The 115,343-nt window shown below is 46.3% G+C and carries 108 protein-coding genes, 3 tRNA genes and 1 other annotated feature (1 of these 112 only partly in view); of the genes, 13 read left to right on the plus strand and 98 right to left on the minus strand.

Going from position 1 to position 115,343, the window contains the following annotated elements:
* The first annotated feature begins 152 nt into the window (after positions 1-152).
* On the plus strand, positions 153-1,055 hold the full coding sequence (locus tag MKX75_RS19895; RefSeq protein WP_339166513.1) for a manganese catalase family protein: 903 nt from the start codon (positions 153-155) through the stop codon (positions 1,053-1,055).
* 218 nt (positions 1,056-1,273) lie between these two features.
* Here the strand turns inward: MKX75_RS19895 and MKX75_RS19900 are convergent, their stop codons facing one another.
* The 8 genes from MKX75_RS19900 to MKX75_RS19935 all read right to left on the minus strand — a co-directional run bounded on the left by MKX75_RS19900 (position 1,274) and on the right by MKX75_RS19935 (position 8,055).
* Positions 1,274-1,531 carry a hypothetical protein gene (locus MKX75_RS19900; RefSeq protein WP_339166515.1) on the minus strand — a complete coding sequence of 86 codons (258 nt, stop codon included), beginning with the start codon at positions 1,529-1,531 and terminating at the stop codon, positions 1,274-1,276.
* Positions 1,532-1,633: 102 nt separating this feature from the next.
* Complete coding sequence (locus MKX75_RS19905; protein ID WP_339166516.1) at positions 1,634-2,062, minus strand: DUF5071 domain-containing protein; 429 nt, start codon at positions 2,060-2,062, stop codon at positions 1,634-1,636.
* Between the two features lie 48 nt (positions 2,063-2,110).
* On the minus strand, positions 2,111-2,329 hold the full coding sequence (locus tag MKX75_RS19910; protein ID WP_339166517.1) for a hypothetical protein: 219 nt from the start codon (positions 2,327-2,329) through the stop codon (positions 2,111-2,113).
* A gap of 300 nt (positions 2,330-2,629) precedes the next feature.
* Entirely contained in the window at positions 2,630-2,959 is a 330-nt protein-coding gene (locus MKX75_RS19915; protein WP_339166518.1) for a hypothetical protein, read from the minus strand.
* Positions 2,960-3,193: 234 nt separating this feature from the next.
* Positions 3,194-4,909: an ABC transporter ATP-binding protein gene (locus MKX75_RS19920; protein ID WP_339166519.1), complete on the minus strand. Its 1,716-nt coding sequence runs from the start codon at positions 4,907-4,909 to the stop codon at positions 3,194-3,196.
* A gap of 44 nt (positions 4,910-4,953) precedes the next feature.
* Positions 4,954-5,985 (minus strand): iron ABC transporter permease, encoded by a 1,032-nt coding sequence (locus tag MKX75_RS19925; protein WP_145151174.1) that lies wholly within the window; start codon positions 5,983-5,985, stop codon positions 4,954-4,956.
* A gap of 2 nt (positions 5,986-5,987) precedes the next feature.
* Positions 5,988-7,043, minus strand: a complete 1,056-nt coding sequence (locus MKX75_RS19930) for an iron ABC transporter permease (RefSeq protein ID WP_062835410.1) — start codon at positions 7,041-7,043, stop codon at positions 5,988-5,990.
* Between the two features lie 274 nt (positions 7,044-7,317).
* Positions 7,318-8,055: a glycerophosphodiester phosphodiesterase gene (locus tag MKX75_RS19935; protein ID WP_339166520.1), complete on the minus strand. Its 738-nt coding sequence runs from the start codon at positions 8,053-8,055 to the stop codon at positions 7,318-7,320.
* Positions 8,056-8,290: 235 nt separating this feature from the next.
* Here MKX75_RS19935 and MKX75_RS19940 point away from each other — a divergent pair, with 235 nt between their 5' ends.
* Complete coding sequence (locus MKX75_RS19940; protein WP_062835412.1) at positions 8,291-8,557, plus strand: hypothetical protein; 267 nt, start codon at positions 8,291-8,293, stop codon at positions 8,555-8,557.
* A gap of 224 nt (positions 8,558-8,781) precedes the next feature.
* Here the strand turns inward: MKX75_RS19940 and MKX75_RS19945 are convergent, their stop codons facing one another.
* The 5 genes from MKX75_RS19945 to MKX75_RS19965 all read right to left on the minus strand — a co-directional run bounded on the left by MKX75_RS19945 (position 8,782) and on the right by MKX75_RS19965 (position 12,606).
* Positions 8,782-8,910: a hypothetical protein gene (locus MKX75_RS19945; RefSeq protein ID WP_255319930.1), complete on the minus strand. Its 129-nt coding sequence runs from the start codon at positions 8,908-8,910 to the stop codon at positions 8,782-8,784.
* A 120-nt stretch (positions 8,911-9,030) separates the two neighbouring features.
* On the minus strand, positions 9,031-9,615 hold the full coding sequence (locus MKX75_RS19950) for a TIGR00730 family Rossman fold protein (RefSeq protein WP_062835413.1): 585 nt from the start codon (positions 9,613-9,615) through the stop codon (positions 9,031-9,033).
* A 421-nt stretch (positions 9,616-10,036) separates the two neighbouring features.
* Entirely contained in the window at positions 10,037-10,456 is a 420-nt protein-coding gene (locus MKX75_RS19955) for a hypothetical protein (protein WP_017687369.1), read from the minus strand.
* A 19-nt stretch (positions 10,457-10,475) separates the two neighbouring features.
* On the minus strand, positions 10,476-11,144 hold the full coding sequence (gene ung / locus MKX75_RS19960) for a uracil-DNA glycosylase (protein WP_047843722.1): 669 nt from the start codon (positions 11,142-11,144) through the stop codon (positions 10,476-10,478).
* Positions 11,145-11,385: 241 nt separating this feature from the next.
* Positions 11,386-12,606, minus strand: a complete 1,221-nt coding sequence (locus tag MKX75_RS19965; RefSeq protein WP_339166523.1) for a MalY/PatB family protein — start codon at positions 12,604-12,606, stop codon at positions 11,386-11,388.
* 250 nt (positions 12,607-12,856) lie between these two features.
* Between MKX75_RS19965 and MKX75_RS19970 the strand changes: the two genes are divergently transcribed.
* Positions 12,857-13,564 (plus strand): helix-turn-helix transcriptional regulator, encoded by a 708-nt coding sequence (locus tag MKX75_RS19970; RefSeq protein WP_017687366.1) that lies wholly within the window; start codon positions 12,857-12,859, stop codon positions 13,562-13,564.
* Positions 13,565-13,710: 146 nt separating this feature from the next.
* Here MKX75_RS19970 and MKX75_RS19975 read toward each other — a convergent pair whose 3' ends face one another.
* The 3 genes from MKX75_RS19975 to MKX75_RS19985 all read right to left on the minus strand — a co-directional run bounded on the left by MKX75_RS19975 (position 13,711) and on the right by MKX75_RS19985 (position 17,866).
* Positions 13,711-16,632: an insulinase family protein gene (locus MKX75_RS19975; RefSeq protein WP_339166524.1), complete on the minus strand. Its 2,922-nt coding sequence runs from the start codon at positions 16,630-16,632 to the stop codon at positions 13,711-13,713.
* 462 nt (positions 16,633-17,094) lie between these two features.
* Positions 17,095-17,180: transfer RNA gene (locus MKX75_RS19980), tRNA-Leu, on the minus strand.
* Positions 17,181-17,416: 236 nt separating this feature from the next.
* Entirely contained in the window at positions 17,417-17,866 is a 450-nt protein-coding gene (locus MKX75_RS19985; RefSeq protein WP_339166525.1) for a hypothetical protein, read from the minus strand.
* A gap of 207 nt (positions 17,867-18,073) precedes the next feature.
* On the opposite strand from MKX75_RS19985, the gene MKX75_RS19990 reads away from it, so the two are divergent.
* A complete protein-coding gene (locus MKX75_RS19990) occupies positions 18,074-18,298 on the plus strand; it encodes a hypothetical protein (protein ID WP_017687353.1) in 225 nt (74 codons plus the stop codon).
* Positions 18,299-18,414: 116 nt separating this feature from the next.
* Here MKX75_RS19990 and MKX75_RS19995 read toward each other — a convergent pair whose 3' ends face one another.
* Both MKX75_RS19995 and MKX75_RS20000 read right to left on the minus strand, forming a co-directional pair.
* Positions 18,415-18,897: a NucA/NucB deoxyribonuclease domain-containing protein gene (locus MKX75_RS19995; protein WP_145151157.1), complete on the minus strand. Its 483-nt coding sequence runs from the start codon at positions 18,895-18,897 to the stop codon at positions 18,415-18,417.
* Between the two features lie 109 nt (positions 18,898-19,006).
* Positions 19,007-20,155: an ATP-binding protein gene (locus MKX75_RS20000; RefSeq protein ID WP_339166526.1), complete on the minus strand. Its 1,149-nt coding sequence runs from the start codon at positions 20,153-20,155 to the stop codon at positions 19,007-19,009.
* Between the two features lie 314 nt (positions 20,156-20,469).
* Between MKX75_RS20000 and MKX75_RS20005 the strand changes: the two genes are divergently transcribed.
* Together MKX75_RS20005 and MKX75_RS20010 are read left to right on the plus strand one after the other, a co-directional pair.
* A complete protein-coding gene (locus tag MKX75_RS20005) occupies positions 20,470-20,658 on the plus strand; it encodes a DUF6199 family natural product biosynthesis protein (protein WP_082762812.1) in 189 nt (62 codons plus the stop codon).
* Between the two features lie 148 nt (positions 20,659-20,806).
* Positions 20,807-22,030: an MFS transporter gene (locus tag MKX75_RS20010; RefSeq protein ID WP_339166527.1), complete on the plus strand. Its 1,224-nt coding sequence runs from the start codon at positions 20,807-20,809 to the stop codon at positions 22,028-22,030.
* A gap of 39 nt (positions 22,031-22,069) precedes the next feature.
* On the opposite strand, the gene MKX75_RS20015 is transcribed toward MKX75_RS20010, so the two are convergent.
* The 21 genes from MKX75_RS20015 to pyrR form a co-directional block, all read right to left on the minus strand.
* Positions 22,070-22,399 (minus strand): DUF1904 family protein, encoded by a 330-nt coding sequence (locus MKX75_RS20015; protein WP_062835423.1) that lies wholly within the window; start codon positions 22,397-22,399, stop codon positions 22,070-22,072.
* 158 nt (positions 22,400-22,557) lie between these two features.
* A complete protein-coding gene (locus tag MKX75_RS20020) occupies positions 22,558-22,680 on the minus strand; it encodes a sporulation protein YjcZ (protein WP_083679583.1) in 123 nt (40 codons plus the stop codon).
* 116 nt (positions 22,681-22,796) lie between these two features.
* Positions 22,797-23,471 (minus strand): hypothetical protein, encoded by a 675-nt coding sequence (locus tag MKX75_RS20025; RefSeq protein WP_339166528.1) that lies wholly within the window; start codon positions 23,469-23,471, stop codon positions 22,797-22,799.
* Between the two features lie 169 nt (positions 23,472-23,640).
* Positions 23,641-23,820: a hypothetical protein gene (locus MKX75_RS20030; protein WP_339166530.1), complete on the minus strand. Its 180-nt coding sequence runs from the start codon at positions 23,818-23,820 to the stop codon at positions 23,641-23,643.
* A gap of 144 nt (positions 23,821-23,964) precedes the next feature.
* Positions 23,965-25,521, minus strand: coding sequence for a tetratricopeptide repeat protein (locus tag MKX75_RS20035; RefSeq protein WP_339166531.1), 1,557 nt, complete (start codon positions 25,519-25,521; stop codon positions 23,965-23,967).
* 237 nt (positions 25,522-25,758) lie between these two features.
* Entirely contained in the window at positions 25,759-26,184 is a 426-nt protein-coding gene (locus MKX75_RS20040; RefSeq protein ID WP_339166532.1) for a hypothetical protein, read from the minus strand.
* A gap of 186 nt (positions 26,185-26,370) precedes the next feature.
* Positions 26,371-26,444, minus strand: a tRNA-Ile gene (locus MKX75_RS20045).
* Positions 26,445-26,500: 56 nt separating this feature from the next.
* A tRNA-Met gene (locus MKX75_RS20050) sits at positions 26,501-26,574 on the minus strand.
* Positions 26,575-26,645: 71 nt separating this feature from the next.
* On the minus strand, positions 26,646-26,810 hold the full coding sequence (locus MKX75_RS20055) for a hypothetical protein (RefSeq protein WP_017687342.1): 165 nt from the start codon (positions 26,808-26,810) through the stop codon (positions 26,646-26,648).
* 134 nt (positions 26,811-26,944) lie between these two features.
* Positions 26,945-28,396 carry an extracellular solute-binding protein gene (locus tag MKX75_RS20060; RefSeq protein WP_339166533.1) on the minus strand — a complete coding sequence of 484 codons (1,452 nt, stop codon included), beginning with the start codon at positions 28,394-28,396 and terminating at the stop codon, positions 26,945-26,947.
* A 20-nt stretch (positions 28,397-28,416) separates the two neighbouring features.
* Entirely contained in the window at positions 28,417-29,280 is an 864-nt protein-coding gene (locus tag MKX75_RS20065) for an ABC transporter ATP-binding protein (protein ID WP_062835429.1), read from the minus strand.
* A 2-nt stretch (positions 29,281-29,282) separates the two neighbouring features.
* Complete coding sequence (locus MKX75_RS20070; RefSeq protein WP_339166534.1) at positions 29,283-32,195, minus strand: FtsX-like permease family protein; 2,913 nt, start codon at positions 32,193-32,195, stop codon at positions 29,283-29,285.
* Positions 32,195-33,304: an efflux RND transporter periplasmic adaptor subunit gene (locus tag MKX75_RS20075; RefSeq protein ID WP_339166535.1), complete on the minus strand. Its 1,110-nt coding sequence runs from the start codon at positions 33,302-33,304 to the stop codon at positions 32,195-32,197. Before MKX75_RS20075 ends, MKX75_RS20070 begins: the two co-directional genes overlap by 1 nt.
* On the minus strand, positions 33,267-34,214 hold the full coding sequence (locus MKX75_RS20080) for an ABC transporter ATP-binding protein (protein ID WP_339166536.1): 948 nt from the start codon (positions 34,212-34,214) through the stop codon (positions 33,267-33,269). The genes MKX75_RS20075 and MKX75_RS20080 overlap by 38 nt, the downstream gene beginning before the upstream one ends.
* A 272-nt stretch (positions 34,215-34,486) precedes the next feature.
* The gene (gene pyrE / locus MKX75_RS20085) at positions 34,487-35,128 is read right to left on the minus strand and encodes an orotate phosphoribosyltransferase (protein WP_036674850.1); all 642 of its coding nucleotides are present in this window, start codon (positions 35,126-35,128) and stop codon (positions 34,487-34,489) included.
* Positions 35,125-35,865 carry an orotidine-5'-phosphate decarboxylase gene (pyrF, locus tag MKX75_RS20090; RefSeq protein ID WP_339166537.1) on the minus strand — a complete coding sequence of 247 codons (741 nt, stop codon included), beginning with the start codon at positions 35,863-35,865 and terminating at the stop codon, positions 35,125-35,127. The genes pyrE and pyrF overlap by 4 nt, the downstream gene beginning before the upstream one ends.
* A gap of 103 nt (positions 35,866-35,968) precedes the next feature.
* Positions 35,969-39,187 (minus strand): carbamoyl-phosphate synthase large subunit, encoded by a 3,219-nt coding sequence (gene carB / locus MKX75_RS20095; RefSeq protein WP_062835433.1) that lies wholly within the window; start codon positions 39,185-39,187, stop codon positions 35,969-35,971.
* A gap of 1 nt (position 39,188) precedes the next feature.
* Positions 39,189-40,331 carry a glutamine-hydrolyzing carbamoyl-phosphate synthase small subunit gene (carA, locus tag MKX75_RS20100; RefSeq protein WP_062835434.1) on the minus strand — a complete coding sequence of 381 codons (1,143 nt, stop codon included), beginning with the start codon at positions 40,329-40,331 and terminating at the stop codon, positions 39,189-39,191.
* Positions 40,332-40,768: 437 nt separating this feature from the next.
* Positions 40,769-42,073, minus strand: coding sequence for a dihydroorotase (locus tag MKX75_RS20105; RefSeq protein ID WP_339166539.1), 1,305 nt, complete (start codon positions 42,071-42,073; stop codon positions 40,769-40,771).
* A gap of 126 nt (positions 42,074-42,199) precedes the next feature.
* The gene (locus MKX75_RS20110; RefSeq protein WP_139331913.1) at positions 42,200-43,111 is read right to left on the minus strand and encodes an aspartate carbamoyltransferase catalytic subunit; all 912 of its coding nucleotides are present in this window, start codon (positions 43,109-43,111) and stop codon (positions 42,200-42,202) included.
* Entirely contained in the window at positions 43,111-43,674 is a 564-nt protein-coding gene (gene pyrR / locus MKX75_RS20115; RefSeq protein WP_017687330.1) for a bifunctional pyr operon transcriptional regulator/uracil phosphoribosyltransferase PyrR, read from the minus strand. The genes MKX75_RS20110 and pyrR overlap by 1 nt, the downstream gene beginning before the upstream one ends.
* A gap of 710 nt (positions 43,675-44,384) precedes the next feature.
* Between pyrR and MKX75_RS20120 the strand changes: the two genes are divergently transcribed.
* On the plus strand, positions 44,385-47,060 hold the full coding sequence (locus MKX75_RS20120; protein ID WP_339166540.1) for a YhgE/Pip domain-containing protein: 2,676 nt from the start codon (positions 44,385-44,387) through the stop codon (positions 47,058-47,060).
* A 91-nt stretch (positions 47,061-47,151) separates the two neighbouring features.
* On the opposite strand, the gene MKX75_RS20125 is transcribed toward MKX75_RS20120, so the two are convergent.
* The 8 genes from MKX75_RS20125 to lspA form a co-directional block, all read right to left on the minus strand.
* A complete protein-coding gene (locus MKX75_RS20125; RefSeq protein ID WP_339166541.1) occupies positions 47,152-48,456 on the minus strand; it encodes a DUF6080 domain-containing protein in 1,305 nt (434 codons plus the stop codon).
* Between the two features lie 78 nt (positions 48,457-48,534).
* Entirely contained in the window at positions 48,535-48,855 is a 321-nt protein-coding gene (locus MKX75_RS20130) for an EamA family transporter (protein WP_339166542.1), read from the minus strand.
* Complete coding sequence (locus MKX75_RS20135) at positions 48,842-49,171, minus strand: EamA family transporter (protein ID WP_339166543.1); 330 nt, start codon at positions 49,169-49,171, stop codon at positions 48,842-48,844. Before MKX75_RS20135 ends, MKX75_RS20130 begins: the two co-directional genes overlap by 14 nt.
* The gene (locus MKX75_RS20140; protein ID WP_339166544.1) at positions 49,159-49,791 is read right to left on the minus strand and encodes an HAD family hydrolase; all 633 of its coding nucleotides are present in this window, start codon (positions 49,789-49,791) and stop codon (positions 49,159-49,161) included. The genes MKX75_RS20135 and MKX75_RS20140 overlap by 13 nt, the downstream gene beginning before the upstream one ends.
* 19 nt (positions 49,792-49,810) lie before the next feature.
* Positions 49,811-50,701 carry a decaprenyl-phosphate phosphoribosyltransferase gene (locus tag MKX75_RS20145; protein ID WP_339170531.1) on the minus strand — a complete coding sequence of 297 codons (891 nt, stop codon included), beginning with the start codon at positions 50,699-50,701 and terminating at the stop codon, positions 49,811-49,813.
* Between the two features lie 204 nt (positions 50,702-50,905).
* Positions 50,906-52,159, minus strand: a complete 1,254-nt coding sequence (locus MKX75_RS20150) for an LL-diaminopimelate aminotransferase (protein ID WP_036674844.1) — start codon at positions 52,157-52,159, stop codon at positions 50,906-50,908.
* A gap of 110 nt (positions 52,160-52,269) precedes the next feature.
* Positions 52,270-53,232, minus strand: a complete 963-nt coding sequence (locus tag MKX75_RS20155) for an RluA family pseudouridine synthase (RefSeq protein ID WP_339166545.1) — start codon at positions 53,230-53,232, stop codon at positions 52,270-52,272.
* Positions 53,225-53,719 carry a signal peptidase II gene (gene lspA, locus MKX75_RS20160; protein WP_062835441.1) on the minus strand — a complete coding sequence of 165 codons (495 nt, stop codon included), beginning with the start codon at positions 53,717-53,719 and terminating at the stop codon, positions 53,225-53,227. Before lspA ends, MKX75_RS20155 begins: the two co-directional genes overlap by 8 nt.
* A gap of 220 nt (positions 53,720-53,939) precedes the next feature.
* On the opposite strand from lspA, the gene MKX75_RS20165 reads away from it, so the two are divergent.
* A complete protein-coding gene (locus MKX75_RS20165) occupies positions 53,940-54,677 on the plus strand; it encodes a TraR/DksA C4-type zinc finger protein (RefSeq protein ID WP_339166547.1) in 738 nt (245 codons plus the stop codon).
* Between the two features lie 38 nt (positions 54,678-54,715).
* Here MKX75_RS20165 and MKX75_RS20170 read toward each other — a convergent pair whose 3' ends face one another.
* The 37 genes from MKX75_RS20170 to MKX75_RS20350 form a co-directional block, all read right to left on the minus strand.
* Positions 54,716-55,072 carry a DUF5665 domain-containing protein gene (locus MKX75_RS20170; RefSeq protein ID WP_145151129.1) on the minus strand — a complete coding sequence of 119 codons (357 nt, stop codon included), beginning with the start codon at positions 55,070-55,072 and terminating at the stop codon, positions 54,716-54,718.
* A 165-nt stretch (positions 55,073-55,237) separates the two neighbouring features.
* A complete protein-coding gene (ileS, locus tag MKX75_RS20175; RefSeq protein WP_339166548.1) occupies positions 55,238-58,336 on the minus strand; it encodes an isoleucine--tRNA ligase in 3,099 nt (1,032 codons plus the stop codon).
* A gap of 597 nt (positions 58,337-58,933) precedes the next feature.
* Positions 58,934-59,226: a binding site (T-box leader), on the minus strand.
* A 57-nt stretch (positions 59,227-59,283) separates the two neighbouring features.
* A complete protein-coding gene (locus MKX75_RS20180) occupies positions 59,284-59,793 on the minus strand; it encodes a DivIVA domain-containing protein (protein ID WP_062835445.1) in 510 nt (169 codons plus the stop codon).
* Between the two features lie 147 nt (positions 59,794-59,940).
* Positions 59,941-60,723, minus strand: a complete 783-nt coding sequence (locus MKX75_RS20185; protein ID WP_062835446.1) for a YlmH/Sll1252 family protein — start codon at positions 60,721-60,723, stop codon at positions 59,941-59,943.
* A gap of 15 nt (positions 60,724-60,738) precedes the next feature.
* Positions 60,739-60,999, minus strand: coding sequence for a YggT family protein (locus MKX75_RS20190; RefSeq protein ID WP_139331912.1), 261 nt, complete (start codon positions 60,997-60,999; stop codon positions 60,739-60,741).
* 16 nt (positions 61,000-61,015) lie between these two features.
* Positions 61,016-61,483: a cell division protein SepF gene (locus MKX75_RS20195; RefSeq protein ID WP_062835447.1), complete on the minus strand. Its 468-nt coding sequence runs from the start codon at positions 61,481-61,483 to the stop codon at positions 61,016-61,018.
* Positions 61,474-62,175 (minus strand): YggS family pyridoxal phosphate-dependent enzyme, encoded by a 702-nt coding sequence (locus MKX75_RS20200; RefSeq protein WP_339166551.1) that lies wholly within the window; start codon positions 62,173-62,175, stop codon positions 61,474-61,476. Before MKX75_RS20200 ends, MKX75_RS20195 begins: the two co-directional genes overlap by 10 nt.
* Positions 62,176-62,181: 6 nt before the next feature.
* Entirely contained in the window at positions 62,182-63,081 is a 900-nt protein-coding gene (gene pgeF / locus MKX75_RS20205; protein WP_339166552.1) for a peptidoglycan editing factor PgeF, read from the minus strand.
* Positions 63,082-63,132: 51 nt separating this feature from the next.
* Positions 63,133-63,525: a YlmC/YmxH family sporulation protein gene (locus tag MKX75_RS20210; RefSeq protein WP_062835450.1), complete on the minus strand. Its 393-nt coding sequence runs from the start codon at positions 63,523-63,525 to the stop codon at positions 63,133-63,135.
* A gap of 174 nt (positions 63,526-63,699) precedes the next feature.
* A complete protein-coding gene (sigG, locus tag MKX75_RS20215; RefSeq protein ID WP_017687309.1) occupies positions 63,700-64,482 on the minus strand; it encodes an RNA polymerase sporulation sigma factor SigG in 783 nt (260 codons plus the stop codon).
* 111 nt (positions 64,483-64,593) lie between these two features.
* Positions 64,594-65,316, minus strand: coding sequence for an RNA polymerase sporulation sigma factor SigE (sigE, locus tag MKX75_RS20220; protein WP_017687308.1), 723 nt, complete (start codon positions 65,314-65,316; stop codon positions 64,594-64,596).
* A gap of 11 nt (positions 65,317-65,327) precedes the next feature.
* Positions 65,328-66,308, minus strand: coding sequence for a sigma-E processing peptidase SpoIIGA (gene spoIIGA, locus MKX75_RS20225; protein ID WP_339170535.1), 981 nt, complete (start codon positions 66,306-66,308; stop codon positions 65,328-65,330).
* 263 nt (positions 66,309-66,571) lie between these two features.
* Positions 66,572-67,687: a cell division protein FtsZ gene (ftsZ, locus tag MKX75_RS20230; RefSeq protein ID WP_017687306.1), complete on the minus strand. Its 1,116-nt coding sequence runs from the start codon at positions 67,685-67,687 to the stop codon at positions 66,572-66,574.
* Between the two features lie 150 nt (positions 67,688-67,837).
* Positions 67,838-69,121, minus strand: a complete 1,284-nt coding sequence (gene ftsA, locus MKX75_RS20235) for a cell division protein FtsA (protein ID WP_062835452.1) — start codon at positions 69,119-69,121, stop codon at positions 67,838-67,840.
* 294 nt (positions 69,122-69,415) lie between these two features.
* Positions 69,416-70,183 carry an FtsQ-type POTRA domain-containing protein gene (locus MKX75_RS20240; RefSeq protein ID WP_062835453.1) on the minus strand — a complete coding sequence of 256 codons (768 nt, stop codon included), beginning with the start codon at positions 70,181-70,183 and terminating at the stop codon, positions 69,416-69,418.
* A 58-nt stretch (positions 70,184-70,241) separates the two neighbouring features.
* Entirely contained in the window at positions 70,242-71,525 is a 1,284-nt protein-coding gene (gene murA, locus MKX75_RS20245) for a UDP-N-acetylglucosamine 1-carboxyvinyltransferase (RefSeq protein ID WP_062835454.1), read from the minus strand.
* Positions 71,526-71,542: 17 nt separating this feature from the next.
* Complete coding sequence (gene murB, locus MKX75_RS20250) at positions 71,543-72,448, minus strand: UDP-N-acetylmuramate dehydrogenase (protein WP_339166553.1); 906 nt, start codon at positions 72,446-72,448, stop codon at positions 71,543-71,545.
* A 149-nt stretch (positions 72,449-72,597) separates the two neighbouring features.
* Positions 72,598-73,707, minus strand: a complete 1,110-nt coding sequence (murG, locus tag MKX75_RS20255) for an undecaprenyldiphospho-muramoylpentapeptide beta-N-acetylglucosaminyltransferase (protein ID WP_339166554.1) — start codon at positions 73,705-73,707, stop codon at positions 72,598-72,600.
* A gap of 7 nt (positions 73,708-73,714) precedes the next feature.
* On the minus strand, positions 73,715-74,812 hold the full coding sequence (gene spoVE, locus MKX75_RS20260) for a stage V sporulation protein E (RefSeq protein ID WP_062835457.1): 1,098 nt from the start codon (positions 74,810-74,812) through the stop codon (positions 73,715-73,717).
* Between the two features lie 48 nt (positions 74,813-74,860).
* Positions 74,861-76,282 carry a UDP-N-acetylmuramoyl-L-alanine--D-glutamate ligase gene (gene murD / locus MKX75_RS20265; RefSeq protein WP_339166555.1) on the minus strand — a complete coding sequence of 474 codons (1,422 nt, stop codon included), beginning with the start codon at positions 76,280-76,282 and terminating at the stop codon, positions 74,861-74,863.
* 3 nt (positions 76,283-76,285) lie between these two features.
* Complete coding sequence (gene mraY, locus MKX75_RS20270; protein ID WP_047843751.1) at positions 76,286-77,254, minus strand: phospho-N-acetylmuramoyl-pentapeptide-transferase; 969 nt, start codon at positions 77,252-77,254, stop codon at positions 76,286-76,288.
* Positions 77,255-77,266: 12 nt separating this feature from the next.
* Positions 77,267-78,679 (minus strand): UDP-N-acetylmuramoyl-tripeptide--D-alanyl-D-alanine ligase, encoded by a 1,413-nt coding sequence (gene murF / locus MKX75_RS20275; protein WP_339170537.1) that lies wholly within the window; start codon positions 78,677-78,679, stop codon positions 77,267-77,269.
* On the minus strand, positions 78,679-80,166 hold the full coding sequence (locus MKX75_RS20280) for a UDP-N-acetylmuramoyl-L-alanyl-D-glutamate--2,6-diaminopimelate ligase (protein ID WP_339166557.1): 1,488 nt from the start codon (positions 80,164-80,166) through the stop codon (positions 78,679-78,681). Before MKX75_RS20280 ends, murF begins: the two co-directional genes overlap by 1 nt.
* 140 nt (positions 80,167-80,306) lie before the next feature.
* On the minus strand, positions 80,307-82,259 hold the full coding sequence (locus tag MKX75_RS20285) for a stage V sporulation protein D (protein WP_339166558.1): 1,953 nt from the start codon (positions 82,257-82,259) through the stop codon (positions 80,307-80,309).
* Between the two features lie 93 nt (positions 82,260-82,352).
* Complete coding sequence (locus MKX75_RS20290) at positions 82,353-84,686, minus strand: penicillin-binding transpeptidase domain-containing protein (RefSeq protein WP_339166560.1); 2,334 nt, start codon at positions 84,684-84,686, stop codon at positions 82,353-82,355.
* Positions 84,687-84,698: 12 nt separating this feature from the next.
* A complete protein-coding gene (locus MKX75_RS20295) occupies positions 84,699-85,124 on the minus strand; it encodes a hypothetical protein (protein WP_339166561.1) in 426 nt (141 codons plus the stop codon).
* Between the two features lie 27 nt (positions 85,125-85,151).
* Positions 85,152-86,102 (minus strand): 16S rRNA (cytosine(1402)-N(4))-methyltransferase RsmH, encoded by a 951-nt coding sequence (gene rsmH / locus MKX75_RS20300; protein WP_145151100.1) that lies wholly within the window; start codon positions 86,100-86,102, stop codon positions 85,152-85,154.
* Positions 86,103-86,120: 18 nt separating this feature from the next.
* Positions 86,121-86,558 (minus strand): division/cell wall cluster transcriptional repressor MraZ, encoded by a 438-nt coding sequence (mraZ, locus tag MKX75_RS20305; protein ID WP_017687291.1) that lies wholly within the window; start codon positions 86,556-86,558, stop codon positions 86,121-86,123.
* Between the two features lie 273 nt (positions 86,559-86,831).
* Complete coding sequence (locus MKX75_RS20310; protein ID WP_339166562.1) at positions 86,832-88,097, minus strand: adenosylhomocysteinase; 1,266 nt, start codon at positions 88,095-88,097, stop codon at positions 86,832-86,834.
* Positions 88,098-88,141: 44 nt separating this feature from the next.
* Positions 88,142-89,773 (minus strand): bacillithiol biosynthesis cysteine-adding enzyme BshC, encoded by a 1,632-nt coding sequence (gene bshC, locus MKX75_RS20315; protein WP_339166563.1) that lies wholly within the window; start codon positions 89,771-89,773, stop codon positions 88,142-88,144.
* Positions 89,774-89,930: 157 nt separating this feature from the next.
* Positions 89,931-91,700, minus strand: a complete 1,770-nt coding sequence (locus MKX75_RS20320) for an ABC transporter ATP-binding protein (RefSeq protein ID WP_062835465.1) — start codon at positions 91,698-91,700, stop codon at positions 89,931-89,933.
* A gap of 17 nt (positions 91,701-91,717) precedes the next feature.
* Positions 91,718-92,644, minus strand: a complete 927-nt coding sequence (locus MKX75_RS20325) for an ABC transporter permease (RefSeq protein ID WP_082762815.1) — start codon at positions 92,642-92,644, stop codon at positions 91,718-91,720.
* A gap of 2 nt (positions 92,645-92,646) precedes the next feature.
* On the minus strand, positions 92,647-93,579 hold the full coding sequence (locus MKX75_RS20330; RefSeq protein WP_062835467.1) for an ABC transporter permease: 933 nt from the start codon (positions 93,577-93,579) through the stop codon (positions 92,647-92,649).
* A 190-nt stretch (positions 93,580-93,769) separates the two neighbouring features.
* Positions 93,770-95,467: a peptide ABC transporter substrate-binding protein gene (locus tag MKX75_RS20335; RefSeq protein WP_062835468.1), complete on the minus strand. Its 1,698-nt coding sequence runs from the start codon at positions 95,465-95,467 to the stop codon at positions 93,770-93,772.
* Between the two features lie 153 nt (positions 95,468-95,620).
* Entirely contained in the window at positions 95,621-95,995 is a 375-nt protein-coding gene (locus MKX75_RS20340) for a DUF3397 domain-containing protein (protein WP_062835469.1), read from the minus strand.
* A complete protein-coding gene (locus tag MKX75_RS20345; protein WP_339166565.1) occupies positions 95,995-96,954 on the minus strand; it encodes a 2-dehydropantoate 2-reductase in 960 nt (319 codons plus the stop codon). The genes MKX75_RS20340 and MKX75_RS20345 overlap by 1 nt, the downstream gene beginning before the upstream one ends.
* Positions 96,955-97,104: 150 nt before the next feature.
* Entirely contained in the window at positions 97,105-97,755 is a 651-nt protein-coding gene (locus MKX75_RS20350; protein WP_017687282.1) for an RsfA family transcriptional regulator, read from the minus strand.
* 315 nt (positions 97,756-98,070) lie between these two features.
* Between MKX75_RS20350 and MKX75_RS20355 the strand changes: the two genes are divergently transcribed.
* Complete coding sequence (locus MKX75_RS20355) at positions 98,071-98,307, plus strand: DUF2626 domain-containing protein (RefSeq protein WP_076332330.1); 237 nt, start codon at positions 98,071-98,073, stop codon at positions 98,305-98,307.
* Between the two features lie 183 nt (positions 98,308-98,490).
* A complete protein-coding gene (locus MKX75_RS20360) occupies positions 98,491-99,576 on the plus strand; it encodes a hypothetical protein (RefSeq protein ID WP_339166566.1) in 1,086 nt (361 codons plus the stop codon).
* A gap of 186 nt (positions 99,577-99,762) precedes the next feature.
* Here the strand turns inward: MKX75_RS20360 and MKX75_RS20365 are convergent, their stop codons facing one another.
* On the minus strand, positions 99,763-101,031 hold the full coding sequence (locus tag MKX75_RS20365) for an extracellular solute-binding protein (RefSeq protein WP_339166568.1): 1,269 nt from the start codon (positions 101,029-101,031) through the stop codon (positions 99,763-99,765).
* 224 nt (positions 101,032-101,255) lie between these two features.
* Entirely contained in the window at positions 101,256-102,590 is a 1,335-nt protein-coding gene (locus MKX75_RS20370) for a PhoH family protein (RefSeq protein ID WP_024628438.1), read from the minus strand.
* Positions 102,591-102,742: 152 nt separating this feature from the next.
* On the opposite strand from MKX75_RS20370, the gene MKX75_RS20375 reads away from it, so the two are divergent.
* Positions 102,743-103,438, plus strand: a complete 696-nt coding sequence (locus tag MKX75_RS20375) for a YhcN/YlaJ family sporulation lipoprotein (protein WP_076332327.1) — start codon at positions 102,743-102,745, stop codon at positions 103,436-103,438.
* Positions 103,439-103,445: 7 nt separating this feature from the next.
* Here the strand turns inward: MKX75_RS20375 and MKX75_RS20380 are convergent, their stop codons facing one another.
* From MKX75_RS20380 to MKX75_RS20405, 6 genes are all read right to left on the minus strand, one after another.
* Positions 103,446-103,898 (minus strand): pyridoxamine 5'-phosphate oxidase family protein, encoded by a 453-nt coding sequence (locus MKX75_RS20380; RefSeq protein ID WP_076332326.1) that lies wholly within the window; start codon positions 103,896-103,898, stop codon positions 103,446-103,448.
* Between the two features lie 98 nt (positions 103,899-103,996).
* Positions 103,997-105,058: an LCP family protein gene (locus tag MKX75_RS20385; RefSeq protein WP_076332325.1), complete on the minus strand. Its 1,062-nt coding sequence runs from the start codon at positions 105,056-105,058 to the stop codon at positions 103,997-103,999.
* Positions 105,059-105,148: 90 nt separating this feature from the next.
* Positions 105,149-105,445, minus strand: coding sequence for a YlaH-like family protein (locus MKX75_RS20390; RefSeq protein WP_036614990.1), 297 nt, complete (start codon positions 105,443-105,445; stop codon positions 105,149-105,151).
* A 297-nt stretch (positions 105,446-105,742) separates the two neighbouring features.
* A complete protein-coding gene (typA, locus tag MKX75_RS20395) occupies positions 105,743-107,587 on the minus strand; it encodes a translational GTPase TypA (RefSeq protein ID WP_062835476.1) in 1,845 nt (614 codons plus the stop codon).
* A 176-nt stretch (positions 107,588-107,763) separates the two neighbouring features.
* Positions 107,764-108,258: a hypothetical protein gene (locus MKX75_RS20400; protein ID WP_076332324.1), complete on the minus strand. Its 495-nt coding sequence runs from the start codon at positions 108,256-108,258 to the stop codon at positions 107,764-107,766.
* Between the two features lie 298 nt (positions 108,259-108,556).
* Positions 108,557-109,216, minus strand: a complete 660-nt coding sequence (locus tag MKX75_RS20405; protein ID WP_076332323.1) for a TerC family protein — start codon at positions 109,214-109,216, stop codon at positions 108,557-108,559.
* An 87-nt stretch (positions 109,217-109,303) separates the two neighbouring features.
* Here MKX75_RS20405 and MKX75_RS20410 point away from each other — a divergent pair, with 87 nt between their 5' ends.
* On the plus strand, positions 109,304-110,014 hold the full coding sequence (locus MKX75_RS20410) for a TerC family protein (RefSeq protein ID WP_062835479.1): 711 nt from the start codon (positions 109,304-109,306) through the stop codon (positions 110,012-110,014).
* Between the two features lie 120 nt (positions 110,015-110,134).
* Here the strand turns inward: MKX75_RS20410 and thiI are convergent, their stop codons facing one another.
* The 6 genes from thiI to MKX75_RS20440 all read right to left on the minus strand — a co-directional run bounded on the left by thiI (position 110,135) and on the right by MKX75_RS20440 (position 114,983).
* Positions 110,135-111,376, minus strand: coding sequence for a tRNA uracil 4-sulfurtransferase ThiI (gene thiI, locus MKX75_RS20415; protein ID WP_076332404.1), 1,242 nt, complete (start codon positions 111,374-111,376; stop codon positions 110,135-110,137).
* Between the two features lie 5 nt (positions 111,377-111,381).
* Positions 111,382-112,530 carry a cysteine desulfurase family protein gene (locus MKX75_RS20420; RefSeq protein ID WP_076332322.1) on the minus strand — a complete coding sequence of 383 codons (1,149 nt, stop codon included), beginning with the start codon at positions 112,528-112,530 and terminating at the stop codon, positions 111,382-111,384.
* Between the two features lie 170 nt (positions 112,531-112,700).
* Complete coding sequence (locus MKX75_RS20425; protein ID WP_339166572.1) at positions 112,701-113,453, minus strand: lytic transglycosylase domain-containing protein; 753 nt, start codon at positions 113,451-113,453, stop codon at positions 112,701-112,703.
* A 190-nt stretch (positions 113,454-113,643) separates the two neighbouring features.
* Entirely contained in the window at positions 113,644-113,985 is a 342-nt protein-coding gene (locus MKX75_RS20430) for a hypothetical protein (RefSeq protein ID WP_240768140.1), read from the minus strand.
* Positions 113,986-114,092: 107 nt separating this feature from the next.
* On the minus strand, positions 114,093-114,311 hold the full coding sequence (locus MKX75_RS20435; protein ID WP_076211597.1) for a DUF1540 domain-containing protein: 219 nt from the start codon (positions 114,309-114,311) through the stop codon (positions 114,093-114,095).
* A 165-nt stretch (positions 114,312-114,476) separates the two neighbouring features.
* Positions 114,477-114,983: a YpuI family protein gene (locus MKX75_RS20440; RefSeq protein WP_062835484.1), complete on the minus strand. Its 507-nt coding sequence runs from the start codon at positions 114,981-114,983 to the stop codon at positions 114,477-114,479.
* Between the two features lie 283 nt (positions 114,984-115,266).
* On the opposite strand from MKX75_RS20440, the gene MKX75_RS20445 reads away from it, so the two are divergent.
* Positions 115,267-115,343: the start of a S8 family peptidase gene (locus MKX75_RS20445; protein ID WP_076332319.1), read on the plus strand. 1,798 nt of this gene lie beyond the right edge of the window; 77 of the gene's 1,875 nt are visible here — the first part of the coding sequence; it begins with the start codon at positions 115,267-115,269; its stop codon lies beyond the right edge, outside the window.

Consider the following 115,343-nt stretch of genomic DNA (forward strand, 5'->3'; position numbering starts at 1 on the left):
GATATGTGGCATGCGTTATGCGATGCTTAAGTCCCATTTGGTTGATTTTTTGTTTAAAAAAACCAATTGACGTGTAATAGGCCATGATAGAGTGACTTCACGATCTGAAACCTACACGATCTGCAATACCACTTTGAGGAGGTTACACCCGAATGTTCAAACGCTTGGATGAAATCCTGATTGAGATTCCCAATGTCGAGAAGCCAGATCCGAATGCTGCGGCAGCCATACAAGAATTGCTCGGTGGCAAATTCGGAGAAATGTCAACGTTGAACAACTACCTCTATCAATCGTTTAATTTTCGTTCCAAAGAAAAGCTGAAGCCCTTCTACGACCTGGTCATGAGTATTACGGCCGAAGAATTGGGTCATGTTGAGCTCGTGTCTCATGGTATTAACAAATGCCTCAGAGGCTCAACCGAGTACAAAGAACCCGACGATACACCACTTGGCTCCGTGAAGGATGCTCGTCTGTCGTATCATTTTCTGGCAGGTGCGCAGGGAGCGATGCCTTTCGACTCCATGGGTAATCCGTGGACAGGAGCACACGTCTTCAATAGTGGTAACCTGGTCGAGGATCTGCTCCACAACTTTTTCCTTGAATGCGGAGCGCGTACCCATAAAATGAAAGTATACGAAATGACCGATCACCCCGCAGCCCGGGAAGTTGTCGGTTACCTGTTGGTGCGTGGTGGCGTGCATGTCGTGGCATATGCAAAAGCACTCGAGATTGCAACTGGCGTAAATGTAACCAAGCTGGTTCCTATCCCTTCACTGAACAACAAAGCCTTCAATGAGGCTCGTAAATATGAAGAAAAAGGGGTACACACCAAGCTGTATACCTATAGTGATAAAGACTTCAACACGATCGGTCAGATCTGGAAAGGAACTCATCCTGAAGATGGACAACCCCTGGAAGTCATTCAAGGGATACCTGAAGGATACCCGATTCCGGAATCGCCTGCGGTCGAGGAGGAGTTTGCACCAGGTATATCGCAAGAAGACTTCAAGGAAATTGCTCGCCGTCTGAAGATGGCAGGGAATATTGCGGATTGATTCAGCTAAGTAACAAAATAAGCCCAACCTTCAAAGGTTTGGGCTTATTGAAATTGTAACAATGTTTAAATATTTCACTTTGCAAATATACCGAGACAATCATCTGAAAACTTACCATTAATCTTATATTCAATTAAATATCGTTATCCGAATGTTTCTTAATCATCTCCCAGAGCTCTTCTTCACTATTCAAACGTATAGAATCCGTATATTCCCATCTAAAATAAGGATCCAGGTCTTTGGCTATTTCTTCCCAAGACTACATTAGTCCCGTCTTTTAGTTCTGCTTCTAGTGCTTTCGGAGTTATGATTGTAAAATCAAAATTATCCTCACCTTCAGAATCTTCCGTTCCAATACAGGCTGTACCGGACAAGTAAAAATCGTCTCCGATATCTTCAGTCTCCGTGAATTGTAACTTGCCATGAATATTCGGATTTCCAGTAATAATAAGATCTTTCAAGATCGGTTTAATCACGTTTTACACCTCTTAGGTATCTAGTCTCTTTCATTAATCTCTATTTTTCTTGTAACAGCGCTGCCATATTACAGTCTTTCTTAGAACGCTAATTACCAGTTTCTATGTATCCAAACTTCCATCTCCACTGATCTCTCGTTGATGTACCTTCATCTTGTCCAAAAGCTCCAAAATGACCTCATCCAACTCCTCAAGTACCTCACTCGGTGTAGGAAATTCCAGTATCCTTACCAGATCCGTCTGTAGCATACTAAGATGAGATATAGGCATTCGATCAATTAATCCGACCAAAATGAAATATTCCCACTGTGGATCTTGGGTATGCAATACATCCTTAATATGAGGAATTAAGTCTTCGCCCAGTCTCAATAGTAGATCCTCTACCGGCTTAGAAATAGGCCAGTTCCCGTCTTGTAACCACTCCATCAGCTCCGGGATGATAACTTTTAATTCGACATCACTGAACTTACTTAACTTACGCACCGCTTTATAATCAAACTTATCGCGGGGAAGGCACTCTCTAATATCCATTTAAAATTCCTTCCTCATCTCTATGTGCAAAATCATATACTCCCTCTGTTACTCGACAGGCTCTACATCCTTTACTCTGATCTCAATCTCATCTTGATTCTTCGTCGTTGACATCGCATCTCTCATACGAATCGTCCACGTTCCTGCATCCTGAAAATTGTACATCTTCAATGACAGGAATACGTACCTTTTCTCCATCTGGTGTGTACAATCCGCCCCGAATTGCAACGCATCACTTAAATGAGCACCATCTGGAGTATTGGACAAGATACCGCCATCATTTCTGCTCTGGCCTGCCCGGGATAGAGCTGATTTTCCGGGCCTCCATCCGTCCAGATTTCAACATAGGAGCCGATCTGCGAATCAGGCGCATTGGAGAACCATTTTGCAAGATTGCAAGATTGAAAGTGATATATATGAAGGCTGTACGAAGATTGGGCATATGTCCGTCCTCCTTAACTATATTCCCTTTCTAATGCTAACGTCCAATACCAAGTTATTGTTGCAAACACAGCCTTCAACTCATCCTCATCTCTCACATGGATCGTCTCAAGTAATCAGAATACTTCACTTCTGGATGTTTCTCTTATACAGATACCTGCCCCATACCACCAACGCTGTACACAACAAGATCACACAATAGGCCCACACAAAAAACATGGCAAGCCCCAAGCCGATGTTGGCATCCAGGCGCTTATCAAAGATCTCCGTGTACAACGCAAAACCGAGTGGCACAGCGCCAACAATGAAAAGTCCAATAAGCCATCCACCCCAGCGTTGGAAACTGGAACCCCTGCCTTTATCGTTATGCTTGCGAATTCCTTGAATCAGAAACCACAAAATCAGAATAAATAATAGACAGGTCATAAGAATCTTCTGCATATCGCTCAATTGCATCTCGTTCGCCTCCTACGTCATATATAATGATGAACATATTCACTCATTGAAGTTGAAGACTTAACTATCATTACCCGATTCTATGCCCATGATCACAGGCAGACAACAGCTTAGCACCCCAGACCCACACAATAATTATGAAAAAGAAAATAACGCCACCGTCCTGACTCCTTCCAAGTCAAGAACGATAGCGTTACTTCTCATATTTACATTGTTACATCCACATCGAATAGGTTACGCGCCAAACTGCGCATAGTGAAGGCGGCTGTACACCCCGCCTGCTACAAGTAATTCTTCATGACGCCCCTGCTCCGTTATGCCTTGTTCAGCAACGACAATAATGCGATCTGCATTTTTGATCGTAGCCAATCGGTGAGCAATAACCAGTGTGGTCCGGCCCTCGGACAGCTCAGCAAGGGATTGCTGAATGGCTGCTTCCGTTTCTGTATCCAGCGCGGATGTGGCTTCATCCAGGATCAGAATTGGTGGGTTTTTCAGGAACATACGTGCAATAGACAAACGCTGTTTCTGTCCACCGGACAGCTTCACGCCGCGTTCACCAATTAACGTATCCAATCCTTCCGGCATCGATTGGATCAAAGGTTCCATCTGGGCACGTCTGGCGGCCATCCAGATTTCTTCTTCGGACGCATCCAACTTGCCGTAGGCAATATTCTCCCGAATAGTTCCATCGAAGAGGAAGACGTCCTGTTGTACAATTCCGATATGACTACGCAAGGAATCGAGCGTCATATCCTGTATCTCCTGTCCATCGATCGTGATGCGACCTTCCAGCACATCATAGAACCGTGGCAACAGACTGCACAATGTGGTTTTACCAGCCCCCGATGGACCGACAAGAGCTACAGTTTCACCGGCTTGTACGTTGAGATCGATACCTTTAAGGACAGGTTCCTGATCCGAATAACCAAAGGTGACTTTCTCATAACGAATATCTCCACGCAGGTGTGATACCGTAACGGCACCTGGACGATCTTCCACATCCGGTTCCATATCGAGTAGCTCCGTATAACGTTTGAAGCCTGCAATCCCTTTGGGATACGTCTCAATAACCGAATTGATCTTCTGAATCGGTGTCAGGAACACATTGGACAGCATAATAAATGCAATGAACTGACCGTAGGTCATACTGCCATTAATAACAAACCACGTTCCGCATACCAGGACAAAGAGGGATACCAGCTTCATCAGCATATAACTGACAGAGGAGTTCCAGGCCATAATTTTGTATGCGATCAGTTTGGTCTGACGGAAACGACCGTTATTCACAGCAAATTGTGCTTTTTCATGCTCTTCATTAGCAAAAGCCTGAACAACACGAATACCTGTAATATTGTTCTCTACGCGAGCATTGAAGTCCGCAATATCTCCGAACATTCGGCTGAATGCCTTGGACATTTTGCTACCAAAATAGAGCGAGAGATAAATAATCAACGGCACGATGATAAAGGTTAACACCGCCAGATTTCCGTTAATGCTCATCATGATGCTGAATGCACCAATCAGTGTCATCACCGCGATAAATACATCCTCTGGACCATGATGGGCAATCTCGCCGATATCCATCAGATCGTTAGTCATACGGGACACGAGGTGCCCTGTTTTTGTATTGTCGAAGAAACGGAATGATAACTTCTGCACATGATTGAACAGACTTTTACGCATATCCGTCTCAATGTTAATGCCGAGCTTGTGTCCCCAATAGGTAACCACGAAGTTCAGGAATGAATTCAATAAGTAGATGCCCAGCAATGCCAGACACGCCCACAGAATCCAGTCCCAGCGGCCGCCTGGCAGCAGATCATCGACTACCCGGTTGACCGCTAGTGGAAAAGCCAGCTCCAGCAGAGCGACCAGAATCGCACAGCTGAAGTCAAGAATAAAGAGCTTTTTGTAAGGCCTGTAATAGGCAAAGAAACGGCGAAGCATGGACTAATGTCCTCCTTATGCAACCACACAATGATGATTACGTTCTATTTCGTCTTGCTTAAGAGGTACAGGAAGTATGGCGCACCAATAATGGCAACCAGGATACCCGCAGGTATCTCCGAAGGCTGTAGGATGACACGGCCCAGCGTATCTGCAACCAGCACGAGCAATGAACCGATCAATGCAGATGCGGGTAACAGAAACTGATGTTTTGGACCCACCAGACGACGTGCCAGATGCGGTCCGATCAGACCGACAAAACCGATCCCCCCACTCACAGATACACATGAGCCGGCAAGCCCAACCGCAGCCGCAAGCAAAATCAGCCGCTCACGCTCAACCGGAGCCCCGAGTCCACTCGCAGTCTGGTCACCCAGATTCAGTACGTTCAGTACACGTGCCTTATACAGAACAAGCGGTACAAGAATGATAAGAAACGGCAGTAATGCCGTAACAAATTTCCAGTTCGAACCCCAGATGCTGCCTGCCATCCAGGTAGCTACAAATTGATACTTTTCCGGACTAAGCCGCAACGTCAGCACGATCATGGCAGAACTGATTCCCGCCGCTACCCCGATCCCCGTAAGCAACATACGCGTAGGCAGGATGCCCTCTCCTTTTTTGTAAGAGAGAACATAGATCAGAAATGCAGCAAAGCCGGAACCGATCAGGGCCAAAATTGGTAAAAGAAATACCGGTGCCGCTGTCGTGGTCGGGAAAAAGGAAACGAATAACATAACAACCAATCCAGCACCTGCATTAATCCCGAGGATACCCGGATCTGCCAGCGCATTCCGAGATACCCCCTGCAAAATACAACCGGATAACGCAAGTCCGGCCCCGACCAGCACCGAAATAACGATACGTGGCAGACGGAATTCAAACAGGATCAACTCCTGCTTCGCCGTGCCTCCGCCAAACAGGGTACGCATCACCTCAAGCGGCGAAAGCTTGGTAAAGCCTGTGTTCATGCTCACCACAAAAGCCGTAATAATTAATAGGCCAAGCACAATGAGGACAATCGTGCTCTTGGCTCTCTTTTTGCGCTCTGCTCCAACTAGTGTTGAGGATTCCATCGTTACAGAGTCCTCCTTTCTTTACGCGCCAGATACAGGAAGAACGGTACCCCGATGAGGGCAACCAATGCGCCAATTGGCGTCTCGTACGGCGGGTTGATCATACGTGCAGCCAGATCCGCAAATACAAGCAACAGACTGCCCATTACAGCGGAGCATGGAATAATCCAGCGATAATCCACCCCAACTATTTTTCGCGTAAGATGGGGAATAATGAGTCCAACAAAACCAACCGCACCCACAACGGACACAGCCGTACCCGCAAGGATCAGTACAACAATCAGACCCACGAGCTTGATCAGCCCCGTACGTTGGCCTAAGCCAACGGCAATATCTTCTCCAAGACTAAGCAGCGTAATGGAACGGGAGATGAGAAGACCTGCAATCAGCGCAGCGAGTACCCATGGGAACATGACCTCCAGCTGAGACCACTTCGTTCCGGCTACACCTCCGGCTGTCCAGAAAGCCAGATCTTGTCCAATTCTGAAATACAATGCAATTCCTTCACTGAGTGCTGACAACATCGCCGATACAGCTGCACCCGCAAGCACAAGTCGTAGAGGTGTAAGACCCGATTTGGAAGCTGCACCAAAACCATACACCAACAGAACACCAAGCCCTGCTCCAATAAATGAATACATAATGATGTACATAAACGGCAGGCCCGGGAAAAAGGCAAAACAGATCGCAAGCGCAAATCCAGCGCCCGCATTCAGCCCAAGCAGACCGGAATCAGCCAGCGGGTTACGGGTCATGCCTTGCATGATCGCACCAGCTACAGCAAAGCATGCACCGACCATCGCTCCGCCAAGAATACGCGGCAACCGAATCTCCCATATGATCTGGTGCGGAGTTAGCTCAGGATTGAAATCGAAGATGGCCTTCCAGACGACACCAAGCTTAATATCAGCTGCGCCAAAAGAAATGGATAATGCCATACCCAGAGCGAGTAGTAAAATTCCCCCTGTAAGAATAAGTGTGGCTGCCCACGGACGAGTGTGTATCTTCGCTGTGGGTGATTCCGGATTATGATTTGCTGGTGAAGCTTTTGAACTCATACGCGCCCACCCTCGTTATGAGTGGAACTGTTCGAACCTATGTACATAACAATCACCTCTCTATAAATACCGAACTTTAATGATATTGATTCTCATTCCCATAGACCATTGTAAGTGAATCCACGGTCTCTGGCAATGGACAAATGGGACATGTTTATTGCATATATGAAGATTTGCACACAATTTTGCACGCAAAAAGGCTGTGCAGGAGCCAAAAAGCTCGAACACAGCCTTGTCATTGTATATGTAGAACACCTGTAAAATACAAACTCAATTAACGGGCAGGTACATTAATTAATGATGCCAGGACATCAGGAACATCGGTAATAATTCCTTGCACACCCGTGTCAATCATGGCCTGCATCTCGGCAGGATCATTCACTGTAAATGGGTAGGTAACAACGCCCTGTGCCAGGGCTGCCGCAACGTCTTCGTTCGTAACTGCCAGCTTGTAGGGATGAAGGCCTGAAGCTTCAAGTTTGACGGCATAGTCATAGGGACGATACAACTTTTCCATATATAGAAGCGCTGTACGAATCTCCGGGGCAAGACGCTTGCATCTTACCAGGGAAGCATGATTGAAACTGGACAGAACGACCTGTTGCTCCAGCTTCCAGGCTCGGATTGCCTGTACAATCTTCTCTTCCATTCCCTTGTAACTCACAATACCATTTTTCAACTCCAGATTAAGCAAGGTTCCTTTCCCCTGTACGAGCCTGAATAAGTCCTCCAGAGAAGGAATACGTTCCCCGGCAAAATCGGCATGAAACCAGGACCCAGCATCATATGTGCGCAATTGATCGTAAGTTATATCCTTAACCCACAGCTCTGCAGCCGCAGTCCGGCTTAACGTTTCATCATGAATCAGGACCAATCGGCCATCACTCGTCATCTGCACATCAGTTTCAATGCCTGTCGCTCCAAGCTCCAGACAACGTTCAAAAGCACTCATTGTATTCTCCGGGCATACGGCAGATGCACCGCGATGGGCAATAATTTCAACGTTCCTCATTCCAGCGCCTCCTGCGTTCAACATTAACTCTATGATCTTCACTATAAACACCGTTTGTTAGACCTGTATTAACAGAACGTTTAATTGGTTGTTTAATTAGTCAATACATGCGGTATGGTTGAACATCCAACGGGCTGGGGATTCACTCATTTTTGCGAACTCAATCTGAAAATCGACATAATATAGTATGAACGAACGATGGAAGCACTGCACTCCGTTATAAGGAGGTTGACTATTGAATCCCTCAAAGAAAAAATCGACACCTACGCGCCCTCGCACATCCCAGTTACAGTCGGCTTCCAGGCTTTCCAGATCATCTGTCCATATCAAAAACAAATCCGGCAAGACGGCTAATCAGCGTTCCTTTAACTCCAGTTCACCCAACACACTGGATCAGCTGGCTATTGTTGCAGCTATACTTTCCTTAATTGCTGCCGCCATCGGGCTATATATCGCCTGGAAATCGTTAAGTAATCCGGATCAAACTGCTGTTGTGGTGTAAGCTGCTTGATACGCAGCTCTATTGGCTCAGGAGGCTCTCTCCTGCTTCTGACCTTATTCAGGGGCAGGTTTTTGCTTTTTCAATCGCTACTCGTGTGTTCTGAAAACGTCAAAAAACCGTTCCCCTGAAACGCCGGCATGTACCGGCGTCTCTTTGGAAAGGTCATTTTGTATTCGGGCGGCTGCCTCTGCAGCACGATCCCTCATCTCGGAATGTGGACCGAATTACAGAATAAATGTGCGAGAGATGATAACCAACAGAATGAACAATACCAGAATTGCACCTGTTGATGTCCATGCTCCACCACCGAAGCCTCCGCAGTATCCGTAACCTGTACCTTTGAGTTCGCTCATCAATGACACTCCCCTCTTCATCGAAGTACACTATAGACTATGTCCGATAGCGAAACTTGCTTGGGCAGATCGAAAATTCTCCTCAAGAGCGATTGGTTACAGGCCTCTATTCTTGTAAAATCATTGTCCGTTCAGCTGTGACCACTTCTGGGTCAACTCTGCCGGAACATAGGATGACATCTGGCCTAGCAGTTCAGCCGGATCAGATTCCAGACTCCACAGACTGAGATGCGAGGTGTTGGAGAACCCTTCCTGTACACTATGCTCTACCATCTTCATTAGCGGGCCATAATATCCGTTGACATTCAATAAGCCGACAGGCTTGCGATGAATGCCGATCTGTGCCCAGCACAACACCTCGAATAGTTCTTCAAATGTACCCATGCCTCCGGGAAGTGCAATGAATCCATCGGATAATTCCGCCATTGTAGCCTTCCGTTCATGCATCGTTCCCACTTCAATCAGCTGTGTAAGCCCTCCATGAACAACCTCACCCCGGAACAATCCGGTGGGCATAACACCGATCACTTCTCCACCTTGCTTCAGAGCAGCATCGGCAACGGCGCCCATTAAGCCCATGCAAGAACCACCATAAACCAGTGCGTATCCGCGATCGGCAATCTGTTTGCCCAGTTGAACAGCCTTCTCTGTATATTCGGGGTGATTTCCCGGGTTCGAGCCTGCAAAAACAGCTATACGTTTCATTGGGTCTCACTCCTTCTCATGATCTTTTTAGATTGAACTAAAGAATATTTACAGTTGCCACTTCGATGACAGAACAACCTTCCGATCGCTGTTATCCCCAGATTTTTTGATTCAATTTTACAAAGGTGAATATCTTGGGATAAAGGCGAACGCTCCGCTTCTTCAGGTTATTTCTGCCCTCTACGTTCTCGTGTAAATGTTTAGTTCAATTTTCTATTTTAATAGTATACAACATGAATGTTATGGGTATGTACAACAGGTTAACGGACGAATGGACAAAAAAATACCCGACCGTTTGCAGCCGGCCGGGCTCCCATTTCAGTACACATCAATTTAGAAGGGGTTGTTATTACCTAATATACAGACCGAACATTAAATCCGTATGATCTTTGCATGAAATGAATATTAAATCTTCGTGGTACTAACGTATCCCACGGCGTGAACGCACGACAAACATATGCTTGTCTTTACGCAGAACCCGACCATCTGCAAGTTCGACCTGATCTTCATCATGACGCAGAATCGTTGTGGATAACGCTACAATTTTGGCCCGGCGCCAGATCATAACCTGTGACTTGAAATAGATGGCATTTTCAAACTGAATCGCCTTTTTCATCACATATCCAACCTTGTGTACTTCAGAACGTGCTTTCTTTAAGGGAAGACTCTCTTCGGGAAGAGGTCTGATCATTGCGATATTGTCAAACGACACCTTAATTCGTTTCGGTCCGATCCGTACACATTCCGCTTCTTCATCCCACTCGACCAGCGTTCCCTTCAATGGCTCCCGTATGCCTGTTGCACGATATACCGCTACTTTTCGTCCTATCCAATGTCGCAATGTTCTCACCTCCATCTGTCTAGTTTTCAGGTATCTTCCAATCGATCGGTTCAATACCTTTGGAGGTCAAGAAGTCATTGGCTTTGGAAAAGGGACGACTGCCGAGGAATCCACGATGTGCAGCCAGCGGACTGGGATGTGTAGACTCCAGTACCAGGTGCTTGTCCCTGTTAATAAATGCACCTTTCTTCTGGGCATGACTGCCCCACAGCATATATACCATCGGCTCTGAACGTTCATTCAGCGCACGAATTACTGCATCCGTAAACGTCTGCCAGCCCAGTGCCTGATGCGAGTTCGGCTGACCTTCACGGACCGTCAGGACAGCATTTAATAGCAGGACTCCCTGCTGTGCCCAATGGACCAAAGATCCATGATTCGGAATCGGCAGGTCCAGATCGGCCTGAAGCTCCTTGTATATATTTTTCAGAGAAGGAGGTACGCGCACCCCCGGTCTAACCGAAAAGCTCAATCCGTGAGCCTGACCCGCTCCGTGATAAGGGTCTTGACCAATAATAACGGCCTTAACCTGATGATACGGAGTCAGCTTGAGTGCGGAGAACAGATCTTCTTTGGGCGGAAAGACCGTTTGCGTTTTATACTCGGCAGCGAGGGTGTATCGAATCTTGTTGAAATATTCGGCTTCCGTTTCTTCCTGAAGCACCTTGTCCCAGTCGTTTCCAAACATATGTATAGACTCCTTTCCCCTGATGAATGCAAGTTCGTGTAGCCCCACTACAGGGCTCTTCATTCTGAGAGCCGCATGTCATGCGACTCATAGACTATCCACCATTTTAACATAACCGGGGACGGCAGGCCAGAATTGTACATCAGGGTATAAGTTCACCTCGAAATAAACCGTGTTCTTGCTACATTCCGTATACTCATCCGAAAAAGCCACCACGCTATTGCGTGATGACTTGATAAATTTATACTTGAACGGGTAACTCTTCGACTTCTTTTACAAGCACACTACCGATTCTCCGTAATCCTTCCTCAAGCACCGAACGGGGACAAGCCAGATTCAACCGAATACAACCCGCACCATTCGCTACAAACATATGACCATCTTCCAGCAACACACCCGCTTGCTCCGCGAAGAATAAAGGTAGACTTACATGCTCGGGAGCATATGCCGAGATATCAATCCAGGCCAGATATGTGGCATCCGGAATGTGAAAGACAGCCAGTGGCAGATGCTGCTTCACATACTGTTCTACGTAGACAAAGTTGGCGTCGAGATAACCTTTTAATTGTTTCAGCCATTCATCACCCGTTTCGTAAGCCGCTTGAGTGGCAGCGATGCTCAGTGGATTTTTGAAACCATAATGGCGTGCCTGCCAGATATCTCGAAGTCCCTTGTTCGGAATGATGACATTGGAGAACATCAGACCAGCCATGTTGAATGTTTTGCTCGGAGACATGCATGTAATGATTCGATCCGTATCCGGGAACAGCTTCGCGAGGGGCGTATGTCTCTTACCAGTACGCAGCAGATCACAATGAATTTCATCCGAAATGACCCATACATTGTTCCGCAGGCAGATCTCACCCACACGTTGTAACTCTTCGGTTGTCCAGACACGTCCAGACGGATTATGGGGGTTACAGAAAATACATACCCTTACCTTCTCATCCTTGGCCTTGGCTTCAAAATCCTCAAAATCAATCGAGTAATGCCCCTGCTCGTTGATCATATCCGAACATACCAGTTCAAGATTGTTATGCTCCGCTGCTGACTTGAAGAAACCATAAGACGGGGTCACGATCAGTACTTTCTCATCGGATTGACAGATATATTCCACCAATTCATATAAAGCGGGAATGATCCCGTTCGAGGTCTCCAAATGCTCCTTCGGGAAGGACCAGTCATAGTATCTCTTCATCCAATCCGAAACAGCTTCATAGTATGCGGGATCGAACACCTGGGAGTAACCCATAATTCTACGGTCCAGACGCTGCTTGACTGCATCCAGAATCTCGGGAGGTGTGGCAAATTCCATATCTGCAATCCACATGCGAATAAATTCTTCATCTTTAAATGGAAAAGTCATATCTTCTGTGGCATTAAAAATATATTGACGGAAACCATCCGTATTCATGGCATTCGTTCCTGTGCGATCAATAATCTCATCAAAGTCATATTTCATAGCTTCTACTCCTCTATCTGCTTTACTTTTTCATTGTCGTTTCATGTCATATTACATCTATTATTTCATGACGCAGGAATTGCATCAAATGCAATACAATCTATTCTGACGAAACAAATGAAGTTTATTGTTTCTCCAAAATAGGTATTTCCGTGAAAAAGTGATATATTTCTCATGTAACATCATTTTTATGAATGACTTTCATCATTTTCACGTACTCTCAAGAAACATGACATAAGGAGAAGCAGTTATGAACAATATCAATCAGGAAGTTGGCAAGAAGATACGAAACTTTCGGAAGTGGCGGGGACTGACCATTCAACAGCTTGCGGATCAGATCTTCAAGAGCAAGGGCACGTTATCCAAATATGAGAGCGGAGATATTACACTTGATCTGGTCACGTTACATCATATTGCGAACGCACTCAACATTCAGGTGGAGCAACTCTTGTATCAAGAACCCAGACACGCTTCTCCCCTGATGAATGCGGTCCCGTCCAGCTTTTTCAAAAACTCCACACGTTTCTATTCTTACTTCTATGATGGGCGTAACAACAGTCTCATTCGTTGTGTCATTGACATGATGGCTCAATCGGATGCCAACCGTTATCGCACCGTGATGTATATGAATGTGAAGGATTTTGAGAACTACCAGGAGTGCGAGAATATGTATTGGGGCCACACCGAGCATTATGATACACTCACGACTCTAATATTGAAAAATCAGGCCACGCCGCTGGAGAATCTATATATTAATATTTTGGCGTCTTTTCAAGAATCGGAGAAAAAGTGGGGACTCATGGCGGGTGTCTCGTTCCGACCTTTCATGCCTATCGCGCTCAAAATGTTATTTTCCAGAACCCCGCTGCCCGAGAATCAGGAGTTATATAATGAACTGAAAATCTCAAAGGAAGATCTGCGGACCCTGAAAATATACAATATGCTCGCCGTCACTTGAACAACGATGCATGTCACACTTTTTCATATGGGATGGAGACCGGTTCTCCCCATTAGGAAAGGCACTTCTATAAGCTGTTGAACCAGCTCATAAAAGTGCCTTTCGCTTTGATGCCTATTGGATCGGGGAATAAACGAGACTAACGCTTAGTTTTTAATTAAATCCAGCGTCTCGTCAAACATTTGCTTCTGTTCCTCAATCTTGTTCTCATTACCAATCACGCAGCGCTGCTGCTGCTCAAGTATAGCCGATAAGAGCTCAGCAAAACTGATAATGTCGCTTTCCTTCGTGCTTAACACTTCGTCACGTTCCTGTTGCAGATCCGCTTCAGTCACATTCGACAGATAACATTCCAGGGAGAATGCCCCTTCGCCATAAGGTGTTCGCGGCGTATCGAGATCCTGGATTGCACCAATGATATAACGCGTCATTTCCCGCTCGTCTGCCCGGAAGTCGGTCAAATATTGCGGTATCTCTTCATATATTTTGTACGTTTTATCGAGATTTGGATCACGATACGATGCAACATAGCTGTCTCCGTTCCGTCTGAAGCCTGACATGCAGCCATAAGCTCCGCCTTTGGCCCGGATATTGGTCCACAAGTAATCCAGAGACAGAATGCCCTGCAGGACCCGCAGTGAACCCGTGTATTGATATCCTTTATCGATATAATTACCCGTTTGCACCACATACTGCACCTCTGAAGGGGAACGGAATCCTTCCTTATGAGTAGCCGGTGTGAACGTAAACTCTTCTTTGGCAACCTCATGTGTGAACAGCTTCGCTTTCAGATCAGACACCTGTTGCTCCAATCCTTCATATCCCTGTTCATCGGCAGTGTAACTGACAAGCAAGTTCTCCGGTCTGAAAATATACCCCGTCAACTCTTGCAGACTGGAAGATAACTCTTCTTTTCTAGCCTCAAAGTTCGCCTGAAGATCCTCAAGCCACTGGTAAAAGGCGATACCACTCACAGCTTCTCTGAAATCCGCAACCGCTGAATGTTTGGACGAAGACCGGCCAATTCCCGCCGAATGTCCGCTATTGATCAGATTACGTTGCAGGTTGCCTTTCATCTGAGAGATGATCTCATACAACCGCTTCGAATTATCGAATCGGGACGTGAACACGATTTCTTTGATCATATCAAAGGCAAATCCAAGCTTGTCATACAACACTTTTGCGTTGAACTCATAAGTAGCCTTGAATTCATTGTGCTTGTGCGCGTTAGCATAAGATCCAATCCCGCTATGAATACCGCCTGAATGGATGTGGATTTCATTGGACAGTTCATTAAACGAGTAGTTTTGAGTATCCACGTAACCCAGTACATTCTTCAGCAATCCTGCATACGGCAGGAGATGACGCGGCACTTCTTTGATATCAAACAACAGTCTCAGATAACCAATTCCGTTCGTGTAGAGGTTATGATGCAGAATGGTTGTGCCGTCGACCTGGTTCACCGTTTGATGCAACGTAGAGGCTTTCGGTTCAATATCTTCAATCGATAATGTCGGAATGACCTGCTGCTGCTCTTTGGTTGAAGGTGTATTCTGATACTCGGCGAGTGCTTCCGTTTTCTGAATCAACGTTTGAACTTCTTTCTCGCTAAGACCGGCCTGAATGGTTTTCAGACGTGTTTTCAGCGCTTCTTCCTTACGTGAATTCAACCCTTTGTCCGGTGTCAGGGCTACAAAGGAAGTATGTGTGTTCTGCAATATATACTTCTCAATGAGTTGCTCGAAGTAACCTTCGTTCATTTTCGTACGCAGCTCAGCAAATACGTCATTCGCCTCCAAATGGGTGAAAGGTGCCTCTTCATCGTACAACCAGCTTTGCAGGGAGGAGAATCCGTAGATCAGGCCCTTCGGCATTCTGCCATAGTCCGCTTCCCTGTGATTGAACTCATAGGAGTTAATTCCTGCAAGCAGCGCTTTCGGATCAAAGCCTTCTTTCACCACACGCTCAAGCACTTCTTTGACCGTTCCCAGGAAATCCTCTTTGCTCGCCAGATTGCTCTTCTTCAGTCCCACCGTGAACACAGGCTGATATAGGCTGTCATCATACGAACCGTAGACGTCCTTCGCAATTCCTTTATCCAGCAAAGCCTGTTTCAATACCGCTCCCGGAGCGTTCAGCAGGGCGTATAACAAAATTTGGAACGAAATGTTCAGTTCCTTGTCCAGACTTGTGCCGATCACCGCGTTATAGGTCAAGAAGCTGTTATCCACTTCCGATTCCGTACTTCCGGCAGAGTAAGTCTTAACCGTGTCTACCCGTTCTGCAAAAGCAGGTTGCAGTTGAATGGCAGAATCAATTTCGATTCGATCATATGCGCTCAGATAGTTTTCATCCAGCCATTGCAGCTTCTCTTCCATATCCATGTCCCCGTACAGATAGATGTAACTGTTGGAAGGATGATAGTATCTCGTGTGGAAATCCAGCAGCCCCTGATAGGTTAGGTCCAGAATAGCTTCCGGGAATCCGCCAGATTCGGAGGAGTATGTGGTATCCGGGAAAAGGGAGTTGAGCACTTCTCTGCGAACCATTCGTTCCGGTGAAGAAAAGGCACCCTTCATCTCGTTATACACAACTCCGTTGTAGGTTAACTCATCATCTGCAGAGGTCAGGTTGTAGTTCCAGCCTTCCTGTAGAAATATCTTTTCATTCTCATAAATGTTCGTGTTCAATACCGCATCCAGGTAAATATCCATCAGGTTATGGAAGTCGTGGTCGTTACGACTCGCGATCGGGTAGATCGTCTTATCCGGATACGTCATGGCGTTAAGGAATGTATTCAAAGAACCTTTCAGCAACTCAACAAAAGAATCCTTGGCCGGAAATTTCTTGGACCCACAGAGCACGGAGTGTTCGAGGATATGGGCTACCCCTGTATCATCTTCCGGAGGTGTGCGGAAACCGATACTGAATACTTTGTTGTCGTCCTGATTGGACAAAAGTACAATTTTGGCTCCGGATTTCTGGTGTTCCAACAGATACGCATCCGATTTTAATTCTTCAATTCTGCGCTCTTGCAACACCTTGTATGGCTTAAGCTGTTTCAACATAAACTTGAGTCCTCCGTCCATAAGATTGTTTTATTGGTTTTGTGACTCTACATAAGTTCAAATATGTTTATTTACACGGGCACTCCGATGACAGAATAACCTTCCGATCGCTGTTATCCCCAGATTTTTTTGATTCCCTTTTGAAAGGGAAAATCCGGGGATAAAGGCGCACGCTTCGCTTCTTTAGGTTATTTCTGTCCTCTCCGTTATCGTGTAAATGTGTAGTTGAACTTATATCGTTCAGCAAGGTAAAGGTAATATATGCCTATGGATAGTATACACCATTGTTCCGTCTCTTCATAAAAGTCAGATAATTGTACCTTCTGATATGTATTATGCAGCGTTTAGGTTTATGAACTGCATGGTGATGTGGTCAGTTATGACATGACATTCATAATTAAGAACAAAAAAAGATCGCATGCAGCTTGGTTAACAAGCGTCATACGATCTTTCTTTTTAAGATGCCGAGGACCGGGATCGAACCGGTACGGTAGTCACCTACCGCAGGATTTTAAGTCCTGTGCGTCTGCCAATTCCGCCACCCCGGCAGGATTATGTATTTCTTGGCGACAAGAAATATCTTACCATGAACTAAATAACTTTGCAACACTTTTATTAAAAATAATAAAAAAAATGAAACAGGCACTGCAAGCGTTAGCTCACAGTGCCTAGAAAGTCCGAGTTGCGGTCCCGGACTTCCGGTAAACCAATCTATATTAAGGGAGGTGTGATATAAGAATACCTCTCCAACATTAAAGAAACCTAAAATCAGCCTTAAATTAAACTAAAAAAGTAGAATAGGCCGAACGCGAGCAGCTTCTTCCTCACTGCACTCCACGATAACCAAGATATGGTCCTTTAGTAGCCATTCTTCGTAATACCGCGCATCCTCCTCCGAGATCCCCGCTTCAGTCAATGTAAGCACCAAATCATCGGTCTCACTCCCTATCTCATTACCAGCGAGTCTACGCACTGCATTTCCGATCGACATCGTCTGATCCATCCGCTTCCCCAGACCAGCCAATATTCCTTTCAGAGCGCCAAAGGCACCATCCGTTCCGGCACCCTTCAACGGTTTAGGCAGCCCGGTCTTCTCGCTCACCAACTCCAGATTGAGCTGTTCCTTCGCCACCGCTCCCAAATATTTGTCCTTGATACCTTCTTTTTTCACCTGATTCAGCATCAAAATAGCCTCGTTCTCGGTACGGGCCAGCCCAATAATCAATTGTGTCATTCCGTTCCCCTCCTTTTACCCTAATATAACCCCTTAATCCCCATTCAAAAACGGATAAAACCTGGCTAAGACAAATCACCTAGAAGAATGTTGATTTCTCTTCTGGAAATCTATACCTAGTTCTGATAGACTAGATAAAGAAGACAAATTAACCATTGAAAACATTGACATATGGATTTAACATCTCATAATCAGGAGCAATGACTTATGAAAAAAGAGGTAGAAATTGCCATCCGGCGCAAACAACAGATCATGGTTCGTAATACAAGCGGTCAGACGGTAACCGGATTTCCCGAGCGTACCGCCGATACATCCATTCTCTCCTTACGTACCGTTCATGGAAGTCTGTGGATACCGTTCGATGAGGTCGAACATGTTACACGTCTGTTAAGCATCCGGTCTCATCATTTAAGCGGAATGCAACTCGTTTAAGTCGGATCTGTAATCATAGAAATCAGTTCTCGTATATTTACGTCAACAACTTCTATTTATGCCAGCACTTCATACCAAAAAACCAGACGCATGAACGTCTGGTTTTTCTCTTCTTGTTACTTCACTACAAACTTCACTCGTGTTCCATCCGGATATGTACTTAACTGATTCCCTACCCATGAACCTGCACCGCGATTATCCTTCGGGGTAATGTACTGGATATCTGCACCTGTGCCTCCCTCAGCACACATTGCCATAGGCCACTCGTCCCGATCCTTACCCTTTTTGACTGGCACACCTTTGAGTGATAAATCCCGATTTCCCTCGGCGCCACCACGATCAATGGTGCATACATCCGAATGCCCTGCCTTGATAGCAGCCTTGATATGGTTGGCGGTTTCGGGATAGCGCTCTGAAGGGAACGTAATGGTATGGTCTACACTCTTGTTAGTGTTCCCGAATGGAGAGGGTATCTCCTCCGGCCATTCTCCCCCAGCCCAGGCATAGAGGGCTACCAGCAGCATTGCTACCAGCGTCAGAACCTGCTTTTTGAAACCTTGCTTGCCTTTGCGCTTTCGTCTTGTGCGTCTCTTACTCATGCTGTGTCTCCCCCATTCAACACTTGCATTATAACAGAACGCCCGTTCGTAAAACAATCCAATAGAATAAAAAAACAGCCGAGAACGCCCGGCTGTCATGCTTGAGTGATTATCCTACATTGGGAATGGCCTGTTGGCGCAGCAATGGCAGTGTAACCTCAAACTGTGTACCTTTCCCTTCGATACTCTCTACCGAAATCTGACCATTCATCAGTTCCAGCAGTTCTTTGCAGATGGTCAGACCAAGTCCGCTTCCACCAAATCGGCGTGCATGGGAGATATCCGTCTGGGTAAATGCATCAAACAATTGTTCGATCTGATGCTGAGGAATACCAATCCCTGTATCACGCACAGAGAATACCAATACAACGGTATCCATCAGTTGTTGCCTCACGTCCACCTGTAACTGCACTTCACCCTGCTCCGTGAACTTGATCGCATTACTCAGTAAGTTATCCAGTACCTGCCGAAGTCTTAGCGGATCACCCATAAGCACATCAGGAACACTCAGATCAGCATGGCAGAGCAAACGTATTTGTTTATTCTGCGCCGCAGGCTCATGTGTCTTCACAATTTGTTGAATAAGCTTCAACGGCTGAAATTCAATGTTTTCGACATCCATTTTGCCTCTGCCCAGCTTCGCCATATCCAGACTATTGTTAATAATATTCAGAAGAGCCTCACCAGACTGACGTGCAAGATCAAGATACTCTTTCTGCTCATCCGTGATCTCACCCATGCTGGCAAGTTCGATCATGCCCATAATGCCGTTAAGCGGGGTACGAAGCTCGTGATTCAGCTTGCCGATGAATTCCAATTGCCCTCTGCTGTTCATCTCAGCCATGGAAGTCGCGAACTTCAACTGCTGCTCGGCATACTTCCGTTCTGAAATATCGTATTGAATACCTACAAAATACAGACACTCGCCTGATTCATTGAAGATCGGATCAATATTCAGCTCGTTCCAGAACTTCTGACCACTTTTTGTATAATTTAAGATATCAATCTTAATGGACTGTTGTTTTTTTAATGCATCACGAATCTGCATTACCGTCTCCGGGTCTGTATCCTGTCCTTGCAAAAACCGACAATTCTGTCCGACAGACTCTTCATACGTATATCCTGTCAGTCGGGTAAAATGTTCATTTACATACATGAGCGGAAACTCAGGCAAGGTAGCATCGACCACCGTAACGGAGGATTTCACTTTCGAGATGATAAATTCCCATTGTAATGAGAGTTGATTATGTTGGCTCATGCCTTCCTCCTTCATCTCACACATATTAATGTTTATATATTCTGCATTCTGTACTTTATATGGAGATACAACTGACCAGATGGTATGTGTTGATATAGAAACAATATATTTTAATTGTAACACAGTTATTCAAGTCATGTGGTTTATGGGTAATAGTTGATAACTAACATCCGACAGTAACCTAACTGTCATCAGGAGGAACACACATGAAATTTCTGTTAATTATCATCATTATTATTCTGATTGTAGTCATTTTTTCCAGACGCAAGCGTTAAGATGAGATCCTTTATGTAAGTTAGGAAAGGAAGATGGGTATGAGAACCCTCTTTTTTATATTCATGGTACTGTGTATCATCAATCTTTGTTTCCCAAAATTCGGCTGGTATCTACGGTATGGCTGGATTTCCCGGGGTGAATCCGAGCCCAGCAGACCTTATATGGCTATGGTCAGAATGACCAGCCTGTTGATGTTGCTTATCGCCTTCACACTCGCTATGGCATGAACTATAGACATCCGAAGACAACTGTCCTATTGGGCAGTTTCTTTTTTTTTTTGTGATGAAATGACGGGAAAATGATAACTTTGTTTGTGGTGCAAAGATGACAATGCCCGTAATATAGACATATCGTTTCGGAAAGGACATCATTGGCATGAACATCGCATTTTATCCGTACTGGGCTGCCAAAACGCTGCTCTCGCTCATTAATGTCATATATATCATGGTTATTACTACGTTTATTTATAGTCAGACTGGATCGGTACTCTATGCTGCCATGTTTCCGTTCATTCGGATCATCGCACACATAACAGCAGGATTTAGTTTACCATTACTTGTGAAGCGTTTCTCATTCTCCAGACTACTGATCAGCATTCCCGTAGCCAAAGCATTCCTCATGACTGGGATAGCGATTTCGTTGAACCACTTGACCACACAACTGCCACTTCTGTTGATCGGGGTTGTCATTCTATCCTTTTTGGAAGGCTGGGAATCTCCATTACTGGATACTTTAACGCCACGGTTGGTTCAGGGAGAAGATTTGGCGAAGACCAATAGCCTCCTCTCTTTCTCCAATCAGACGGTGACCATTGTCGGGTTCGCCATGACGGGATTTGCCGTGATGAACTGGGGAGCGTCACAGACCTTCTGGGCAGCTACAAGCCTGTCCTGGGCCGTTCTGCTCTTCCTAATTGCCCTTGGATCGCTCACACGGAATATAGAACAACCCGAGAAGTCGATCGCCACACGGAATGTACTGCGAAAAGGCTGGAGCATGCTTTGGAAAAATCCATCCTTACGACTAATCACATTTATGGACATCGCCCAAGCTCTTGCGAGTTCCATCTGGATCGGAGCGATTACGCTGGCCTTTGCGAAAGAAGCTCTGGCACGAGGAGAAGGTTGGTGGGGATTCATGAACTCGAGTTACGCTGCTGGAACCATGCTTGGAGGTCTTCTGGCTCTTGCTCTGGCCAAACGGATTCAGAAGCACTTGATCGCCAGCATGGCCATCGGTTCTCTTCTCCTCAGCCTGATGACCATCGTTTATGGTCTCAACAGCCTGCCATGGCTCGCGCTGGCGTTATGTATACTTATGGGCCCTGTCAACCAGATTCGTGATATGGCTCAACAGACAGTGTTTCAGAGAAGTGTGCCCGCTGAATCCTTGTCCCAGGTATACGCCGCACAGGGCGTCCTGATCTCCACGGTTATGAGTGTATCCATCGTCATTTTCGGTCTAGTCGTCGATCAACTAGACGTTCGATGGGTATACCTTATCGGTGGAGCCTTGTTTATCGTGTCAGCGATATGCTCTATATCGTTGAACCGGGTGCACAGGAACGAGCATATTGTTAAGCATACGAAAAATATGTAAATCAAAAAGACGAGCAGCATCTGCTCGTCCCTCACACCCTCAATCCAATCGATAATCTGTCAGCGGCTTGCCTTGTTTATAATACAAAGTGGGTGACAATATATTGAAGAAAATATGCACATCCGGCATGTACGCTTCTTCCAGAATAGCCTGCAACGACGATGCAATCCGATTATGAATCTCCTGATCACGTTGAAACATCAAAATCTCTATAGAAGCTGGAGAAGGCGTTAGCGCTTGTACATCATGACGCTCTGCCTTCATTCTCTCCTGTGGAATATGAGTAATTAGGGCCATCTTCTCTGTAATTTGGGGTACAACTTCCTCTAGCTGAGGACCTGTGAATCCTTTAAAGCGAATAAACGGCATTGCTATCCCTTCAATCTCTGTTAATAGTCTCTTATGTGATTTTAAGCACATTGTTTTCAGTTGTCAAATGTCATTGTTAGCATATGTTGCTTCTTATAATAGGAAAAGCCCCGCTGAAGTCTCAGCGGAGCCATTGCCTGCACGATTCTATACGCGACTTACAGCCAGAAAGATTTTGTGATGATCACGAGCAGGATGAAAAGTACGAGAATTGCACTTGTGGAAGTCCATCCGCCGCCAAATCCACCAACATTGCCACAACCGTATCCAACTTGACTCATTTGATTGGCCTCCTTTGAATTTCAAGGTATGCCATAACATATGCGTATTCCGCGGAAGTGACCGGGCGAATCGGCAAGTTCAGCCGCCCATTCATCTGGGATTCATGCCCGGTGACTTAACCGTATGGAACGATGGTAATATTCACTCGGTTTTGTACCGACTTCTGAGATGATGGGTCTGTACTCCCTCTGCCCAAAAGGATTGTACGAGTGCGTGTATCACTTCGGGATGCCAAAACAACTTCTCCATCAGGTGTTATACAATAAGCGATCGGAATGGAGATGTCGCTATCACGGTACGAACCATCCGCATGGCTTGTTCCCATGACAATACATTGATGTTGTAAGGCAATTTTACGTGCCTCTTCGACCCATTCACTATACTGCTCTTCACTGAACATGCCCACACCAATGGAATGCATAATGATATCCACACTTTCTATATTCTCGTTGCGAAATCCTTGCAGGACCAGCTCATCACACAACAAAGTGCTTATTACCCACCCCTGTTCCTCAATCGTCTCAGCAGGTGTATATTTGGCTTTCTCCAATACAATCTCTCCGGCCTTGGTGATGATGATCGATCTGTCCTTTGGACGTTCATCCAGTCTGCGATGGCCTGATACAATCATGGTTCCATTTTCAGCCGCCAACCTGCAAGCCTCTTCAACATTCTGGTTCAGATATCCTTCAGGAAAAAATAATACATCTGCATCAGGATGTTGCTTGAGTTCAGCTTCAAGCTGTAGCAAACGCTGTTCCAGCCTCGGTTGTCCAATGATAATCTTCATCTGGTATCCCCCATTCATAAATAAAAGCCGGTTCATACCTGAATAAGGTACGAAACCGGCTTAAAGGTAGTACGGACAGAACACTGCTCATCGTACTTCGCTTCAAGAGTAATTGTTCTCATGTTATTGCTCGGTGAAACAATTACCTTTACAGTTCAATGGTATGTAGTTAGGCATTTCTACGTTCAATACTATCATAGATGGCCTGTCCATCATAGCTTCGATCTGTAGCGATATCTTTTACAAAGAGGGCGCTGGCTGCTGCACTATTTGCATTTACAGACAGAAAGCTAACTGCACCCACAACCCACATCAATGGATATAATGCAACGGATAAGACTTTTTTCATCTCTTTGTCTCCTTTTCTGCTTAAACAGATGATTGGTTGAATATCCCATTAATACGATTACAACCCAATTAGGTTTCAATTTTATATACAACCATCACTATTTCTAGACATATAGGAGACAGGACAGAACTTCAATTGTTGCGTTCAGCTCAACTCAAAACTCTGGAGTAACGCTACTGCCTCTTCGTGATCGGGTTCCAGGGCGAGTACTTTATGGGTATAGGACAAGGTTTCTTCTTCCAGTTCAAGTTCATAACAGCACACAGCCAAGTCGTACAAGACGGCTGGATTATGATTACTCGGGTCTGCAACCAATGATATCTCCAGAAACCGTTTTGCATCCTCATACATATACATCTCATATAACAGCTGCCCTGCCAGAAATGCGAGACCTCCTTGCTGCTCCATCACATAGTAGGAGGACCACATCGTATGAATACCAGACTGAATATCAAGCATTTCCTCATCACTTGCATCAGGAAGAAGACTGGAAATGTGGGTAGCACTGTGAATCAAGAACTCAGCATCATATCCACCCAGACGCCAAAACGGTAAAATATGCTTCAACTCCATACTTTCTATTCGAGAGTCTACCCATTGTTTCATACTGAAAAAGTCATCCGGCCCAAAACGTTCAACAAATCGATGGTAGGCCAGTCGCGTGTTCACATAACGGATCGGTTCGTCCACCATTAACATGCACCCAACGTTCAGATCTTTATAATGATGTGTTGTGAATCGCGTATGTGCTCCCTGTTGTTCCAAGACATATTGAATCGCATGGTAGTTAGCCGTTAAAGAAAAACTCCCGTGCAGAACGAATTCAGGTGGCTCTGCGAACTTCCAGTTATCCAGTCGATGATCCCCTTTATCAGCGGTAATCAACACATAACCTGACTGAGACAGCCTGTTCAACCGTTCGAGACAGGACAAGCCAATTGCGGGAAAAAGGATGTGTGAATCCTCCAGTTCCTCTTTGTACAATGTGATCAGTTCCGAATACGGATAGTTATCTGCACTGTATTCCGGCGCTCGGCGATACTCATAACTCAGCGTCATGTTCTTCAGCATCTCGGCGGGTTCAAGATCATGACGACGATCCGGAGACTGAACAAGCAGATCGCACTCGTAGATCTCGCCATCCCCAATATAGATTAATTCCTGCGGAATGCTGTCAAAAAAGTAATTGGCAATCAACAACAACGGTTGTTTCAGATCACCCGGCCGAATAACTGTACCCGCAACGACCAGTTTTAGCTCCGTATCTGCTACAGCGTCAAAACGCGCAAAATCCACTATACCTTGTTGAATAAAGGATTGCATGGATGGATGCTCTCTCCAACCCCGCACATTCTCCGCTACGAGATCTGTCAATACATATCTGAAAGGAGGTAAATCTATTCCTGCAAAATCCTTTAATTCAATCAGTTTAAGCAGAATTTGGTGTGCCAAACGCCCTACACCCGCCCCAAGTTCCAGAATAGTCACGGTCTCGGTGATCTGTCCCTTATTCGCGAGGTCCTGAAGAAAGCCAAAAATCATCTCTGCATACGCCGTGGCAATCATCGGATTACTGGTAATATATTGAGGGACCTGATTCTCTGTCCAAGCCTCTAGCCCCTTTTGTTCATAATAAGCTCTCTGCCAATCCCAGACTGGAGCTTCGCTGTAACGAAAACGTTGACTTTCATTTGACGTCATTAAAATGGAAACCTGCTTTCTATCACTAATTTCATAAGATTCTCAGATGTTGACGGACTACTTTAGTTCGAATACCATTCAGTCTCTGTAATGCATTATATCATAGAACCCTGCCTACTCGATGAAGTTCAGTTTTCCCCTTTAACTAGAAAAAAACCTGCTTTTGAGGGCAGGTCTGTGATGTCCTTCATTCAAGAAGAATATTGATCTAATTCATTTAGGCAAGGCCGCTGAGCATTAGTCGGAATACAAGACTCCGTCGAAGTTCTCGGGGCCTACACGGATCGTACCCAACAAGTTGGAACTCACAAATGCAGTGTACGTCAATTGAGGTGTAATTGGTGGGTTGAAGTCATCGGCAGAGAAGGTAATAATCTGAGGTGCCAGGATGCTCAAACTAAATGTGGAAGTTGCAGAATAAATAACAGGATCTGTTGGCGCAGTTCCTCTGACAATTGTGATGGTGATACCAACGAGTGCCAAAGGAAGTTGCACAGACACCGTTCCTTTGAATTGTACCCGTGGGTTAGCTCCAATGCTGCCACCTGTGACTAGACCAATCTGGCCAAATAATTGTGGTGTGTTAATAACCAGGATTGGTATGGCGATTGAGTTAGCCAAACTCGCATTCTGCGAGGTTCTTGCATCAATAAATTGACTCATGAAATCTACCTCCTATGTGTGGGATAGGATAGTATATGCGAGATTTGGTGTACGGCGTGGACATACACTGAATTGCGCAAAAAAGGGCATATTAGAAACACTCTATTACCAAATTACCTTTTTGGCTCCAGCACCTAAATGATGAAGACAGAAAAAAACCCTTGCTAGGCAAGGGTTTTAAGAGTATGGGCCCTACAGGACTCGAACCTGTGACCAATCGGTTATGAGCCGACCGCTCTAACCAACTGAGCTAAGGGCCCTAGACATAATGTATAACGTGCAGATGATGGCTGTGAATCATCCAAGTGAAACTAAATTGCGGGGGCAGGATTTGAACCTGCGGCCTTCGGGTTATGAGCCCGACGAGCTACCGGGCTGCTCCACCCCGCGTCAGTAATAAATATTAAAACAGCGACTTAATTAATATACACCATTCTATCCTAATAAGTCAAGGGGTAATGTCAGGGAATAAATCGAACACCGTAACGACCTTTGCGTGAACGATACACTTCGACTTCTGCCGGTTCATTATGACCGTAGATCCACCCGTCCTGCTCCATTCGTTTGGCCAGACATCCTGCTTGAAATTTGGTTGCATACAACTTGCTGAAATATACCCAGTGCATACCGCTCGTCCTTTCCGGAGTCGTCATTTATTCCTGCTTTTTGTAGAATACCCCATTTCCATAAAAATAGCCGCCAAAGATTAAAATCTTCAGCGGCTATCCTTAAAATGATGATATGACTATATCATCAAATCTCATTGAAACGTAGCTTTAGGATCCTTTTTCAATTTCTCTAACATCTCGTTACCTTTAGCTGCCCATTCGCCAAGCGCTTCTTTTGGTGTCTTTTTGTTCTCAAGTACCTGGTTGAAATATTCCATGCCTTTTTCGTTTACTTGCCATAAGCCTGGGGATTTTTGATACATTTTATCCAGGTTGGTATTCGTTGGTGGGATCGGCTTCAAAGAATAGAATGCTTGAATGTTGTAATCCAGGCCATCCTTTGGCTTGATGAAGCTCTTCCGGGATACCATCTCATAGCTGCTACGTGCCTTGATTTTCGCCCAATCTTCACTGTTCATGTACTTAATTAGTTCCCACGCATCATCCGGGTTCTGAGCGGCACTATTGATTGCCATCAGGTTGCTCAGATAGATGTTGCCGCCGATTTCAGGCGCTTCCGGGTGAACTGGAGGTGTGACTACATCCCAATCTACTTTCGTAAAGTCTTTCATTTTATCCGCATTTTTATTCGCATCAATCAATTGATTAATATAGCTGTAATCACCAATAACCATGGCTGATTTGCCGCTCAGGAACAGGTCACCCTGAACTGGATCATAACGTCCACTCGGATCCTGATCCTGTGGTTCGTCGCCTTTAGGGATAACTTTGTCAATCGCAAGTTTACTGATCGTGCTCCATACTTTCTCCCATTGAGGAGAATCCACAGTCATTTTTTCAGCTTTATCGTCAAACGTCTTCAGCTGCAAAGAACTGTAATACTGTTGCATGGAGTAGTACGGCGAACCGCCCTGATATGTGGTGAAGGAGAAACCAAATACATGGTCTTTACCTTCACCTTTCGTTAGACGGGTACCCAGATTGAAAATATCGTCCCATGTCATGTTGTCCGTTGGCGGTTCAACGCCTGCTTTTTCAAACAAACCCTTGTTATAGAACAAAGCAGAGGAGGAGAAGGTTGGTGTCAATGCATAGATGCTCTGATCCCCAAGATCCTTAATTCCCTCCAGTACACTAGGCACAATATCACTGGTATCAAACTTGTCTTCCTGCATCAATGGATCCAGCTGTTTCACGAGATTCTCCTGAATTAATGATTTGACTGTTGCGGTATCCGCCACGATGACGTCAACCGGGTTATCCCCAGTCATAATCTTCTTCAGACTTTCCATCGTATCCGGGACTTCCGGCTGTTCTTCCGTGTTGCCATACCCATACATGCTGCTCTGATCAACAGCAGCTACAATTTCGATGGTTACATTGGGATGTGTCAATTCAAAAGCATCGGTGAATTGCTGACGGAAGTAACTATCATCCTGTCCTCCCCACAACGTAGCCACACGTAATACACGCTGCTCCGTATCCTTGGCCTCACTTGCCGTACAGCCGGCAATTAGCGGCAGTGCCAGTGTTGCTGTAGCCATAATGGCCAGCACCCGTTTTCCCCATAACTTGTTTTTCATCTCCCAGTTCCCCCTCTTAATTATCTTGGCGGTGTAATAACAATACGTTCACCGTCAAATTCCAATGTAGCCCGGTTATCAATGGATAAGGCCTCCAGATACTCTTTTGGCACCTGAAGCCGTCCTGCACGGTCAATAATGACAAATGCTTCGTGAATGTCCGGCATCCCCGCATCGGACAAGCTATGTTCATCATCCAGATTCGGGTTACGCTTTACAAACTCGGTACTGGTCAAGCCGTCCCGAATCGCAACGATCCGGTCCACCTTGCCAGCAAGCGTCAAGTCATGCGTAACGATGACAATGGTAACGCCGAGTTCCTTATTCATTCTTCTGAAAATGCCCATGATCGTATCACATGTCTCGGAATCGACCGAACCTGTTGGTTCATCTGCAAGCAGAATTTTGGGACGATTGGATAAGGAGATCGCAATCGCTACCCGTTGCTGCTCTCCTCCGGACAATTGATGCAATTTGTTATGCATCCGATCCTTAAGGCCTACCCATTCGAGCAATTGTTTTGCATAAGCACGATCACGCTTGCCTCCCAGAATCATGGGTGTCTCCACATTTTCGAGTGCCGTGAGATAAGGCAGCAGGTTACGACCGTTATTTTGCCAGATAAAACCTACGGTATGACGTTTGTACTCGACAAGTTGGGCATCTGTCATCTTCAGCAGATCCCAGTCTCCCACAACAGCCGTACCGGCAGTAGGACGATCAAGTCCGCCCAGAATGTTCAGCAGCGTGGATTTACCGCTACCGCTGTTACCGATGATGGCCATCATTTCACCTTGATTGACAGTCAGGTTGAGGCCCTGAAGGGCAACGACTTCCACATCGCTGGATTTAAAAATTTTGACAAGTCCTTCGCATTGGATCACGTTTACCTCTCCTCTCCCATTTTGACCGCCTGGTGAACCCGTAGCCTGCGAATTTGCCAGAGCAACATCGTTGCACCAATGACCAGCATCACCACGGTGACCCCATACAGTTGCAACATATCCTGCTGTTCAAACACAATGCGGAACGGAGGTACCTGAGCAGATACATTATCTGTCGTTTGCAGGAATGGCAGGAATAAACGACTGGATACCTGACCAATACCAATACCTAGCAGGATCGACAGTCCCGCTGTGAACACCTGCTCCAGCAGCAGCATGCCGCTCAGTTGTGCCCGGGATAACCCCATGGCTCGTAGCACACCAAACTGCACAACACGACCAGACAGGTTGAAGAACCAGTACAGCACGTATCCAATCAACGAGATAATAACCGAAACCAGGAAACCAAGGCTCAGAATCCCGAATACGCCACCTCTTGACGGATGTTTACCCTGAGATACCAATTCGGTCCGTACGTCACGCACAGACGATAACTCAATGCCTTCTGCTGCGAGTTTCTCCATTAATGGAGCCACTTTGGCATCGGGTTCCATTTTCAACCAGACCTCATAAGGAATCAGAGGCACCTGATCATAGATATAATCCAGATTGGCCACGAAGAATGGCATCTGATCCGGATACTGGGCGGGCCAGTAAGGAATGATCCCGAACACGACGAATTCAATCGCCTGTCCCTGTACACCCATGGAGACGAGATCTCCAGTTTTTAGTTTAAATTTGTCAGCAAATTTGGAAGAGATCAATACAGCCCCTTCGTATTTACCAAGCAAGTCAAGGTACTTGTAGGGATGTGCCGGGAACAGATCGTTGCGGAACCAAGCCACTTGAGCAAAGTCCACATTATCAATCCCGACCAGCATTCCCTGTCCACCCGATTTACCAGAGACGATAATATTGCCCTTGGTCTGCAGCACTCTTGCTGCATGCTCCACACCATCTAATCTGCGGAATACTTCGAATGGAGGTTCAGAGTAGATGACTTTCGATGGCTGAGAAGATCCACCGCCTCCACCTGGAGCACCTCCACCGCCATTTCCTCCGCCAGGAGCGCCTCCACCACCAGAACCGCCGCCTCCGCCTTGTTGACCTCCACCTGAACCACCATTCTGTCCGGAACCAGGCTTAATCTCAGGCGTTCCTTCCCATACGGTCTGCATGATCACATCGGAACCATAACGGTACAGCGTACGCTCGGTGGAATTCAGATCAATGGTCCGGGCCGCAGCCGAGTTATACACCCCAAGTCCCAATGTCAATACGAGCAGGATCATCAACGGATAATAGGAAGAAGATGAACGCGATAGCTGCGTTAATGTCAGATACAATGGGACCGGGAGAAACTTGCGACCGATTAGCTGAATAAGCTTCAATATCCACGGGAACAAGCGCAGGAAGAATAATCCTAACGCAAAGATCGCGAGTGCGGGTACAAAGAACAGAAACGGCTGTACCTGCAGCTGATCGGTTGTCATACCGGTCTGGAAGGTCAACATCTGACGTTCATAGAACAGGTAGTATCCATATCCAGCCAGACCCAGCAACACAACATCCAGGAACCAGCGTTGCCATACAGGAGCGCGGTCTGTACGCGCTTGTCGCCGCTTGGCTGATACAATGGTTGCCCGTGCATAGGTTATTGCAGGGATAAGTGATGCGATAATTGCAACAAGGACCGCTGCTACCCCCAGGAAAATAGCTTCTTTCGATATACCGATCGGAATGGATTTCCGATCTACGAATGACAGGAATCCGCTTGCTGAACCGATACTCTTGGCCATAAACCAACCGAGAAACGGTCCAATAATGAGCGCAATAACGCCCAGGAATATGCCTTCAAGCAGGTAGAGAGAGAAGATCTGCCGAGCTGAAGCTCCACGGCTACGCAATACTGCAATATCACTCTCTTGCTTCTGTAATGACTGTCTGGCGTTCATCGCGATAAAATAAAAGACCATCGCAATCATCGGTGCTGCCAAAGTAAACAGCATGGTCTGCAATTGCAGACTCTGACTGCGGAACTGCTTGAGCAGATCACCGAAGGTAATGTCCACTTTCGTATCTTTCAGCCGCTGATACAGATCGATATCCAGCCTTTCCAGCATGGAAGTCAGACCCGACAACTGGCTGGTTTGAATTTCTTTCAGATCAAAGGCATAATACCAGCGTGAATTCTGAAGTGGAATCCCTTTTTCCTTCAGTAGAACATCATTAAAAACGGATTCATCCACATAAAGTCCATTCATCATGCCGTCAAATCCCTGCACCCAATAAGGACTGTTCGGATCATCTGCCTTGAAGGAACCCGTAATCTTCACACGTAACGTGATATCCAGGCCGCTATACACCGGATATTCCAGAATATCGCCGATATGCAGATCGTTACGGTACATGCCTTCTTCCAGCATGACTGCCTCGATAATATCGTCCTTGACCTGATTGCCAGGTTTCACCCCGGCAGAGTAATTCACCTGTGCATCCAGTCCACTCATCGTACCCATACTCATACTGCGTACCCGGCTGGCGTCCACTTTGGTTGGATCTTCGGGACTCACCTCTGTGCTGCGAATGGATCTGGAATTCACATACGTATGAAAAGGAAACCCGATGTCGCGGGGAACATCCTCACGAATATAACGATCTACTTCGTCCAGACCCCTTGTGTCTGTTTTCACACCACCAGGTGCCTGATAACTCATGAGCAACGAACCCGCTGGCAACCCTTCACTGTTATCCTGTAGCGTCTGCGCGACGACCCGTTTCAGCGCACCATCGGCATACATTGGAATACTGACGGTGAACGCAACCGCCACAATCAATCCGATCAGTGTGCTGAAGGTCATCCAGCGCGTGTTCCACATTTTGCGGAACAGCAGCCGAAGCAATGGCAGCCCCATTAGCGTCCCACTACTTTCTGGCCTACGGTCAGACCTTTCAGAATCTCGACATCCGTCGACGTCTGCTGTCCAACTTCAACGTCCACTTCACGCTTGCTGCCATCACTCTCCACCACTTGCACATACGTTCTTGAACCAATGGAGCGTAAAGCGGATACAGGAATCACAATCGCGTTCTCGGTACGCTGCGTTACGATGGAGACCGATAGAGGTGTTCCACGTTCCACGCCTTTCGGCATTTTCGCAAGTGTAACGATAACATATTGATCCAGAGATTCTTTGACAGAAGGTGTTGCTCCTTCTCCCGATCCTCCTCCACTGCCGCTTCCCGATGCTTCAGCGATAGGCATGACTTTAATTTTACCAGCGACTTTACCCGCCCCATTAATGTCTACTTCTGCCTTCATACCCGCTGAAAACTTCTCCAGATCTTCCTTCGCAAAGGTAGCTGCCACAACCAGATTCGATGTATCCGCAATCGTAGCAATCGGATCATACGCTTTCACCGCTGCACCCTTCTCTACCTGCACAGCAATAACGGTGCCCCCAAATGGAGCAGTCAGTGTGGCTTTGCCCAATTGTTCCTCCAGATCAGCGAGTTCCTGGCGTAGTTCTTCAAACGCAATCGTTGCTTCTTCGAACTCCACCGGGTCCATCTCATCCTTCTTGCGGAGTGTTTCCTTCATTTGAACTTCGGACTTGCGAATAGCAAGTTTCTTACCACGGATCTCCTTCTCTACACTCTCCACATCGAGCACGGCGAGCAGTTGACCCTTTTTCACTTTATCCCCCGGTTTAACATTTAACTCTTTGACATGCATGCCATCGAGCGTGAAGTACACCTTCTCTTCCCGCTGACTCATCATCTTGCCGCTGCCACTTACTTTTTTCTCCAACGTCTCTGTCCGAACCTCATATTCCGGTTTCTTGGAGATCGTTGGCGGCGTAATTGGCGGAAGCACTTCTTCCTCTGTTTCTGACGGCAGCAATGAGCAGCCGGACATCGTTGCAACCATTATCGCACCAAGTACAATAACTGCTGCGCGTTTCCCCCTCTTCGGAGCGGCCCCTTTACTTGATAAATCTGCCGTCCGCCATTTCATAAACATGGTCCGCAACCTCCAAAATTGTAGGATCGTGTGTAGTCATACATATCGTTACTTGTTCTACTTCAATAATATTGCGGAATACCGCCATGACCTGTGCGCCCATCTTGGAATCCAGTTCCGCCGTAGGTTCATCCGCAAGCAACAATCTGGGTCTATGGGCAATCGCCTTGGCTATAGCCACACGCTGCTGCTCTCCCCCGGACATTTCAAAAGGACGGTGCTTCACACGTTTGGATAGTCCAACCAGATCCAGACAATGGCCAACCCTGTCCTTCCACTCTGCTCGCGGTACATCCGCCATGCGCAGCGACAGCTCTACATTTTCCCAAGCAGATAATAAGGGCATGAGTGCATACGCCTGAAAAATAAAACCGATCTCCTTGCGCCGCAAAGCTGTTCGCCGCCGATCTCCCCAATCCTGTAGAGGCTGACCGGAGAACAGGATGTCTCCGCTTGAAGGCTGATCCAATCCACCGAGCATATTCAGCAGCGTTGTTTTGCCTGAGCCTGATCGCCCCTTCAGCATGACCAGTTGTTGCTGATTCACTTCCATATCAATGCCTTTGAGCACATGGATGATGCGACTGCCTGTCTGGAAACTGCGATGTACGTTACGCACCTCCAGTACAGGTCCATCATATAGAGGCAGCATATCCTTCTTTGGTTTGATCTTTTTTTGGGGTTCATCAACGGTAGTAACAGCAGCCGCAGCCACTTCATCCGAAACGATTTCACTTTCAGGTGAACGAGGTTCACTCGTCGGGGGAACGTTCTCATTGTTGTATGTATTTTCTCCCGATTCTGTCGATGCCTCCAGCGGTGTTTCCCCCTGTTGATGTTCATCGCCTGACTGGCTCTTGGCAGGTCTTTTTCTGAGAAATAAATTCTTCATGCCAGCAATCACGCTCATCCTTTCTTGATATCCCGTTCACTTCTTCAAAAAACCTAAAATTAGAAATCTGTTCCATGCTACACTGAATTATAAACGACCGATCACAACTAAAAGTTACAAGCTTTTTACAACGGTAGAGTGAAAAAGTTAATATTTTGATGAACAAACGAAAAAAGCACCCCAAAGTGCGGGATGCCTCTTGTATATTCGATGGTTTTGCCGTTATGACGGCAATCATTACAATTTTGATACCGTTCATTCCTGAACATTTTTTCGAGGTATCAATGATATTATTTACCAAATGAAGAAGGATCTTCACGCCAGGATTTAAGCAATTCAAAATCACTCTCCTGAATCGTTCCCTGAGCCAAAGCTACATCCATCAGAGCCGTATAATTGGACAGCGTCTGAAGTGGAATTCCAGCATCTTCGAATGCTTTAACACCTTTGTCCAGCTGATAGCTGAAGATCGCAAGCACGGCGAGAGGTGTTGCACCTGCTACGCGTACAGCTTCGGCTGCTTTGATCGAGCTTCCACCTGTGGAGATCAGATCTTCAATAACAACCACTTTCTGTCCTTCGGTAATCAGACCTTCAATCAGGTTCTCCTTACCATGTCCTTTCGCTTTATCCCTAATGTAAGCCATCGGCAGATTCAGCTTCTGAGCTACCCATGCAGCATGCGGAATACCTGCGGTTGCCGTACCTGCGATGACTTCTGCATCTGGATACTGGTTACGAATGATTGTTGCAAAAGCTTCAGCGATATCGTTGCGAATCTCGGGGTAGGACATCGTTAAGCGATTATCACAATAAATTGGTGATTTGATGCCGGATGTCCATGTAAATGGTTGTTGCGGACGCAACGCCACGGCTTTAATTTTTAACAGTTGGGAAGCAATATGATTTGGAATCTCATTCAGTTCGATCATGCGTTCAACATCTCCTTCAAAATGGTTTCTGCCGCTTCACGCGGATTGGAAGCGCCTGTAATGGGTCTGCCTACAACAATGTAATGACTGCCTCTGGCAATAGCTTCACCTGGCGTCAAGACGCGTGTCTGATCTCCCAGACCACTACCCGCTGGACGAATTCCTGGAGTAACGGTGTGAAAAGCACTGCCGCACGCTGCCCGAATTGCGGGCACTTCCAGTGGAGAAGCAACAACCCCATCCAGGCCGGCCTCTTGGGCTAGTCCTGCATAACGAACCACAGCAGCTTCCACACTTCCCGGAATGCCAATCTCGGTATTCATTGTTTCCAGGCTTGTACTGGTCAATTGGGTCACTGCAATGATCTCAGGCTTGTTAAGGGAAGGATCGGCAGCGATCGCCGCCTCAGCACCTTCACGTGCAGCACGCATCATGAGGGTTCCCCCCGCTGCATGTACATTGAACATGTCTACCCCAAGACGTGTGATACTCTCAGCACCGCCACGAACGGTGTTGGGAATATCATGCATTTTCACATCCAGAAAAACGGAGTAGCCTTTGGATTTCAGCTCCCGAATAAAGTCCGGTCCTGCTGCGTAGAACAGCTGCATGCCCACCTTCAGATAACAGGGAATGCCTTCAAGAGCTTGTACCAATGCTTTCGCTTCTTCAGCTCCAGGGTAATCCAGTGCCACCATCAGACGGCCAGCCATTTCATTGAAATTCGTGTGATTCATCACCAGCGCTCCCCTCCACTTGCTCATTTTTTCCGTTTTTGCCCGATATAAAGGACATCCCGCCAGCCCGCAGGCTGACTGATGTCCTTCATCAGAGAGTTATTTATTTTACAAAGACAGGCATTGCTTCCGAAGAGAAGTTGATCGTTTGCAGCATGATCAGCAGCGCACGAATCGTATCCAATGAAGTCATACATACAATGCCGTTTTCTACCGCTTCACGACGGATACGGAATCCATCACGCTGCGGTGTTTTGCCTTTGGTCAGTGTGTTGAAGACAAAGTTCGCTTCGCCGCTACGGATCATATCGAGAATGTTCGGCGAACCTTCACTTAATTTGTTCACAGTCGTTACCGGAATGTTCGCTGCTTCAAGCGCAGCTGCTGTTCCCCCGGTAGCCATGATTTTGTAACCCAGTCTGTAGAAACCTTCGAGCAAAGGAACCGCTTCGTCCTTGTCTTTGTCTGCTACAGTTACTACGATCGCTCCGGTTGCCGGAATTTTCATTCCTGCGCCGATGAGACCTTTGAACAACGCTTTAGCGTAATTCGGGTCACGGCCCATAACCTCACCTGTAGACTTCATCTCAGGTCCGAGGGTTGGTTCAACACGACGCAGCTTCGCGAAGGAGAAGACCGGAACTTTGACCGATACATGATCCGATTCAGGCCACAGTCCATCGACATAGCCAAGATCTTTCAGTTTCACACCCAGAATGGCTTGTGTTGCCAGGTTCGCCATCGGAATGTTGGTTACTTTGCTCAGGAATGGTACGGTACGGGATGAACGCGGGTTCACCTCGATAATGTACACTTGGCCATCATGGATAACAAACTGGATGTTGACCAGACCGACCGTTTTCAGTTCTTTTGCAATTTTGATTGTAATCTCTACAATTTTCTCTTTCATATCCTGGGACAGGTGTTGAGGAGGATATACCGCGATGGAGTCACCAGAGTGAACCCCTGCACGCTCGATATGTTCCATGATTCCTGGAATTAATACCGTTTCACCATCACAGATGGCGTCAACCTCAACTTCTTTACCCATCATATAACGGTCGATCAGGACCGGATGCTCCGGATTGATTTTAACCGCCTGTTCCATGTATGTCAGCAATTCTGCATCGGAGTATACAATCTCCATCGCACGACCGCCGAGTACATAGGAAGGACGAACCAGTACCGGGTAGCCCAGGCTTTGAGCTGTTTCTACCGCGTCATCAACGGAAATGACCGTTTTACCTTTCGGCTGTGCAATCTCCAGACGGGAGAGCAGACGCTCGAACTTCTTGCGGTCCTCCGCCTCATCGATGCTTTCCAGATCCGTTCCGAGAATGGTTACACCTGCATTACGCAGTGGTGCTGCCAAGTTGATAGCTGTTTGACCACCAAACTGTACGATAACCCCTACTGGTTTCTCCTGTTCAATCACGTTCATGACATCTTCGAAGAAGAGCGGTTCAAAGTACAGGCGATCGGATGTATTAAAGTCCGTAGACACCGTCTCCGGGTTATTGTTGATAATAACTGCTTCATAGCCTGCTTTTTGCAATGCCCATACTGCGTGAACAGTAGAGTAGTCAAACTCAATCCCTTGACCGATCCGGATTGGTCCTGAACCCAGCACCACAACTTTTTGCTTGTCTGAAGGGATAACTTCATTCTCTGTCTCGTAAGTTGAGTAGTAATATGGCGTTGTTGCTTCGAACTCAGCCGCACATGTATCTACCATTTTGTACACTGGGCGCAGGTTCTCTGCTTCCCGGCGAGTTCTAACTTCCGCTTCAGTTGTTAATGTGCCTCCAGGTTGACCTTGCGCACGCAGTTCCGCAATGGCACGGTCTGTGAATCCAAGGCGTTTCGCTTGATACAGAATGTCAGAAGACAATTCGGATTCTTCACGAATGCGATCTTCGAATGCGATCAGACCTTCGATTTTGTCCAGGAACCACCAGTCGATCTTGGTCAGATCCTGTAGTTGTTGCAACGTGTAACCTCTGCGGAATGCCTCGGCAATCAGGAAGATACGCTCATCATCTGCTTTGATCAGACGCTCGTTCAGGGTAGCTTCGTCCAGCGTTTCGGCATCCTTCAGGTAGAGGCGATGTACGCCAATTTCCAGGGAACGAACTGCTTTGTGAATCGACTCCTCGAATGTCCGGCCAATCGCCATAACTTCGCCTGTTGCTTTCATCTGAGTTCCCAGTTTACGGTTCGCTGAGATGAACTTGTCGAACGGCCAGCGAGGAATTTTGCTCACGATGTAATCCAGTGTAGGCTCGAAGCAAGCATACGTTTGGCCTGTTACTGGGTTCACGATTTCATCCAACGTGTAGCCCATGGCAATTTTGGCAGCCATTTTGGCAATCGGATAACCCGTTGCTTTGGAAGCCAGAGCTGATGAACGACTTACCCGTGGATTTACTTCGATAACATAGTATTGGAAGCTGTGTGGGTCCAGTGCAAACTGTACGTTACATCCACCCTCGATATTCAGGGCACGGATGATTTTCAGGGAAGCTGAACGCAGCATTTGATATTCACGGTCCGACAGAGTTTGGCTTGGTGCTACGACGATACTGTCGCCTGTATGAACCCCTACCGGGTCAAAGTTTTCCATGTTGCAGACAACGATACAGTTATCGTTTTTGTCCCGCATCACTTCATACTCGACTTCTTTCATGCCTGCAATGCTCTTCTCGACCAGACATTGCCCAATCGGGCTGTAACGAATTCCCGCTACCACCGTCTCGCGCAGCTCTTCTTCGTTCGCACAGATTCCGCCGCCTGTTCCGCCCAGCGTATAGGCTGGACGTACGATAATTGGATAACCAATCTCATTTGCAAATTCAAGTGATTCTTCAAGTGTCGTCACGATCACACTCTCAGGTACAGGCTGTTCCAATTCACGCATCAGGTCACGGAACAGATCACGATCTTCCGCTTTCTCGATGGAAGTCAGCTGTGTTCCGAGCAATTTCACATTTTCACGTTCCAGCACGCCTGCACGTGCCAGTTCTACCGCCATGTTCAGACCTGTCTGACCACCCAGTGTTGGCAGCAAGCCGTCTGGACGCTCTTGACGAATGATTTGGGTTACAAAATCCAGTGTGATGGGCTCAATGTATACTTTGTCAGCCATGTTTGTATCCGTCATAATGGTAGCCGGGTTGCTGTTGATAAGTACAACTTCCACGCCTTCTTCTTTCAGAGCCTGGCAAGCTTGTGTGCCGGCATAGTCGAACTCGGCCGCTTGACCGATGACGATTGGACCGGAACCAATCACCAGGATTTTTTTGAGATCTTTGTTAATCGGCATGTTATTGTGCTCCTTTCACTGCGGCTGCCAATACGGCTTGACGCGGCTTTTGCGGGTTAGTGATCTTGTGCTCGCGAATCATCTCGATGAAGCGGTCAAACAGATAGCTGTTGTCGTAAGGACCCGGGGCTGCTTCAGGGTGATATTGAACCGAGAATGCCGGGAATGATTTATGTTTCAGACCTTCAATGGTCTTATCGTTATTGTTGATATGTGTAACTTCCAGGTCTGTACTCTTCACAGACTCTTCGTTTACGGTAAATCCATGGTTCTGGGATGTGATGAAGCAACGTCCGCTCTCGAGTTCTTTCACCGGGTGGTTTCCTCCGCGATGTCCAAACTTAAGTTTTTCGGTGTCTGCTCCTGCCGCAAGTGCGAACAATTGGTGACCCAGGCAGATGCCGAAGATCGGATATTCGCCAAGCAGTTCACTGATCATTTTAACTGCGTGAGGTACGTCTTTCGGGTCCCCAGGGCCGTTGGACAGTTGAATGCCGTCCGGGTTCAGGCGACGAATCTCGTCTGCTGTTACATCGTGTGGAACAACAACAACGTCACAGTTACGTTTGCTGAGTTCGCGCAAGATTCCTGTTTTCGCACCATAATCCACAAGCACAATACGTTCAGCCGTTCCCGGGCTGTTGTAGACATGCTCCGTAGAAGTCATAGGCACCTGGTTACGCAGCTCGGCGATCGTGGTATCTCCCATCATCTCCAGCAGTTCTTCCACAGGCTTCGATCCTGTTGTGAGAATTCCCTTCATTGTGCCGTGGTGACGAATCCGGCGAGTCAACATGCGTGTATCAATTTCGCTGATTCCTACGATGCCGTATTCCTTGAGCAGATTGTCTACGCTATATTCCGCACGCCAGTTGCTTGGCGTTGGCTCATGACGACGCACGACGAAACCGTGTACGTATGGACGAATCGACTCAAAGTCATCACGCGTAATGCCGTAGTTTCCGATCAGCGGATACGTCATGGTTACGATTTGACCGCAATAGGAAGGATCCGAAAGCACCTCTTGATAGCCTGTAATTCCCGTATTAAAAACGACCTCACCTGTCGTTTCACCTTCAGCACCGAATGCTTTCCCGGTGAACAGTGTGCCGTCTTCCAACAATAATCTTGCCTGTGCCTGCATCCCATTTCACTCCTCTGTGTTTATCAACGTTGAATACTTTGAGTTGAACATGGGGGACGTTACGTACGGTGTGGCTCCGTGGGCAGAAGACCCTTTGATCGCTGTTATCCCCGGATTACTTTTTATCATTTTTCAAATGATGTAATCCGGTGATAAAGGCGAACGCTTTGCTTCTTCGGGTTCTTTCTGCCCACTACGCAGTTACGTTGGTGTCCCACGTTCAAAATCATGACATTCAACTTTGCTTGTTTCGTATATTGGACTCTCGGCATAAATCTGCCTCGAGTTAGTTGTAAAGATGTTACTGGTGTAAAAGTTGAAGATTACGTTTTAGAGTTAAAAAGATTTGTTATTTTAAAAAGTTCAGAATTACTGTTACTGATTTAAAGAGTTAAAGATATAGAGTTACTAATTTATCAATTTACTAAATTACCGTTTTACTGTTGTACCGTGTTATTCCACACGCTTTTGCCATCCACCCATGTTTGTACGGCCCAGCCTTTCAGCTTCCAGCCTGTGAATGGTGTGTTTCTTCCTTTGGTGGCAAACGTTGCAGGATCAACTGCTTTTTCCTCGTTCAGGTCAATCATCGTGATATCCGCTGGTGCTCCCTCTTCCAGTTTGCCTGTATCCAGTCGGAATACACGTGCCGGATCAGCAGTCATGCGCTTAACCAGGAAGTCCAAGCTCCACAGTCCTGTCTCAACAAACTTCGTGTACAGCAGTGGGAAAGCTGTTTCGAATCCAACGATTCCGAAAGGTGCCAACTCCATGCCTTTAGCTTTCTCTTCTTCACTGTGTGGCGCGTGATCGGTTACGATCATGTCCAGCGTACCGTCCAGCAAACCTTCGATACACGCCTGCACATCACGTGGTGAACGTAGTGGCGGGTTCATTTTCCAGTTGGCGTCCATACCCGGGATATCTTCATCCGACAACACCAGATGGTGTGGACACACCTCAGCAGTTACTTTAATGCCGATGGACTTCGCCAGACGGATCAGGCGAACCGACTGTTCTGTACTTACGTGGCAAACGTGGTAATGAACTCCCGTTGCTTCAGCAAGCAGGATATCACGGCCAACGTGGATGGCCTCGGATTCATTTGGAATCCCTTTGATGCCGTGACGCTTCGAAAACTCGCCTTCCGTCACATATCCACCGACAACCAGTGAGTCATCTTCACAATGTGCGATCACGGGCATATCCATGCTAGCGGCGAGGCTCATAGCATCTTTCATCATTTGAGCGTTTTGTACGCCTACACCGTCATCCGTGAATCCGATAGCCCCTGCTTCTTTTAATGCGGCAAAGTCGGTAAGTTCACGACCCAGTTCGTTTTTCGTAATGGCTGCATAAGGCAGCACTTTAACCAGATCAGCTTCTTTGGCTTTATCCAACACCAGTTTCACAACTTCCGCTGTGTCTGTAACTGGTCTCGTGTTCGGCATGCAAGCGATCGTTGTAAAACCACCTTGTGCTGCTGAACGGGCACCTGTCTCGATCGTCTCTTTGTGTTCGAATCCAGGTTCACGCAGATGCACGTGCATATCGATCAATCCCGGAATGACCAGTTTGCCTGATGCGTCTGTCACACTATGCGCTGACTTTTCGGCATCGAGTACGGCTTGGTCTTCCAGACCAGCGATTTTTTTAATTTTACCTTCATCTATAATGATGGTTTTCCGTTCAAGTTCCCCTTTTTGGTTCAAGACGTTTGCATTCTTTATAATCTGTAGCATAATTGCCCTCCGCTTCGGTTCTGTCCGGCTTACCAGGCAAGCCGGATGATTTTCTTTATCGTGTACTCTCTTATTGCTCTATAAGAACTACCGTACCGTCAGCCTATGACCCACAGCCAGACCCTGTTACAGTTTCATAGCACGTTCCATAACCGCCATGCGGATGGGAACGCCGTTTGCCATCTGCGGGAAGATCCGCGATGCTTCACTCTCCACAACCGCGTCATCTACCTCGACGTTGCGATTCACAGGAGCAGGGTGCATGATAATGGTGCTAGGTTTTAGACGTGATGCCCGTTCTTCCGTCAATCCGTAGTGTTCGCGATAATCCTCAGCTGAAGTAATTAAGCCATGTTGATGACGTTCCAGTTGAACACGGAGCATCATGACTACATCTGCATCCAGCGCTTCTTCAAGACCGACATAAGGAGCATGCTCTGCGAGTTCAGGTGCCTGCATCGTTTGTGGTGCACAGAAGCGTACATCTGCGCCAAACTTTTGCAGTGCCCACAGGTTGGAGCGCGCTACGCGGCTATGCAGAATGTCGCCAATGATGGAGACACGCAAGCCCTTCAGTTCGCCAAATGCTTTCCTCATCGTGTAGAGGTCCAGCAGTGCCTGTGTAGGATGCTCATTGTTGCCGTCTCCGGCGTTCACGAGCGGAACACTCACTTTCTGAGCCAGTTGTTGCAGAACGCCTGCCGGTTTCAACCGGATCACCCCTGCATCAATGCCCATCGACTCAAGTGTGCGTACCGTATCGTAGATGGACTCTCCTTTTTCCACACTGGATGCGGCTGCCGTAAAGTTCAGCACTTGTGCGCCCAGTCGTTTCTCTGCCATTTCGAAGGAGAAACGGGTACGTGTGCTGTTCTCGAAGAACATGTTCGCAACGAAGCGTGATTCCAGTACAGGAACGAGTTTTTCTTTCTGTGCTTCCCAGTGAGCTGCCCTGTTCAGAATCGACTCGATCTCTCCTCGGCTTAGTTCCTTCAGTCCAAGCAAGCTCCGGTCTCTCAATGCTGGTTGTGTAATCATCATGCTTGCTCCCCCCGGTTCTGAGTGATTTTGACTTCGTCCTGTCCGTCCGTTTCCATGAGTGCAACCTCGATCTCCTCTGATTTGGAAGTCGGCACATTCTTGCCAATAAAATCAGGTCGAATCGGAAGTTCCCGGTGTCCGCGGTCTGCGAGTACAGCCAGCTGAATGTTCTGCGGTCTTCCACAGTCCATCAGGGCATCCATTGCTGCGCGAATGGTACGTCCGGTATAGAGCACATCATCGAACAAAATCACTTTTTTGTTATGGATCGAAAGTGATTCAGGTGTCATAATCAACATTTCCTTGCGATTCGCTTTATTTTCATCCAAGCGGTCATCGCGGTAAGGAGTCACATCCAGTTCTCCCCAGGGTACTTTGGCGCCTTCGATTTCTTCAATCTTGGCCGCGATCCGTTCTGCCAGGTAGACCCCGCGTGTACGGATACCGACCAACACACAATCGTCGATTCCTTTGTTTTTCTCCAATATCTCATGGGCAATCCGTGTTAATGCGCGGCGGATCGCCGTCTCATCCATAATGACATGTGTCTCTGTGCTCATGCGTTCAGCCTCCTCAGGATTTCCCTTCAGCATCATGGCCCCGTGACGAGGAGAACAAAAAAGACTCCTTGCCGTGTTTATTGGCAAGGAGTCTCCGAACTTCAGACCGCTCTGAAGAAAGTTTACTCTCGGGGATGCATCGCTTCATTTGCCGCAGCAAAAAACGATGTATCGTTCACGTTACCTTGCCAGTCTCACGGGACTGATTTAAAGGTGCTATTCATGTCGTTCATATTGCAGGACCTCACAGGGTTCTGTAATCAATATGTCCGTTTGTCTTCATGAATTATGACAGAAAGACAACCCCCTGTCAACACCTCACCATCGCAGGTGAAAACCCTCTGCTACGTTCTTCTTAGAATCAGCAGTTAGGCTGAAAAACATCCATGCACAATACATCTCATTGGTTATTCATAATTATACAACATTTCTGCATATTTATCCATAGGCAAATGAGAAATTTGCTATAACCAAAATAAACCTTTGAAGATGCTTATGTAGAGAGACAAAACACTTCTTTTTAGAAGAAACGGTGAGTCTCATTTAAGCAATATATGAAAGCTCTGCATTAGGTCCAATTGAAATGGGTACAGTTTATAAACATGAACCCATTCATAGATGCTGCCATAATGCCGATATACATACGATTCACAAATATGCGTCATAGAAATAAGATACGCCCTACATTTATGTACATTTAGGAGGAAGTCATGCGTCACATTTGGCACGTTTACAAAACAGACTGGTTACATATTCTGAAGGTTCCCACAGGTATATTTTTAATTGTGGCTATCATTTTACTGCCCGGGGTGTATGACTGGGTCAACGTGAAGTCCGTATGGGACCCGTACAGTAACACCCAGGGGATCAAAATTGCAGTGACAACCGAGGACAAGGGTGCAACTGTTGAAGGAACCAATGTTAATATCGGAGACGAACTGGTATCCAGCCTCAAACACAATGAAAAGCTGGGCTGGACTTTTGTAGATCGGACCGAGGCTAGTCGGGGTGTACAGACTGGAGATTATTATGCAAGCCTGCTCATTCCCGGAGACTTTTCATCCAAAATTACAGGTATCGTTGACGGAAAGCTGGAGCGCCCAGAGGTGATCTATACCGTTAATGAGAAGGTGAATGCCATTGCCCCTAAAATCACAGGCTCTGGTGTATCTGCCATAACAACGCAAATCAATGAGAGTTTCACTGAAGCCGTCAGTGAGGCCGTTCTAACCAAGTTGAAGGAAGCCGGGGTTGAAGTTAACGCCCAGCTTCCAACTTTGCGAAAGATGGAGAATGGCATTTTCACACTGGAGAAAAATCTTCCGGCCATACAAGCCGCTGGTCAAAAGGTACTGGAAGTAGAAAAAGCCATGCCTGAGATTGTAAAAGATGCTCAAAAGATCGTTGAAATCGAAAAAAAACTGCCTGAAATTAATGAAGCGGCACAGTATGTGCTCAAGGTGCAGAAGTATTGGCCACAAATTAATGCTGCAGCTTCCGAAGTGCTGGCTATTCAAGGGCGGATACCGGATATACAAAAAGCGGTAGAACGCATTCGAGAAGTGGATGAAAACTTTGGTCACGTATCAGGTGTTATTCAAACAGCACTGGATAAAACCAACAAAGCTCTGTCTATCGTCACGGCCGCAGAACAAGATCTGGACAAAGTATCACAAATCGCCGGCAACGGGATTGAGCTGGCCGAAGGCCTGAATCAATTTGTAGATTCTAGCGAAGAAGCGTTTCAGGCTATTGGCCCAACGATCCGTCAAAATCTGCTGCTGGTGCAGCAGATTACTAACGCTGCTGGAGACGTATTTGCACAATTGCAAAATTCGGATCTTGAAAACCTTCCTACAGCAGAAGATCTCGACCGGATTGCTTCGCGTTTAGGGATTGCGGTAAAACTCGTGGACAGTATGTCAGAACTCCTGGGCAAAATAGACAACTTGCTTCCAAGCCATCCACTTGCCGATAAAATTACACAACTGAACTCCGTTTCAGATAAACTTCAGTTGCAAATCCGTCTGGCTGGGATCATGAGTGATGCCATACGTCGCAATACAACACTGCCCGCAGATGTCATCGCTCAGTTAAATACGCTCTCCAAGGACATTAGCAGCGGCATTGGCAATTTCTTGAACACTTACGAAAGTGATATATCGCCGGCTCTATCGGCTGGAGCGGATAAACTAAGATCCATCCTCTCCACTTCAGCAAGTACACTACAAGGAGCAAAAGATCGAATTCGGGATATTGCGGACATTCTTGCATCTGCCAAAGAAGGAATTACGTTTGGGCAGACCGAGTTGACAAAAATCCAGAGCGACCTGCCTCAAATACAATCTAAGATCCATGAGATATCAGAGACACTCGCGAACAAAAGTGAAGGTTTTATCCAAGCTTTGAACACCGTGTCTTCATTAATTCGAAACGATCTGCCCAAGCTGGGAAACAAACTGAACGAAGCGGCTGATTTTGTTCGTAATGATCTGCCTAATGCCGAGAAACAGATAGGCAAAGCATCCGAATTTGTCCAGAACCAGCTTCCGGAGGTCGAAAAAGGAGTACATCGTGTTGCCACGCTGGTACGTGATGATCTGCCAGCATTAGAAAGTGCCATCAGTAAGGCTGCTGACAAACTTAGGGAAGTCGAAGGTAATAACCAGTTTGCCGAGCTCGCCAAACTTTTGCGCGGCGATATCGAAGAAGAAAGTGCTTTCCTTGCAAGTCCGGTGCAAATCAAGGAACAACAGCTTTACCCAATTCCGAATTATGGATCGGCCATGTCACCATTTTATGGCGTGCTGTCCTTGTGGGTTGGCTCAACACTGCTGATTTCTCTGCTTCGTGCCGAAGCTGAAAATCCAGAGGGCAGGTTCCGGGGATATGAATTATATCTTGGACGTCTCGCTACCTTTCTGACCATTGGGTTACTTCAGGCGATATGCGTCACCCTGGGAGATATCTTAATCCTTGGTACCTATGTCGCAGATAAACTGTGGTTTGTCCTGTTTGCCATGCTGGTGAGTGCCGTATTTGTCACCATAACGTACACCCTGCTGTCCGTTTTTGGGAATATCGGAAAAGGGATCGCCATCATCTTCATGGTGTTCCAGTTCTCCAGCTCAGGCGGTACGTTCCCAATCAGCATGACATCACCCTTTTTCCAGGCATTAAATCCGTTCATGCCCTTCACGTATGCAATCAGTCTGCTGCGTGAGTCGGTCGGCGGTATATTGTGGTCTACTGCCATCAAGGATATTCTGTGGTTGTGTATGTTCATTGCGCTGAGTCTCATTGTTGCTCTCGCTTTGAAACGTCCACTCAGCAGTCTCACCAAACGTTCAGCCGAGAATGCCAAGAAGACCAAAATTATTGCTTAACTCATCTGCTCGACACTAAATAAGAAAAGGCCATTGGACTTTCCATCCAATGGCCTTTTCTTATTTTCTTATATGAATAGATATATTTTGATTATTTCACTGAGCGTTCCTGTTCCAATTGATCATAGGATTGCTTGATTGTTGTTAATGTTTCTACATGGCGATAGATGTTGTTACTTGCCGTAACGATTACACATAATATGATCAAGCCTATAATCACTTTTTTCCCCAGTCCCGGACGAAGGCTGATGACAAAACCTCCACCCAACAGGAAGAACGCAAACAGATAGTGCCCCGCATACAGGTACATATCATATTGAAATACAGCCAATCCAAAGCCCACGACGACATGAAGCAAAAAGGCAAACAGAATATATGGCATAAGGGTCCATACTTCCCTTTCACGAATGCCCTTAATGAAGCCCACGAGTGCCAATAGTAAAATAAATATACCTGTAATCTGCACATAGATTGGATTGGAACGGGATAGATCCGTAACAAAGGCTGCCATGCCCGGGTCCAATAAATGCATCTTCGGTGTCAGCATCGGATTGATGGTCAGCATGATCAATGCTTTCCAGTGAACAGCGAACTGGAATGGTGTTGCATAGCTGGTTCCACCATTTTGAATGCCCAATAGCCAGTTACTAACCCAGCTGCGACCTCCAAAGGCAACATACTGAATACCGGTAACTACGGCGATAATCAGAACCGCCAGTGCCATGATTCCAATGTACTTTTTCAGTTTCGCCTTATTGCGCCATGCATGCATATTGAAGAAAGTGGCAGCAGCAAACGGTACGATATTGGTCGAGGTTAGTCCGAAGTTAATGGACGCAATCAATGCATTAGGTACATAACGTACGTCCTGACGCTCACGAGTATACTGCATGTAAATCACAGAGAGCATTATAACGAACTGAACATACGGATACGAGTCTGGAATCAATGCAGTATACATTAAGTAGGAACTGAAACCAAACAACAAAGCGAACAGCAGCGGTGTGATGGTCGGTTTGTCTTCTTTTTGACTCAAGAACAGAAACGCCAGCACCACCGAACCCGCATTCACCAGCGATTGCAGGATTAGAAAGAACCAGTTGCCTCCCAGCAGCTTTGCTACAGCCGCAAGGGTGACTGCCATAAAGGAAATCAGCGGATGAATAACGGAAGAACTGTTGTCCCCATAATACATGGAAGGATCAAAGTTGAATAAATTGATTGGAAACAGTGTCGTATTGAATGGGCTATATTTCCCAAGCATATCTGCATTATTTTCTATGTACAGAACATACGAGCCGTTCATTAAACCATAGAACAAAGCAAATCCCGCAAACAGAAAAAAGGCAGTCCCGTTGACTCTGCGATTATAAAATAAGTAATCCAAAAATTTCATGCTTTCATTTCACATCCAATAAATTTTATAAAAAAAATATATAATTTGAGTGCTCGTGTTATTAATCTTTAGTTCAACTTATAACACCAATAAACATAGGCCACCCATAATACATGCCACACCGATCCAGCGTAAAGGACCCACTGTCTCTTTAAATACCAGCCGCGCTATGATGAGAGTCCACACATATGTTAATGCGTTCGCAGGCAACACTACGGTTAATGGAAGAAACTTCAGCAATACAATATTCAGCAACGCACCCGTTCCGTAGAATCCAAGTCCCATGAGTACATGCAGACGATTGCGACTGGATGCATAAGCTTTCAGTCCGGCCCCGCCCAGTGCACCACACAACGTCATGACAATTAATACGGCAACCATCCAGCTATCGATCAACACTGGTTAATGTCACCCCAATTCCAAGCAACACAACTGCTGTCAGCTTCTGCAATGTAATTTCTTCCCCGAGCAAAAAATATCCATAGATTAAGGCAAATACGTAGCTGGCACACATCAGAGGATAAGCAACAGAGAGTTTTTCCAGAGCAAAAGCTTTGATCATCAAAATCGCTCCAACTCCATAACACAGAAAACCAACACCCAGGTAGATCCACTCGGTTAGTCCCCATTTCCAGAACAATTGACCCGTTGCTGTCAGAAAAGCGGAGACGAGCATCAACCATTTACCGGTATGACGTGACGTTATTTCCCCCACGATAATGCCTCCATGTCCGGAACACGCTTGTTAATAAAGTATCGTTGACTTACAAGTTGCATCACCGGAAGGTCGGATAAAGAGTCTGAGTAGGAACATGACTGATCATAATCAATGACCATGTTCTTCTCACTCAGATAAGCCTGAATTCGGCGTACCTTCTCTTCCCCTTTGCAATTGCTGCCATCAATTCTGCATGTATATCCATTCGCATGACGGACCAGATCGGTCCCGATCACATGATCCACCCAGGGAAAGTTTTTAAAGTATTTCATATAGGCATGCGGAGACGCAGTAACAAGCAAGACATGGTACCCTGCTTCCTTGCGATGTTGCATCTCTACACTGGCCTCGGCAAAAATGGACGTACGCAAGCGGGTATCAAAGAAATGTTCCAGATCTTTTTCGGACATACGCTCAATTTCTTGAAAGTAGGATCGTTTGACTTGTTCAACCGTCATGAATCCCGCCTTAAATAAAACCGTATGTAATGCAATGACAGGCAATCTCCACACCTGCCAAGGGTAACGTCTAACACCATAATGCACAAATTGGAACATGGAATCACTGCGTATAATCGTTTTATCAATATCAAAAATCGCGACTTTCGTGCTTTTCACCCTGATCCCCCTCAGCCTTTTATTCAAAGATAGCAAAGATTGTAACAACACTTATCACATACAAAGTAACCGTAATTAATATAGGCTTGTCCTCAAACAGCACACGATCTGGCGAGCCGCCCTGATTCTTCATGTGGATCAGATACAGGTAACGGAACATGCCGTAAATGACCAATGGAATCGTCCACATTAGATGGATGGACCGATCTGAGGTAAATGTGAACAAGGAATAACTGATAATCGTAGCTGTCGTCACAATCGTATTGAATTGATCCAGCAACGTAATGGAGTAGTTATCCAAAACCTTGCGGTGTGATCCCGTGTTTCCCTCAAGCAACGTAAGTTCATTTCTGCGTTTGCCAATGGCCAGAAACAACGACAACAACATCGTACAGATCAAAAACCACGGTGTGAAGGGCACATGGATCAACACACCGCCTGCAATCGCGCGAAGTACGAAGCCTGCTGCAATCGTCATCATATCCAGGATAACGAGATGTTTCAGTACAAAGGAATACGAGACATTCAACAGGAAGTAGACGACACACAACACCCCGAATAGAGGGTTCATCATGAAGGCCGTTCCTACGGAAAGGATTAATAGAATAATGCCAAACAACAAAGCATGGCTCGGATTCACCTGCCCTGAAGCCATAGGACGAAACTTTTTCACCGGATGCTGCCGATCTCTGTCCCGGTCTACATAGTCATTCAAAATATAAACACAGCCTGCAACGAGGCTAAATAGAATAAAACCAAGCAATGTCGCAAGAATGGTTTCGGTCCGAATCTCCTCAAAGGAGAATAGTAAAGCAGCAAATAACAAGAGATTTTTGGTCCACTGTTTGGGTCTTAACAATCTGATTAATCCTGATACTGTACTGCCTGTTCCTGTAGCCGGTGAGGACACCGTACTGGTTCGTGATGATAACAATTGTAATAACTCCCTTCAACAACAACTTCTGTATATAACAAATAACGTAAAGATCTAATCATATGTTGCTTGTATAATTTTGTAAAGGGAGTAAATGAAAAAATCTAATATGAACATAAAAAAAGAGACCGTTTCCGGTCTCTCTTGGTTAGTACATGATTTAATTATTGGGTAATTCAATTAAAATTCGAATTGCACATCGCTCAGACGACGTTTGATTTCAGCGATAACACGTTTCTCTTCCTCTTCACCCTTAGCTTCGAAGGTAACGGAGAAACGAACAAAGTTACCCGCATCATCCCAAGGTACGGACGAGATCAATTTCTCACGGATCAGGAATTGGGAGAAATCTTCGCCGGATTCGAAGCGACGTCCGCCAACCACACCTTTTGGTGCTTCAACATACAGGAAGAAGGAACCTTTAGGTTTTTCAGCCTGGAAGCCCAGTTCGTTCAATGCGGCAACGAGCATGTCGTGACGACGAGAATATTTCTCTGCAATTTTTTCCGTGATCTCAGGGTGATTCAATCCATAAGCAGCAGCTTTCTGAATCGCGATGAACTGACCGGAGTCATTGTTGTCCTTCACGTCGCTGAATGCTTTCACTACAAGCGGGTTACCGGCTACGAACCCGATTCTCCATCCTGTCATGTTGTAGGACTTGGACAGAGAGTGCAGCTCTACGCCGACATCCTTCGCACCAGGTACCGACAGGAAGCTGAACGGTTTTTTGCCATCATACGTCAATGCCGCATAAGGAGCATCATGGACAACAACTACGTTGTATTTCTTCGCCCACTCCACCACTTCAGTAAAGAACTCCACTGTCGCACTTGCGCCTGTAGGGTTGTTCGGATAATTCAGGTAGAGCAATTTCGCACGTTTTGCGATGTCTTCCGGAATAGCCGTCAGATCAGGCAGGAAGTTGTTCTCTTTCGTCAATTGAATGTTGAACACTTCTCCACCCAGATACTTGGTATGTGTACCCATAACCGGATAACCTGGAACGGTCATGATGGTCACATCACCCGGATTGATGAAGCATGAAGGCATCATCGCCAAAGCCGGTTTGGAACCAATGGAGTGTACGATTTCAGTATCTGCATCGATGCCTTCTACGTTAAATACGTTTTTCAGGTAGGAAGCAGCAGCAGCCTTGAATTCAGGAATACCGTTATCGGCATAACCACGGTTCTCAGGTCTGGAAGCTTCTTCTGCAAGTGCAGCTACTATACCTGCATCCGCCATCTCGTCTGGTTCACCTACACCAAGGTCGATCAGTTCCACATCGGGAAAATCTTTTTTGGCCGAAGCTTTGGCACGTTTGATTTTCTCAAATTTATAAATGTTCGTGTCTTTACCATAGTTGGAGCCACCGATACGGTCGGCAAAATTAGTCTGAATGTAAGTTTCTTGATATTTATCGATACTCATAACGTTGTTCATCTCCTCATTTGACGCAAATTTCTACACTTTAATATGAAGCATTTGCGTGATCAAAGCCATGGACAAAGTATCCGAACATTTGTACTTTCTTGGAACTGTTAACGACTGCGTAGCGAAGCAAGCACGTCTTCCATATCTTGCGGAATCGGAGCTGAAAATTCAAGGTATTCTCCCGTTGTTGGATGCACAAATCCAAGAATGGCCGCATGAAGAGCCTGTCCTTGCATTTTGATGCCTTTATTCCGTCCATAAGTTGGATCTCCTACAAGTGGGTGACCGATAAATTTCATGTGAACCCGGATCTGGTGGGTACGTCCTGTCTCCAGTTTCAACTCCAGCAAGGTATAGTCATTGATGCGCTCTGTAACGGTAAAATGCGTAACGGCATGTTTACTGTTGCGATCCGTGACTGTATACATTTTGCGGTCATTGGTATCACGTCCAATCGGTGCATCAACGGTCCCTTGATCATGGTTAAGATGACCATGAACGAGCGCGATATAACGTCTGTTCACCGTATGGTCCTTCAACTGAGCAGCCAGTGATGCATGCGCACGATCGTTCTTGGCAGCCATAATTAGGCCGGACGTATCCTTATCGATGCGATGCACAATACCCGGGCGCAACTCTCCATTGATACCCGAAAGGTCTTTGCAGTGGTACATGAGTGCATTGACGAGTGTGCCAGACGTATGTCCTGGTGCAGGATGTACGACAAGACCACGCTGTTTATTGATTACGATCAAATCGCTATCTTCATATACCACTTCCAGCGGAATATCTTCGGCAATGATCTCGACAGCGGCCGGTTCAGGAATCTGTAGTTCAATCAGATCACCTTCGGATAACTTGGCATTGGCTTTAACGACAGCGCCATTTACCGTAACTAATCCGTCTCCAATCCACAATTGAACTTGGGAGCGAGATACATTATCCACAGCTTCCGTAATATATTTATCGATTCGTTCTTTCTTATGTTCAGCGGCAACGGTCCATTCCATACGCTCATTGCCATTCATTAGTTCTTCATCGTTCATCTGTTCCTCATTCGGGTTACTCATGATGTTCATTCCCTTCAATCTTAGCGGCTGCTTTTTCGCGCCGTCCTTCAAGTAACGTCTCCACAATGATCAACGCTACACCGATGCAAATTGCCGAGTCGGCGATGTTGAAAATAGGGAACGTGTAACTTCCAAAATTAAGCTGTACAAAATCTACAACTTCTCCGGTCAGTGCCCGGTCAAGGAAGTTGCCAATTGCTCCACCGAGCACCAAGCTAAGTGCCACAGGCAGCAATTTGTGCGGGGTATCTTTTACCTTTTGCAAATACCAAATCAAGGCAACGACCACAATCACCGTAACCACAATAAAGAACCAACGCTGGTCTTGCAGAATGCCAAAAGCTGCACCTGAGTTACGATGTGATGTGATGACAAAGAAATTGCCGATAACCGGAATTTCTTCTCTGAGTTCCATCCGGGTTGCAATCAGGAACTTGGTTCCCTGATCCAATAGAAATACGATAAAAGCGAGGATATAATACACCACGTTTGTTTGTCACTCCGTTCTTGTCTTTTCCAAACGATACCAGGCTTACGCCAGACTTGTTTATTGTAGCACAGCTGTTTGGAAATCGTCCACGACGCGCTACATCGCAATCCTCATGGCAAAAACGATAACATTTCCCTTCTGTAATCTAGCCCTTAATGGCACATCCTACAATAGAGTTAAAATCCGGATTCCAGACGAAAGCAGAAAGGGGAAAACCATGTCACATTTTACTGCTAAACAACTGCAATTTTTACGTTCCCAACTGATAAGTGATAAGCACGATATTGAACATAGACTGTCGGAGAACGAACATTATGGCCTTGGAGACTCCCTCAAGCTACAGACAGGTGAATTATCACCGATTGATAACCATCCTGGTGACATCGCCACCGAGGTGTATGAACGCGAGAAGGATATTTCCCTGCTGGAACACGATGAATTCCAATTGGAGCGTATCGATTCTGCACTGCACTCCATCGAAGAAGGGCATTATGGTACATGTGCAGTCTGCCAGCAACCCATCCCTTATGAACGCATGGAAGCTGTTCCCTATACGAAATATTGCAAAAAACATCAGCCGGAAACCGTCGTCTCTGAAAACCGCCCTGTAGAGGAAGAATTCCTTGCCCCGGCATTTGGCCGAACGAGTCTGGATGAACGGGATGACCAAAATGGCTTCGATGGTGAGGACACCTGGCAGATCGTTGAGAGCTGGGGTACATCGAACTCCCCAGCGATGGCTGAAGGACGTGATATTGACAGCTATGACGTTATGGCCATTGAAGCCACAGATGAAGTGGAAGGTTGCGTTGAAGCGTACGAAAGCTTTGTAGCAACGGATATCTACGGTCATGACGTCTCCATCGTGCGTAATCGACAATATCGCCAGTACCTGGAAAACCGTGAAGGCGATGGTCTGTTAGAACCGGATATGGAGACAGATGACACGTATTAATTGCATTTTGATATCATTTGCTTTTTCCGCTTAATCGCTTAGTAGGTGTTCATATCTAGCTGTCGCTGCACAATGCGTACAATATCAGCGATGTAGTCTCCAACAATAGGAAGATTGAGCGCCCCAAGCAGCTGTAAAACATAAATGATCGTTGCTGCGAAAAAGGTAAACCCAATTGCGATCCCCACACCTCTTGCGGCTCCAGACAACAGGTTCAATCCAATCAGTTTCCATGGCCTGTTCAGCAATTCCGTGTATTGCGCAATCCGGGAACGTTCCAGTTCATTAGCCAGACGATTAGTCAGGGTATGTAGCTCTTCGATTTTGTCATGTGAATTCAGATCATCTGATGTTGATGGTGAAGTGGATGCGGATTGCTTGTCTTGTTCGCTCATGTTTTGGTCAGTTCCTTTGATCAATATAGATTGACTGCACTATAAAATCATTGCCCTTTTGCCTGAAAAACAAACGAGCCCAGAACCAGGGAATATGTCCCTGCCTCTGCGGCTCGTTAGTTTATACGCTATATTCTGTAAATATTGAATGTTACAAACTTCGAATTACGCTTCGATGTAAATACCGATCGATTTGCCTCCGGCTTCAACACGTTCCATGGACTCATTCGAGCCGAATGTAACTTCGGTTACGAGAACATTTTCACGCAATACATCATCAAACGCCTGAATAGCTTCCTGAAGGGATGCATCCACATCCAGCGTCAAACGTACTCTTTTCTCAATCGGCAAGTCCAGTCGTTTCCGGGTATCCTGCACAGCACGAACCACTTCACGGACCCAGCCTTCCTGTTCCAATGCTGGCGTGATTTCGGTATTAAGCGCCACCGTCAGACCATAACCTGACGCTGAAGCAAAGCCTGATTTGGCCTGTTTATCAACCAATAATTCTTCGCTCGTCACTTGCAGCTCTTCGCCTTCCGGTGAAACGATGTTCAGTACACCTTCCGAAACCACTTTACGCGTCTCATCGGCTGACATTCCCTTGAAGAAGTTTTGCAGGAATCCTACGTTTTTACCGTATTTCTTACCTGCAACTTTCAGGTTCAGCTTCAATGTAAAGTCAACGAATTCCGCATCATTATGCTCGGTACGGATTCCTTTTACATTGATCTCTTCCTTGATGATCTCTTCATAACTTGCCAGGTCAAAGCCTTTATCCAGGGAAACAATCAATTCGGACAGTGGCTGACGTGTCTTGATGCCTGTTTCGTTACGAACGTTACGAGCAAGTTCGACCACGCGGCGAGCCGTCTCCATATCCTGTTCCAGTCCTGCATCAATCAGCGCTTCATTCGCTACCGGATAGTCTTCCATGTGCACACTCTCACCTGTTGCAAGGTTCAGATAGATGTCTTCTGCCAGCATCGGTGTGAACGGAGCAACCAGCTTCGCAGTAGTCACCAGTACCTCAGTCAACGTACGGTAAGCATCCAGTTTATCCTCTGTCAGGCCACTTCCCCAGAACCGGTCACGGGAACGACGGATATACCAGTTACTCAACTCATCGACAAATGCTTCAATCGCTTTGGAAGAGTTCAGATAGTCATTAACCAGCAACGCTTTTTCTACAACCAGGATCAGGCTGTTCAGTCTCGACAGAATCCAGCGATCCAGCTTGTGTGCGGACAGTTGGAACGGATGTTCCTGTGGATCAAATCCATCAATAGTAGCATAAAGCGTCAGGAATGCATGGGTGTTGACCAGCGTATCCACCATTTTGGATTTGGCTTCGCCTACGATCCCTTTGGAGAAACGTTTGCTGTTCCACGGTGCACTGTCAGACAACAAAGCCCAGCGGAATGCATCAGTACCGTATTCTTCAATTACTTCCCAAGGATCGATAACGTTACCTTTGGATTTGGACATCTTCTGTCCGTTCTCGTCGAGAACGTGACCTGTAGCCATAACCGCTTTGTAAGGCGCTTTGCCTGTCAAAAGGGTAGAAACCGCCAGCAAGCTGTAGAACCAGCCACGTGTCTGGTCAATCCCCTCACAGATCATATCTGCAGGATATTGCTGTTCAAATACTTCTTTATTTTCAAACGGATAGTGTTGCTGGGCAAACGGCATGGAGCCGCTGTCGAACCAGACATCGATCACTTCCGGTGTACGTTTCATTTCATATTTGCCACAAGAGCTCATGACTTTAACGTCATCCACATATGGTTTATGCAATTCAAGATTCTCAGGCACGTCGCCTACCGCACGAGCACGCAATTCAGCAATGCTGTGTGGAGCAAATTGTTCGCCAGTCTCCTCACACACCCAAATGTTCAGCGGTGTTCCCCAATAACGATCACGGCTGATGTTCCAATCCACCAGATCCTCAAGGAACTTCCCGAAGCGACCTTCACGAACATGACCCGGGTACCAATTCACTTCACTATTGTTAGCAATCAGTTGGTCCTTGATGGCTGTCGTTTGGATAAACCAGCTGTCCATTGCATAGTACAGAAGCGGTGTATCACAACGCCAGCAGAATGGATAGCTGTGCTCATATTTTTCTTTGCTGAACAACCGTCCATTCTCGGAAAGATATCTCACGATATCAATATCACAATCCTTCACGAAACGTCCGGCAAAATCAGTAACCTCAGCCACAAATTTACCTTCCAGGTCCACCATGTTCACAAAGCTGATCCCATTCTCACGGCATACACGGTAGTCATCTTCACCATGGGCAGGAGCCATGTGTACGATACCCGTACCACTTGCATCCGTTACAAAGCCTGCACCCAGGATGATGTTGGCTTTCTCAGCCTGTACGTAGTTGAACGGAGGATCATACGTTTTGCCGACGAGGTCGGCACCTTTCAGTGCTCCAATGATCTCATACTCACCTTTGGCATCTTTCATGACTTTCTCAACCAGATTGGTTGCCATGATGTACACTTCATCACCTTGACGAACACGGGAGTAGTCCATATCCGGATTCACCGCAAGTGCAACGTGTGAAGGCAGTGTCCAAGGTGTTGTCGTCCAAGCGAGTACAAACTCACCGCTGTCATTCAGTTTGAATTTCGCTGTAGCACTCAAGTCTTTGACGTCTTTGTACCCTTGTGCAACTTCATGGGAACTCAGTGTCGTCTGACAAGAAGGACAATACGGGCTCACACGGTGACCCCGATACAGCAGTCCTTTCTCGTGGATCGTCGCCAGGATGTTCCATACACTCTCGATGTAGTTGTTATCAAGGGTGATATACGGGTTATCCATATCCGTCCAATATCCGATACCTTCGGTCAGATCACGCCATTGTTGCTCATATTCGAATACGCTCGCTTTACATTCGTTAATGAATTTCTCCACGCCGTAGTCTTCGATTTCCCACTTGTGGGAGATGCCGAGCTTCTTCTGCACACCTAATTCTACAGGCAGACCATGTGTATCCCAGCCCGCTTTACGAACGACACGGTACCCCTTCATCGTGTTATACCGTCCAACGAAATCCTTGATTACGCGTCCCAGTACGTGACCGATATGCGGTTTTCCGTTCGCTGTAGGCGGCCCTTCATAAAATACGAAGTTTGGCTTGCCCTCCCGGTTTTCAATGGATCGTTTGAATGTATTCTCCGTTTTCCATTTATCTAACACACGTAATTCTCTGGCGCGTGCCTTCTCTTTGACGTCAACTCGTTGCATGATGATCAACTTTCCTTTCTTTGGTTAGATTGTGGACCGTCCACAAAAAGCGTTTCAATCCCCCTAAATCCCCCTTGCCAAGGGGGACCCCATAGGCGCTCCGCCCTCTGGACACCCGGGATGGGTTGTCGTTGGTGGAACAGTGGCGCTTATGGGCAAGGGCTGGATGTGCGTAGTGGCGGCCATTTTGCGGCTGTTCCCTGCGTGAACGCCGCATGGCCTTACCGCGAGGCGGGTGTTGCCGGGTGCTTCGCTTCCCCGGCGGGTGGCTCTCTCCTTGAGGTCCCTTCGGGCCTCATGGACGTTTGCCTTGGCGAAACCCTTGTGCCGGGTGCTTCGCTCTCCCGGCGGGTGGCTCTCTCCTTGAGGTCCCTGCGGCCCTCATGGACGTTCGCCTTGGCGAAACCCGTGTGCCGAGCGCTTCGCTCTCCCGGCGGGTGGCTCTCTCCTTGAGGTCCCTGCGGCCCTCATGGACGTTCGCCTTGGCGAAACCCGTGTGCCGAGCGCTTCGCTCTCCCGGCGGGGGCTCTCTCCATGAGGTCCCTGCGGCCCTCATGAACGTTCGCCTTTTTTGGACACAAAAAAACCCCGTCCCTGGAAAGGGACGAGGCTATACTCGCGTTACCACCCTAATTCTGTTCATCACAAACCACATCCAGGCAAGCCTGGGTATGCTCTGTCATCAACAGCGCTTATGCCCCGCTATACTACCGCAGGGTGCCGTTATAACGTACGGCTTACGGTTCGGCTTACACACGGCAATCACGATCACCGCTTCAGCGTCACTTCTCCGGGGAGATATTCGGCTATAACTCATCCATTGGTTTGCACCAACCACCAACTCTCTGAGGGATGAGATCATAACGTACTGAACCCGTCATGGAATCACTATTCATTATGAATATAGTTATAGCCTCTTTGCAGACAAAAGTCAACCAGGCGACAGACTAATAAATTTCTTTCATCTCCCGCTCACGGTCACGCACTTCCTGCTCCCGGCTCTCAAGCACTTCCCAACCATCCTGAGTCAACAGTTCAAGCTGCGCTTCAACAAGCGTGCGGAAACGGGCACGATAAATCGATGCCTGCTTTTTCAGTTCTTCCACTTCCAAAGCAATTTTACGTGATTTGCCCAACGATTCGTTCACGATCCGGTCTGCATTTTTCTCTGCTTCCTTCACGATCAACTGCGCTTCTTTCTTCGCATTATTCTTCACATCATCAGCAGCTTCCTGCGCAATGATGATCGTTTTGCTAAGCGTTTCTTCAATCGTGGCAAAATGATCCAGCTTTTCCTGAACGGACAGCAACTGATTGCTCAGCTCTTTGTTCTCGCGAATGACGCCTTCGTAATCTTTGATGACTTGATCCAGGAATTCATTGACTTCATCCTCGTCATACCCGCGCAAACGTCGGGAAAATTCCTTGTTGTGTATGTCCAGCGGCGTTAATGGCATGCTGTCCACCTCCTGTTAAAGTTCCTTCCCGTCCAGAGAAGGTTTGCAGCATAAAGCTTTGACTTAATGTATATCGGATACACCTCGTAATTTTTACACCTTTATGATAAACATTTCGACAAGAAAGCCAATTTTCCTGCAACAGAATCAGGCAAATTTGCCGATTTTCACTCGGCAACGCCCTTTTTTAGTCATCCCATCCTGTTCCATAACCTTGAAACGGCCAAATCCCTGTATGGATACGACATCACCCGCTTTTAGCGATTTGGAGGGATCTTCCTCAACTTTCCAGTTCACACGGCAGCGACCAGCTTTGATCGGCACCAGCACTTTACTGCGACTAAGCCGATACACATCTGCACAGATTCCATCCAAACGAAGCGAAGCGACCGTAATGTCCATTGTCTCCAGTTTACTCTCTGACCATCGCATCTGATCCAAAGGAAGTAACTCTGTGAACACATGTAACCGATGCACCTGATTCAGTTGAAGCGATAAAAAAGCGCCGGTTTCCGCCGCCACCACTGTATGGCAACCGTCCTCCAGCACTTGGATATCCCCGATCTTTCCACGTTTCATCCCAAGCCCGAGCAGGGAACCCATGTAGTCCCCATGCTCCAGCTCCGAGATTTTCTGATTATCAGACGTGATACTCAGCACCTGCATACCCATATCCTCATCATCCAGATACATATAATCAGGTGCAACCAACGCACGCTTGCGCTCAGCAGCCTCGTAACCACCATCCAGACGAATCTGAACATCATTACGTCGATTGGCAAGAGTTTGTAAAATAAAAACCTGTCTTGGGTCAAGAAAGTCAGTTAGCTTCATATCATGATACTTGCCTGCCCGCTCAACCCAATCCGAAGCTTTATCTACGAAATCTCGCTCATCATGGCTAAAATGTTCGTAAATTTCACCGCTCATCTATGTCACCCTACCCTAATATACAAAATACCGAAGTATGGAGATCAGCCCATTCAGCGCGAGTTGTAGAACGATCAGCGCCACAATTGGGGAAATATCCAGCACTCCGAACAAAGGCGGGATAAATCGACGGAAAGGTCTTAGGTAAGGCTCCACAAATTTGCCTATCCATTCACCGATGAAGCTTTCCCGCGCATTGGGAAGCCAAGACATCAATATGTAGACAATGACCATGTAAAAGTAAATCTGGTATAACGTGTACAACACGCTTTCAATCTGATACAAAAGTGGCTCACCTCATTCTGTTATAATCTTGCTCGCTGTCAGCCAGTATTTCCGTAATTGAGCCCTGAATTTCAACCGTATCTGGCGTACAGAGAAAAATGTTTCCGCCGATTTTGGAAATACCGCCACCCAATGCGTATACTGTGCCACTCAAAAAATCAATAACTCGCAGCGCTTGGTCCTGACGTATTCGTTGCAAGTTCACCACAACGGTACGATGCGAACGCAGATGGTCGGCAATTTCCTGAGCCTCGTCATAAGAACGTGGTTCATACAGGACAACTTTAACATTTTTCTGGGAATGAATGCTCACCACATTATTCCCCCTTTGGTTTCTACGTTTATCGAGACTGGAGGTTTCAGCTTCCTGCTGTTCAGGTTCATTTTCCTCCTGCGCAGCCATCCGTTCACGTTCCACAATCTCTTCCTCTTCCTGAAGTCCGAGGAAATTCATAAATTTATTCATTACGCCCATCGTGAACCCTCCTCTTTTCCTACGAGAATCGATCCTAGCCGTACCCAGGTTGCCCCTTCTTCAATGGCCACTTCAAAATCATTGGACATCCCCATCGACAGTTCAGTCAATGGTTCTGCTGTAAGGGCTTGTCCATTCAGTTGATCTCTCAGCTCACGCAATCCACGAAATACGGGACGCGTCAGCTCCGGATTTTCCTCATGAGGTGCCATGGTCATCAGGCCGACGACCTTGAGATTGTTGAACGAACGAATATCACGCAAAAATGAACTTGCCTGTTCAGGCTGTAAACCATACTTGCTCTCTTCACCCGAAATATTCACCTGCAAAAACGTTTCCACCTGGATGCCAAGTGAAGCTGCTTTCTTATCCAACTCCTTCGCCAATGACAAACGATCCAGTGAATGTATGTAACGAAACTTGCCTATCACGTCTTTCACCTTGTTCGTCTGCAAATGACCGATAAAGTGCCAGGTGCCCTGTTGACCAAATGCTTCCCATTTGGCCTGTGCATCCTGCCACCGATTTTCTCCAATATGCTCAAGACCATGCTCCAGCACCGATCCCGTTGTTTCAAGTGAGACGTACTTCGTGACCGCAATCACGTTCACATCATCACGTTGACGGTTACTGCGCCGACATGCATCTTCAATCTTATGGTTCACCTGTTGTATACGCTCCTCCAAAGACACAGAGGGTCACCTCTCTTCCAGCCCAATCCAGCTCGCCATCCGCCCTGTAATCCCATTTTCCTTCCGATAGGAGAAAAATAGTTCGGGATGACAACTTGTACACCATGTTGTACATTCGATATGATCCGGCATTATTCCTGCTTTCATCATAATGTGTCGATTACATTCTTTCAAGTTTAACATCGTTTTGCCGTTATTCACGGGTCGATATGCTTGTTTAGAAGCAGAATCCTCGTATTTATCATTAACCGGGGAATCCTCAAACCAAACCCGCACATGCTGCATAACCGCCTCATCCACTTCATAACAGCAATCCCCAATGGACGGACCGATAGCAGCCCGGATATCCTGTCTACGGCTTCCATACTCCCGTTCCATCGTCTCCACCATGGATACAGCGATACCCGCGACTGTACCTTTCCAACCCGCATGAGCAAGGCCAACAGCCTGCTGTACAGGGTCGTAGAAATAAAGGGGAACACAGTCTGCATAGAAAGAAGTCAGCAGCACCCCGGGCACATTCGAGACCAATCCATCCGTATCCTGCAGCGCAGAGTGACGATCAAGTAATCCTCTGCTCCGATCTTCAGCGGTTATTACAGCCACATGTTTGCCATGCACCTGCTCTCCACAAGTCCAGGCTTCTGCTGCAAAGCCAATCTTCTCGGTTACAAGCCTGCGGTTGTTAAGTACAACTTCCGGATCATCCCCCACATGATAAGCACAATTGAGCGTAGCGTAGGGAGAATTTCCGACTCCACCATGTCTTGTCGTAAACCCGACCGTCAACATTTCAAACTGCTGTCTCCAAGGCTCAACATATAATAATAACGGGTCAGAACCGAAATCTGAGTTAGGATTCTCTGTCCGTTCAAGTAATTCCTTATTCAATACAAAGGGTTCCATTCTCTCACCTCACCACTTCCAGTGTACCAAATGAGCCACATTCTGTCTCATTTATATCGTTCGACGCTGATTACGTTCCGAACGCTCAAGGCGTTCCACACGTTCTGTACGGTTATGTTGCTGTTCATCATACAGACGTGCTTCCCGATCACGCTCATCATACGTATTCTCCTTTACTTCATCCATCTTAACCAAAATCACATCTGAACCAATCTTCACAATATTTCTCCAGGGAATCACCAGATCCGTTCCCCCGCCAAAGAGCCCCATAAAACGGCTGTACCCTGGTACAACAATCGCTTCAATTCGTCCCTGCTTCAGATCAAGCTCCAGGTCACTGATCTGCCCCAGACGTTTACCATCCGTAATGTTAATAACATCCTTTGTCTGAAAGTCCGAGATTTTCATGCCTCGTGCCGCTACTTCGCTCGTATTTACTTTCATTCATTTCCGCCCCCCTGTTAGTCCTCTTCTGCCCGTTCCTCACGCTTCTATACAATATATGTTTCAGGGGCGAAAAATGTCCTGTTTTTCATCGAATGTGGAAAGGACCAAAGCAAAAAGACGACCAACGGTATACATTACCCCGATTGATCGTCCTCCTGCCCTTGCATCGTGTTACGACTTTACATGTTTTTGCATCTGCTGTATCGCTGATTTCTCCAGACGTGATACCTGAGCCTGGGAAATGCCAATTTCATCAGCCACTTCCATCTGGGTTTTTCCTTCGAAAAACCGCATCGACAGAATCATTTTTTCCCGCTGACCAAGACGATGCATTGCTTCCCGGAGCGCTATTTCCTCGATCCACGACACATCCTTGTTTCTGTCATCACTGATCTGATCCATGACATAGATCGGATCTCCACCATCATGATAGATCGGTTCGAAGAGCGAGACCGGATCCTGAATGGCGTCCAATGCAAAAACAACATCTTCCTTCGGCACATTCAGTACTTCCGCAATTTCGAATATCGTCGGTTCCCGGGAATTTTTATTCGTCAGGCTGTCACGGACCTGAAGTGCTTTGTAAGCAATGTCCCTCAAGGACCGAGATACCCGAATCGGGTTATTATCACGCAGGTATCGACGGATTTCACCGATAATCATCGGCACCGCGTAGGTTGAAAATTTGACATTCTGGGATAAATCAAAATTATCAATGGCTTTCATCAGGCCGATGCAACCAACCTGGAACAGATCATCGACAAACTCCCCCCGATTGTTAAAGCGCTGAATGACACTGAGTACCAGACGCAGGTTGCCATTCACTAATTTCTCTCTTGCTGAGCGATCATGGTGTTGCTGAAGGGAATGAAACAATTCCCGCATTTCAGTGTTGGTGAGGACAGGCAATTTTGCGGTGTCCACGCCACAAATCTCGACTTTGTTTCGGGTCATCGTGATTTACCTCCCAAGGAGAAACATTAATGTACATTATCTCCGGGGCAGGCTTTTTTATTCGTACTTGGCATCCTTGCCAGTAATACCCATTCTGACCAACAATGTATTTCAGACCATTTTATTGAACTCCTTGCGGAGTCTTTTAATGATTCTTTTTTCGAGTCGAGAGATGTAGGATTGGGAGATTCCAAGTAGATCCGCCACATCTTTTTGAGTCTTTTCTTCCCCATCCGTCAAGCCAAAACGAAGCTCCATAATCATTCGCTCGCGCTCCGTTAATTTTTCCAGTGCTTTGTGCAAAAGCTTCCGGTCTACCTGCTCTTCAATATTCCGATAGATTGTATCGTTTTCTGTACCCAGTACATCGGATAATAATAGTTCATTTCCATCCCAATCAATGTTGAGCGGTTCGTCAAAAGAAACTTCAGTTCGGATCTTACTATTGCGTCGCAGGTACATCAAAATTTCATTTTCGATGCAACGGGAAGCGTATGTTGCCAGTTTGATTTTCTTTTCGGGGTCGAATGTATTGACTGCCTTAATCAATCCGATCGCTCCAATGGAGACCAAATCTTCAATATTGATTCCTGTATTCTCAAATTTGCGTGCGATGTATACCACCAGACGCAGGTTGCGCTCAATGAGCATCGCGCGAATGGCCGAGTCTCCCGAGGATAATTTTTGCAGTAAAAATTCTTCCTCTTCACGTGTCAATGGTGGCGGAAGCGCCTCACTTCCCCCAATATAATAGATCTCTTCACTTTTGAGCCCCAACAAAAATAACAGACGGTAATATTGCAGCTGCGCCACCAGTTTCCATTTCACAAGCATGTACGTTCCTCCTATACCACATTCAGCGGCTTTTCTGTTGCTCCCGCAGAGAGAGCCGTAGACTGCGCAGAAGCAGCGTCTTGCACAAGTTCAGGATGAATCACGGCCTGGTATTTCCCATCCGACGACAACACACCTCCATCCAGCCCAATAAGTACCCTTGTCGTCTCATAACATGTTTCCTCCATCGTTACCTTCACCCGGTCCGGTTTCATCGCCAGCATAAACGCAGTCCCTTTGTTAATGCCCCGATAGGGCACAAGCCGCAGTCGATCCTGCCACTGAAAACTTTCCTGATTAAGCTCCATAATAAGGTTGTCCGGCGCCTCGTCCTTGAGTCTGCCCTTCCATGAAGCCGGCAGCATGTCTTGCCATAACGAAACCTCCATCACCATGACCGGCATGCGCGATAAGGGATCCGTGAGTTGATTGCCCGTATCCAGAAGGCCTGTACAAGAAATGACTACCTCATCGATGCAGACCTCAACTTTGCCCAAATAGGTCGTCATGCGATCCGTTTTACGTTTCGAGCTTTGCACAGCTTTGAATAATAACAGGACAGCGAAAAATACGATAAACGTGAACCAGAAGGCAATCTTCAGATCAAACGACATGCCGCCTGAAGCTGTGAACCAAATGCCGTTAAACAGCTCTCCGGAGCTCTGAAGCATGTAATGCACACCCAGAATACCTCCGGCAGCGACAAAATTAATCACATAGAAGGTACCGAGCGTCCTCGCAAAAGCCTGCAGACCCTTAAAACCAAAAGCAATCGTAAGCATGACCAGCGAGAACCCGAACTTGATCAAAAAGGTGAACATAAAATCAAACTCCGGTACAAACATCATGACCACGTATAATGCGCCCACAATGGCTGATAGCAACCATCTCCACCAGACCAGCTTTGTTTTGCGCATCCAGGCGGTCAGTCCGATGAGTGCACCGTCAATACACAGGTTTGTCAAAAAAATAAGATCCACATACACAATCAAACTCTTCACCTGCCTGCGCGTAACATATCGAAATATCAGTATCCCGGTATTCCGATATTCCTGAGCATATTCACAAGTATACGGAGCCCCCTGTTCAAAGTCTGTCTAATCATGGGGGTGTGTTTCCAACTTTTTTTGTCGGAATTGCTCAGGCCCGTTGTTCAGAATTTGTTCAATGCTGTATGCTATGATATCTAAAAAAAACAGAAAAAACCCGGTCACTCCATCAGGAGCACCGGGTTTTGGATAAATCGATATGTGTATTAATCGTTGTTATTATTGCGTGAACGATTGCGTAAAAATGTCGGAATATCCAGCTGATCATTGCTCGGCTGATTTCCGAAAGGACGCAGGTTCGGCGAACGCGTATCCGTTGTCTCCGCTGTTGCTGGAGCTGGCTTACGTCCTGGTGGTGGTGGAGCAGGTTTATCTTCAAAACCGGTTGCAATAACCGTAACCTTAATCTCCTCTTTCAGGTCTTCGTCAATGATGGCACCAAAGATCATATTCACTTCCGGGTCGGAAGCAGACGTTACGATCTCTGCAGCTTCGTTCACTTCATACAGGGACAGATTAACGCCACCCGTAATGTTCATGATTACGCCGCGAGCACCTTCAATCGAAGTTTCAAGCAAAGGACTCATAATGGCTTTCCGCGCTGCTTCTGCGGCACGATTCTCACCAGTTGATTCACCAATTCCCATAAGCGCAGAACCACGTTCATGCATAATCGTTTTGACGTCAGCAAAGTCAAGGTTGATCAGACCCGGTACAGCGATCAAATCAGAGATACCTTGTACAGCTTGACGAAGTACGTTATCCGCTTGACGGAATGCTTCAAGCATCGGAGTCTTTTTGTCTACGATCTCGAGCAAACGATCATTAGGAATCACGATCAGTGTGTCGACTTTTTCTTTGAGAGCTTCAATACCTTGCTCTGCATGGCTGGAACGCTTGCGTCCTTCGAATGTAAATGGACGAGTCACGACACCAACGGTAAGTGCACCACACTCTTTAGCGATTTCGGCAATAACCGGAGCCGCACCTGTACCTGTACCGCCGCCCATACCGGCTGTAACAAATACCATGTCTGCACCTTTCAACGTGTTCATGATCAGATCGCGAGATTCTTCCGCTGCTTTTTTACCTACATCCGGATTGGCACCCGCACCAAGACCACGAGTCAATTTATCACCGATTTGCAATTTATGCTCGGATTTCGCCAGGTGTAACGCCTGAGCATCCGTATTCACCGTAATAAATTCAACACCTTGTACACCATTTTCAATCATACGGTTGACTGCATTGCTTCCGCCGCCGCCTACACCGATGACTTTAATTTGAGCCAAGCTCTCCATCTCGAAATCAAATTCCAACATATTATTCCATCTCCCCCTCAATGTGCATGGATGGCCCGTCCAATTTTTGATTTGAACCGAATCAATTTCATATATCGACGAACGAAAGCGTTTATTTTAGTACCGGCGCATTCAGACGGCTTCAAGAATGTATGAAATGGATCCAACCTGTTATATAAATTCACTGAACATATTCTTCAGCCGTTCGAACAGACCGGGTTTTTGCTCCGATTCCTGTGCCGCATTCGGCTTCGGACGGTTGGTCGGTTTCTTGTTGTTATTATTATTGTTGTTATTTCCACCGCCGTTATTGATCGAGGGACGAATACGCAAACTGCGAATTACACTATGCAATATGCCGACTCCGCTTGTGAAACCAGGGTCACGCACACCAATATAATCCGGGACTGCAACTCGTACCGAAGCAGCCAGCTCATGTTGAGCAACCTGCAGAACCCCCGGCATAGAGACCGTACCTCCCGTTAGTATATAACCTCCAGGAAGCTCGTTGTAACCAAGACGCTTCACTTCTTGAGAGATCATCTGGAATATTTCCTGAACCCGAGGTTCAATAATAGCCGCCAGATCCTCCTGTGAAAATTCCTTGTCTACATTACTGCCGATTCGGGTTACTTTGAACATAACATCCGCAGCAGCATCATCCAACCAGGCGCAGCCATATTTCAGTTTCACTTTCTCCGCTTGATCGGTTAACGTGCGTAGGCCATAGGCGATATCATTCGTTACAAACTCCCCGCCAATAGGCAACGTTGATGTTGCGACAAGACTGTCTTCTTCAAAAATGGCGATGGTTGTTGCACCTGCTCCAATATCAACAAGCACGGAACCCATCGTTTTTTCATCTTTGGACAAAGCCAGTTGACCCGCTCCAAGCGACATGAGAACCAGATCGCTTACTTTCAGACCCGCTTTTTCCACGCAGCGCAAAAGATTATGTATCGCGGTTTTTGCACCCGTAATGATCGTTGCTTCAACTTCCAGACGAACACCAATCATACCACGGGGGTCCTGTATGCCCTCCAAGCCATCTACAACATATTGCTTGGCGACAACATCAATAATTTCCCGTTCCGGCGGAACTGCAATCACTTCGGCTGCTTTCAACACCCGCTCCATGTCTTCTTCTCCGATCTCACGATCCTCGTTAGACACAGCCACGACGCCGTGACTGCTCATCAGTCCGATATGATTTCCTGAGATTCCAACATACACTTCGGATATTTGAATACCTACCATACGTTCTGCATGATCCACTGCGTTGCGAATCGATTGCACCGTCTGATCGATATCTACGATTACACCTTTGCGAATTCCCTCCGAGTCGGCAGATCCAACTCCTATAATATTAAAGGTTCCATTATTAATTTCCCCAATAATAGCGCGAATTTTGGATGTACCGATGTCCAAACTAACAATGATGTCATTGTTGCTCAAGTCTGTGGCACCTCCTGACTCCAATAGTAAGATACGTTCGGGTTTAAACACTCTTAAAACATATTCAACACACTTCAGGCTTTCCCTCTTTTTTCTACAATGTTTTTGGGTGTCAAAATCTGGTTGCGAGACATAAAACCTTGAAGAAAAAAGAAGGAGGCAACTCATGTGCCATAAGTTCAAGTGTATCATTTTTTCTTCATCTCAGAAAGAACAAGTTTCATTGCTCTGACGGGGCCAAACCCCGACCCGCCTAGGCTTTCATATTCAGTTCAGCCTCAAAGATGGCAAAGATCAGGGGGTTGCTCCCGGTTCAGCATCATCTTCCGGGTCATCCGGGATGAAAGGAACATAAGTATCTGCTTCAAGCATGGTGATTTTCCCAGGGCGTTCGGTCTCAATCACTTGATTCAGATACTCCACTTTATCCGATAAAAGAGAGACGGTTGTAATTACTTCAAACTGTGATTTGGTATACATCCGAATCTGATCCGGAAACGAAGGCGTAGGGTTCGGAATAATCTCCGAAATATCCGTCGTCAATTCGTTTGGAATTTTAGCCAGGGTCTCGCTCAGTTCGGCTTTGAGCGGATCATCCGCCTTCCATTGGGTCAATATCGGCTTCTCTACAGCAACACCGATTGTTGCTGGCACTGTCAAGCTTGTCCCGCTGGCTAATATCGCTTTTAACGTACCATCCGTACCAAGTTCATACGCAACCGTGGCATATTCCTGAACTTTGATATGAATAATGCCTGGAAATTGCTTGTCCACGGTAACGGTTGAGATCGCCTTGATACTCTTGAGACGCTCGATTACCTCCGCAGCACTTGTCCCAAAAAATTGATCGCCTTCTTTCAGACCGCTTTTCTCCAGCAGTTCTGAAGTCGCTGTGTATACATTACCCGTAATTTCAACTGCCGAAATCCGACTCATGGAAGAACGAAAGAATAATACAGCGAGCAATACAATAAATAGTAATAACAGAATAATTACAATTTTGCGGCTTGTGTTTCCTTTTGGCCGATTCTTCTTCAGAACCGGAATTTGACTTTTAGGCATAAGTAGCGCTCCACAAAGCCTCAGGTCCCCTCCCTTCAAGAAGGGGACGCCAAGGACGTTAATTGGCAAAATCCAACTCTTTCGAAACGGGCGACTGTCGCTCAACCGATGCTCCAAGACTCTGGAATAACTTCTCGATCTGATCGTATCCCCGGTCAATATGATGCACTTGCTCCACAACCGTTTTGCCTTGAGCAGCCAGACCTGCAATAACCAGAGCTGCACCTGCACGAAGATCGGTTGCTTCCACTGTAGCCCCGTACAGACGGGGAACACCACGGATAAATGCTGCGTTCAGATCGACTGAAATATCAGCCCCCATCACATTCAGCTCATCCACATGTTTGAATCGACCCTCGAATACCGTTTCCTTCATCACACTGAATCCGTCTGCCAGACTGAGCAACACCATGATTTGTGATTGCAGATCTGTCGGAAACGAAGGATACGGAGAAGTCACAATACGGTCTACTGATTTTGGACGGCTCATACAGCTCACCGTCATTATATCATTGCAGACTGTGATTTGAACACCAGTGCGCTTCAACACATGTATAAGTGAAGTAAGATGAGCAGGATTGCAATGTGTAAGCGTAACATTGCCACGCGTTGCTGCAGCTGCGATCATCACGGTCCCAGCAACGATTCGATCCGGTATAATCTCATACGAACAAGGCTTCAATTTCTCAACGCCATTAATCGTAATCGTATCCGTTCCTGCACCAATGATGCTTGCACCCATAGCATTCAGGAAGTGCTGCAGATCTTGTATTTCAGGTTCTCTTGCGGCGTTGCAAATGGTTGTCGTGCCTTTAGCCATAACGGCTGCCATCATGATATTCTCGGTCGCTCCCACACTCGGGAAATCCAAATGAATATCTGTACCCACCAGATTCTTCCCATGACAGATAATCTGTTGGTCCTGCTCTTCAATCAAAGCTCCGAGCGCTTCCAGGCCCCGGAGGTGAAGATCAATTTTGCGTTCTCCAATGGCACAGCCCCCTGGCTGGTACACTGACACTTGCCCAAACTTAGCCAGCAATGGTCCCATCAAAAAAATGGAAGAGCGCATCTGCTTCATTAGATCTTCTGGCACATCATATGACCGGATCGACGAGGTATTAATCGTCACTGTTCCCTGTTCATGCCGACACGTGCATCCAAGCCGTTCCAGGATATACAGCATCACTTCAATGTCCAGCAAGTGTGGAACGTTATGCAGTGTAACTTCTCCATCTGCCAACAAACTTGCGGCCATAATCGGTAAAGCGGCATTTTTTGCTCCATGGATGCGTATGGATCCTGAGAGGGGTTTCCCGCCTTCAATCACCAATTTGTCCAATGTATCACCTCCGGGGTTTACCGCTCACCCACTACGAAGACTTCCGGTACCAGGTTAATACCGTTTTGAGATGATATAGTGCTCTGAATCTGCTGCATTAGGGTGATAACGTCCTCTGCTGTTGCTTGCCCTGTATTGACAATGAAATTGGCATGCATGGTGGATACCTGTGCGCCTCCCAGAGTCAACCCTTTCAGCCCTGCTGCTTCAATCAGACGGGCTGCATGATCACCCGGGGGATTTCGGAATACACTGCCTGCACATGCCATCTGCAGTGGCTGTGTGCGGCGTCGGCGATCTTTGTAAGCCGCCATGGCTTCCGAAATGACTTTGCGCTCTCCCTGCTGAAGTTCAAATGAAGCTTCCAGCACGATGCCTCTCCGATCATGCAGAACAGAGTGGCGGTAGGCAAAATCCATGTCCTCCTTGCTGTAACGTACCAATTCTCCTGTCTCCAGTACAATCTCAGCGAATTTGAATATCCGTGACACATCCGATCCATGGGCACCCGCGTTCATGTATACGGCTCCACCGACAGTTCCGGGGATACCGCTGCCGAATTCCAGACCGGTCCATTCCTTTTTCGCAGCAACCACACTGAGTTTAACAAAAGAATGCGCCGCTCCAGCGGTTACGCCGCCTTCGTGAAACTCGGCATAATCAAAGCCTTCGCCTGGTTTCACAACAACACCACGTATTCCTTTGTCTGACACCAGCATGTTTGAACCCCGTCCAAGTTGCATCCACGGCATCTGATGCTTGTGAAGCAATTGAATGAGATGTATCATCTGCTCTTTATTCTCCGGAATGACCAGTGCATCCGCAGGACCGCCGATCTTCCATGTGGTGTATTTGGCTAGCGATTCGTTTTCAAGAACTCTGCCAACATTATGCTGGGACAGTATCGATATCCACTGGTGCATGTGTGCATCCTCCTTTGCTTCAAAGCCGATGAACATGGTATGTTCTGTTGCTACAGACCGTGTTCTAGCGCCATGGAACGATGGTCACGATTTATACGGTATCTTATGTCAGTCCCGTCTTGTGTGTGACAATCGCCCACAAACGCACTCTATCGACGTGCAGCAAGACGCTGAATTTCACGCACAAGCACTTCCGCTGCATCCGGTTTCCCCAGTTTCCGGGAGGCTTCAGCCATTCGCTTACGCCCGAGTTCATCATTCATAATCCCGGCAATGGCTTCATACAGCACTTTGCCTGTAAGATCCTTCTCCAGCATCGTGAGCGACGCGCCTCCACCTTCAAGCTTGCGTGCATTGGCTTCCTGATGATTGTTGGTCACGTTGGGTGACGGAATCAGGATCGAAGGAATGCCCAGTGATGTAATCTCCGCAAGGAATGATGCCCCAGCGCGATTTACAATCAAGGATGTACAAGCAAGTACCTCAGGCATATTGTGTACGTAAGGTAGAACATGCAGGTGGTTTGGCATTGTACCCAATGAACTGCGAATGGCTTCACGCGTTTCATCAAAATAGGTATCCCCTGTCACGTAAACCACATGAACATCATCCAGTTGCTCCAGCATAGGAGCCATGTCCACCATCGCTTTATTGATTGCTTTCGCTCCACGACTGCCACCGACCACAAGAACAACACGGCTGTTCATCGGGACACCTAATGTGGCAAAACCACGATCACGGCTAGCCTGAGCTACCGTAGTCGCTCGCGGATTACCGGTGTAGATCACATTTTTCGCACCTGAAAACGATTTTTCAAGTCCTTCAAAGCTAACGGCAACCGTGTCCACATAACGCATCAAAAATTTGTTAGTTAGACCCGGAATGGCGTTCTGTTCATGAATTATACTCGGAATCCCCAGTTTTGTTGCTGCATACACTACAGGTCCACACACATATCCACCCGTACCAATTACAACATCCGGTTTGAATTCCTTCAGCATTTTTTTGGACTTGCGTACACCTTGAATGAAACGCATGACCGTTTTCAGGTTGTCGATGGACAATTTGCGCCGAAAACCGGTAATATCAATTGATTTAAAAGGAATATTTTCCTGGGGGACCAGTTTGCTTTCCAGCCCTCTGGTTCCGCCAATATATAGAAATGTCGAGCCCGGGTTCTCCGCCTCACATTGTCTTGCTATGGCAACGGCCGGATAGATATGTCCACCCGTACCGCCGCCGCTTAGAACGACTCGCATCGCATTGTCACCTCGCATAACGGGATAAGTTCACTAAAATGCCCAGTGCTGTGAGCATGAGGGTCAATGATGATCCGCCGTAACTGATCAGAGGTAAGGTAATACCCGTAACTGGCATCATTCCAATGACAACACCAATGTTAATAATGACCTGTACGGCGACCATACCTACGATACCAACACCAAGCAGGCTGCCGAAGGCATCCGGGACGGTCATCGCTACACGCATTCCTCTCCACACCAGCACCAGAAACAACAATAATACAATCATTCCACCTATAAAGCCGAGTTCTTCGGCCAAAATACTAAAAATAAAGTCCGTTTGCGGTTCAGGTACATAACTGTACTTCTGCCGGCTCATGCCCAGTCCCAATCCCGCCAGTCCACCAGGCCCAATCGCGTATAACGATTGAATGATCTGATAACCGGCACCCAATGGATCGGACCATGGGTCCAAAAACGCTGTGATACGCTGCAACCGATAGGGAGCTGCTGCGATCAACGCTGCAAATCCGGCTACGCCGCCAAGAGCAAGCAAGCTTAGATGTTTCATTCGTGCTCCGGCTGTAAAGATAATAAGCATCGACGCGCCCATCATCACGGTGCCTGTCCCCAAATCAGGTTGCAGCATAATAATACCAAAAGCCAAACCGATCAATCCCAGCGGTGGCAGAAGCCCCGTTGTGAAGGTCTTGATTTTGCCTGGCTCCTTGCTCAGCCAGTGAGCGAGAAACAAAATCATACCCAGCTTCATGAATTCTGAGGGCTGGATACCGAACGAACCTATACCAAGCCAACTTCGTGCGCCTCCGCGAACCACTCCAATTCCAGGAATTAGCACCGCAATGAGCATAATAAAACACGCAATCAATATTGGCTTGGCATATTTCCTCCACACCCGGTAGTCTACATTAGCAGTTACGAACATGGCCACAAGCCCAAGCACCGCAAACAAGGCCTGTCTTTTTACAAAATAAAATGAATCGCCATAATCATGAAAGGCAAGCACCGAGCCTGCGCTATATACCATTATGATGCCGATGGCAAGCAATGCCAAAATACAAATCAGCAACCAAATATCTGGTGCCGGTCGCGTCTGTTTCATCAGGAGGCCACCCCTTGCATGGAAGTAGGGGCTTTTCCACCCCCCTACTTACAAGTTATGCGCCGCCTCTTTAAAAATGCGTCCCCGCTCTTCATAGGAAGCAAACATATCCCAACTTGCACATGCCGGGGACAACAAAACGACATCACCGGCAGTAGCAAGCTTCGATGCTTCCTGCACAGCAGCGGTTAACGTCCGGGCAGCGTCCTCCTCATTATCGACGACCTTAACTTGCTTTAATCCGGCAAGTTCCGCGACCTTGGCAATTTTTGTCCGTGTCTCTCCAATTGCAACGACAGCTTTCACTCGTTCCTGGAACAAGGGTAACAACTCCATCATGTCTGATCCACGATCCAGCCCTCCGGCAATTAACACGACCGGTTCCTTGAACGAATTCAGGGCCATAACCGTTGCCTTCGAATTGGTCGCTTTGGAGTTGTTGTAGTATGCAGAGCCATTATGCTCCAGAACGTATTCAAGTCGGTGTTCAACTCCCTTGAAGTCTGCAAGCGGAGCAGCCAGCACCGCAGGATCAGCTCCTGCCGCTACAGCAATGGCCACAGCAGCTAGTGCATTTTCAACATTAAATCGCCCAGGAAGGCCAATGTCCTCAACGTCGATAATGTTGTGGTGATCTCCGTTTTCATCTGCGTAAATTACCTGACGCTTCACATCATCCTCTTCTCCATCCACATAAGGAGGATCTGCATACACACCTGTATCCAATTTCTCTGTCACAGAGAAGGGGATCAATCTGCCTTTGATGTAAGGAACCAGACCACGACATACCGCATCATCCCAATTTAGAATGGCTACGTCGTCAGACTGCTGATTGGCAAACAGTTTAGCTTTGGAAGCCACATAATCATCCATGTTCCCGTGATAGTCCAGATGCGTCTCTGCAACGTTAAGTAAGCTGGCAATCCGAGGACGGAAATCAACCGTTCCTTTGAGCTGGAAACTGCTAAGCTCAACAACCATCCAGTGATCTGGAGAAGCTTGCTCTGCCGCTTCACAGAGAGGTGTTCCAATATTGCCGGCAACAATCGGCTTGAGGCCGGCATGTTCCAACATTTTACCCACCCAAGTGGTCGTTGTTGTTTTGCCATTGGAGCCGGTAATACCGATCATGGGTGCAGCACATAGATGATAAGCGACCTCTACCTCTGTCACTACTTCAATGCCTAACGCCAGAGCTTGCTGCACTGGAGCAGCATGGTATGGGATGCCGGGATTTTTGACGACCAGCTTCACATCACTGTGAATCAGATCATCCGGATGTCCTCCGCATACAACAGAAATTCCCAAAGCCTCCAATTCGGAAGCTTCGGGACACTGTTCTCTCTCTTTTTTATCATTCACTGTAACCTTCGCTCCGGCACGATCCAGCACTTTGGCAACTTGCACGCCACTTTTGGCCAATCCGAGCACGACTACTTGTTGTCCGCGATATGATTCAGGATGGTTCATGATCTACAACCCCTTGTTGAGATAAAGTCCAAGAGCGGCCAAAATTGCGCCTACCGCCCAAAAGGTAATAACAACCCGCCATTCTGACCAACCACTTAATTCAAAGTGATGGTGAATAGGGCTCATTTTGAATACACGCTTGCCGCGAGTCTTGAATGATACCACTTGAATGATGACAGACAGGATCTCGATGACAAAAATACCGCCAATGATAACAAATAGAAGCTCTGTTTTGGTTACAATCGCTACCGCACCAATTGCACCGCCAATCCCCAGAGAACCTGTGTCTCCCATAAACACTTTGGCCGGATGTGCGTTATATACCAGAAAACCAAGCACGGCTCCGATCATCGCTGCTGCACACACGGCAGCCGGCATCGACGTGGCTTGCATCGCCACAATGGCAAATGCCCCAAACGCAATTGCACTTACCCCGGATAGTAAACCATCCAAACCATCGGTAAAGTTAACCGCATTGGTGATGGCAAGCATCATGAATACGACAAACGGATAATAGAACCATCCGGTCCAGTCGAACGAGAATGACGTACCCGGAATAGAAATGGCTGTGCTATGTCCATTCTGGATCAGCAAGAAACACATCACTGCACTGAAGAACAATTGGCCCAGCATTTTTTGTCTGGCCGTCAGTCCGAGCGAACGTTTGAACACAATTTTGATGTAGTCATCCAGGAAACCTATCAGCCCAAATCCCAGCGTAGCCACGAGCAAGACATAAAAGTCTGTATTCTTGACTGCCGAAAATTTCAAAAAGGCCAATGTGAATGCAACTAAAATGACGACGCCACCCATTGTAGGTGTTCCGCTTTTTTTCAAATGGCTCTGAGGTCCATCTTCCCTAACCTGCTGTCCGAATTTCATTCTTCGTAACAGCGGAATCAGGAGCGGTGCGGCAATCACCGCCAGAATAAATGAAACGCCGATTGTTAACAGTAATACCTGAAAATCCATGGGTTCACCCCTCTAGTCTACTCGATTCTGTAATGGTGCTATTTGTAGTGCTTCGACCACGTCCTCCAGCTTCATGCCTCTTGAGGCTTTGAACAAGACAACGTCTCTGGGATGTAGTTTCTCCAGTAGATAACGGGTCATTTCTTCTTTATCTATAAAAGCATGCACAGCCTCTGCCGGCATTTGCTTTCTTGCTCCTTCAGCAATATTAGCTGATAGCGGACCATATACCAGCACCATGTCCATTTTGGCAGGTGTGATATACTCTCCGATTCCATAATGCAGATCCTGCTCCTGAGGACCAAGTTCAAGCATATCACCAAGCACAGCCACTTTCATACGGTATCCTTTCAGACCTTCCAATACATCGATTGCGGCCTTCATGGAGGTTGGACTTGCATTGTATGCATCATTCAGCAGGGTCAGACCACTAACACCTTGCGTAACCTCAATGCGCATGCCTGTCAGTTTCAAGCGGGACAATCCCGCAGCAATCTGTTCCGTAATCACTCCAAAATGACGGGCTACAGCGAGGGCAGCCAGACAGTTAACGACATTATGCGTTCCCAGCAGAGGGAGCGTAAATGCATGATCTCCATACTGTTTGGTAGTGAAAACAACCCCGTTCTGCGCATTCATGAGTCCCGTAGGATAGTCATCATTATCGGTCTCAAGACCAAATGTAAACCGCTGCAATCCTTTTGGTTGTTTCGTTGCGGGTTCTTCAAGAACTTGTGCAATTAAAGGCTCGTCTCCGTTGTAGATCAGTAACCCGTCCGCTTTCATTCCCGCTGCAATCTCGGATTTGGCTCTGGCAATCTCCAATCTCGACCCCAGTTGCAGCAGATGAGATTCCCCAATATTGGTGATGACCGCTACATCAGGCTGCGCAATAACCGACAAATCGTTAATTTCCCCGCGACCACTCATGCCCATCTCCAAAATGATAATCTCTGTATCCGGGTCCATGCTTAGTACAGTCAGTGGTAAACCAATATGGTTGTTGAAGTTTCCTTGTGTCTTGTGCACTTTGAACGTCGTTGAGAGCATGGCATCCACGATGTCCTTCGTTGTCGTCTTACCATTACTGCCTGTGATGCCAACAATAGCAGCTTTATTCTCCGTTAGATAAGCAGATGCGAGTGCTTGCAGTGCAACAAGGGTGTCGTCAACAACAATGACAGCGCCTTGTGGAGGAATACCATGATCCTTTTGCCAGATCGCCCCTGCAGCCCCCTTCTCTAGACAGGCTTGCACAAATTCGTGTCCGTCAAACCTTTCACCCACTAGCGGGATAAACAAACTGCCTTCCAGGGGTTTACGCGAATCGGTAAACACCCCTTCGACCATTACATTGCCATGAGCAGCAACGTCACTTAATGTTCCTCCACACATCTCGGCCAATTGTGCCAATGTTCTTTTTATCAATTGGATTTGCCCCTTATCGCTTCTTTGGCTATGATTCGGTCATCAAAATCGGTTTTGGTTGTGCCGATAATCTGATAGGTCTCGTGACCCTTGCCCGCAATCAATACTACATCGGCTGGGCTTGCCATTTCAATAGCTTCATGAATCGCCTGGCGCCGATCCACAATCATCGTATAACGTTCAGCAGGAACGGATTCTTCAATCAGGCCCTGTTCAATGTCTTTGAGAATCAGATCCGGATCTTCTGTCCGTGGATTATCAGAAGTGACGAGTACAAAATCGCTATACATCGCAGCAATCTTACCCATGAGAGGTCGTTTGGTACGATCTCTGTCACCACCACAGCCAAACACACAGATCACACGTCCTTCAGCAAATTCCTTCACCGTCCGCAGTACATTCTCCAGTCCATCCGGTGTATGAGCATAGTCGACAATAACAGCAAATGGCTGCCCTTCGTCAACTCCTTCAACACGTCCATCCACACCCGGAACCGTCTCCAGACTGCGTTTGATCTCTTCCAATGGAACGCCTTCCACCAGCGCTGCTGAGATTGCTGCCATCGCATTGTACACATTGAATTTACCTACCATGCGCAAGCGAATATCCGTGTTGCCTGCAAATGTATCTACGTGGAAAGAAGTTCCCTGAGATGTGATCGAGATTTGGGATGCGCGTACATCTGCCTCTTCACCCATGCCATATGTAATCACTTCAGCTGCAGTCACAGAGATGAAATAAGCCGCAGCCGGATCATCTGCATTGATGACAGCGAATTTACGCTGTGAAGCATCTTCCGTATATCCGTTACCCAGTCGTGCAAAGAACAACCCTTTGGCCCCGCGATATTCCTCCATGGAATGGTGGTAGTCCAGATGATCCTGCGTCAGATTAGTGAATACCGCAGTACGGAAATTCGTTCCCTTTACGCGCCCTTGTTCCAATGCGTGAGAAGAAACTTCCATAACACAGCAGTCCGTCCCCTTCTGAACCATATCATGCAGGCTACGCTGCAGATCAAGCGCCTCTGGTGTCGTTCCTGACATCGGGTAGGTGCGACCGTCATACCGCATTTGAATGGTACCGATCAATCCCGTCTTACGTCCAAAATCGCTCATGATTTTTTCAATCAAATAGGTAGTGGTCGTTTTTCCGTTCGTTCCCGTTACACCAATCATATTCATCTTCTGGCTTGGCGAGTCAAAAAAGAAATCTGCCAGAACAGCCATCGCAAACCGGCTGTCCTTCACCAGCAATTGTGGTACAGGAAGATCCAGCTGACGTTCAACCACCAATGCGACTGCACCGGCATGGACAGCTTTTTCTGCATAATCATGACCATCTACCGTATGTCCCGGAAGACAGATAAACAGATCACCCGGTTTTACCTGCCGGGAATCTGTCTGAAGGTTTTGGCATTCTGTATTCGATTCGCCCACGAGGCGGGCGGTGGTCAGCATCGATGCAAATTGTTTTAAAAGCACATGAATAACCTCACTTTTCCAATTATACTTCTGTTTTAGCATATGTCTGTATTTATTAATATCGTCAATACAACCAAATAATGAAACGCGCTTGGATGAATTTTGTTGCGCTTGAAGACACAAACTGCTCCAAAGCCCCATTATTCACCCTTTGTGTGGTCATGCGCATCGTTCAGAACATCCCCCATGTAAATGCGGATGGTTGAACCCTGCTCTACCCTTGCCCCAGGCTTAGGCGCCTGATTAATCACGTATTTTCCACTGCCGGACTTCGCCAGCATAAAGTTCATGTTCAGGTCTTCATACAGATCTTCGACTGTAGCTCCTGTCAGATCTGGAACCGTCACGATTTTGGTCTCACCATATTTGTATTCTTTGGCGACCTGATCCTTCCGAACAGGGACATTCATGTAATGCAGTGCATCTTCAAGAATGTTCTGTACAATCGGGGCGGCAACCACACCTCCGAACTGAATTCCTTTGGGATTATCCACTGCGGTATAGACCACAATCTGAGGGTCATCAGCGGGTGCAAATCCGATAAAGGATACGATATGCTCGGTAGAGGAATAACGTCCGTTGATGACTTTCTGGGCTGTACCTGTTTTGCCACCGACCCGGTATCCATCAATGAACGCTGGACGTCCGGTTCCTTTCGCAACAACACTCTCGAGTGCTTCACGTACTTGCTTGGATGTATTCTCCGAGATCACCTGACGAACCAGCTCCGGCTTGGCTTCTTCCATGACTTCTCCCGTTACTGGATGGACCCACGCTTTCGTAACATATGGCTTGTAAAGTTTACCCCCATTGATGGCCGCTGACACAGCCGCTACTTGCTGAATAGGTGTAACCGATACACCTTGACCAAAAGCAGTCGTTGCAAGTTCGACAGGTCCTACTCTCGACAGTTTGAACAGAATTCCACTGGCTTCTCCACTGAGATCAATACCCGTTTTGGTACCAAAGCCAAAGTCTTTAATATAAGAGAAGAGCGATTCTTTTCCCAGTCTCTGCCCCAGAGCTACAAATCCCGGGTTGCATGAGTTCTCCACCACTTGCAGGAAGGTCTGACTTCCGTGGCCGCCCTTTTTCCAGCAACGCAGACGGGCTCCACCCACCTCAACATATCCGGGATCAAAAAATTGATCCTGTTGCAGATTGACCTTTTTCTCTTCAAGCGCTGCTGCCAAGGTAATGATCTTGAACGTAGAACCCGGTTCGTACGTCATCCAGATCGGTAAATTCCGATTGTATATCTCCGCGGGATATTGCTGATAATCGGCCGGTTCGTATCCCGGTCTGCTCGACATACCCAAAATTTCACCCGTTTTGGGATTCATCGCTATAGCCAGTGCTGAGTTCGCCTGGAACTTCACCATGGCCTGGTCCAGTTCTCTCTCCATGATGGACTGAATCGATTTATCAATGGTCAGCTTGAGGTTAAGACCGTCCTTCGGTTCCACATACTTCTCGGATGAGCCCGGCATTAGCCTTCCGGCCGCATCGGACAAGTAGGACACACTGCCATTCAAACCATTCAGCTTATCATCATATTTCTTCTCGACGCCCGTTAAGCCCTGATTATCAATCCCCGTAAATCCGAGAATATGGGCAGCCAGATCATCATAGGGATAAAAACGTTTATTGTCCTCAGCAACAACGATACCCGGAAGCTTCAAATCACGGATGCGCTGAGCTTTCTCCATCGTAATTTTGCGGCCGCCGGGTTGTAATCGTACAATGAGTTCACGTTTCTTGATGGTTGCCAGCACTTTCTCTTCCGTCATCCCCAGTAATGGAGCAAGCGCTCGGGCTGTCGTTTCAGCTTCCTTGACTTGTGCCGGGATAGCCATAATGGTCGGTGTGGTCACATTATAGGCCAGAGAGGTTCCATTTCGATCCAGGATCTCCCCTCGCTTGGCAGAGTAAGGAATATTACGACGCCAGGATTCTTCTGCTTTTGCTGACAATTCAGGGCCTTGCCCGAGCTGTACATAAGCAAGCCTGATTACCAAGGCCGAAAATAACAAAACTAAAACCACTAAACTCCATAGCAACCTGCGACGCAGATTTACGCTTGATCCCTTCACGAAAAGATCCCCCCACTCGTCCCAAAATCATGATCTCGTTCCATTCATGAATATTCAGGACAACCGGGGGTTAGAACAAGCTGTCAGAGCTCCCTATGGTAGTGAAGCCCCGTTTGTTGCTGGATCATCAGAGGATTCGGATTCATTGGCAGGAGCCTTATTGTTATCCGTTTCGTCTTTTCCGTCGGTTTTACCTTCTGCTCCCGAAGTGTCTTGTTCCTTCCCTTCGGTTTCTGACGACGGATCAGAAGAGATTGGAGCCTCATCTGCTATGCCGGTAACTGCGGCTTTGGCAGTCTGCAAATTCAGCTGGACGGTTCTCTGCTCACCTGCTACCTGCTCAGTTTGCTTCACGACATACCCTTCACCCTTGACCGTAACTCCCACTTTCATGAGAGAAAGTACTTCCAGAGCATCCCGGAGGGATTCACCTGTTAGATCTGGAATCTTCATCTTGCTGCTTTCTTCCGTAAGCAGATAGATTCGTTGGCCTGGATTCATGGATGCCCCAGCAACCGGATACTGCCGAATTACATTATCCCCTTGACCAAGCGTCACATAAGCAATACCCGCGCTTAGAAGCTGGCTTCTGGCCTGTTTGGCTGTCTTACCACTCAGGTCCGGTGCCTTGGCTTGCACGACAGGAACTTCTTTTGACTTTTTGTCAGCGGTTTTGGCTGTATCCTTGGGAACTCCCATATACTGAAGCGTTTGGCTCACAATTTTTTTGAATACCGGGGCAGCTGCAGTTCCTCCCCCAATGTTGGTTCCATCCGGTTGGTCAATGACAACAAGTATAGCAATCTTCGGATTATTCACAGGTGCAAATCCAATAAACGATACAACGTCTTTCGACTTGCTATATTCCCCGTTAACAACCTTTCTTGCTGTACCTGTCTTACCAGCTACACGGTAACCCTCGATATAAGCGTTACGACCGGTACCAATCGTTTGGTCTGCAACCACTTGTTCCAGATAACCGCTCACCAGTTTGGAAGATTCCTTGGAAATCACCTGACGAACCACTTTAGGTTTGATCACTTCCGTAGTTCCGTCATTCGGGTTCTTGATCTCCCTCACCAGATGTGGCTCCAATAATTTGCCGCCATTAGCAATTGCCGAGATCGCTGCGACCTGTTGAATTGGTGTTACCTGTACGAGACCGTGACCGTAAGCAGCAGTAGCAATCTCGGATTTGTAAACCAACGGCTTGATCGGTGAAGCTGCCTCACTCGGCAGATCAATACCTGTCTTTTTACCAAAACCGAATTCGTCTATGTAATGACGCAGACGTTCACCACCAAGCATGTTGTAACCCAAGTTAACAAAGGCAATGTTACTTGACCGTTTGACACCTTCGAGATAAGAGATCCAACCATAGGAATGACCATTATCGCTAATCGGGAATCCACCGATATACATGCGTTTGGATTCAAAACTTGCATTCGGATCGAAGAGTTTTTCTTCCACAGCTCCTGCCAGTGTAACGATTTTGAATGTAGACCCTGGCTCATAGATGGATTGCGTCGCATGATTAATAAAGTTCTTTTGATCAGGCGTACTGCCGTACGTATTAGGATTAAAGGTTGGCCAGTTCGCCATCCCCAGAATCTCCATTGTGCTCGGGTCTGCAGCAATGACCGTCATGCTCAGTGGGTTATACTTGGCAACGGCTTCTTTCATTGCATCCTCAATGTAGAACTGGATCGTATCATCGATCGTCAGCGTGAGGTTTTTCCCGTTCTGTGGTGGCAGATAGTTGTCCTGTGAATCCGGAAGTTTGATGCCTTTGGCATCCTTCTGATAATTCAGATACCCGTCTGTACCTGTCAGTGCTTCATCATATGAGACTTCAAGTCCATTGACAGCCTTTCCGTCACGGCTCATATATCCCAAGAGATGAGAAGCAAGTGTTTCTTCGGGGTAAAAACGCTTGGACTCTTGAGCCATTACGATTGCATTACGCGCCTTATATTCCTCTTGCAATTCTTCACGCAACTCATTGACTTTTGCGGCAAGCTCAGGACTGATCTTATATCCTTCACTGCGTACTTCCCGCTGCTGATAGAAATTTCCATCTTTATTTTTGGCTGTGACAAGAGCGCGCATCTCACTCTCATTTTTCCCTAGAAGGGTAGAGAGCTTCTCCGTGACAACATCCTGTATGCCGAGTTCATCGATCAAGAGAGGATTGACCGAAACCGTATACGCAGGCGCATCGGTAGCCAGAACGTTACCATTTCGATCTGTAATTGTTCCACGTGCAGCCTTAATGGTCTGTTCCCGCTCTACTAAACCGGCCGCCCGTTCCTGCCATACACCGCCATTCACAACTTGAATGAAAAAGATTCGGGTTACGAGTACAAGAAAAAAGAGGGTAATACATCCCCCTATTAGCAACGTGCGCATCTTTATTCTTTTTATCATCGGAACACCTCTTTACTTACTGCTTGTATTCGAGGACGATTCAGCACCTGTTGATTTCGTACTTGTGGAGCGAGGTACAAAAATGACATCCTTACCGGAAGCTTCAACATAACCAAGCTGTTTTGCATTTTCGATGACCTGATTGTTCAATGTTTCTTTTTCCACTTGCAGGTCTGCAATCGTCTTCTCATACCCCTTGATATCCGAAATAGTGGACTGTGCCTGCTTGTTCAGATCATAGATATGAGCATAACGAGACATCAGGGCTCCTCCAACAAGGATCACTGCAACCAGGGTAATCAGATACAAAATCTTCTCGCGTGCCGGAAGACCCGTACGACGGGTCACCACTTTGGTGGTTTCTTTGTATCGTTGCTGGGTCACACGTTCCTGGGACGCTTTTTCTTTTACGGCGAGATTACCACGTGTATATGCCATACTCCGATTCTCTCCTCCACTCTTGATCTACAATTTCTCGGCTACGCGCAGCTTGGCTGAACGAGCACGTGAATTTTCAGCCAATTCCGTTTCTGTTGGAATCAGCGGTTTTCTGTTAATTAAACGCAGGGACCCCTTGCCCCCACATACACACAACGGAAAATCGGGTGGACACGTACATTTCTCCAGATAACTGCTTAAAATCTGTTTACATATCCGATCCTCAAGGGAGTGGAAGGTAATAACAGATACACGTCCTCCTGGTGCAAGACAACGAACAGCCTGATGTAGTCCTTCTTCAAACGCACCCAACTCATCGTTGACGGCAATTCGTAATGCCTGGAAGCTGCGTTTGGCAGGATGTCCACCGGTACGGCGAGCTGCCGCCGGAATGCCTTCCTTGATCAGTTCCACTAGTTCACCCGTGGTCTCAATGGTAGACTGAGCTCGTTTACCGACGATAACACGGGCAATTCTTCTGGAAAACTTCTCTTCACCATAGCGATACAAAATTCGGGCAATCTCTTCTTCTGGCCATTCATTCACAATCTCTTTGGCCGTCAGCATGGCATCCTGGTCCATTCGCATATCGAGCGGAGCATCGTGATTGTAGCTGAATCCACGTTCTCCTTCATCAAATTGCGGAGATGAAACACCCAAGTCATACAAGATACCATCGACCTGTGGTACGCCATCCTTCATTGGTACATCCAGATCCTTGAGCACCTGTTCCAGATCTCTAAAATTGGTTTTCACCAATGTTACACGTTCTCCATAGGCAGCGAGCTTCTCGCGAGCATTATCCAAAGCCCAATCATCCTGATCAAGTGCGATCAGACGTCCCCCTGGACCGAGCTTGGAAGCAATCACGGAGCTATGTCCGCCACCGCCTAAAGTGCAGTCCACGTATATACCGTCCTGCTTGATGTTTAATCCCTCTGTTGCCTCTTCTTTGAGTACGGTTATGTGGTGAAACAACCTGCACCCCTCCTGACTTTATAAATCAAAATTAAAATCGACCAGCTTTTCGGCAATGTCGTTGAATGCTTCTTCGGATTGATTGAAATAACTCTCCCATATGCCTTTGCTCCAAATCTCCACCCGGTTCGACACGCCAAGAACAACACAATCCTTGTCCAGCTTGGCATACTCTCTTAAATTGCCCGGCAGATTTACCCTGCCCTGTTTGTCCAGTTCACATTCGGTTGCACCCGAGAAAAAAAACCGGGTAAACGCACGTGCATCAGATTTCATCAATGGCAGTGCTTTGAGCTTCTGTTCCATGACCCCCCACTCCTCCATGGGGTACACGAAAAGACACTGGTCCAAACCCCGTGTGACAACGAAAGACGGTCCCAGAGATTCGCGGAATTTAGCCGGAATGATAACCCGACCCTTATCATCAATGCTATGTTGGAACTCCCCCATAAACATTGGCCCACTCACTCCTCACCCGTTTCTCCCACTTTGCCCCACTTTCCACCACCTAAGCATAATAGATTCGCACAAAAAAATCAAAACCCTTCTTGCAATACTTGATTTTTTGATTTTTCAACATAAAAAAACGTCTTTGATCCTGTCACTCAGGATCAAAGACGTTTCCCGTAAACGGGCAATCGTATGTCTACCCGCACATGAGCCATATCATCAATAAACCATTCTATACCCTTTGAATCATTTCATCAGCTTGTAATTAATGGATAAAGCTTAAAATTTCCAACTATCCAGGTATTTTTCCTGTTCTACTGACAAGGAGTCAATGCCAATATTCAGGCTTTCCAGTTTATAGCTGGCAACCTGTTGGTCGATATCGTAAGGTACGTTAACCACGTTTTTACCCAAGTTTTCATAATTCTCACTTACATAACGCAGACCAAGTGCTTGAAGAGCAAACGTTGTATCCATGATTTCGGCCGGGTGACCATCCGCAGCACCCAGGTTTACAAGACGCCCCTCTGCAAGAAGGTACATTTTACGACCATCTTTAAAGCGATATTCCTCAATGTTGCGGCGAACTGTACGAATCGATTCCGAACGTTTAGCTAGTTCAGGTTTATTCACTTCAACATCAAAGTGACCTGCATTGCTCAGGATTGCTCCGTCCTTCATTACATCGTAATGCTCACCCGTAATAACATCCTTATTACCTGTAACTGCGATAAAGAAATCGCCCAATTTAGCAGCTTCCACCATCGTCATGACCCGGAATCCGTCCATGTGTGCTTCTACTGCTTTGATTGGATCAATCTCAGTTACGATTACATTCGCTCCAAGACCTTTGGCGCGCATCGCTACACCTTTACCACACCAGCCATATCCGGCTACGACTACATTCTTACCTGCTACAACCAGATTGGTTGTACGGATGATACCGTCAAATGCGGATTGACCTGTGCCATAACGATTATCAAACAGATATTTGCAGTATGCGTCATTAACTGCCACCATCGGGAATTTCAATTGGCCTTCTTTCGCCAATGCTTTCAAACGAATAATGCCCGTTGTCGTTTCTTCTGCTCCTCCGCGAATTGTCGCTGCAAGATCAGGACGCTCGGATGCAATAATAGTTGCGAAGTCTCCGCCATCATCAATAATGAGATCAGGTTTCACCTCAAGCGCACGAAGCTGCAGTGATTTGAATTCCGCAGGTTCCGGGTTGTACTTCGCGTATACGGTAACGCCATCTTCTACCAATGCAGCGCAGACATCATCTTGTGTAGACAAAGGATTACTGTGCGTAATCGTTACTTCTGCGCCGCCGGCTTGGATCACTTTTGCCAAGTAAGCTGTTTTTGCTTCCAGATGAAGACAGATGGCAACCTTCAAACCTTTAAAAGGAAGATCCTGTTCAAACTGGCGACGAATACGGTTCAATACCGGCATGTGCGCCTCTACCCAATCAATTTTCAAATGACCCTCTGAAGCGAGTCCCATGTCTTTAACAATACTGTTTTGCAATGCAGGTGTAGTCATTTCACGTCCTCCTCGTTTATGTGTTTCTTCTATTATAAAGGTTTCTACAGTGCAATAACCTTGTGCTCTCCACGGAATTCGCTTGAAGCCTTAATCAGTTCATCGATCCACTGGGTGCCATAACGATTCAGGTAAAAGAGTGCATTATGTACTCGTTCCTGCGGTTTGCCCGCCGGGAAAAGAGAGTTTTGAATGCCGTTCCAATGCCTTAAACTTACATTATGTTTATCTTCAATGGCTTTGTGAGTCTGCTGCTTGAGATACTGCATTTGCTCGTTAATTTTACTCAAGTTAGTATCTCCAATTCGTTCCAACCCAGGATGAATCTCCGTAATTTCATCTAACAAAGGACCATACAGATCCAAAAACGCTTCCTGGACCTTGTCAAATTGTTCATCTACTTGGAACGTCTCCTGCTGAGCTAGCCACTGTTCCTTCTTGTCTTCCATATGATATTGAACATCCTGAAAAGAAAGTCCATATTGTTTCATATGTTTGTGATGAATATCTTCTATGATAGTGAAGGACAACCGCGGTAATAAAATAGGCATTTGCAGTCCGAACTGCTGGAATGCTTCGCGAGTCAAACCCCAATATGCAATTTCACCTTGACCCAAAATAACAGCGGCTACAGGCAGAACCGAATCCTGCATTAATGGCCGAGTCAATACGTTGTTACTGAAGCGCTCCGGATGCTCTTCAAGTTCCTGAAGCAAACGCTCCTCTGTGAAAGAAACCAGGCCTTTGCGATCGCTATACAAGCCATCCTTAAGCATCAAAAGCAAACGTGTGCCTTCATGGATATAGAACAGATTGGCTCCATCCTCAGCCACTTCGGCAGGCATAGCATAACCAGCTTGTTCCACCAACGAAGCTCCTTGTGCATAAGCGTTACGCAACACTTCATTTCGTCGGATTAACTGTTCAAACACGGGCCGCTCCAATCTACGCAAGTCCGGATCTGATGCGTCCATTAGTATAAGTCCAGTGCCGGCAAACAAAGCGGATATCATGCGGGCAAATGCATCACTCAGATTCGAACTGGATTGATGGATCTCAGTAATGCATTTCATCAATCCTGGTTTATGTATCGTATCAGGTAACAGACGCTCCACCTGCTCGAGTACACTCATCCACTGCTGCGTATCCACATGAACATTACTCACAGAATCCCTTCCTGCGAATCGTCCCTGCAACTTGACTTTCTTCATGTCTCCCTGGTGATTAGGCAGGTAGGTATGGTTAACCTCATCCCAGTCATGATCTTCACCAGCGATCCAAAATACTGGAACTACCGGGCGTTGAAGTCTTTCTTCGGCTTCACGGGCAGCTGCCACTACGCTAGCGGCTTTGTATATGACGAACAATGGTCCGGTAAACAGACCGCTCTGCTGTCCTCCTGTAACCACCAATGCGCCTTGTTCTGCAAGACGTGTGATGGACGCATGAACCTCTTCATGGTCGTTCACCCGTTTATTATATATACGTAAATACTCTGCCAGGTCACGACGATCAATACGTGTGTTTTCCGATTGGTCCAACCACTCGGCACGCGTCTGAAGTCCTGATTCCCAGCGAATGTCATACTCGTAAAGGACACGCGCAGCATCTCTTGAACAGATATAATCTTCTGCAAGTCTTGATCCGCTGCGGAGTGCCTCGGTAATACCGTTCATGAGGTCTGCCTCCTATTCTGCTTCAAAGAGCCTTTCTTGATTGTACCGAATTCAGGGCCGCTTCGTCAAAAGAAAGTCATTAAAAAACGAAAAAAACCGCCGAACGAGTCGGCGGCACATAATACATCAATAATAGCATATCACTTTAATATTTCTATTATACGTAAGGCTCTGCAACCCAGTGACCTTTGGAAACCTCAATCAATTGAGCATTTTCCAGGTTGTACGGGTCATTTGCAGGACCGCCAGATCCATTTTGAATCGGGCTCATATGCTCTTCCGGCAGCAAGATGCGACGTTTGTTCGCTTCCACTTCCGGATCAGGCACAGGGATCGCGGAGAGCAATGTTTTGGTATAAGGGTGGACAGGGTTCGCATACAGTTCTTCACTTTCTGCGAGTTCAACCACTTTACCCATGTACATTACAGCTACACGGTCACTGATATGTTTAACCATGGACAAGTCATGCGCAATAAAGAGGTATGTCAAGCCGAGACGTTGCTGAAGTTCTTCAAGCAATTTAACGACCTGAGCCTGAATGGATACATCCAGTGCAGACAATGGCTCATCACAGATGATGAATTTAGGGTCTACAGCAAGTGCACGCGCAATCCCGATCCGTTGTCTTTGACCACCAGAGAATTCATGTGGATAACGAAGTGCATGACTTGGATTCAAACCTACCAGATCAAGCAACTCTTCCACTCGTCTCTTACGCTCTTTAGAGCTAGAAGCCAGACCATGAATATCAAGGGACTCTCCGATAATATCCATAACGTTGAAACGCGGATTAAGGGATGCATACGGATCTTGGAAGATCATCTGCATATCTTTACGCATTTCTTTCATTTTACGCGGGGACAACTTGTAGATATCCGTTCCGTTAAAGTTAACACTTCCGCCAGTTGGCTCATAAAGACGCAAAATGGTACGACCTGTTGTGGATTTACCACAGCCTGACTCACCTACAACGCCAAGTGTTTCTCCTTCAAAGATATCAAAGCTTACGTCATTAACCGCTTTAAGAATGTTACCTTTACCCAGATTAAAGTACTGTTTCAAGTTTTTCACTTGTACCAGAGGCTTGTTGCTGCCTTTGATAATACCAGCCGGTGTTGGTTTTTCCTTTTTGGGCTCGTCCAGACGAGGCAAAGCATTCAGCAATTTAATCGTATATGGATGTTGAGGGTTACTAAAGATTTCAGCAGTTGTTCCTGTTTCAACAACTTCGCCTTCTTTCATAACAACAACTCGGTCACACATACCCGCTACTACACCAAGGTCATGCGTAATCAGCATGATCGATGTTCCAAGCTTTTGCTGCATGTCTTTCATTACATCCAGGATTTGAGCCTGGATTGTAACGTCAAGTGCAGTTGTCGGCTCATCCGCAATCAGAAGGGATGGACGACATGCAAGCGCAATCGCGATCATGGCACGCTGACGCATACCACCAGAGAATTGGTGTGGATAATGATTCATGCGAATAGCTGCATTTTTGATACCTACAAGTTCCAGCATTTCCAAAGCAGCTTTATCCGCCGCTTGTTTGGACATGTTCTGATGCTTGCGCAATACTTCGGTAATTTGTTTACCAATTTTAATGGTAGGATTCAAAGAAGTCATTGGATCTTGGAAGATCATACCGATATCTTTACCACGAATCGCTTCCATTTGTTTGTCTGTCTTATTCAGCAGGTCTTGCCCGTGAAAAGTAATTTCTCCGCTTTTGACCTTCGAAGGCGGGGAGGGAATCAATTTCATGATGGTTTGGGCGGTAACACTCTTACCACTACCGGATTCACCTACGATCCCCAGCGTCTCTCCTTTGCCAATTTCAAAACTCACATTTTTAACGGCATCAAATTCACCAGAGCGCGTTGAGAATGACACGCTCAAGTCCTTGACTGTTAAAATCGGCTCCATAATCCCACCTCCTATTTCTATTTACGTAATTTCGGATCGAGCGCGTCGCGCAAACCGTCACCGAGCAAGTTAAATGCAAGCATAGTCAGAACCATCAGACCTGCCGGGAACCACATCCGCCAAGGATACAGCGTCCAGCCTGTGAGTGCGTCATTGATCATGGATCCCAGGGATGATCTCGGTGCAGATACACCAAGTCCGAGGAAGCTCAGAAACGCCTCAGCAAAGATCGCGTTAGGAATGGACAATGTCAAAGTTACGATAATCGGACCAACTGCATTTGGCAACAAGTGACGGAACAATTGACGTCCTGTACTTGCACCCATGGAGCGAGCCGCGAGAATGAAGTCTCTGTTTTTGAGTTGCATAATCTCACCACGTACAATCCACGACATACTGATCCAGCCTGTAATGGTGAGGGCAATGATGATGGTTGTCAGACTTGGTTCCAATACAACCAGCAACAAGATAACAACGAGCATGTAAGGCAGGGAATACAGGATTTCGGAGAACTTGTTCATGATACCATCAACACGTCCGCCATAGTAACCCATAATTGCACCATAGATTACACCAATAACAAGGTCAATCAGAGCTGCTGCCAAACCTACAGTAAGGGATACACGAGCACCAACCCATGTTCTTACCCATACATCACGACCAAGTTCATCTGTACCGAACCAATGCTCGGCACTAGGCGCTGCGTTGGCATTCATCAAATCATTTGAATAATAATTATAACTTGTGAACAAAGAAGTTGGACCAATCAAAGAGAAAATCACGACAAGAACCAATACACCCAGACTTATCATAGCAGCCTTATTGGTTGCAAGTCTGTACATGGCATCTTTAAAAAGGGATACACTTTCTTGCGGTTTAACCGCTGCCTGACTAGTCAGGTTAGTGTTCGCCGTTTCATTCTTTTTATTATTCGTGCCAGACAACGTTATGCCCCCTTCCGGCTTTCCAGCTTAATTCTAGGATCGATCAGCACGTAAGCAATATCTGTTAGGAAACGTGCCAACATGAGGAGAATACCATAGAAAATCGTGATTCCCATAATCATGGTGTAATCTCGGTTTGTGATACTTTCTACGAATACTTTACCAATTCCCCCGATGTTAAAGATCTGTTCAATTACAACGGAACCTGTGATGATATTCGCTGTCATTGGACCAACATAAGTTACTACCGGTAGAATACCGTTTCTTACAACGTGTTTAAACATAATCGCTGGCCATTTCAAACCTTTGGCTTTAGCTGTTTTGATATAATCTGCATGTAAAACTTCCAACATGCTGGAACGCGTCAAACGTGCGATAAAGGCAATTGGTGATGCAGACAATGCTGCAACTGGGAGTACATAGTCAAGCGGTCCGTCGAAGCCCATAACGTTGAACCATCCCAATTTGAAGGCAAATAGATACTGTAGTAATGATGCGAGCAAGAAGCTCGGAACAGCAATACCTATGACAGCTATGACCATTGTGACATCATCAATCAATTTGCGGTGATAAACAGCTGCCAGAAGACCCAGCAACACACCAACAATAATGGAGATAATGATCGCAAAGATTCCAAGCTTCAGTGAAGCGGTGAATGTCTCAGCAATCATACTGGATACATCGCGATTCAAATATTTCATTGAAACCCCGAAATCCCCTTTGACAATTCCACCCATATACTTCAGGTATTGTTCATACATCGGCTTGTCCAGTCCATACTTGGTTTCCAAGAGTGCACGGATCTCAGGTGATACTTTTTTCTCGGATGTAAAAGGGTCACCAGGAATGGCCTTCATCAGGAAGAAAGTCATCGATGCGAGTATGAAAAGCGATAGCAGCATAAATAGTAGTTTTTTCAAAACGTACTTAACCAACCCTTGCACACCTCCACAAACAATATTTTGTATACAAATCGATTGTAGAATTAGACAGAAATAAAGTCCAATCCATTTATCGGAAATTTCAAGAATTATAAGGAAAATCGGTGCACATACAAAAAAATCGGGATATATATGGAATTCCACATATATATCCCGAAGTAATCATATTAGACTTCAGAACAACTTATTTCTCTTCCAGATATGCACGAGTGAAGTCAATAGCTCCACTGAAATCAAGTTGTACGCCTTTCAGATAAGGCTTAGTCAAAGATACGTTAGTGTAGTAATAGATTGGCATAACGCCCATTTCATCTTGAATCAGGATTTTCTCAGCGTCAGCAAATGCAGCCATACGTGCAGCTGGATCAGCAGATTTTACAGTGTCTTTAACATCTTTGTCATACTGTTCGTTGCTGAATTTGGAATCATTGTTTGTGTTTCCAGTAGTCCACATTTCCAAGAAGTTGTATGGATCGTTGTAGTCAGCAGACCAACCTGCACGAGCTACTTGGAAGTTTTGGTTTTGACGGTTCTCAAGGAATACGCCCCACTCTTGGTTTTCTGTTTTCACATCAACACCAAGATTTTGTTTCCACATGTCAGCAATCGCTAAAGCAATTTTCGCGTGACCATCACTTGTGTTGTAGATCAAAGTAACAGCTGGCAATGTTGTGTAACCTTCTTCTTTCATACCTTCAGCAAGCAATGCTTTAGCTTCGTCCACATTTTCAGTGAAGTAATCGTCTTTGTGCTCATCACGGAATTCGCCGTTTTCACCACGGATACCTGGAGGTACAAAGCCGAATGCTGGAATTTGTCCACCTTGTGTTACTTTGTCAACGATCAACTGACGTTGAATGGACATTGCAAATGCTTTACGGATTTTAACGTTGTTAAATGGTGCTTCGTTTACGTTGAACTGGTAGTAGTAAGTACTTGCAATACCAGTAGCTTTGAACTCGTCCGGCAATTCCGCTTTTACAGAAGGAATTTGGTCGGAAGGAATTTCACCGTTAGGTGCACCAGTGTAGTCCAATTGTCCTGATTTGTAAGCTTGCAGTTCAGAAGCACTGCTGTTAGTCAGGGACATATCGATTTGAGCCAACTTGATGTCGGCAGCTGCATGGTAACCATCGTTTTTCTTCACAACAATTTTTTGACCTTTAGCGTATTGATCCATTACGAATGGTCCGTTAACGATCATGTTTTTGTAGTCTGTGAAGAATTTATCATTTGTGTCAGCAGATGCATGTACTGGATAGTACGTGTAGAATGCTGTCAGACCCAAGAAGTATGGTGTTGGGTTTTCCAACGTTACTTCCAGTGTGTTTGCATCAGTAGCTTTAACGCCTACTTGTGAGAAATCTGTGATTTTAGTACCAGTGTATGTTTCGTCTTTGCTGAGGTTGTAACCTTCAGCGCCTTTGATGTAGTACAATTGGTATGCATATGGAGAAGCTGTTTCCGGTTTCAAAGCACGTTCCCAAGAACGAACAAAGTCTTCGGCAGTGATTGCATCACCATTGCTCCATTTAGCTTCCGGGTTCAGGTTGAAAACATATTTCAAACCATCTTCGGAGATTGTCCAGTCTGTAGCTACGCCTGGTTGTTCTTTACCATCAGCATCGATGCGTACAAGACCTTCATACAAGAATTTCAGAACTGTGTTGGTTTGGCTGTCTTTTGCTTGAGCCGGGTCCAACGTAGGAGGTTCAGCTGACAGGTTGATTTTCAGGATTTGATCTTTAGCAAGACCATTTCCTTCGTTTGCAGAACCAGTATCGGTGTTACCTGTGCCTTCGTTTTTCGATCCGCACGCTGCAAGTACGGTACCGAACGCCAAAATCAGCGTCAAAAGGACTAATAGACTTTTCCTTTTCATCTAACACGTTCCCCCTAAATTGATATGGTTTATATGTTTATAGATTATACAACCACCGGTCAAAAAAATCTACATTACTTTTTCAGAAAGTAATGTTTTTTTCAGTTTTCGACAAAATCGACACATTTTTTAGCCCTTTTGCGTTATGTATCCTCACATCTGTTGCATGAAGTATCTAAATAATCCAAATAAAGTAAACAAAACATACCCGAAACTCATGATGACGAAAGCCATGCGCCATACGGCCCGGAACATTCTACCCCTATCGACCTTCCCTTTTAGTCGATTTTGCGCACCCCCAATGAATCCAAGTGCTACTAGTATGAGTATTAATGTCAGATAAAAACCAAAATTCGAGTCAAATGTTAAGTTGAATAACGCTGAAACTGAAAATACGAGAAAAAAAGTGGTTACATCCATTGCCATTCGCAATGCTGAGCGTTTGTCTTTTTTCCAAATGTACATTCCCCAATACACAAGAAAGAACGGAAAAAAAGGTAGTATGCTCAATACAATAAAAAGTGCCATTAACTCACTCCTTCCGGTTGCATTCCTTCAATCAGATGAAGCAGTATTTCATGTGTAGGTGCAGTAAGGCCTGACTTTTGTGCCATCCTTACAATATGTCCGTTGATTGATCCGACTTCTGTACCACGTCCTTGAAGAACATCTGCAAGCATGGAGGAAGTATTCGTGGCTGTGGAACGACAGACATCGATCAGTTGCTCCCACATATCCTGATCTAGCCTTATTCCACTGGTTGAGTAGATTACCAATGTTTCATCATATAACTGGCGCATAAGCTTCTTGCGATCTTCCTTAGTGATCAATTCACCATTGGGAATTCGCCATAATGCCGTAAGCGGGTTAATGACCGCGTTGATCAACAGTTTTCTGTATATCAGCTTATCGATTTCATTCGACACTGTACAGTCAAATCCTGCCTGCTGCAGAAGTTTCGATAGAGTAAATGTGCTCTTCTCCTCTATTGAGGAAGGTGCTTCTATATGTATGTTACGCCTCCCCAGTCTGGTTTCACCTGCACCCGCACGAGTGACCTCACACTGGGCACGCTTCGCACCCTCTGTTGTAATCACGCTACATAGCAGTGAATGTGGCAAAGCAGCTTGTAATTTTTCCAGATGGCCCATCCCATTTTGAAAACACGCGATGTTCAGCACATGATCCTTCAATGGACTAATCTCATGAATGAAATCGTCAATGCTTGTCTGCTTAACCATGAGCAGCAACCATTCTCCAGGAGTGTGCTCCCACGTGTCCGACAGCTCGTTGATCGGTTTTGCCTGTATCTGATCCGGTAGAATATGTATCTTCCCGTCTCGCTCCACGATCGTTACTCCATCACGGCTTAGTAGCTCTGCATGAGCGGGTGTTCTGGTCCAAAATCGAACCTGGTTACCTGCCGCCAGCAGTTTTCCGCCATATAATAGACCCAGTGACCCTGCTCCTACGATGTCAATAATCATATGATGCACCCCTCTCCGCTTCAGTAGGTAATCTTCTCTTATCTATAATAGAGCAAAAACACCAAACTAAAAACCCGTCATACCTGCCGTTATGTAACGGAGGTGTGGCGGGTTTATATCTGACATTCGCAAATCAAAGGCCTGTTCTTGCTATTCAATTCGTTCCAGGTTCCCGTTGGCATCCATCTTGAAACGTGTTTTGAGTTCCTCTTCTTCTTCAGACAGAAATGCGAGTCTGCGAGCCCGATCCATAATCTGAATCAAAGCTTTGTAATCGTCATTTACCACACGGTAATCCGTCTGCACCTCATTCACTTCTTTGGAGAGACGGTCATTCTCGCAGCGCAGTTCCAGCAATTCATCTTCTTTCTCCCGAAGCTCCTTCTCCAGCATCTTGAGCTGACGACTGCTCTCCTGCACTGTTCCTTTCCATTGTCGAAGGAAGCGAATTACCGCATCCATTGATAATGAATCGTCCGAGATCCCATCTGATTTGTACAGATGTTCTTCGGTATCCAGTGTAGATAGAGCTGCAACCTGCGGTCCCAGCATAGCCGGCTGCTTTCTGAGATAACTGCGTTTTTGCCGTTGTGCCTTGGCGTTACTGATGGCAGACTCATACTTTTTACGTACACAGCTGTTCCAGCGAAAACCGCATGCGGCAGAAGTTCTGCCTATTTTTTCGCCTACCTCTTCAAAAGCGGCCAGTTGTGTACTACCTTCCCGAATATGACGCAAAGTAACCTCAGCCAATATCAAATCGTCCTCTGTACTCCAAGCATCCTGTCTCACTGCAGTCATGCTATAATACCCTCCTAACAACATCCTAAAATAACCGTCCGCATTACCGGAAGCCCGGTATGTGAATTAGGTATAAAAGCTGCTTCATTCATTCTTATGCCTCTCATAGAGTTCATAGAATTGATTTCATACTAAAATGTATTTCCACATTTAGCCTTGCTCATACGTAACATATGTAAAACTACTCCCGCTTTACTTGCTAAAGGGCAAAAAAAGAATTCGCTTTCATATCCAATTTTGTTTACACGTTTTTCCTTTCCCGGTATAATGTTGTGTAGACAATCTATGATCGCACTTAGGAGAGGAGGATTTACCGTGGCACGCATGTTTCGGGTACTCGGGTTCTTCACGCTTGCGATTGGCCTGATGGCTTTTGCGGGAGATCTGGTCGAAATGGCTTTGCTTTTTTTCCTGCAGACTGCGTTTTTTGTCATTTTGGGATACTTGAAATTCACTGAAAGAACGTACATATTGCTCTTCTGGGGTTATATGATCGTGACATTCACGGGATTCAGCTACTGGACTGTATTCCAAATGGGGTTGCCGCTCTAATCCACCTGCAGCATCAAAGTGATCCGGCATCAGTCGGGTTGCTTTTTTGTTGTGTTCAGATTAAATGATTGTTCGTGGTGTTATGTAACCACTAAGGATATTTCACGTATTTGTTTCATATATTGTCTGGAAGACAACAAGCCTGTACTATTGTCATTTAAGAAGTGGAAAGGAGAATGATCGGTGAAACGTCAATACGGCATTACCGCCTTTATATTATGCATCATTGTATTTGTGTTTCTACAGCTACCATCAACCTATGCCTATGGAGAGTCTTCACCCGAAGATACACGTGAAATCTTGCAAAAAAGTCTGTCCATCGTTGAAATCGATCATGAAATCGAACGCATCGCAGAAAGGCAGAAACAGCTGGCTCAACAATACGAGACATTATCCGTCCAGCTTCAGGAACAGGAACAGCAGATACATATTCAGCAAGATCGGGCCGGCGCTGTAGTTAGATCCTACTACACGGGAGAACGCGACAGTCTTCTCATGACAGTTCTGGGAGCCAGGTCATTCAAAGACCTGTTTGTACTGTATGATTACTACCAGATTATTATAGGACGGGATCAGGCTGTGCTGGACAAGTATCAAGACCGTTATCGCGACCTGCAACAGACTTCCACTCAGATTCGTCAGACTACAGCAGAATTATCTGAAATGAAGACTAATCTTCAAAACCAGCGAGAACGTGTTGTCGCCTTGCAAAAAGAAGTGGACGACCAAATAGCCACCAGCGGAGATGCGGCGGCGATTCAAAAACTGATGGACGAACTGACTCTCTATTGGGAGAATATCGGCATCTATGAGGTGAAACGATATTTTAAAGCTTTGGCATCTGCGATGCAGAACCTTCCGGACTTTATTCAAGAGCAAAACGGAGGTATATCCACAACAGGAACAACGTATACAATTCGGATTGGCCAAGATGAGCTTAATGCGTTTCTACGTTCCCAGAATTCCATCTTTGAAGACTTTGCCTTTAAGTTCAATCAGGATAAAATTACAGCTTCCGGTCAGCGGGATCAGTTGCAATTAAGCATTGAAGGACATTATACGGTAGAAAATGAACCTCAAAATTCCATTCGTTTTCATGTGGACAAACTTGTATTCAATCAGCTTGAATTACCAGACACCACTCGCCGAATGCTGGAAAGAGAGTTTGACCTTGGCTTCTATCCGCAGAAAATTCTGTCCTTCGTCAAAGCCACCGATGTTTCAACAAGTGAGGGTGTACTAGAAGTAAAACTGGCTATATCTTTTTAAAGAGGTTGTTCAAAAAGTCCACTTTTGATTACGAAGGATGCCTTGTGGCATCGTCAGCATCGAATATGAAATTCAGCCGAAATGTCCGTTGCTCACGTAGTTTTTCCTACGCTCCGCTACTCCATTTCTAGCTTCATTCCATCTTCTTGGTACTGAAAACCAGACTTTTTGAACATGAACTTAAAGTTAATTTGTCGCTCTGATACTATCTACGTATTGATTGGCCGTGATTTCTCCCTTTAAGAGTTGCTGCACCTTTTTATGGAAATGGGTTATCACAGCGTGCCTTTCGGCCGTTACAGCGGGGACATCTTCGGTTGAAAACCAGGATTGTCCCTTTGTCATGTCATAATCCCCAGCGAGCTTTTCAGACTCCACATCTAATTCCTGTTGCTTCGCGGGCAACCGATTAGTCTGTTGGTACCATTTCAACTGTGTCGTAGCAGACGTCATGCCTTCAATCCATCTGCTTGCTTCCTCTGCTTCAATCGAACCGGCAGTAATGACAAGACTTCTGGACTTCACAGTTTCCAAAGTTTCGAAAGAAATGCGCTCTAAAGAATCTTGATCACCTGTACTCACTTGCACTGCACTTAATAATTGCGATAACAATGATACAACTATCGGGGTTCCGTTCTGGTCAGCAGTTGGAGAGAACTCCGGATCGGTAGACTGGACCTTAATATGGGGCTGAAGCTGGTCCATTAACTGAATTCCCTGCTCAAGATCACCCGTTTGCGAGGAAATTTGCGATCGTTTAACTAGATCAGGTGCCATCCCCGGTTCAAAATGATTCAACCACGCACTCGTCCCGTACATATCATTCATGTTCATTGCAATTAACGGCATTCCTTCCGCTATGGATTGTTGAGTGAGTTTGGTCCACTGATCTTTACTATGAGGCAACGTCTCCAGACCGGCTTTTTTCAGAAATGAAGATTGTGCCGCCAGAATATAAGGATCAAAATCAAAAGGCATCCCCCATTGATAACCATTCCACTCCGTCATGCCACGCAGCTCGGCAACGGTCTCCCCAAGCGACTTTGATAATGTTGTACCGTTCAACGGATACAAATGCCCTTTTTTGGCATAGTATTGCACTTCCTCACTATCAAGCAGAACCACATCCCCGTTCTCCCCTAGTGAAAACTCAAGATCCAAAACACGCTTATATGTATCTGGCTTCTCATTCCGAAGATTAATCTCTACTAACTGTGAAGCAGCAACTTCTTTGGCTATCTTATGAAAGGCTTGAAACTCTTCATCCGACATAGCGACCACAATCTCCAGCGGAGCTTGAGCATCTTCATTACGCGAAGAAGAACCCGGGAAGGTATCCTTTTCCTGGTCACGTTCCTGATTGAGCTGCGGACCTCTGAAGTCAAAACTTGGAGACAGGATCGTTAACGAAAGCAGCAATACCGCGAACAAAACAACCTGATGTCTACGCTTCATTAACTCCCCTCCTTGTTCACCTAGTTTTTTCCTGCAGCAATTATTGTAACAAATAAGTAGTGCTCTTGTCCTACCCTGCCGAAAAACACTTTTTCGGATTTTTGCATACTAAGAGCATATCGAGTTCTGTGCAATAACGCTTTCTTATTTTTTCAGCAAAAAGCCGGCTCTAAGAGCCGGCTTCAATAGCAACATTTTCCGGGAAATAAATCCCCTGAATGAATTTACAATAAATCAGCTGCAAGCTGTGCCAGCTTGGAGCGTTCTCCTTTTTCGAGCATGATGTGTCCGCTAATCCCCTCTTGCTTGAAGCGTTCAACGATATACGTCAGACCGTTACTGGCGGAATCGAGATACGGATGGTCTATTTGTTCGGGGTCTCCCATCAAAATAATTTTACTGCCTTCACCAACCCTTGATACGATCGTTTTCACTTCATGGCGAGACAGGTTTTGAGCTTCATCAATAATGATAAACTGTCCAGGTATAGATCTTCCACGTATATACGTCAAAGCCTCCACCTGAATACTGCCAAGCCCCATTAGAATTTTATCGATATCTCCGGCTTTTTTGGTATCAAACAGGAATTCCAGATTATCATAAATCGGTTGCATCCATGGACGGAGTTTTTCTTCCTTCTCACCAGGCAAGTAACCAATATCTTTCCCCATCGGAACGACAGGACGAGCGATCAACAGTTTTTTGTATTTATGATCATCCTCTACCTTAAGCAGACCTGCTGCAAGTGCCAGCAAGGTTTTCCCTGTTCCAGCTTTACCTGTGATGGTAACAAGCGGGATGTCATCATTCAAAAGCAGTTCCAGTGCCATACGTTGTTGCGCGTTACGGGCGCTAATGCCCCAGACATTATCATTACTGAGGAAAAGCGGCTCCAGCTTCGTTCCCTCTGTATTCACTTTAAGCAAAGCCGATTTATTGGTTCCCATCTCATCCTTGAGAATGACGAATTCATTCGGATACAGCGAATAAGACAACTGTAACGGTTTGATCGGTAGAAAACGATATGTGTAAAACTCATCAATCACTGACGGGTGAACTTTTAGGGCCGTATAACCTGGATATAACTCACTGAGTCCTGCCGTCCGATCTGATAAGTAATCCTGTGTGAACAGACCAAGTACATCCGCTTTGATGCGCACCAGCACATCTTTACTGACCAGCACCACCTGACGTTCGACTACTTCCTTTTCATTCTCTTCAATCTGATAATTCAATGCGACAGCCAAAATGCGATTATCGTTGGACACTTCACCAAACATTTCTTGGACTTTCACGAAACTCCGATGATTCAGTTCTACTTTCAGATTACCTCCATTAGCCAGAGGCACCCCACTGTGCAGGTGACCCAGTTCACGTAATCCATCCAACAGTCTGGATACATTGCGGGCATTACGCCCAATTTCATCGGCATTTCTTTTTTTGGAGTCGATCTCCTCCAGTACAACCGCGGGAATGATTACCTCATGTTCCTCAAAGGCAAATATGGCATTGGGGTCATGCAGAAGCACGTTGGTATCCAATACAAAAATCTTTTTCATTCAATCCCCTCCAAAGCGGCGTCGTTAAAGGCATGGATAGTGTGATCTTTCAGCAGCGGCATGGACAATCATGATCCCATACATAAATGTATTCGACTAGGGCAAAATAATTGTCAACCATTCTGAAAAACTCCAAGAAAGGATGAACATTTATGAAAATATGGGTATGCACGCTGCTTCTGATCTTTATACTTACAGGTTGCAACACTTCCACACGCAACGCTTCGCCGAATCAGGGTACACATGCGAAAGGTTACGGAGGAAATGTAACAACTCAGCAAGATCAAAGGAAAGGATCTCACATGCTCAATGCACAGGAAGATCGGATGAACCCTTCACGTCTGGACCGTCTCAATGAGAATACAGGTGAAGTTCATGATACCAACATTGCAGATGATGCAGAAAGTGGCCGGATGCCAAATGAAAAACGGATTAATCACCTTAAAGCCCTTGCCAAGCAAGTAGAAGGTGTTGAAGATGCGAACTGCGTCATACTCGGTAATACAGCTGTAGTTGGCATTGATGTAGATGGTGAATTGGAACGTGCTCGGGTAGGTACCATTAAGTACTCTGTTGCCGAAGCGCTTCGCAAAGACCCCGAAGGTGTAGATTCCATCGTTACTGCAGATGCCGATGTCACTGAACGAATTAAAGAAATAGGTGAACATATTCGTCAAGGACATCCGATATCCGGTTTTGCTTCAGAACTCGCTGACATGGTGGGACGCATTATTCCCCAACTCCCGAAGGACGTCAAAGTCCGTCAAAATCCGGATGAATCTGAAAATCAAGAACAACAAATGCAGCAGCTGCATTCATCGGACAAAAGACAACAAAAAGCCCAGTGATCTCTCACTAGGCTTTTTTCATGGCAGCAAAAACCTGCTCATCTAATTTCTCAGCAGCACGCTGATCATATATTTTGACATATTGAGGCACAGAAGACAGTTGAGCGCCGTAAAACAGAGCATTCCTCACCGCTTCAATTGTAATGTCGAAACAGCACATATTAAATGGAACATCCTGCAGCGGATCTTGTCGTACCGCGGCACGTCCATTCACTGCGTACACCGTCTCTTCTCCAAAAACAGTAATCGTAATGAGCGGATTCGTAATCATGTTGTTTACTAAGCGTGAACGATGATCGATCGCTACACGAAAAGTAGAAGCATTCTCCGCATAAATCCAGGAGATGGCTGTTGAAGTCGGACCTCCAGATTCTACATCCACTGTGCTCAGAAGCACAAAGGTCTCATTCTTGAATTGCTGTAAAAGAGATTCAGTTAATTGTGTGACGGCTTCGGACATTCAACCAGCCCCCTAACCTTCTTTATGCAATTCTTAAACTTGGTTTATGTTATTATAGCATACCAATTAACGTGCTTCCAATCCCAAAAGAATGGAGGTTATTCGGCTGAAGGTGAAGTCGTTATTTTACCTGAAAGTGTATCTTGCAAAGCCTGCTTCGCATTGGCGAGTTCCGTCTCATTAATATACACATATGGACTTCTCCACTCTCCGGTAACCGGAGTATAATGTACATCCGAAGTAGAAATGTTCCAATACGTCGAGATAAAGTTTTTCATTTGTTCCGATTCCACATCTGTCGTCATGTTATCGTCAACTGCACCAATCACTTTGCTAATCTTCGTAATGCCCCCAAGAGATTTCATCTGATCCAGCATGGAGTTCAACACTTGGTTTTGGCGTTTATTACGATCAAAGTCGTTGGATTCAGCAGTCTTTGGATTACAATTGGATTTGCGGTAACGAACAAAATCCAGTGCCGCTTTACCATCGAGATGTTGTGGGCCAGCGACCAGATTGATATCCGTACCGTCGGCTGTATCTCTGTAACACATATTTTTATCCACAGTCACATCCACGCCACCTACGGCATTGACAGCATCACGGAATGCTTGGAAATTCAGGACGGTTGTATAATTAATATCTACATCCAAATACTTGCCCATCATTTCTTTCATCTGATCCTCTGCATTTTTGCCAGAGGTCTTTTCCTGTGCTTTGAACCTTGGATAATAGGAGTTTAGCTTGTTGGATTTGTAGCCATCCAATTGAATACGCGTGTCTCGGGGCAATGATACAATGGTTGCCGTCTTGGTCTCCGGATTCAACGAAGCTACCATAACGACATCCGAGAGATATGTGCCGGTTTCCGGGCGGTTATCTGTTCCAAGCAACAGCATCGTGATCGGTTTCGTTGTGGCTGACATCCCCGGAGGTACCGGTTTGTCGATGCCTGTATCCACGACTTGATTGTATACCCAATATGCATATCCGCCGCCTACCACAATAGCAATAACCAATAGACTTAAAAAGATTCTGCCAAAAGCATTCATTCTCTTTTTCTTCTTAGGCTTCTTGCCCTTGCCATTCTTCGATCCAGAAGCGCCGGATTGCGTCGGTGCCTGTCTCCGTGGAGGCAGTCCGTTCGAATTCGAGTTCATATCTTCAACACCTTTATCACATCTGTTTTTGTCTAAATAAAAGACAACCGCTTTCCCTAAGGAAAACGGATGGTCTGTACAAGACAGGATTTATGAGTTTCGAGCGGCAGCTTCCGCTTTTTTCTTTTGACGACCTTCAATAAAATAACGCACTCTCACTAATAACATCAAACCAACCGCTACCAACAAACATTGAATGATGGGAAGCTTGTCGATTTGAAAAATAAGAAGCATGAATGTACCCATCGCCATCAAAATATAGAGAACGATTTCCTTACCAAGCGGTAATTTCTGACGTACCCGAAACACCTTGTTATATACGTAAGTAATCAATACAAAGATGACGATGTAGGCTACGATCGGGTGTGATGCGAACCATGCTTGCATGCACAGTCAGCTCCTTTCGTTATCATGCTAGAGTATAAGTTAACTATTGTGAAACCCTTTCGATAACTCTGAGTAAACACACATTGGAGGTGACCGTTCCGGTATCGGATCGTTCTTTTGATCGCTGTTATCCCCAGATTTTTTTGATCCATTTTTCAATGGTAAAATCAGGGGATAAAGGCGAACGCTTCGCTTCTACAGAATCGATTCCGATCCCTTCACTACTTCCACTGTGCATAACATCGTCATCTTCTGTGTTCCATCAAATGCTAACTTATATAAATTATTTTGTTGTTATTAGGCTTTAGAAGCCATTTTGCGTTGTTTTTCTGCACGTTCACGCTCGGATTTGTTCAGAATCTTCTTACGAAGACGAATAGATTTTGGTGTAATCTCACAATATTCATCTTCATTCAGATATTCAAGCGCCTGTTCCAACGAGAAGATAATCGGAGTTTTAATTTTAACCGTATCATCTTTACCAGAAGAACGAACGTTAGTCAGTTGTTTTTCTTTGCAGATGTTAACAACGATATCATTGTCACGTGTATGTTCACCAACAATCATACCTTCGTAGATCTCAGTACCCGGCTCCAAGAAGAGCGTACCGCGATCCTCAACGCCCATCATGCCATAGAACGTAGATGTACCCGTTTCAGTAGAGATCAGTACACCTTGGTGACGTCCACCCACTTGACCGGATACTACTGGAGCGTAGCTGTCAAATGCATGGTTCATTACACCGTAACCACGAGTCAATGTCAGGAAGTTTGTGCTATAACCGATCAAACCACGTGCTGGAATCAGGAATTCCAGACGAACTTGACCACTACCTGTGTTAACCATGTTAACCATCTCTGCTTTACGTGCACCCAGGCTCTCCATTACGGAACCCATGCTCTCTTCAGGGATATCAATCAACAAGCGTTCAACAGGTTCCATTTTCTTACCGTCAACTTCTTTAATGATAACTTCTGGCTTGGATACTTGAAGCTCATATCCTTCACGACGCATATTTTCAATCAGGATACCCAAGTGAAGCTCACCACGACCGGAAACGATAAATGCATCAGGGCTTTCCGTTTCATCAACACGAAGGGAAACGTCTGTTTCCAATTCTTTCAACAAACGCTCACGAAGTTTACGGGAAGTTACCCATTTACCTTCACGACCTGCGAAAGGACTGTTGTTCACGAGGAACGTCATTTGCAGTGTAGGCTCATCAATTTTCAATACTGGAAGCGCTTCTGGATTGTTCGGATCAGCGATGGTTTCACCAATGTTGATGTCCTTGATTCCTGCAATCGCAACGATGTCGCCTGCTCCTGCTTCTTCTGTCTCAACACGCTTGAGACCTTGGAAACCAAACAGTTTTTCGATACGTGCAGTTTTGCTCTTACCATCACGCATAATAACCGTTACCGATTGTCCTTGACGGATCACACCGCGGTTAACACGACCAATGGCAATACGGCCAAGGTATTCATTGTAGTCCATCAAAGTAACGAGGAATTGAAGTGGCTCTTCAACATTCTCTGTTGGGTGAGGGATATGACTAACGATCGTATCGTAGATCGCCATCATGTTGTCGTCCTGTTTTGCAGGATCATTATCCATGCTGGATGTTCCGTTCAGTGCGGAAGCATATACAACAGGGAATTCAAGTTGTTCATCGTTGGCACCCAGTTCAATGAACAGGTCCAGTACTTCATCAATAACCTCAGTCGGACGAGCCGCTGGACGGTCAATTTTGTTTACAACAACGATTGGTGTCAGGTTGTGCTCCAGAGCTTTACGAAGTACAAACTTCGTTTGTGGCATACAGCCTTCATATGCATCAACAACGAGCAATACGCCGTCAACCATTTTCATGATACGTTCCACTTCACCACCAAAGTCGGCGTGTCCTGGTGTATCCACAATGTTGATCAGGTAATCTTTATAAGTTATAGCCGTGTTTTTGGCCAAAATCGTAATACCGCGTTCACGCTCCAAATCGTTGGAGTCCATTGCGCGCTCCTGTACCGTTTCGTGATCACGGAAAGTACCGGATTGCTGGAGCAACTTGTCGACGAGCGTAGTTTTCCCGTGGTCGACGTGGGCAATAATCGCAATATTGCGAATGTGTTCTCTTGAATGCATGGTTTGTATCCATATCCTTTCCAATTTCAATTCTTATCTACTAAACTTCCCGCAATTTCGCAGGTTACTCACAAAATAAGCGTCGGTGATATCCCGACGCATGTCTATATCCCTTATATTATAGTTTATTATAGGCAAAAATCAAGATATTTCGCACGAAAAGACCACTGGGAATGTTACCAGCCTCTCCCTTGACGTCCTCGTCCAAGCAATAACCAGACTCCGCCCAAGATCAAAAGGACAGCAAGTACATAGATTATTCCCGTTTGCAGCAAGGTAAATCCGAATAATATGATCGATACCGCACCAAGTATCAAAGCTGCAGGTAACACATATTCCGGTCTTCGACGCTCAGCCATTCCATATTCGAGTAACCCTATGGCGATCCCCAGCAAGAATGCTGGCCACAACCTGCTCATAAGTCCTGCACCCCATGTGTTCGTTATACTGAATAAAACACCATACACCGTTAGTATGCCTGCAGGAACGAGTGACCAGGATGGTGAAATACGCGCATAATATAACGCATGAAGGGCGATGCCTGGCAGCAAGAGCAGCAAAGGCCAGAAATTACGACCAATGAAGCCAAACACACCAAACTTTCCAAGCAGAATAATAATTCCCGCAGCTACAATAAATAGTCCAATCGCTTTTTCATTTCTCATCCTCATCTGCAATCACCTCTTATACCATGGCTATGTACTTTATTTCTTAATAAACGATATGCATTCCATGCTGACTGTTGATTTCCAAACCTGTAATCCTGCTTCTAGTGTATCCGATGTTTCTGCAAAAAACTATACTTTATGTCGCACTTTGCATGTGTCCTTTACCTGTATTACCCTAAAATGCGCAACTTATGACAACCCCCATGGGAGTTGCATTGACAAGAAGATTTCTCTCCACACAAAACCGCCTAAACCAGACGGTTCAGACGGCCATATGTCCAAGCTTTTACTTGAAACTAAACTATGCGTTCTTCCGCACAAATTTGTGTGCGCCTCCAACTGCGATCACAAGACAAGCCATTGCTGCGGGTAGCAGCGTATGCACCTCTGATGCCATTCCTCCCAGCCATTCTCCTAACTTGGGATCTTTCATCACCATCTCACCTGCTGTGAAGGCCAGAATGCCTGAGCCGACGAATACCAGAATCGGAAATCGCTTCAACAAACCAACAATTAAACCACTCCCCCATACGACAATAGGGATACTGATTGCAATTCCGATGACGATCAGAGCCAGGTCTCCATCCGCCAATGCCGCTATGGCCAAGACATTGTCCAGACTCATTACAAAATCGGCAATCAGAATGGTTTGAATGGCTTTCCAGGTCGTGGATGCTTCTCGAATATGTACTTCATCCTCATTTTGAAGCAGCAGCTTCACTGCAATCCATAGTAACAGTAACCCACCTGCGGCCTGGATAAACGGAATTCCCAACAATAATACTGCTACGAAGGTTAGTACGCAGCGTAACACAACCGCACCAAAAGCCCCCCACCATACCGCCTTTTTCCGTTGTATCGGTGGCAGATCCTTGCTGGCAAGCGCAATAACAACCGCATTATCTCCACTCAATACCAGATTGATCATTAAAATTTCAGTTAACAGCCATAGTGTATCCATGTCCTCATCCCCCCACATTAACTTGTATGTCAGAGTTGTCCATGCTATTCTTAATGATTGAACCGTATATAAGGAGTGACATATCACATGGAGCTATTTAGTCCCACTTTCTGGCTGGCTTTGCTGAACGTTGTCTTTATTGATCTCATTCTGGCTGGAGACAATGCCATCGTCATTGGCCTTGCAGCTCGAAATTTGCACCCTTCCGTGCAGAAAAAGGCGATTCTATACGGAACGGGCGGCGCATTACTGATTCGAATTTTGGCAACGGTTGTTGTTTTATGGCTGCTTAAGGTGCCTTGGCTCTTGCTTGTTGGGGGCATACTTCTGATCTGGATTGCCTATAAATTATTGGCGGATCAGGGAGATGAACACAATGATATCCAGGCAGGTACTTCCCTGTGGACCGCTATTCGAACCATTGTAATCGCGGATGCAGCCATGGGACTCGATAACGTGATTGCAGTCGCCGGAGCTGCGCAGCAGCATCTTGTGCTTGTCATTCTCGGACTCCTGATCAGCGTACCGATTATCGTGTGGGGCAGCACCTTGTTTATCAAGCTGATCAATCATTTCCCTTGGATCATCTATGTCGGAGCCATCGTTCTCGGGTATACAGCTTCCAATATGATCACTGAGGAGCAGCGACTTTTGCCTTACTTTACTGAACATCCGGCATTGCGCATTCTCTTCATCGTTGTCGTTATTGCAGGCGTAGTCTTTGCTGGTTATCGCAAACGCTCCAGTAGCTCCAGCAACAAGGGATCTGGCGGGGAGCAGCAGCGCTCTTACTCATAGGAATCTAATCTTAAAATGTCTTCTGAATACAGCAAAGGACTGAACGATATTTCATCGTACAGTCCTTTTTTTGCAGTTTACATAGCCCTTATTATGTCATTCATGCTAATTTTTATTAAGTTAGAACCAATCATCCTTCAACCCATTATCTCCTGCCTGATTCGATAAAATGGAAGTTTCACCGGCATGCAGTGTGATCGTTTCTGTCTGCTCTACCGCCTGATCCAGCCATTCCGGCAACAGGCTCATTGTCGATTCAATTTTATCCACAATCCGAAGATTTGGATTGGTTGAAGGCGACTTTGGCACGAAGAGAGTGCAGCAATCCTCATATGGCAAAATAGATATGTCATACGTTCCAATCTGTTTGGACAGAGTGATGATCTCCTGTTTGTCCATCATAACCAGTGGCCGTAGCAGCGGCAGATCCGTCGCACGACCAATGACATTCATACTCGGAAGCGTCTGACTCGCTACTTGACCCAGGCTATCTCCAGTAATCAGTGCCAGTGCACGTTCACGCTCGGCAAGTTTGGAGGCAATTCGCAGCATTGAACGTCTCATCAAGGTAATAATCAGGTTATCCTGACCCAGTTGAGTAAATGCCGTTTGAATCTCTGTAAATGGAACCAGATGCAACTTGATTGTTCCTGCATGATCAGCAAGGGCACGCGCCAAATCAATGACTTTCTCTTTAGCACGCTCGCTTGTGAACGGGTAACTGTAGAAATGCACACATTCCACTTCAAGTCCACGGCGCATGGAAGACCAGGCTGCAACGGGACTATCTATTCCACCTGACAGCAGTACCATCGCTTTTCCATTCGTACCCAGCGGAAATCCACCTACTGCCGGAATGGTTTCGTTGAAAATATAGGTGCCCTGATCCCGAATTTCCACTCGCAGTTCAATATCAGGTTGACGAACATCAACACTTAATTGCTGAAACTTCCGTAGGATTGGGGAACCAACCAGATGATTCATTTCATGGGAAGAGTTCGGGTACTCTTTCCATACCCGCCTTACATTTACCTTAAATGTGGTGCCTTCTTTGAATTCGTCTTGCCTTTCGTCCATAAACGCAACTGCTGTTTTCACAATCTCATCTAGCTCGGATGGAGTAACTTTAACCGGACTAATCGACATTACACCGAAGACCCGCTTCAGCACCTTAATCAGTTCAGTATGTGATTCACCGCCAAGATCCACATAGACACGGCCATATTCTTTGCGAAGGCTCGCTCCTGGATAAGGTTTAAGCAAAGCCTTCACCTGTGTAATGATCGTTTTTTCAAATCGGGCACGATTCTTGCCTTTTAACATAAACTCTCCGAAACGGAGAAGCAGCATATCATATTTCATATCCATTACATCCGCCTTTCGAGGGGCCGCAACTGCGCCACCATCTGATGTAGAGCCTGTTCAAGCAAGGCTACATCTTTTTCTGTATGTTCATCTCCAAGACTAATACGCAATCCCCCACCAGCACAAGCTGCATCTCTGCCCATCGCAAGTAGAGCCCGACTCGGTTCAGCCGAACGTGAAGAACAGGCAGATTGGGTCGATATGGTTACGCCAAGTTGCTCCAAGGTATGCAGCGCCACTTCTGCCTTCATCCCAGGATAGGAGAAGTGCACAATATGAGGCGCCCCCTCTAAGGAACTGTTCAATTCAAATTCAGGAATGGAATGTACCGTTTCCATCAATCGATCACGAAGCACCGTTGTACGTCGAGCAAAGTCAACCTGATCCTCTGCGGCCATTCGCATGGCCTTTGCCATGCCTACCAGCAAAGCCACGTTCTCTGTGCCTGCTCTTAGGCCCTGCTCCTGTGCCCCCCCTGACAATAGTGGCGTAAGCTCCACTCCACTTCGCACATACAGGAGGCCTGCTCCCTTCGGTCCACGGATCTTGTGAGCAGACAGACTGTACAGATCTGCACCCCAAGCGGCAGGTGTAGCCTTCATTTTCCCAAAGCCCTGAACACCATCCACATGGAAAAGCACGCGTGGTGCTTTCTTTTTGAGCTGTTTGCCGATCTCTGCAATCGGATGGATGGCACCTGTTTCATTGTTAACATGCATCAGACTCACAAGCACCGTATCCGGTCTGATCGCGTCTACAACCTGCCGAGCGTCTACCACACCATCAGAATTGACAGGAATTAGCGTCACGTCCCATCCCCACTGCTGCAATTGCATAAAACTTTCATACACCGAAGCATGCTCGGTAGCCGTTGTTATGATGTGTCTGCCTCGTGACTGATAACGTAATGCCGCACCTTTTATTGCGAGATTATTACTCTCGGTCGCACCGGAAGTAAATACAATCTCTTCAGGCTTAACACCTAATGCCGTAGCACATCCGGATCGAGCACGACGCAACAATTGATCGGCACGCTCTCCATACCCGTGAATGGAAGACGGATTTCCGAATTGTGTTTCCATAATTTCGGCCATCGTACGAATTACATCAGGATGGGGAGGTGTCGTTGCAGCATAATCAAAATATTTCAATGAGGTTAGACCTCCCTTATCTCTTCGTTCATAAACCTACAGTGAGCATTGTAACACGATACCCATACAACACAAAAAGACCAACCGGGAACAGGCGTTTCAAGCGCTACTGCTCCCACATTTGATCTCATCCTGCAATGATGTGTTAACGCAAATGTCTTTCTGTAAATCTAGATCACATATTTCAACTGTGCCTTCTCTACTTTGGAGATATAATTCTGAGTTTCTGAAGGCAGACGATTAAGTGCACTCATCAGTTCACTATCACTAGACACGCCCAGACGTGAGACACGACCCGGTCCTGCATTATATGCAGCAAGTGCCATCTTCACTTCTCCACCGAAACGCTGGAGCTGAAGGGAAAGATACTTCGTACCCGCATCAATGTTCTGGGCAGGGTCAAATGAATTACTCACACCCAGCCCTGCAGCCGTGCCATCCATTAATTGCATAAGCCCCTTGGCACCTGCGGAGGACACTATATTCGGGTTGAAGTTGGATTCTGTGTCAATAACGGCCTTGATCAATGATTCAGGGACACCATACTTGGCACTTGCCTTTGCAATCAAAGATTCATAATCCGTAGGTACAGATGCACCAGAATCCACAATTCCTGTATTGGATGAAGATAATAAAGACTCAACGATGTTATTGGAGACAGAGGAGGATCCTGCCGTATTTATATCCGGATTGTACGTGCTTCCGAGTTGCAGCCACAACAGGCCATCACTGGATCTTTTGGAGACCGTAGCGGTGGAATCTGTATTGCTCGTCGAATTGGCACCCGTACCTAACAGCCCGTCCATCACATTGGCGAAATCCACTGTTGAACCAGCATCCGATTGTGATGCACTGGTTTGGTTATTCACATTGGACAATTGCAGTTCCAACAACTGCCGCGATCCGCTTGGATCAATCTGCATGAGTTATACCCACTCCCGTATAATTAAGCGTATTATGACCTTATTCTACATCCTTTTACAGCAAGGTTCCATTGTTTTCAAAAAAATATATGAATCTTCCCACTTAACCTGCGCATATACGAAAGAAACCTTCTGTTATTCACCGCATTTGGGTGAGAACAGAAGGCTTTTGAATAAATCATTTTACAATTTAGCGAGCGAATGGAATCATGAAAAAATAACTCAGCGTAGCTACAATACCCAGTCCAATGGACCAAGCTCCCGCTGTCTTACGACCATTCACATAAGCATAGTAACCCAGTACGGCTGCGGCCGGTCCAAGTACAATTGACCACATGAACAAGGACGCGATACCGAAGGCAAGTCCCATATAACCCGCCACCTTACCTGTTGATTCCATGACCCGGTCAGCCTCATGCTTCTCAGGTACAGGCTCTGCCCGTTCGGTACCTCCAGTTCTTACAACAGTCGGAGGAGCGACCTCTGCCCCGTATTCTTCCCGATGTGCTTTTCTGGGATAATCGACACGCATACGCTGTTTTTCACCGTCAACATTGATTTTAGGACGATCTTGAAAATTAAACTTATTATCCTCATTTTTCATTTGGAAGCACCTCCGTTATAAATAGGGATGACTGCTCACTTGGGTTTGAACGTGTGACAACATGTTGCAGAGGATGTGCGTGCATGATCATGGTGATCGGAGTCAAATGTCTCACCGGCAAATTCCTCATGCAGACGACGGGTGGCATGTTGGTCAATGTCAATCATGATGGCATCAGCTTGGCAGAAGTTGTTTTCTCCCCAGAAGTTGCAGTTGGAGACGCTGCATTTGACTATTGGTTTGTCTTGGCTCATTTTTTATCACCTCGACACTATTGTCTCCCCGCCACAAACCCGATATTCCCCGCACAAATGCCAGATGATGACATGATCACGCCTTGTCTGATTCTCACCTGAAGACACAAAAAAACCGCCACAAGGGCGGTTTCGTCCAATTTCATATTAAGGTTTAAACGTTCATTAAGCGTGATTACGTTGATTTTGCATACGGCGCTGAGTCAAGTAGTCACTTTCATAATATGCCAGATCATCGCGCAATTCTTCGTACGTTTTGGAAACCTCAAGAATGACATCCCGTACTGCACGGATTGGCTTGTCACGGAAACGAATGGCATCTTGTCCTGTGTAAGCGTATCTTCCATCTTCGGAATAACATTCATTTTTGGGATAGAAAAAGCTGTTTACGCATTGGTGATACGTATTATAAAGAGCCTTTTCGGCAAAATCGACATCAAAGTTGGCACGACGCAGCACAACGCCAAGTTTTTCGTAAGAAACTTCAGAAAAAACGAGCAAATGACGGAGATCTGAAAGAAATCCTTTGTAGAAGGCTGTTGATTCTTCCGTCTGATTCTGATCCAGTTCAGGCAAGGCATTTTCATTCAAAAATTTTTCAATCCGATCGATAGCCGGTTTTAACTTTTCCCTAGTTGACTCACATGTTTTCTGTACATTGGCTGCTGACATAAAGGTAGCTCCCCCTTAAATAAGTCCTTACATATAGGTCGGCCAACGGTGGTTTTCCCCTGACCTTTGAATTCTCAGCTATAATCCTACCATAAAAAGATGACGAGCGGTATCCCTTAATCATGCTTTCCGTTTCTGTCATTAAACATGCCTATTATACGCAGTCAGACTCGAACTCGCCTGCATAAAAATATCCGCTTTTTCTAACGATAGATATAACCAGTGACAACGATGAAGCACTGTTAATGATTGTCCAAAATGAACGAAGGAGGTTCCATCCACCATGTCCAGACCGAAATGGATTAACTGGGCCCTTGCAGCTGGTGCGGGAGCACTCGCCCTCACGCTCCTGCTTCCAAC

The sequence above is a fragment of the Paenibacillus sp. FSL R5-0341 genome (assembly GCF_037975235.1).
GTDB lineage: Bacteria > Bacillota > Bacilli > Paenibacillales > Paenibacillaceae > Paenibacillus > Paenibacillus amylolyticus_A.

Excerpts from the sequence above, each read along its gene's own strand:
- MKX75_RS20080 (WP_339166536.1), bottom strand. The coding sequence starts at position 34,214 with ATGAGCGTGATTGCTGGCATGAAGAATTTATTTCTCAGAAAAAGACCT.
- MKX75_RS20060 (WP_339166533.1), bottom strand. The coding sequence starts at position 28,396 with ATGAAAAACAAGTTATGGGGAAAACGGGTGCTGGCCATTATGGCTACA.
- MKX75_RS20390 (WP_036614990.1), bottom strand. The coding sequence starts at position 105,445 with ATGCAAGCATGGTTCGCATCACACCCGATCGTAGCCTACATCGTCATC.
- mraZ (WP_017687291.1), bottom strand. The coding sequence starts at position 86,558 with ATGTTTATGGGGGAGTTCCAACATAGCATTGATGATAAGGGTCGGGTT.
- MKX75_RS20010 (WP_339166527.1), top strand. The coding sequence starts at position 20,807 with ATGAACATCGCATTTTATCCGTACTGGGCTGCCAAAACGCTGCTCTCG.
- MKX75_RS20055 (WP_017687342.1), bottom strand. The coding sequence starts at position 26,810 with ATGCACTGGGTATATTTCAGCAAGTTGTATGCAACCAAATTTCAAGCA.
- MKX75_RS20125 (WP_339166541.1), bottom strand. The coding sequence starts at position 48,456 with ATGAAATTTTTGGATTACTTATTTTATAATCGCAGAGTCAACGGGACT.
- MKX75_RS20185 (WP_062835446.1), bottom strand. The coding sequence starts at position 60,723 with ATGAGCGGTGAAATTTACGAACATTTTAGCCATGATGAGCGAGATTTC.
- MKX75_RS20170 (WP_145151129.1), bottom strand. The coding sequence starts at position 55,072 with ATGAGCGAACAAGACAAGCAATCCGCATCCACTTCACCATCAACATCA.
- MKX75_RS20405 (WP_076332323.1), bottom strand. The coding sequence starts at position 109,216 with ATGGATACACTATGGCTGTTAACTGAAATTTTAATGATCAATCTGGTA.
- MKX75_RS20435 (WP_076211597.1), bottom strand. The coding sequence starts at position 114,311 with ATGAGCCAAGACAAACCAATAGTCAAATGCAGCGTCTCCAACTGCAAC.
- MKX75_RS19945 (WP_255319930.1), bottom strand. The coding sequence starts at position 8,910 with ATGAGCGAACTCAAAGGTACAGGTTACGGATACTGCGGAGGCTTCGGT.
- MKX75_RS20070 (WP_339166534.1), bottom strand. The coding sequence starts at position 32,195 with ATGGGGCTGCCATTGCTTCGGCTGCTGTTCCGCAAAATGTGGAACACG.
- mraY (WP_047843751.1), bottom strand. The coding sequence starts at position 77,254 with ATGGATTTTCAGGTATTACTGTTAACAATCGGCGTTTCATTTATTCTG.
- MKX75_RS20295 (WP_339166561.1), bottom strand. The coding sequence starts at position 85,124 with ATGGCATATACACGTGGTAATCTCGCCGTAAAAGAAAAAGCGTCCCAG.
- pyrE (WP_036674850.1), bottom strand. The coding sequence starts at position 35,128 with ATGATCGAACTGAATGAGATTCCAAATCATATTGCTTCCCAACTGTTA.
- MKX75_RS19975 (WP_339166524.1), bottom strand. The coding sequence starts at position 16,632 with ATGTTGAAACAGCTTAAGCCATACAAGGTGTTGCAAGAGCGCAGAATT.
- MKX75_RS20425 (WP_339166572.1), bottom strand. The coding sequence starts at position 113,453 with ATGCAGATTGATCCAAGCGGATCGCGGCAGTTGTTGGAACTGCAATTG.
- MKX75_RS20410 (WP_062835479.1), top strand. The coding sequence starts at position 109,304 with ATGGAGCTATTTAGTCCCACTTTCTGGCTGGCTTTGCTGAACGTTGTC.
- ung (WP_047843722.1), bottom strand. The coding sequence starts at position 11,144 with ATGTTTGGAAACGACTGGGACAAGGTGCTTCAGGAAGAAACGGAAGCC.
- MKX75_RS20430 (WP_240768140.1), bottom strand. The coding sequence starts at position 113,985 with ATGCGTGTCGATTATCCCAGAAAAGCACATCGGGAAGAATACGGGGCA.
- bshC (WP_339166563.1), bottom strand. The coding sequence starts at position 89,773 with ATGAACGGTATTACCGAGGCACTCCGCAGCGGATCAAGACTTGCAGAA.
- MKX75_RS20335 (WP_062835468.1), bottom strand. The coding sequence starts at position 95,467 with ATGAAAAGGAAAAGTCTATTAGTCCTTTTGACGCTGATTTTGGCGTTC.
- MKX75_RS20015 (WP_062835423.1), bottom strand. The coding sequence starts at position 22,399 with ATGCCGTTTATTCGCTTTAAAGGATTCACAGGTCCTCAGCTAGAGGAA.
- MKX75_RS20150 (WP_036674844.1), bottom strand. The coding sequence starts at position 52,159 with ATGAGTATCGATAAATATCAAGAAACTTACATTCAGACTAATTTTGCC.
- MKX75_RS20110 (WP_139331913.1), bottom strand. The coding sequence starts at position 43,111 with ATGATTACACAACCAGCATTGAGAGACCGGAGCTTGCTTGGACTGAAG.
- MKX75_RS20180 (WP_062835445.1), bottom strand. The coding sequence starts at position 59,793 with ATGCCATTAACGCCGCTGGACATACACAACAAGGAATTTTCCCGACGT.
- MKX75_RS20120 (WP_339166540.1), top strand. The coding sequence starts at position 44,385 with ATGCGTCACATTTGGCACGTTTACAAAACAGACTGGTTACATATTCTG.
- MKX75_RS20350 (WP_017687282.1), bottom strand. The coding sequence starts at position 97,755 with ATGACTGCAGTGAGACAGGATGCTTGGAGTACAGAGGACGATTTGATA.
- MKX75_RS19985 (WP_339166525.1), bottom strand. The coding sequence starts at position 17,866 with ATGACACAATTGATTATTGGGCTGGCCCGTACCGAGAACGAGGCTATT.
- MKX75_RS20035 (WP_339166531.1), bottom strand. The coding sequence starts at position 25,521 with ATGACGTCAAATGAAAGTCAACGTTTTCGTTACAGCGAAGCTCCAGTC.
- murD (WP_339166555.1), bottom strand. The coding sequence starts at position 76,282 with ATGAACCATCCTGAATCATATCGCGGACAACAAGTAGTCGTGCTCGGA.
- MKX75_RS20195 (WP_062835447.1), bottom strand. The coding sequence starts at position 61,483 with ATGGGCGTAATGAATAAATTTATGAATTTCCTCGGACTTCAGGAAGAG.
- MKX75_RS20240 (WP_062835453.1), bottom strand. The coding sequence starts at position 70,183 with ATGCCTAAAAGTCAAATTCCGGTTCTGAAGAAGAATCGGCCAAAAGGA.
- MKX75_RS20310 (WP_339166562.1), bottom strand. The coding sequence starts at position 88,097 with ATGACTACACCTGCATTGCAAAACAGTATTGTTAAAGACATGGGACTC.
- MKX75_RS20320 (WP_062835465.1), bottom strand. The coding sequence starts at position 91,700 with ATGGAGCCGATTTTAACAGTCAAGGACTTGAGCGTGTCATTCTCAACG.
- MKX75_RS20365 (WP_339166568.1), bottom strand. The coding sequence starts at position 101,031 with ATGAAGCGTAGACATCAGGTTGTTTTGTTCGCGGTATTGCTGCTTTCG.
- MKX75_RS20370 (WP_024628438.1), bottom strand. The coding sequence starts at position 102,590 with ATGAAAAAGATTTTTGTATTGGATACCAACGTGCTTCTGCATGACCCC.
- pyrR (WP_017687330.1), bottom strand. The coding sequence starts at position 43,674 with ATGAGCACAGAGACACATGTCATTATGGATGAGACGGCGATCCGCCGC.
- MKX75_RS19920 (WP_339166519.1), bottom strand. The coding sequence starts at position 4,909 with ATGCTTCGCCGTTTCTTTGCCTATTACAGGCCTTACAAAAAGCTCTTT.
- MKX75_RS20385 (WP_076332325.1), bottom strand. The coding sequence starts at position 105,058 with ATGAACTCGAATTCGAACGGACTGCCTCCACGGAGACAGGCACCGACG.
- MKX75_RS20440 (WP_062835484.1), bottom strand. The coding sequence starts at position 114,983 with ATGTCAGCAGCCAATGTACAGAAAACATGTGAGTCAACTAGGGAAAAG.
- MKX75_RS19895 (WP_339166513.1), top strand. The coding sequence starts at position 153 with ATGTTCAAACGCTTGGATGAAATCCTGATTGAGATTCCCAATGTCGAG.
- MKX75_RS19995 (WP_145151157.1), bottom strand. The coding sequence starts at position 18,897 with ATGAGTAAGAGACGCACAAGACGAAAGCGCAAAGGCAAGCAAGGTTTC.
- MKX75_RS20005 (WP_082762812.1), top strand. The coding sequence starts at position 20,470 with ATGAGAACCCTCTTTTTTATATTCATGGTACTGTGTATCATCAATCTT.
- MKX75_RS19905 (WP_339166516.1), bottom strand. The coding sequence starts at position 2,062 with ATGGATATTAGAGAGTGCCTTCCCCGCGATAAGTTTGATTATAAAGCG.
- MKX75_RS20290 (WP_339166560.1), bottom strand. The coding sequence starts at position 84,686 with ATGATAAAAAGAATAAAGATGCGCACGTTGCTAATAGGGGGATGTATT.
- carA (WP_062835434.1), bottom strand. The coding sequence starts at position 40,331 with ATGCAGGCACAGGCAAGATTATTGTTGGAAGACGGCACACTGTTCACC.
- MKX75_RS20210 (WP_062835450.1), bottom strand. The coding sequence starts at position 63,525 with ATGAAAGTAAATACGAGCGAAGTAGCGGCACGAGGCATGAAAATCTCG.
- MKX75_RS20030 (WP_339166530.1), bottom strand. The coding sequence starts at position 23,820 with ATGAAAAAAGTCTTATCCGTTGCATTATATCCATTGATGTGGGTTGTG.
- MKX75_RS20165 (WP_339166547.1), top strand. The coding sequence starts at position 53,940 with ATGTCACATTTTACTGCTAAACAACTGCAATTTTTACGTTCCCAACTG.
- MKX75_RS19935 (WP_339166520.1), bottom strand. The coding sequence starts at position 8,055 with ATGAGGAACGTTGAAATTATTGCCCATCGCGGTGCATCTGCCGTATGC.
- sigE (WP_017687308.1), bottom strand. The coding sequence starts at position 65,316 with ATGCTTGTGAAATGGAAACTGGTGGCGCAGCTGCAATATTACCGTCTG.
- MKX75_RS19925 (WP_145151174.1), bottom strand. The coding sequence starts at position 5,985 with ATGGAATCCTCAACACTAGTTGGAGCAGAGCGCAAAAAGAGAGCCAAG.
- ftsZ (WP_017687306.1), bottom strand. The coding sequence starts at position 67,687 with ATGTTGGAATTTGATTTCGAGATGGAGAGCTTGGCTCAAATTAAAGTC.
- spoVE (WP_062835457.1), bottom strand. The coding sequence starts at position 74,812 with ATGAAACAGACGCGACCGGCACCAGATATTTGGTTGCTGATTTGTATT.
- MKX75_RS20105 (WP_339166539.1), bottom strand. The coding sequence starts at position 42,073 with ATGCTACAGATTATAAAGAATGCAAACGTCTTGAACCAAAAAGGGGAA.
- MKX75_RS20025 (WP_339166528.1), bottom strand. The coding sequence starts at position 23,471 with ATGAAGATTATCATTGGACAACCGAGGCTGGAACAGCGTTTGCTACAG.
- ileS (WP_339166548.1), bottom strand. The coding sequence starts at position 58,336 with ATGCAACGAGTTGACGTCAAAGAGAAGGCACGCGCCAGAGAATTACGT.
- MKX75_RS20380 (WP_076332326.1), bottom strand. The coding sequence starts at position 103,898 with ATGTCCGAAGCCGTCACACAATTAACTGAATCTCTTTTACAGCAATTC.
- MKX75_RS19970 (WP_017687366.1), top strand. The coding sequence starts at position 12,857 with ATGAACAATATCAATCAGGAAGTTGGCAAGAAGATACGAAACTTTCGG.
- MKX75_RS19965 (WP_339166523.1), bottom strand. The coding sequence starts at position 12,606 with ATGAAATATGACTTTGATGAGATTATTGATCGCACAGGAACGAATGCC.
- pgeF (WP_339166552.1), bottom strand. The coding sequence starts at position 63,081 with ATGGAACCCTTTGTATTGAATAAGGAATTACTTGAACGGACAGAGAAT.
- MKX75_RS20000 (WP_339166526.1), bottom strand. The coding sequence starts at position 20,155 with ATGAGCCAACATAATCAACTCTCATTACAATGGGAATTTATCATCTCG.
- MKX75_RS20020 (WP_083679583.1), bottom strand. The coding sequence starts at position 22,680 with ATGAGTCAAGTTGGATACGGTTGTGGCAATGTTGGTGGATTTGGCGGC.
- MKX75_RS20340 (WP_062835469.1), bottom strand. The coding sequence starts at position 95,995 with ATGGCACTTTTTATTGTATTGAGCATACTACCTTTTTTTCCGTTCTTT.
- pyrF (WP_339166537.1), bottom strand. The coding sequence starts at position 35,865 with ATGAATCACACGAATTTCAATGAAATGGCTGGCCGTCTGATGGTGGCA.
- MKX75_RS20040 (WP_339166532.1), bottom strand. The coding sequence starts at position 26,184 with ATGAGTCAATTTATTGATGCAAGAACCTCGCAGAATGCGAGTTTGGCT.
- MKX75_RS20345 (WP_339166565.1), bottom strand. The coding sequence starts at position 96,954 with ATGATTATTGACATCGTAGGAGCAGGGTCACTGGGTCTATTATATGGC.
- MKX75_RS19915 (WP_339166518.1), bottom strand. The coding sequence starts at position 2,959 with ATGCAATTGAGCGATATGCAGAAGATTCTTATGACCTGTCTATTATTT.
- sigG (WP_017687309.1), bottom strand. The coding sequence starts at position 64,482 with ATGACCCGAAACAAAGTCGAGATTTGTGGCGTGGACACCGCAAAATTG.
- MKX75_RS20400 (WP_076332324.1), bottom strand. The coding sequence starts at position 108,258 with ATGAGGATGAGAAATGAAAAAGCGATTGGACTATTTATTGTAGCTGCG.
- MKX75_RS19950 (WP_062835413.1), bottom strand. The coding sequence starts at position 9,615 with ATGAAACGTATAGCTGTTTTTGCAGGCTCGAACCCGGGAAATCACCCC.
- murG (WP_339166554.1), bottom strand. The coding sequence starts at position 73,707 with ATGCGAGTCGTTCTAAGCGGCGGCGGTACGGGTGGACATATCTATCCG.
- MKX75_RS19930 (WP_062835410.1), bottom strand. The coding sequence starts at position 7,043 with ATGAGTTCAAAAGCTTCACCAGCAAATCATAATCCGGAATCACCCACA.
- MKX75_RS20155 (WP_339166545.1), bottom strand. The coding sequence starts at position 53,232 with ATGAGTAACCCGAATGAGGAACAGATGAACGATGAAGAACTAATGAAT.
- murB (WP_339166553.1), bottom strand. The coding sequence starts at position 72,448 with ATGCACCAGTGGATATCGATACTGTCCCAGCATAATGTTGGCAGAGTT.
- MKX75_RS19990 (WP_017687353.1), top strand. The coding sequence starts at position 18,074 with ATGAAAAAAGAGGTAGAAATTGCCATCCGGCGCAAACAACAGATCATG.
- thiI (WP_076332404.1), bottom strand. The coding sequence starts at position 111,376 with ATGAAATATGATATGCTGCTTCTCCGTTTCGGAGAGTTTATGTTAAAA.
- carB (WP_062835433.1), bottom strand. The coding sequence starts at position 39,187 with ATGCCGATTAACAAAGATCTCAAAAAAATCCTGGTGATTGGTTCCGGT.
- typA (WP_062835476.1), bottom strand. The coding sequence starts at position 107,587 with ATGCATTCAAGAGAACACATTCGCAATATTGCGATTATTGCCCACGTC.
- MKX75_RS20375 (WP_076332327.1), top strand. The coding sequence starts at position 102,743 with ATGAAAATATGGGTATGCACGCTGCTTCTGATCTTTATACTTACAGGT.
- MKX75_RS20075 (WP_339166535.1), bottom strand. The coding sequence starts at position 33,304 with ATGTTTATGAAATGGCGGACGGCAGATTTATCAAGTAAAGGGGCCGCT.